Genomic DNA, 115343 nt, shown 5'->3' with positions numbered 1-115343 from the left:
GCCAAGCCAAAGCCTGGTTTTTAAAATCGGCTCTAAATACGCTCCCCGCAGCTTGCCCGAAACTCTGGTTTTCATCAATAATTAAAGAGAACATTGGCCCGGTATTTAATCTAACGCCGATACCAGCAGCGCCGAACTTTGTGCCTACCAACAAAGGCACATCTAAACTTGTGAAGCGAACTTTATTTACCTCTCCCGTTGCATCGCTAATTAAATCAGCTTTCTTGCCGGATAAATACAGTTCTGGTTGAAAATGGATTCCCGCTGCACCAATCCTGGCCCAAACTCCTCCGTAAAATCCAGCACGGTTATCACTGCTAAAAGTATTCTCCGAATCAAACTTGGAGAAGTTAGCTCCTGCTTTTAAACCAAACTGAAATGAGGGTAAAATTTGCGCACTTGCAAAAAAGCAAACCAATAAGAATGCTGCTGTTAAAGATAAAAATTTCATAATAGGGATGATTTAGAGTTCTTAGCTTGTTGCGTTGTTAATAGCTTCTTGTTCTTTCAAAGCATCAACATTGTTTTTATTGCCAAAATTTTCTGTGTTGTTAGCAAAATAGTCTAAAATAGATACAATAGTATCCAAATTGTCTGCCAGTCTTTGATGCATATCGCCAGCATCTTTTTCTAACCTTGTATCGCCAAGTTCAATATTATCAACTTCAATTTTACCAATCTTTTGAATAAGTGCCTGTTGCGAATTTTGTAAATCCTCAAGTTCACGCACAATCTTTTCCATTAATTCAAACTTCTTTAAAGTATTCATAGCTTTTGATTTTATACTGTTTCCTAATAAACCCATACCTGTCCATTTTGTTTTTATTCAATTTATTTGGAATTACAAAAAACAACTAATAAATTAGTTTAAAACTTTTCGAGTATGAAAAAATTCACTTTGGTTGCTGTGGGATTGATATGTAACATCTTTACTTTCGGCCAACAACTAGCGTTAGATAAAGACAAACTATTCGATTTCTATCAAAATCAGCGTTATGCAGAAGCTGCGGAATACCTCAAACAGAATTACGGAGAAAATACCGATGACTTAAAAGCTTTAACTCAAATGGGTTATTGTTTTTTAATGGCAGGTAATAATGTAGACGCAGAAAAATATTATTTGAAGGCCAATTCGCTACAAGCTAAAAGTTTGCCTATCCTTTTTAATTTGGCCAGCATTAATAACCGAAGAGGCAATACCGATAAAGCAAAACAGTATTATGGCGAAATTGTGAAAATTGATAGCAATAATTTTATCGTTTACAAGCTTTTGGCAAACCTGTATAACTCCAATAAAGACTCCTTAAAGCGTGTTTATTTACTAAAGGCAAATAAACTTATGCCTAATGACGGCGATGTTGCCGTAGATCTGGCAGAAGTTCATGCCTTATATCAAGATTATGGAAAAGCTTACGATGTTTTAAATGTTGCTATTGAAGCCGATAGTGAAAATTTTGTTTTACAGAGAACAAAACTGCCGATAGCTAATTATCTGAAGAAATATGATGAAGTAATTGTTGCTGGCGAAGCACTATTAAAGATTGGCCCGGACGCTGCAGTGATAAAAGATGTAGCAAAAGCTTACTACTTCACAAAAAAATATGATAAAGCAATTGCGTTGTTTACCCAATTGGAGAAAATGCAGATGCAGAATGAAAATACTTTATATTATACAACTCTATGTTATCGCTATTTAAAAAACTTTAAAATGGCAGCAATGTATGCGAAGAAAACAATTGAGGAGGGCATTTCGCCCAATATTCCTAACTATTACGCACTATTGGGTTTGGCTTACGAAGAGAACCAGCAATACTCATTGGCAAATGTTGCTTATAAAAAGGGACTTTTTTTTGATACCCACCCTACTTTGTATTATCGCCTTGCGATACTTTATGATACAAAATTAAAACAGTTTAAAACCGCCAAAAATTATTATAAACTTTATTTAAAAAGCAAACCCGATGTTAAGATAGACGAGCAGGAGATTAAATTTGCACAGGCAAGGATTGAGCAAATGGATTTAACTAAATAAGATCTTCGAAGACCGGCTTTACATGATCCCAAAATTCATCTAAAGCAATAATACGAGGTTTAAAGAATGATATAAGATCTGGCCAATGCTGTTGGTTGAAAACACTTACAGCGGCTAACGAAGTATAAATTTGACTTACTGTTCTGCCATAATCGTCGGTAGAATCCTTTGCCCAATCCCATTCTTCATTCATGATATTAGTAAACATAAGCTTAAATTCTTCAAACTGTTCGAAAATCAAATGCCTGATATCAGGATCGGAATGAGTAAGCTGAATGGCAATAATCGCCTGTTTGTTGGTCACATCCATTTTGAAAAAGATGTTTTTTACACCAGTTTTGTAATTCACCCAATGTACAGTTGATCCGCTTGCCGACGGAACAGGTTTCATATACTGCCCAAAGCTGATCCAAAATTGTTGCCTTAACCTCGCCGCTTCCTCTTTACTATACATGTTATAAAAGTTCGTAATTATTTATTCATTAAACGGGCTACATATTTACCAATAATATCGAACTCTAAATTTACGGTATCGCCCACTTCAACTTGATGTAAATTGGTATGCTCAAAAGTATAGGGAATGATGAAAACCGAAAACTCATCAGCTTGGGAGTTGACAACCGTTAAGCTGATGCCATTTACGCAGGCAGAACCTTTTTCAACCGTAACGTTTCCAGCTGATGCATCATATTTAAAACGATACTCCCAACTGCCATCCAATTCTTCCCTTTTCACGCAAACGGCAGTCTGATCTACATGGCCTTGAACAATATGCCCATCCAAACGGGCGTTCATTTGCATGCAACGCTCCAGGTTAATTTTACTCCCTACCTTTAGATAACCGAGGTTGGTTTTACTTAAAGTTTCATCAATTGCAGTAACAGTATGTGTATCTTCTGTTAAGCCTACAACGGTAAGACAAACCCCATTGTGTGCTACGCTCTGGTCAATTTTAAGCTCGTGGCTAATAGCCGAAGAAATAGTGAAATGAATATTAGTATGATCGGTTTTGATGGCTTTTACTTCGCCCAGGTTTTCTATAATTCCAGTAAACATTACTTAAAGTTTAATTCTATTTTTTCTCCAATTGGAGGGTTCTGCAACTGTGCTATGCAACTTTTCAGCCTCTTTCTTATTATCAAAAAGCCTAACTGCAACCAGGGCCGCTATCAAAGCTTCTGTCTCGTCGGCGCTTTTCAGGCTTTCGGCATTAAAGTATTTGCCAACAAAATGAGTATCAAAATCTCCAGTTCTAAACGCTTCATGCTGCATCACAAATTTACCAAAACCCAAAGTAGTTTCAATCCCAGTAATATCATATTCGTCAATTGCCCTGATCATTCTTTGGATAGCTTCTTCCCTATCTTTTCCAAAAGTAATTAGTTTTGCAATCATAGGATCGTAATAGATAGGTATTTCCATGCCTTGCTCAAAGCCATCATCTACCCTTACGCCATTGCCTTTCGGCGTTTTGTACATTTGCAACGTACCAATATCTGGTAAGAAATTATTATTAGGATCTTCGGCATAAACGCGCAATTCAACTGCATGACCGTTTATTGTTAAATCTTCCTGATTAAAACTAAGGGCTTCGCCCGAGGCGATTTTTATCTGTTCTTTTACTAAATCTATTCCAGTGATCAATTCTGTAACCGGATGCTCTACTTGCAAGCGGGTATTCATTTCCAAGAAGAAAAAATCGAGGTTTTCATCCAGAATAAATTCAACCGTTCCTGCACCGGTATAATTTACAGATCGAGCTACGTCAACCGCACACTTGCCCATCCTTTCTCTAATTTCAGCAGTTAGCACGGATGACGGTGCTTCTTCTACCACCTTCTGATGTCTCCTTTGAACTGAGCACTCACGTTCGAAAAGATGAACAATATTACCATGCTCATCGCCCAATACTTGAATTTCGATATGCCTTGGTGAGGTAACATATCTTTCTATAAAAACTGCTCCATCTCCAAAAGCTGAGGTAGCTTCACTTACGGCCACCTGCATTTGTTCTTCGAAAGCATCTACAGATTCTACAATTCGCATGCCTTTGCCCCCTCCACCCGCAGCAGCTTTTATTAAAATCGGAAAACCAACCTCAACAGCTCTTGCTTTAGCCTCCGAAACGTCTTTTATGGCCTCTTCTGTACCAGGAACCATTGGAATATTATACTTAAGCGCTGCCGCCTTTGCCGATAACTTGTTTCCCATAATTTCCATCGCTTTCGCCGAAGGGCCAACCAATATTAACCCCGCCTCGGCAACCTGTTGTGCAAAACTTGCATTTTCAGAAAGAAAACCATAACCAGGATGAATGGCATCAGCTCCTGTTTCTTTACAAGCCTGGATAATTTTTTCACCTACCAAATAGCTCTGGTTAGAAGGTGCAGGTCCGATAAAAATTGCTTCATCTGCATAGCGAACATGCAATGAATTGCGATCAGCTTCTGAAAAAACAGCAACCGTTTGGATACCCATTTCTTTTGCCGAACGCATGATTCTCAAGGCAATTTCACCGCGATTGGCGATAAGGAGTTTGGATATTTTAAGCTGTTTTTTATCTGGTATCGACATCTGGCTAGAATTTATTAAGTTATTTTTTAGTATCCTTAAAGAAAAATCAATCTGTTATTACAAATGTAAAATTATTTCGATAGCCTCATCAATCATCGATTGATTAAGGCCCAAATGTGTAACCAACCTGATGGTGCTTGCACTTGTGGTATTGCAGTGAAGGCCTTTTTCTTGCAGCTGATCAACGATTTTTTGAGCCGTTCCTTTCGCTACCTCGAAAATCAAAATATTGGTTTCTACCGGCATAATCGAATTAACGAAACCGGTTCGTGCCAAGGCAACCGCCAATGCTTTTGCATGAGCATGATCTTCCTTCAATCTTTCTACATGATGATCAAGCGCATAAATACCTGCAGCAGCTAAAAACCCTGCCTGACGCATACCTCCACCAAAAGCTTTTCTGATTTTCCGGGCTTTGGTAATCATATCTTGTGATCCCAATAATACTGACCCTACAGGCGCACCCAACCCTTTTGATAAACAAATTGAGATTCCGTCAAAATATTTTCCATAGGCACTCGCCTTGTCGCCGGTGGCTACGAGCGCATTGAAAACCCGGGCACCATCTAAATGTAGTTTTAGTCCTTTTATGTTACATAAGTGATGGATCGGCGCAATTTGATCCAAAGTATAGCATTTCCCGCCTCCCTTATTGACCGTATTTTCCAGAACCACCAGGCTCGAATTTGGGTAATGAATATTATCTTCGTTAATTTCTGGCTCAATCAATTCAGGCGTAAGAATCCCGCGATCGCCATAAAGTAACCTCACAGATGCGCCCGAATGATAGGCAATGCCACCAATCTCGTATCGATAAACGTGAGCGGTTTGATCACAAATCACTTCATCCATAGGTTGCGTAAAACATTTAATAGCAATTTGATTGGTCATTGTTCCGGATGGACAGAATAAGCCTGCCTCCATATTAAACATCAATGCCAATTTCTGCTCGAGTGCGGCTACCGTTTCATCTTCCCCGAAAACGTCGTCGCCAACTTTGGCGCTCATCATCGCCTCTAGCATTCCGGCAGTTGGCTTTGTTACTGTATCACTTCTAAAATCTAAAAATCTGCTTTTCATTTTTGTATGAAATGTAAATATTTTTTACGGTTATAAAAAAAGACCAATGCCTTTTCTGGTATAATTTTAAGGTTTTTAGCCCATCAAGCGATGTATATAGTGTATTTTTTACACACTTAATTTTAACCAACATCAAATTGTTAAAAAATTATTAAAAAAAAAGATACAAAATATAAGAGTTTTTATACTTTTATCGTGCTAAAACCAAAAATAAATAAAATGATAGTAATTGCAGACGGTGGATCAACCAAAACAAATTGGTGCTTGATTAACGAGGCCGGCAGAAAAATTTACTTTAACACCGAGGGTTACAATCCATATTTTTCCAAAGGAGAATACATTGTTAAGTCTTTGAATGAAACTCTTCCAGACCACTTGGAAAGAGAAAAATTAACAGGAGTTTACTATTATGGTGCTGGATGTTCTACCCCGGGCAATGTAAAAATTGTGGCTGATGCCATGAAACAGGTTTTTACTAATGCCGAGATTTTCGTTGGTCATGATTTGCTTGCTTCTTGCAGAGCACTTCTTGGAAACGAGCCGGGATTTGCTGCTATTTTAGGTACAGGAACCAATTCATGTCTATACGATGGAACAGACATTACGTTGAACATCGATTCACTAGGTTACTTTTTAGGTGATGAGGGAAGTGGTTCTTTTATCGGTAAACGCATTTTGAGCGATTACATGAAAGGGTATATGCCGAAAGGATTGCGTGAAGCATTTTACGATAATTATGCTTTAACAAACGAGGATATTTTCGATAATATCTACAACAGGCCCTTGCCAAATCGTTTCTGCGCTAGCTTTAGTAAATTCTTATACGATTTTAAAGATAATTATGAAGATTATGCATTTAGCACAATCGATTATGCTTTTACCTCGTTTTTTGAGGCGTTGGTTATTCACTATCCAAACTATAAAGATCACAAATTGAACTGCGTAGGATCAGTAGGTTATAGTTTCCGTGATATTTTAAGTATTGTAGCTGATAGATACGAAATGGGTGTTGGAAAAATCATTCGCTCTCCTATAGATGATTTAGTGCATTATCACTTAGAGTTAGCTCCAAAGAAATAGTTTGGAGTTGGGAGTCTTGAGTTCAGACTCGAGAGTCAATCTTTATAAAACAAATAAGCCAGATTTGAAATTTCAAATCTGGCTTATTTGTTAAGAGCTCTTTATTGACACTTTGTCTTTCAACTCTTAACTTAAAAAGAAATCTCCTTACCAAAAAGTTTAGCGTACTTTCTTTTATCAAAACGATACAAAGTAGCTGCTCGGTATGAAACCCCTTTTTGTTTTTCATCCAATTCTTTTAAAACACCAAAACTTACAATTTTTTTTCTGAAATTTCTTTTATCAAGCTTTTTACCCAATATCAGCTCATAAACATGCTGCAGTTGCGTCAGCGTAAACTTTTCTGGCAAAAGCTCGAAAGCAATTGGTTGATGTTTAATTCTCCGTTTAATTTTTTCTAAACCTTTATCATAGATCTTTTGGTGATCGAAAGCTAGTTTTGGCAAATCAGTAATGGGTAACCAGTTTGCCCTTTTTGCATAAGTACTGATGGGACGAAGTTCTTTATCGCCCCCCAAACGGATCAAAGCATAATACGCCAAAGTAATTACCCTACCCTGCGGGTGCCTATTAGGATCGCCAAAAGCATAATATTGCTCCATATAAATGCCACGGAGACCGGTAAGTTCATATAAAATTCTAGAGGCTGATTGATCTAAACTTTCATCGGCACCAACAATGTTACCGGGCAGTGCCCACCAATCTTTAAATGGTTCTTCATTCCTTTCAATGAGAAGGATTTTTAATTCCTTTCCATCAAATCCAAACAAAACGCAATCTATCGAGAATACTGAATCTAAATGAGGTAAAATTTGTTCCAAGGTAAAATTTAGTTATTTTAAGCAGATAAAGGTATGACTTTCAATATTAAGTAAAAAAAATAAAAAAAATTACTTAGTGTAAAAATTACACACTATATTCGTATCATAGATGGAGCCAAATATTAAAAATATAGCTGTACTTACTTCTGGTGGCGATGCCCCAGGAATGAATGCCGCAATCAGAGCTGTTGTTCGTACCGGAATATATCATGGCATTAACATGTTTGGTGTTATGCAAGGATATCAAGGACTGATAACCGATAATATAAAACCAATGGATGCCCGATCTGTAAGCAATATTTTACACTTGGGCGGAACGATTTTAAAGACCGCACGTTGCCTTGAATTTAAAACTGATGAAGGACAACAAATAGCCTATAATAACTTAAAGAAAAATAATATCGATGGATTAGTGGTTATTGGCGGCGATGGAACCTTCACTGGTGCTAAGAGGTTTTCAGAAACTTTCGGCGTTAAAGTAATCGGTATCCCTGGCACTATTGATAACGATTTAGTGGGTTCGGATTTTACACTGGGGTATGATACCGCCATTAATACCGTTATTGAAGCAATAGATAAAATTCGGGATACTGCAGATGCTCATGATCGTTTATTTTTTATCGAAGTAATGGGAAGAGATTCCGGCTGTATTGCTTTAAGAAGCTCGATAGCCAGTGGTGCAGAAGCGGTTTTATTACCAGAGAGAGAAACCAGCGTAACCGAATTAATTGATAAACTCGCTTTGGGCGCTGCAACAAAAAAATCATCGAGTATTGTTATTGTTGCCGAGGGTCACAAGCAAGGTGGTGCTTACGATATTGCCAAGAAGGTGAAGGAAACTTTTGATCATTACGATACCAAAGTAACCATCCTCGGCCATTTGCAACGTGGCGGAAGTCCAAGTAGTTTTGATAGGATTTTGGGCAGTAGACTGGGATTTGCAGCAGTTAACGCCTTGATTGCTGGACAAACAGAGCAAATGGTTGGCTTAAAAGGCAATGAAATAAAATTAACCAGCATTGCGGAAGCTTTAACAGCACACAGCTTCAAACTGGAACCAGATTTAATGGAAATGACTGAAGTTTTATCTATATAATCATGATAGCAGTAGTTTACAGTGGATCGAGAACAGCATTTTGGAAATTAACCCAAAATGGGCAGATTGTAGGACATTGCAATACCGCTGGTATTAATCCAACTTTTGTAGATTCGAAAATGCTGCTGCAGATTTTGAATAAAAAGGTAGTTTTAGTTAACAACGCTGAAAACATAAAGAAAATTTATTTCTTTGCCGCTGGTGCTTCATCGCCTGGTCGTAAAGAAGAACTCTCAAAAACTTTATCTTCATTTTTTAGGTATAGTAAAGTTTTTGTTGAGGATGACCTATTCGGTGCGGCAAAAGCTGCATGCTATGATAAGCCAGGAATTGTTGGGATGTTGGGCAGCGGCTCACATTGTGCTTTTTTTGATGGCAAAAAACCAATAATGAATAATTTTGGATTAGGCTACATCCTTGGAGACGAAGGGTCATCAAATTATTTTGGAAAAATGCTTCTGAAAGATTTCTTGAGTCAGAAATTGCCAGGTGATTTGGAAGCAAAATTTATTGGAAACTACAATTTAGATCGCCCTCAGATATTAGAAAGAATATACAATAAGCCACATGCGAATATTTTTCTAACTTCATTTTTTGATTTTTTCACTCAAAATATTGAACATGAATATATTATTAAGCTAATTGATAATGGATTTGAAAAATATTTTCAAACCTACATTTTACCGACGGTAGAAAAATATGGAAAAGAAGATATCCATTTTGTGGGTAAAGTTGCTGCAGAATTAGAAGACAGATTGCTACTTACCGCAGCGAAGCATCAGATTAAAATAAAAACGATTATTAAAGAACCAATACTAAATTTATTAAAACATTACACTAATTAACAAAACAATGAGCAAAATTGGAATAAACGGCTTTGGCCGTATCGGCAGACTGGTTTTCAGAGCTGCCCTTAAAAGAGGATTAGATATTGTAGCAATTAACGATTTAATTGAGCCAGATTACATGGCTTATATGTTAAAATATGATTCAACTCATGGCAAGTTTGACGGAACAATTGAAGTTGTTGATGGAAATTTAGTTGTTAATGGAAAAACAATCCGTGTAACAGCAGAAAGAAATCCAGCTGATTTGAAATGGGATGCTGTAGGTGTTGAAGTAGTAATTGAATCTACTGGCCTATTTTTAACACGTGCAGATGCTGAAAAACACATCGCTGCAGGTGCTAAAAAAGTTGTTTTCTCTGCACCAGCTAAAGATGCTGATATCCCTACTTATGTAATGGGCGTTAACCACCATAAATTAACTGCAGATCAAACTATCGTTTCAAACGCATCATGTACTACAAACTGTTTAGCGCCAATTGCTAAAGTTTTAAATGATAACTTCGGTATTGTAGAAGGTTTAATGAGCACGATCCATGCAGTTACCGCAACGCAAAAAACTGTTGATGGTCCTTCTGCTAAAGACTGGAGAGGTGGCCGTGGTGGTTTCTCAAACATCATCCCTTCATCAACCGGCGCTGCAAAAGCAGTAGGTATGGTACTTCCTGAGTTAAAAGGAAAACTTACCGGTATGTCATTCCGTGTTCCTGTTGCCGATGTTTCTGTTGTTGACTTAACAGCACGTTTAGAAAAACCAGCAACTTATGAGCAAATTAAGGCAGCTATGAAAGCAGCTTCTGAAGGTGAATTAAAAGGTGTATTGGCCTATACTGAAGACGAAGTGGTATCATCAGATTTTATTGGCGATGATCATGCTTCTATTTTCGATGCAAAAGCTGGTATTTCATTGAATGATAACTTTGTTAAAGTTGTTTCTTGGTACGATAACGAATGGGGATATTCATCAGCCCTGGCTAAATTCGTGGAATACTACGGTAGCTTGAAATAAATTTAAATAAATATTAAAATTAGGAAAGCGGCAATGTCTCAAACATTAGCCGCTTTTTCTATATAAAAAAATATTTCACTAATAAAATTAAAATTATTTTGCCCGAATTTTAGCTAATAAAATTTTTTCTAGCCTATTATTCCGTTTAAAAATGAAGAATACACTATAAAAAGGCCAAAAAATTCGCTCATCCTTAATTTTTAACCTTTAATTAACAATTTGATAGCTTAAAAAAATTGAAAAAATCACGATTTAACAATTACTTAACATAATTTCAGCTTATATTTGCATTTAAGTCGTTTTTAAAGCCTCAATCTTTCAAAAAATCAATTGTAAATAAAAAATGACAAAAAAAATATTTAAAAATTTGTTAGTGTATTTTTTACACTATGAATTTTTTTACTATATTTGTAGAGTAATAAACGGAACGATGTTTGTTTACAATAAAAAAGATAAAAACATCCTTACTGAAACTTAAGTTTCGAATAGGATTCAAGACAAAGCCTGGCTCATAACAGGTTTATATTTGGTTAGAAAAAAAGGAGACGCTTGGATGAGGTCTCCTTTTTCTTTTACAGCAAATTCCAGATAGCTGATTATTTTTTTTTCAACAGACAATAGTTGTAATAATCGTTTAGGATTATAAACAAGAACAGATTGAGGATCAAGCAAAAAAGTTGGGGAGTTGAGAAGTTTATTTAATTTTGTTCAACATTATTATTTTGGACAGCTTTGATAAGCTTTAACTAAGAGTTAGCTTTTGAAAGATTGATATGTTTTGCTGCAATTTGATTTATCCAAGTAAACAGCTTGATCTTGTTTTCATCATAAGCCGGGATTGAATACCAAACTTCAATAAAAACATTTTCCAAAACCACCGCTGCCTTGTCTTGATCGACACAAGCTCTGAGTATATTGCCGTAAATAGCAGAAGCATATTTATGATAGAGCATCTTAAATGCACCATCTTCTTTTGCTCTTAACTGATCTGAGAATGCCACTTCATCGGATAACCAAACTTTGAAGATTTGATCTGATTCGCAATCCTGAATTTCCGTGGTTGACAACTGCATTTTGTAGGGCTAATAAACTGATAACACAGTGATGCCTATATTGTTCTTTGCTGCCCAGAGAATCAAACAACTGGTTGGAATACAACCAAAACGAGTAAATTTTTCGTTGAATGGAGCGCATTATTTGTTACTAAATTTAAAACAAATTAAAATCCAGAAGTATTTAGAGATGATTTGTACCTTTGCATGGAATGAAGATCTTAATCTACTTATTAAGCTTTATAATCATCAGTTTATCCTGCATCAATTGTGAGGATGTTATGGCTATGGTTAGTCATTCTGAAATATCGAGCGCCAGTATAGAAAAATCTAAAGGCATAACTGAGCAAGATAATTGCTCTCCATTATGTACCTGCAATTGTTGTGGTCAGCTTTTGATAGCAAACGTTCCGATTTCTATTCCAAAAATACTGAAAAGATCAATTCCGAAAAAAGAGTCAAACGCTTACAACAGTAATTTCATTTCCAGCTACGTACAAAATATCTGGCAACCGCCAAAATTGAATAATCACTTTAACGGGTAACCGTTGAATTCAGGACTACATCCATTTATTCAATTTTACAATACATCAATGCGAAAAATAATTTTATTGTTCTGCACAGTTTTGTGCATTACAACTGCTTATGCACAGAATTCATTTAAAATAATAGTCAAGAATAAGGACACCAAAGGCACTTTGAGTGATGCAACTATCTTATTAAAAAACACCACTATTGTTGCTAAAACTTCAGCCGATGGCATAGCAGTACTCAACAATATCCCAAATGGGAAGCAAACACTGATTATCAGAAATGTCGGTTTTCAGGAACAACAATTAGCACTTCTATTCCCTAATAATCAAGATCAACCATTGGAAATTTTAATGGAAGAAGCTGAGGAGGAACTCGAAGAGGTGATTGTATCTTCTACCAGAACAAGCAGAACTATCCAAAATACGCCTACCAGAGTAGAAACCATTGAACTGGAAGAAATAGACGAGAAAAGCAACATGCGCCCCGCAAATGTGTCCATGATTTTGCATGAAAGCACCGGTATTGCAGTACAACAAACTTCAGCAACAAGTGCAAATGCCAGTATTAGGATCCAGGGTTTGGATGGGAGGTACACCCAACTTTTAAAAGATGGTTACGCCAGTTTTGGAAATTTTGCCAGCGGATTGAGCATCTTAGAAATTCCGCCGCTGGATCTAGCCCAGGTTGAAATTATCAAAGGTCCATCTTCTACCCTTTTTGGTGCTGGTGCAATTGCAGGTGTGGTCAATTTTATATCACGGTCTCCGAGAGAAAAGGCCGATCTCAATTTCATCCTTAACCAATCGAACGTTGGGCAAACCAATATTGGAGCTTTTACCATGCAGAGAAGCAAAAAAATTGGCTACAGCCTACTTGCACTTAGTAATTTTCAAAAGGCATACGATGTAGACAAAGACGATTTTACCGAGCTGCCAAAAACCAGTGATTTCACCATTCACCCTAAGCTGTTTATTTATCCAAGCGATAAAACCACCATTGTTATTGGCAATGCGTTTACAAAGAGTGAAAGAACTGGAGGGGACATTTTTGTAGTAAACGATGGAGTTGATGCGAATCACCGTTACTTTGAGGCTAATAATACCATCCGAAACACCACGACACTAGATTTCAGCTATCAAACTGCAGAAAAAGATTTGCTAAAAGTAAAAACTAGTTTCAATTATTTTAAACGTGGAATAGCCATTCCCGATTATAATTTTAATGGGGTGAACTATAACTCGTACACTGACATTAGTTATTTAAGAACTTTGAAAGATCAAAGTTTAATTTTTGGCGGTAATGTGGTTTATGATAAATTTAATGAGCAAGACCAAACGCTTTTTAAAAAGGATTTCACAACCAGAACAGCTGGCGTTTATGCACAACATACTTGGGATATTTCGGATAAGTTTAAGTTGGAAAGCGGTTTACGAGCCGATTTCGTTAACTACTTTAACGCCAATTATAGTGAAGATGAGAACTTCATTTTACCCCGTGTGTCTGCACTATATAAATTTGATGATCATTGGAGCTCGAGAATTGGCGGTGGATTAGGCTATAAAACGCCTACCCTTTTTACAGAGCAAACAGAAACTTTCCAATACCAAAACCTGCAAGCACTAAATAATGTAAAAGCAGAAAGAAGTTACGGTGGGACAGCCGATGTAAATTATAGAACAAGCATAGGTGACGATTGGCTAATTAGCTTCAATCAAATGTTTTTTTATACCCGAATTAATAACTCCACCATTTTACTTCAACAAGCAAACGGCAGTTTCTTTTTCGATAATACCAAAGCACCTGTTACAAGTTTAGGGTTTGAAACCAATGCGAAAATAATTTTCCATGAATATTTTAAACTTTTTGCCGGTTATACATTTACCGATGCAAAGGCCGATTATCTACCCGTAATCCAGAATATTAGATTGCTACCAAAAAATAAACTTAACCTGGCCTTACTTTATGAAAAGGAAGGAAACTTTAAAATGGGTTTAGAAGGTTATTTTACCGATAAACAATACTTATACAATAACCAGCAAACCAACGCTTTTTGGGAGTTTGGTTTTATGGCCGAAAAGATTTTTGGAAAGTTTTCAATTTTTATAAACGCCGAAAATTTTACCGACACCAGGCAAAGCAGATATAAAAGTGTAGTTAACGGATCGCACCTAAACCCTACGTTCGACGACATCTGGACCCATACAGAAGGTAGAACCTTCAACGGCGGCATCAAGTTTAAACTATAATATTTATTTATAGAAATAAACTTGTAACTATCAGCTCTTATCGTATCTTTGCAACCTCCTTGGAAGCTTCCACTCCAAGGATTAAGAAAGCTTTTCAGCAATGAAAGGCTTTTCTTATTTAGACGTTTTCTTCATCTAAAGCTTTAGATGCTCCTATTTACTTTTAAAAATTGTAACAGCCAACGGTGGTAGCGTAATATCAATCGAATACTCTTGATGATTATAGCCAACAGCGTTAGGCACAATATCTCCCCTATTATTGATGCCACTTCCGTAATAGATGATATCGTCAGAGTTAAATATTTCCTGCCATTTGGTTTTAAAAGGCACACCGATACGATAGTTTTCCCTTACTACAGGGGTAAAATTCAAGGCAATTATTAAAGTATCTTTCGCCTTTGGTCCCTTCCTCATAAATGCAAAAACCGATTCGCTTGCATTATCGGCATCCAACCATTGAAAACCTTCATAACTAAAATTAAAATGATATAAGGCAGGCTCTTTCCGATACAGGAAATTTAATGCCTTAACAGTTTCCTGCATCCCTTTATGTGGTGCATATTGAAGCAAATGCCAATCTAATGATTTAGTAAAATTCCATTCATTGGTATCTGCAAACTCATTGCCCATAAAAAGCAACTTTGCTCCAGGATGGGTAAACATGTAGCCGTAAAGTGCCCTTAAATTGGCGAATTTCTGCCAATCATCTCCAGGCATCTTATAAAGCATAGGCGATTTACCATGAACCACTTCATCATGCGAAAAAGGAAGCATGAAGTTTTCGGTAAAAGCATAAGTCATGCTAAAACTTAATTGATTATGGTGGTGCTTTCTACCCAGCGTATCAACCTTGAAATATTTTAAGGTATCATTCATCCAGCCCATCATCCATTTCATACCGAAACCTAAACCACCCGCATGAACCGGATGGGTAACGCCAGGATATGTGCTACTTTCTTCGGCAATGGTTTGAACCCCTTCAAAATCACCATATACAGCCACATTAAGATCTTGAAGAAATTTAATTGCGCCGAAGTTTTCAGGGCCGCCCTGATCATTTGTTGCGGCATCACCATCCTCACGAGAGAAGTTAAAATACAACATCGATGCCACCGCGTCAACACGCAATCCGTCGGCATGATACTGATCCAGCCAAAATATCGCGTTACTGATTAAAAATGAGCGCACTTCGGGCCTGTCGTAATTAAAAATATAAGATTTCCAATCGGGATGAAACCCCTTACGCATATCGGCATGCTCATATAAATGCGTTCCGTCGAATTCATAAAGGCCATGTCTATCTCCAGGAAAGTGCGATGGAACCCAATCTAAAATGACCGCGATATTCGCTTTGTGAAGTGCATCAATAAGGTACATCAAATCTTCAGGTGTTCCGTAACGGGAGCTTGCACCAAAGTAGCCTGTTATTTGATATCCCCAACTTGGAAAGAATGGAAACTCCATAACCGGCATTAACTCTACATGGGTAAAACCCATTTCCTTAATATATGGAACCAATCGGCCCGCAACCTCCCTGGCTGTTAACACCCTTGTAGGATTGCCCGGATCGCGTTCCCAAGAGCCTAAATGCAATTCATAAACCGAGATAGGCTGATCGAGTGCATTAAGCTTTGGCCTCTTTGCCAGCCATGATTTATCTTTCCAGGTATAATCGGTATCCCACACAATAGATGCCGTTTGGGGCGGATGTTCCCATTTACGGGCATAAGGATCGCCTTTTAAATGTTCAGATTCATCAAATCCTTTAACAAAATATTTATATACATCGCCTTTTGCCAAGCCAGGAAGAAAACCTTCCCAAATGCCCGATTTATCCCACCGTTTACTTAATGGATGACCCGTATTATTCCAATCATTAAAATCTCCAACAACACTTACTCTTGTAGCATTAGGCGCCCAAACGGCAAAATAAGTTCCAGCGGTTTTCTCCAGAACAACAAGATGAGAACCCATTTTTTCATACAACCTAAAATGCTTTCCGACCAAGAAAAGATCAATATCATAATCGGTAAACAAACTGTGTACCCAAACTGATTTACTGGTGTCGATTTTTGTTAAAGCTGCTTTTGTATCTGAAACTTTCTTTGTTTTTGACATAATCTTTTTGGCTAGACGTATTTAGATGTGAGATCGGAGTTAAAAACTCCCAAATAATCATTAGCCCCAAAAACTAAACAGCATTTGGGGCTAAAAGATTTAAAGACTTAGAATCTGTATTTCGGCAAATGTTTTAAGGCACTTAAAGTGAAGAACATTTTTATCATCAGTATAAAAATCAGTTACCTCTTTATTATCCACTATAATTTTTTTCACCTTAAATTTAACGCCCATTACATTACAAGCATAAAACTCATAATTAGGTGTATACAAGCCTTCTATCCGTTGATTAACTTTCAAAAGTTGGTTATCTGCTTTAACAGTAAACTTTTTTTCCAAGTAAATATCTTGCTCAAAGGCAAAAGTATCGCCGTGATCTTCATACATGTATGAGTTCACTTCGTAATCGCTTTGGTAAATATTTAAAGTTACTTCTGTGATTGATTTCTCATCCACATACTGCATCACCGGATACTCTGGAATAACCGAACCTGCTCTTACAAACATTGGCATGCTATCAATCTTCGCCTCCACCGTGTATTCGTTGCCACCGTCTAACACTTCATTTGTCCAGAAATTGTACCAGGTTCCTTTTGGAAGATATACTTTCCTTGAAATTGCCCCCTGCTCTAAAACAGGACAAATCAATAATTTATCTCCATAACAAAATTCATCCTGGCGGAAACTGTTGCTGATATTTTCTTGCTCAAGCATCACTAATGGACGCAAAATCGGAAATCCGTAACGGTGATGCTCCCAGAAAACGGAGTACAGGTAAGGCATTAAACGATACCTCAACTCAATAAATTTTCTATTGATATCTTCGAAGAATTCGCCAAAGCTCCAAGGTTCACGTTCTGCGGTATCACCTGCAGAGTGTGCTCTCATAAAAGGAGAAAAAGTACCCAACTGAATCCAGCGGGTGAATAATTCGCCATCAGGCTCCCCACTAAAACCGCCAATATCGGTTCCGCAAAAAGGAACGCCTGAAACTGATAACCGTTGGCATTGAATGTTACCAATTTTTAGATGTTCCCAAGTGGCAATGTTATCACCTGTCCACACGCTGGCATAGCGTTGCATACCTGAATAACCAGCTCGGGTGATGGTAAAAGGACGTTTATTGCGCATCAGCTTTTTCAAACCTTCGTAGGTTGAACGCACCATTTGCATGCCATAAACATTGTGTGCCTTGCGGTGCGAGCCACGGTAACCGTCGTAATTGTGGCGAACATCGTTAGGAAAAGTGCCCGAACCAAAAACTGCAGGTTCGTTCATATCGTTCCAGAAACCCGCAACACCCATATCAACTAATTCTTCATATAATTTGCCCCACCATTTCCGCACTTTAGGATTTGTAAAATCAGGAAACTGGCAACGGCCCGGCCAAACATGGCCTTCCATAAAATAATCATCGCTTCGGCGGCAGAAATATTTATTGTCCTTTCCTTCTTTGAAAACCCAATAATCATCATCCACCTTAATTCCCGGGTCGATCATTACTACAGTTTTAAAACCATCATCAGAAAGTTCTTTGATCATTCTGCGTGGATCGGGGAAATATTTTTTATTCCAGGTGAAACAACGATAACCATCCATATAATCGATATCCAAATAAATGGCATCACATGGGATTTTACGGTCTCTAAATTGTTTCGCTATTTCTTTAACCTTAGTCTCAGGGTAATAACTCCAGCGGCACTGTTGGTAACCTAAAGTCCATTTTGGAGGCATAGGATGCGTACCCGTTAAACTTGCATAACGTTTAACCACATCCATGATATGTGGACCATGTATGTAATAGTATTGCAATTCTCCCCCATCTGCCCAAAAACTCGTTTTAGAAACATCTTCGCCACCAAAATCGAAATACGATTTGAAGGTGTTATCAAAGAAGATTCCGTACGCAGCCTGATTATGAAGCCCGATGTAAAAAGGTATTGTTCTGTAAAGTGGATCCTGGTTCCAGCCGAAAGAATAAGCATCGGTGTTCCAGTTTTCGAAACGGCGACCACGTAAATTGAAATTACCCGATTTATCACCTAAGCCAAAGAAGTTTTCTTCGGGATGGCATTTTTTCGTGGCATAAATATAGTAGCCTCCAAAATCGGTGTTTTCTTCCCAGTGCATAGAATTCGCCTCATCAACCATCACCAAGTTCGTAATGTTATCATGAAATGAAACATGAAAATTGGCTTTTTCTATTTTACAGGTAACCGAATGGGTTGATACGGTGTAATGATCTTCGTGCTCCTGCATTTTAAATACAGAAACTTTTTGATCTACTTCAGGCACTGCATAAGAAAAATCATCCAAAAATACACCATGTGGCGCCAGGCGAACGCGAATAATTTCATCGCTCACTACCCGGATCTCTACTTTAGCATCACCATCTGAAAAATAAAAACGGTTACCTTCTTTCTTAACTTTCTTTACTGTGCCGAGATATTGTTTAACAATAGGCTTAACAGATATATCAACTGGGTTATTTAGATGCTGTATTTCTTGTTCCTTATCGATCAGATCACTTACCTCGTTTATTTTGTCGTTATTCTCTTCCATCCTTATTTATTCAAAAATTTAATTTAATAGCTCTTAAACTGGGATGTGCTTAAGAAAGTACTATAATACAAATATTTTATAAAAGGGGGGTATTAAATAATAAATAAAAAGCCCCGAATATTAATATCCGGGGGCTTCACGAACGCGAACATTTTTAATCCCTATGGATTGAAAGAGAATGCCAAATAATATATAGCACCCGCTGCTGGGTTACCATAAGATGTAATGTAATATTTGTTCATCACGTTAGAACCTCCCAATTTGATAGACGATTTTACTGATGGTATTTTGTAACTCACCTGCGCATCTAAAGAGCTATAAGCTGGCACATCGCCTGAGGCAAATGAAGAGTTCCAATAAAATTTATCTTGCCAACGGTAAGACAAGTTAAAGCCTACGTTTTTAATAATTTCTTTGTTTCCAAAGCCCAGGTTGAAGCGAACTTTTGGTGTATTAAAATCGTTAATATAATTTACCGGAAGATCGCCAATTTGATTGTATGAAACGTTTCCACTAAAATTGTAGTTACCCACTAAATAATCTAACCCTAACGCCGCACCATAAGAGGTTACTTCTCCTTCAGCATTTACCGGAACTCCAAACTTAACAAAAGTTGGACTGGCTAAAGTGCCCACGTTCTGGTAAACATCTACAGCGGTAATAAAATCTTTGTAAATATTATAATAACCATAAGCATCAATCAATAGGTTCGGCAAGATTAATCCTTTGTAACCTAACTCATAAGACTGCACACTTTCCGGACGAACACCTCTCGCATCAAAGGTATATTGCTGCAATAAAGCAGGGTTTGGCGTGCCTGTTGCGGCTGATGCCAAGAAAGCACGGTAACTCACATCGGTAAATGCTTTATTAGTATTCAAATTGTATTTACCGAACATAACTTCAGGCAAACCACCAATTAAACGTTGCGATCCACCTCCCACTGATAAATCGATGTATTGATTTTGAGTGGTTGGATTGCGATAACCAGTTTGGTAAGAAGCCCTGATGTTATTGTTTTTAGCTACGGTGAAAACCCCGGTAATACGTGGGGTAAAACGGCCTTCGAAATTCATGCTTTTATCATAACGACCGGCAAAAGTAAATTTCACTTTATCATTAAATAGTTTTTTACCTATTTGAGCGAAAGCGCCATATTCATTAATGTCGATAGAACTGGTTAAATCGTTAAAGATTGTTCCTGCCGAATTTAAATCGTACAAACGATATGAAGCACCCACTTGAAACTCTACCACATTGTTAAAGGCATTGGTAAAATTGTACATTCCTTCGTAGTGGTATAAATTCGATTTGTCGTCAAACTTAGCACCGTAAACACCCGAACCGAAATTAGTGGTGCTAATGTTGGTGTTCATAATATTTTGTTTAGCGGTTTCAAACTGCGGGCTACCTGGCTCAAATCTACCCTGGTTAGCTACACCTCTTGCAGTTACATGGGCAGCAGCATCACTTTGTCCGGCGGCTCTTGCACCTGCGTAATTTCCAATATATTGTGGAAACCAAGTGGTTGATGCTTTAGATACTTCATTAATATAACTTCCTAAAATAGACGAAATGTATGAATCGCCTGAACGCTCTTGGGTGGTGTACCCTTTAATAGAGAAATCTTGCCCTTTAACCTCTAATTTGTACTGACCAATATTGAAGTTTCGCAAAGAGTAACGATCGGAACCTGTATAAACCGAAGTTCCTGTGCCCCAGTTTGCCTGTGCAACTGCTTGAATGGTATTGGTGATGTTGTAATACACCGCACCGGAAGCTTTCAACGATTTGGTATCATAATCTACCAAATCACGCTCATTGTAACCTGTCCTCGATACATTTTGATCTGGAATTAAGTTTGCTTTTAAGCCCACATAAAATGGAAGATAATTTTGTACCGCAGGACGTAAGCCAGCTGGCAAACCAGCCAGAAAACCTGCCTGTTGTGCCGCATTAGGAATAGCTGCCCCAAAAGCACCATCCATCAAAGCTTTAATATTTGGAATAGCACCACCAGAACCAGCATTGATTCCTGATATCGTTGCATTTTGAACGCTTAAAGCTACATTACGCATGTTCTGACTCACCTCATCGCCATAAACATTTATTCCATCGTAGTTGTTGTCGCTATTGCGGTCTCCAGATTTGAACGTTCTTGCATTGCGATCAAAGTTCGAATAGTTGGTACCCATCCAATCTTTCGCCTGTAAAAACGAGAAAGCCGCTTTAACCCCAAACTTATTGTTCCATGATTTTGCTAAACGAACATCCAATTGGTTAAAAGGCTGTACGCTGTTGTTATCATCATTTACGTGGTTAATGCCTGTTTTGTATTGAAAACTAGCACCCTGATATTTGAATGGATCTTTAGAAGTCATTAGTAGAGTACCATTAATACCGCCAGCACCATATAAAGCGGATGAAGCTCCTGGTAAAAGTTCTACATTATCTACATCAAGTTCCGTAATACCCACAATATTACCAACTGAAAAGTTCAAACCTGGCGCCTGGTTATCCATTCCATCGATGTATTGATTGAAACGGGTATTACCATTTGAGTTGAAACCACGTGTATTAATGGATTTAAAGGTTAAGCTTTGCATGCTACTTTCTACACCTTTCATGTTGTTCAAGGCATCATAAAAAGATGGTGCAGCAATTTCTCTAATTGAAGCAGCGCTCATTCGCTCTATAGAAACAGGCGATTCTAATATACGTTCCGGAGTTCTCGATGCAGAAACCACCACATCACCTCCTAAAACTACAGCGCCTTCCAATTCGATGTTAATTCCAGCAGTGTTGCCAGTTACCTGACGCTCTACTGTGCCATAGCCTACATAAGATGCCACTAAAGTAAATGGCACTTTGGCAGATGTACTGAAAGAAAAACTTCCATCACCAGATGATGCAGTACCACCAGTTTGACCTTTTATGGTTACACTTACTCCAGCGAGGCCTTGTTTTGATTCCTTATCTTTAACGGTTCCACTAACCGTGATGTTCTGTGCCTTTGCCGCAATATTTATTGCAAATACAAAGAATAACACATACAAGATTTGTGTAAAGTTCCTACTCATAAATGATTAAAATTTGGTTAGTTGTATTATTAGTTAGGATAAACTTAAATGCTTTTTTTGAATTAAACAAATTATGTTTGCATAATAATTTCGATTCATTTTATAATTTGGATTGATAATCAGTTTGTTGTATTTTCATTCAATTAAAATCACCATTTTACTTTATCTTAGTCACCTGATAGTTTTCAGCTAACCATTATTTATGAATAAAATTAAAGCTCTATTCTGTGTAATAATTCCCATAACACTCGCCTTTTTATTTAATACGAAAATTGGCCAAAATCCGCCGCTGCTGAAATTTCTGAACCCTTTTATGGGGTTTTGGCAAAATGCTGAAAACAATCATTTTATTTTTAATCATAAAGCAAAAATTAAAGGCGCAATTGATAAAATCGAAATCGTTTTTGATGACAGAATGATCCCTCATATTTTCGCCCAAAACGATCACGATCTTTATTTGGCACAAGGTTACGTAACAGCCATGCATCGCCTTTGGCAAATGGATTTTCAAACGCGTTTTGCCGCAGGAAGAATTAGTGAAGTGGTTGGAGAAAAAGCAATTGAAGTTGATCGTTACCAACGTAGAATGGGCATGGTTTATGGCGCTGAACATTCGCTAAAAGGAATGATGGCCGACCCAAAAGCCAAAGAAATGATTTTAGCTTATACTGAAGGCATCAATGCTTATATCAAAACGCTTTCTCATTCTAATTACCCGCTGGAATATAAGTTACTGGATTTTAAACCTGAAAACTGGACGCCTATTAAGTGCGCCCTGTTATTGAAACAAATGTCGGCCGTTTTGGCAATGGGTTCCGACGAGTTTTACATGACTAACATTCTGAAAAAATTTGGACCTGAAGTCACCAAAGATCTTTTTCCTGATTATCCTTTTAAAGAAGACCCAATCATTCCCGTGGGTAGCAAGTGGGATTTCACCCCTTTAACAACTCCAAAAACGCCTCAAAGCTTTACCGATGCCACCACGGGCGATGTAAAAACAAAAGAAAAAATTGAAGGTATTGGAAGTAACAATTGGGCACTTTCTGGCTCGAAAACGGCTTCTGGATATCCAATTCTAGCCAATGATCCACACTTGGATTTAACGCTTCCATCTATCTGGTACCAGATTCAGCTACATGCACCTGGGGTAAATACCTATGGCGTTTCTTTACCTGGTGCACCAGGAGTAATTATAGGTTTTAACCAAAAAATTGCCTGGGGCGTAACCAATGTTGCTGCCGATGTGCTGGATTTCTATCAGATTAAATTCAAGGATTCATCGCACAATGAATATTGGTACAATAACAAATGGAACAAAACAACCAGGCGTTTAGAAAACATCAAAATCCGTGGAAGCAAAGATGAAATCGATACGGTTTACTATACGCACCATGGTCCTGTAGTTTATTTTCAAAAACCTAAATATGGCAGAGCCGATAACGTGCCCGTTGGAGATGCATTGAGATGGATTGCACACGATCGGTCAAACGAGTTGATGACTTTTTATTATCTGAATCGAGGAAGTAACTATAACGATTACCGCAAGGCACTCACATTTTATACCGCACCAGCTCAAAATTTTGTGTTCGCCAGTATAGATAACGATATCGCCATTACACCAAATGGAAAATTTCCACTAAAATGGAAAGAACAAGGTAAGTTTATTTTAGATGGAACCGATCCGGCTTATGATTGGCAGGGATGGATTCCAGCGGTTCAAAACCCAACAGTCAAAAACCCACCACGTGGCTTCGTAAGTTCGGCAAATCAATCCTCAACCGACCCAACTTACCCTTATTACATCAATTGGGAATTTGCGCCCTACGAAAGAGGAAAGAGAATTAATGATCGCTTAGGTGCCATGAGCAAAGCAACGATGGACAGCATTAGGCTAATGCAAACCGATAACTACAGCATTTTGGCTCAAAACGTTCTGCCGGCAGTCGTACCGTTGTTAAACCCAGAAAGTTTAAATGCGACACAAAAAGAAGCCTTGAGCTATATAAACAAGTGGAGCAAACGTTACGATGCGGATGAAATTGCAGCCAGCGTTTTTGAAATCTGGACCAAGCGTTTAGCTTTCAATATCTGGAATGATGAATTTGTAGTGAAAGGCATTCCGATGCGTTATCCTTCGAGAGACCGTACCGTGGAAATGATCTTGAAAGAACCAAATGCCAAGTGGTATGACAACATCAACACCAAGCAAAAAGAAACACTTCCTGATTTGGTAAACGAAGCTTTCAAATACAGTTGCGATAGTTTAGAACGCCGTTTTGGCCCGATAAATAAAGATTGGCGATGGAGCAATGTAAAGCAAACGAATGTACCACACCTTGCGAAAATTCCAGGTTTCGGTTCTAAAATTCTCCAAATTGGTGGAGCAAAAAGCACCATTAATGCCATCAGTGAAACCAACGGACCATCATGGAGGATGGTGATTGAACTAGGTAAAACGCCAAAAGGTCATGGTGTTTACCCAGGCGGTCAATCTGGAAATCCGGGCAGTAAATTTTATGATAATATGGTGGATACCTGGGCAAGTGGTCAGCTGTATGACTTGTTTTACATGCAAACTCCTGATGATAAATCCGGAAAAATAATCTCTCGTTTAAAAATTTCAAAATAGTTTAAAATGGTATTTATCGTTATCGTCATAATTTGTTTTTTACTTCAAATGATTGCGCCTTGGTGGGTAATTATTGTAGTTGTGTTTGCCACCTGTGGCATTATCGGTAAAACAGCTAAGATTGCCTTCTGGCAATCTTTCTTTGCCATTTTTTTACTGTGGATTGGCTATGCTTTATTTAAAAGTTTACCTAACGACAACGTTTTGGCGGGTCGCGTTGCAGTAATGACAGGAATTAAAATTTGGTGGGCGCTACTATTAGTTACCGGAATATTAAGCGGATTGGTTGCCGGCATCAGCGGTTTTTGTGGCTATCATTTTAGAATGGCCATGCTTGCTAAAAAAACTGACGAGAAGTTAGCATAATGCTTCGTACTTTTGCAGGGTGATGCTGCTTACTGAAGATATCTTTTCAATACACAATGATGATGAGTTTAGTGCTCATGCTTTGTCCGTTTTTAACCACCAGGTTACGCATTGTGAAATTTACAGGCAATACGTTCATCATTTAAAAGTTGATGTGGCGGAAGTAAAGCGCCTGGAAGAAATTCCCTTTCTTCCCATCAGCTTTTTTAAAACGCACAGTATTTTAAGCAGTCAACTTCCTGTTGAAATCACCTTTAGCAGTTCGGGCACCACTGGAATGATTCAAAGCAGTCATCACGTAACCAATGTAAAACTTTACGAGCAAAGCTATCTACAAGCTTTTGATCAATTTTACGGAAACATTCGCAATTATTGTTTTTTAGCCTTGCTTCCCTCCTACCAACAGCGGTCGGGCTCTTCTTTAATTTATATGGTTAACGATTTAATCGAAAAAAGCAATCATCTTGAAAGCGGTTATTTCCTTTATAATCATGATGATTTGTACCAAACTTTGCTTGCCCTTAAAACGAATAACCAACCAACTGTTTTAATTGGCGTAACCTATGCCCTACTTGATTTTATTGAAAATTTCGATATCGATTTCCCTGATTTAATTGTAATGGAAACCGGTGGAATGAAAGGAAAACGCAAAGAAATGGTTCGGGAAGAGTTGCATGCACAATTGACTCAAGGTTTTGGCGTACCCACCATCCATAGCGAATACGGAATGACGGAATTGCTCTCTCAGGCTTATTCTTTAGGTGATGGGGTTTTCAACTGCCCCAAGTGGATGAAAGTTTTGATTCGTGATACGAATGACCCATTATCGTTAGTAAAAAACGGAAAAACCGGTGGCATTAATGTAATCGATTTAGCAAATATAAATTCATGCTCTTTTATTGCTACGCAGGATTTAGGCAGAGTCAACAGCGATGGCAGTTTTGAAGTTTTAGGTAGGTTTGATAATGCCGATATTAGAGGTTGTAATTTGTTGGTGCAGTAACTAAGTTTTAAATCTTTTATCAAAAACGAAGTCTCTTCTGTTTACAAGCTTAATTTTTTTACTATCTGGATGGTGAGGATTGATAATAAAATTAAATTCTTCCTCAAGTATAATGGATGGAACCTTCATCAACAGATAAATTCCATCGCGAACAAACTTATCGCCTATTTTTTTTAGTTCATCCGCTGTCTGAGGATCTCTCCAATCCTCAGGCAAATCAAAAATGCTGATGTCATATATTTTATCATCTGGTACATCAAATGTAGCAAGAACAAAAGGGCGGTCTACTTGCTCTGGACTTAAATGCACTAGTACTTCCATTACTGCCATGGCTCTGCTTTCCGCCAAATACACAACAGCTGTTCCTTTATTATTCCACCGGCCGCCGTATTGTTTAGCACCAGCGCCACTTAAATCTTCAATATATTTTGAAGATGAAATTCTATAGATTAACATTAACTAAATATCCCGTGCTCGATTCGGCCTAAAATGTCTGATACGATGGTGAAACCAATATGTGTATCTAAAAGATCAAAAGGAATTTCGCCACCTAATGCATAATTGGGAGATTTTATCCAACTGTTAAATGCTTTGGCACTACCTAAAACCTCAATGCCCCTTTCGTATAACCTTGCAAGTTCAATGGCCCGATCGGCATACTCCGTTTTAACCAATGTATCTGGCGTATACCGTTGTAAAGTTCTATCCGAAATGTGTAATACTGCGGCAATTTCTTCTATCGTTAAAGAAATCTGTTTTGCTAGAGCAGTTATTGATTTTTTGGCAATCCCTTTACGGGCGAGTTTAAGCAAATCATAATCAGAATAATTGGCGAAGGAATTACCCATCATGGCCACCATAGGTGTATGCATGACGTTTCCGTAAGCTATTATTCGCTCTTCAACAACTTTTGACTCTTCAACTTTCCTTTTCATAACCGACAATCTTACCCAAATATATGCATTTTGTCTGGTAATAAAAAAGTCTCAAAAAAAAGTCCTAGAATGATCTAAGACTTTTTGAAACAAAATATTTTACTGAATCTTATTCCGCGATCAGCAGGAAATAGTTTTTCTTACCTTTCTGAACAACGATGAATTGATCATTAATCAAATGATCGGCATTGAAGATCTGTGTTGCTTCACCAACCTTTTCTTTATTTACCGAAACACCGCCACCTTGAATCAACTTTTTGGTTTCTCCTTTTGAAGGAAATACGGAAGCTTTCTCAGCCAGTAATGTAGCAGCATCTATTCCATTAGCCAGTTCTGCTTTCGAAATTTTGAATTGAGGAATTCCCTCGAACATCTCTAATACTTGTCTTTCCGAAAGGGTTTTCAAAAATTCAAGAGATCCGTTTCCGAATAAAAATTCGGAAGTTTTGATTGCTGTTTCTAACGCTTCTACCGAGTGCGTTTTAACGGTGATGTCTTCAGCCAACGCTTTTTGCAAAATTCGCAAGTGCGGTGCTGTATCATGTTCAGCCTCTAAAGCTTCGATTTCGGTTTTGGTTTTTAGCGTAAATATTCTGATCCATTTTTTAACATCATCATCTGATGCATTTAACCAAAACTGATAAAATTTATATGGAGAAGTTTTTTCGGGATCTAACCAAACCGCACCACTTTCGGTTTTACCGAATTTTGTTCCGTCGGCTTTTTTAATTAATTGCGTAGTAATCGCATAAGCTGTTCCAGCATCTTTTCTTCTAATCAGTTCTGTTCCGGTAACAATATTTCCCCACTGGTCTGATCCACCCATTTGAACCAAACAGTTTTCGTTTTTCCATAAATGATAAAAATCGTATCCCTGAATCAACTGGTAGCAAAATTCGGTAAATGACAATCCAGAATCACCTTCTAAGCGTCTTTTTACGCTATCCTTTGCCATCATATAGTTAACGGTAATATGTTTACCAACGTCTCTAATGAAGGTGAAAAGATTCATATCCTTAAACCAATCGGCGTTGTTTACCATCACGGCACCATTGCCACCATCCTCAAAGGTTAAGAATTTAGCCAATTGCTTCTTCATCCCTTTCAGGTTGTGTTCAATCATCTCCGGTGTTTGCAAATTACGCTCATCAGATTTTCCTGATGGATCGCCCACCATTCCTGTAGCACCACCAACTAAAGCATAAGGCTTATGACCAGCTTTCTGGAAATGAATTAAAGTCATGATTTGAGTGAGATGGCCAACATGTAAAGAATCTGCAGTTGGGTCAAATCCGATATAACCAGAAGTCATACCTTCGTTTAACTTTTCTTCAGTATTCGGCATAATATCATGCAGCATGCCACGCCACCTTAATTCTTCAACAAAATTCGTCATTGTACAAACACTTTTATAATTGTGCGTGCAAAGATAAAATTTTAGCTTAGTTTAAAGCAAATTAGTTGGTAAGTGTAAACCAGCTTTTAAAATCAGCCTTGGCAGCGTTAAAATCAGCATGGCCAATTAAACAATTTAGCGCACTGTCGCTGCGAATAGCCTGGTTTGGAACGCCTGAATTGCCCAACCAATTCTCGCACAATTTAATGATTAAAGATACTTCCTTATCTTCAACAGCATCCATATCAGTGGCATTTAGCGCCACATATTCGTCTTTGTTTATACCTACGGGCAAATCCCAATGTTTACCAGCTGTATCATTAACCATCATAGGGCGCAATACAGGATTCATTCTGATAAAATCTATAGGTTTTGCAGGCATCGATGAATTCAAAATCATGTAAGCTATAAAAGCTGCTGTATCAGGCGGATCGTTCAAAATACTGGTTCCCATTTTTTGGATATCCTTGATCAAACCAGGCGCTTCGTGTTTCGCTTTCAATTCATTGTAACGCACAGGAATTTCTTCATCGTATTGCAGTTGCGAAACCGATCCCGTACCTATTGAAAGAACTTGAATGTGCTCAATTTGATACTGCTCGCGGTTGCAAATGGCCTCAGTAACGGCTGCTAAAACTGGATTATTATTACCTGTTACGCCGCCATCCCAATAAAATTTGAGCTTATTATTTACTTTGAACGCCGCAGGTTCGTTAAAGTAATTAACGGGTGCCGTACTCGAAGCGTGAATGGCCTCAACCAAACTCACTAAACAATCTGAAGGCGTTTTGGCAGTAGCAGGCAAATTTTTAAGTTTCCGCTCTATTACCGATGTAGATGCCAAGCTATCGCAATCTGTTCGAAACATTTCTGCCCGGTTACGATAGTAATCGTATCCGATAATTAAAAACTGAGTTTTGATATCTCCGTTAACCGCAACATGTTGTGGAATGTGCATCAGATCAATTTGTGATATTTTTGGGAGAATATCTTTTAAGGCTTGATATTTTCGTTTTGTAGCATATTTTGCACCTATTTTGAAAATTCGAGCTACGCTGGAAAGCAAACTTTTTTCAAAAAAACTTAATCTGGAAAATACCTTACTCCTCAATTGTTCATCGCCAAAAATCTTTTCAATTTCTGATAAACGAAGGTTCTCGGCCATAGCGGCGGCAACGAGGCTCCCGCCACTATTGGCAGCCACCAAATCGAATTTTGACAATACCTCATGCCCTGTTGGATCAGGATTATTAAAAGTTTCTGCAAAGAGCTTTCTTAAACATTTTACTTGAATAAGCGCCCAGGATCCGCCTCCATCTAAAGAAAGAATCCTGTAAGTTTTGGGATGAGGCATGATGATCAATTATGGTAATTAAATTTATAAATAATTAACTTACAAAACAATACAGGTTCGAACCCGAACATTTACCCATTTCAGTTTTTAGGCAATAAAGAAAACATTAACTTGTGAGCATGAATTTCCTGTCCCACTACTACTTCGATAAATCAAATGATGATGCCAATGTGGTTTTGGGAACAGTATTGCCTGACTTAATAAAAAACGCTTCCAAAGAAGCCAATTTATACCCTCAAAAAAACGAATTCCTTTTCTTAGGAAATCCTGATGAAGAATCGCTATTAAGAGGCTGGAAAAGACATCTCGCAGTTGATTTACTTTTCCACTCTTCCAATTTTTTCTTGGAAAAAACTACTGAATTGAAGTTCCTTATAAAACCAATTGTCGAAGATACGCCTGTTCGACCCTCGTTTTTAGCACACATCGGGTTAGAACTGATACTTGATCACCTACTAATAGAACATAATCTCATTCAGGTAAATCATTTTTACGACAAATTATCGGCGGTGAAAAAGGAATCACTAGGAGATTTCCTTACGCATTGTGGCTTGAAAGATCAGTCGGTTTTTTTTAAATTCATGGAAGGTTTCATTAGTAGCAAGTACCTTTTAAGCTATCAAAAATTAGAAAACATCAGCTATGCGCTAAATAGAATTTGCATGCGTTTGTGGCCAGAAACTTTAAACGAAAAGCAATTGGCAGCGCTAACATTTCAATTGGGAATATTTAAGGAAACGCTGGAGAAAGATTTTACGAAAATTTTCGAGGAGATATCGGATCAATTATCCGGCAGTTAATTATTTTTCCAAACGAATCCTAAAGCAACTCATCCTTTTTTTATATTTGCTCTTATGTCGCTATTTGCAATTAAAGAAGAAATGGATGCGCTGGTTGCCGAGTTAAACCAGCATAATTACAATTATTATGTGCTGGCTATGCCAACCATTGGCGATTATGAGTTTGATAAAAAGCTTAAGCATCTTGCTGAATTAGAAAAGGCAAATCCTGATTTTGCTGATCCAAACTCTCCTACTCAACGCGTAGGTGGCGACATTACCAAAAACTTCATTACCGTAAATCATAAATACCCAATGTTATCGCTGGGTAATACTTATAATGAACAGGATCTTCGCGATTTTGACGAACGGATTCGAAAAGCAATCGGCGATAACTTTGAATACGTTTGTGAATTAAAGTTTGACGGATTATCAATCAGCCTCACTTATGAAAACGGAAAATTGCTAAGAGCAGTAACCCGTGGCGATGGAACCAAAGGTGATGACGTGACAAATAATGTTAAAACCATCCATACTATCCCGCATCAAATCAAAACTGAAAAAGCACCAGAGCATTTCGAAATTCGGGGAGAGATTTTTATGCATAAGGCCGCGTTTCTGCGTTTAAATGCTGCACGTGAAGAATTAGGAGAAATTCCTTACGCTAATCCACGCAACTTTGCTTCCGGAACGATAAAAATGCAAGACAGCAAGGAAGTTGCGAAGAGACCTCTAGATGGTTTCATCTATTTTCTATACACCGATAAAAACGAATTTAAAAATCATTGGGATAGCCTGCAGGAGGTTAAAAATTGGGGCTTTCATGTGTGCGAGCACAATCGCTTGGTCAAAAATATTGATGATGTCCTGGCATTCATTCACCATTGGGAAACCGAACGTTTTAAACTGAGTTACGATATTGATGGAATCGTGATTAAGGTAAACAGTTATGCCCAGCAACAAGAACTTGGTTTTACAGCTAAATCTCCGCGTTGGGCAATCTCCTATAAATATAAAGCTGCTGAAGTGGAAACCGTTTTAGAGAAGGTAACCTATCAGGTTGGTCGAACTGGCGCAGTAACGCCCGTAGCTAATTTAAAGCCTGTTTTATTGGCAGGAACGACTGTTAAAAGAGCTACTTTGCATAATGCAAACGAAATCGAAAGATTGGATTTACATGTGGGCGATACGGTTTACGTTGAAAAAGGCGGAGAAATCATTCCAAAAATAATAAAAGTGAATTTAGATAAAAGAGTTGAAGGCTCCAATCGTGTTCATTATCTACACAACTGCCCGGAATGCGACACTGAACTGATTAGAAAAGAAGGAGAAGCGGTGCACTATTGTCCGAACGATGAAGGTTGCCCGCCACAAATCGTCGGAAAAATTCAACATTTTATTTCACGCAAAGCGATGAACATTGATGGCCTCGGTGATGAAACTATTGAAACTTTTTATAAACATGGCTTAGTTAATCACATTAGCGATCTTTATACTTTACATTTAAAATCAGATCAGTTAAAAAGCTTAGATCGGTTTGGCGAACGCTCTATTGAAAACATGCTTGCTGGAATCGAAAAATCAAAAGAAATGCCATTTGAGAAAGTGCTTTTCGGATTAGGTATTCGTTATGTGGGCGAAACGGTAGCAAAGAAACTAGCCGCTGGCGTAAAAAATATTGACAACTTATCTCGTGCTACAATGGACGAATTAATTGCCATAGATGAAATTGGGCAACGCATTGCCGAAAGCATTGTTGAATATTTCGCAAAAAAAGAGCATTTAGAGCAGGTTCAACTATTAAAAGTAGCGGGTTTGCGGTTCGAAATTGAAGAAAAGGTAATTGAACTGGCCAGTGATAAACTTATTGGAAAAACATTCGTAATTTCGGGCGTTTTTGAAAATTATGGCCGCGAAGAACTGAAAGATATTATTGAGGCAAATGGTGGAAAAATTTTGAGCGGAATATCAGGTAAATTAAATTATTTGGTAGCCGGTGATAATATGGGACCATCCAAGTTAGAGAAAGCAACCAAACTAAATATTCCCATCATCAGTGATGCAGAACTTTTAGAAATGATAAAATAAAATAAGAGCGTGATTGAATGAGTGAACGATAGAATGCTTAACACATTCATTTAATCTCTTATTCAAAATTCAATAATTATAAATTAAAATGAACAAATTTCAGGGTACTGGTGTGGCATTGGTTACACCTTTCAACACAGATGGATCTGTTGATTATGATGGTTTAAAAAACCTGATTAATCACTTGGTCGACGGAGGGATAGATTACCTCGTTTCTTTAGGTACAACCGGCGAAACCGCTACGATGACCAAGGAGGAAAAGAAGAAGGTGTGGGCCTATACTGCTGAAATAAACAACAATAGATTACCATTAGTTGCTGGCATTGGTGGAAATAATACCTTGGCAGTTGCAGAAGATATCAAATCCTTTGATGCAACCGGCTATAGTGCCATTTTATCTGTAAGTCCTTACTACAACAAACCAACTCAGGAAGGGATTTATCAACACTATAAATATTTAGCCGAGGTTTCAGCTTTGGATTTAATTCTATACAACGTTCCAGGAAGAACGATGAGTAACATGACTCCGGAAACGACTTGCAGATTGGCGCATGATTTCAAAAATATCATTGCAACTAAAGAAGCTTCGGGGAGTTTTGACCAATTTAATCAAATTATGAGGGATAAACCAGAAGATTTTCTATTAATTTCTGGTGATGATCCTATTACCCTGCCCATGATTGCTTTAGGTGCATCGGGAATTATTTCTGTAATTGCAAATGCTTTACCACGACAGTTTTCTGATATAGTGAGACAATGTTTAGCCGGCGATTTTAAAGGCGCTACTCCTGCACACTTAAGTTTGGTAGAATTTACCCGTCTAGCTTTCGCAGAAGGAAACCCAGCGGGAATAAAAGCTGCACTTAAACATTTGGGTGTTTGTGATGATACAGTAAGGTTACCATTGATTAAAGTGTCTTCAACACTAGAACAATCCATTATCAAAGAGATTGAAAAATTAGGTCAATTTGCTTAAAAAACAAAAGAAGTCAAGTTCAAAAAACTTGACTTCTTTAAATATCTATATCGCTTAAGCTTTATTTTTAGTGTCCTGAACCTCCAAACGGATCGCCTGAGCTAAGTTTTTCAAATCCTGCATGCCTTTACGAATTCTTGTTCCTGCGGCACTGTTTCCTTTGTTATAAAATTTGTCTGCATCAGCTTCTAAAGCTGCAACCAGACTTTTTACTTCTTCAAATTTTTTCATTTTTTAGTACTCCTACAATTTTAAAGGTTTGATTTTTAATTATATAACTCTAATTTAATAGGTTTGTTGTAGAAACAAAAATTTTTAACTGAATAAAAATCGCCGTTAATGCCGTTTTTTTCCACACTGAAACGTTTTATGAACATCAGTAATTATAAATTAAAAAGCAACAAGCTCACTTACAGTATATTAAGAAAACTCACTCACAAAAAAGCCCTTTAAACTAGTTGAGGGCACTGAAAAAGTCCCTTTTTAAAAAGGATAAAAGGAGTAGAAAATTAGTTTTTCTGCTCCTTTTTTTGTATTTTAAAGTTATATAATTACTGCCTTTAAGATGCTTCTTCAACAACAAAAAATCCAGTTTAGCGAGTTTTCCAGGCTTTATGACCTGATTATTCCTAAGGAGAATTTACTTCGCAAGATTAATGAGCTAATAGATTTTAGCTTTATCTATGATGAGCTAATAGGCAAATACTGCCCGGACAATGGCCGTAATGCTGAGAGTCCGGTGCGCATGTTCAAATATTTGTTATTGAAGACGATCTATACCATTTCTGATGTTGATGTCGTGGATCGTTCCCGCTATGATATGTCCTTTAAATATTTTCTGGAGATGTCCCCTGAAGAAGACGTGATCAATCCAAGCTCGCTGACCAAGTTCCGAAAGCTTCGTCTTAAGGATATGGATCTCTTAAACCTGTTGATTGGAAAAACCGTTTCTTTAGCCCTAGAGAAGGGTATTATAAAATCCAAATCCATCATTGTCGATGCTACGCATTCACTTTCCAGATCCAACCCATATTCACCTATTGAGGTATTAAGACAACGTTCGAAGTTGCTTCGAAGAGCAGTATATTCAATGGATGATGATTTCAAAACCCGGATGCCCCAGAAGAATGAATCAAACGATATCCTAAGGGAAATAGAATACTCTAGCGAACTGCAAAAACTTATCGAGTCTGATGAAACACTAAGTGAGATCCCTGCAGTAAAGGAGAAACTGAACCTGTTAAAGGAAACAGTTGAAGACACCCGGGAGAATTATACAATATCCAAAGATATGGATGCTAGGACTGGCCACAAAACAGCCGACAGCAGCTTTTTTGGCTACAAAACTCATTTGGCAATGACAGAGGAGCGTATTATAACGGCTGCTGTTGTCACATCAGCAGAGAAAGGAGACGGGCCTGAACTACCAAAACTGTTGAACCAGGCCCAGGCAAACGGAATGGAGGTGGATACCATCATAGGTGATGCAGCTTATGCCGGGAAGAACAATCTCAAGCTCTGTGATGTGAAGGGAAATAAGTTAAGGATAGTTGCCAGGATGAACCCTGCCATTACCCATGGCGCAAGAAAAGAGGAAGAAAAGTTTGATTATAACAAAGATGCCGATATGTTCGTATGTCCTGCAGGGCACCTGGCTATGTACAAACGGGTACAGGGCAGAAAGGTAGACAGGAAAAACCAGGCAATGACCTATTATTTCGACGTCGAAAAATGTAAAACATGCCCGCTAAGAGATGGCTGCTACAAGGCAGAAGCTAAAAGCAGAACGTACTCGGTTACAATAAAGCCAGATGAGCATAAAGAACAGGAAATATTCCAGCAAAGCGAGTACTTCAGGGAAAAATCAAGACATAGATATAAAATTGAAGCAAAAAATAGTGAATTGAAAAATGTTCATGGATATGACAGAGCAAATTCCTATGGCCTGGAAAACATGAGAATGCAAAGTGCACTTGCGATATTTGTGGTTAATCTTAAGAGAATTCTCAAATTTTGAAAAAAAGGATAATAATCTATATAATTCTATAGATCAAACTAACAGTTTGCTCCAGCTCTCCATATCGAATGGAATGTACGTTATCAAATAAGAAACTGAAATGTCTCAAAAAAGAAAGCGGATGAACAACTTTTAAAAGCTATTCATCCGCTGTTGAGTTTGAAGACCAATTTATGTCTACTTTTTCAGTGCCCTCAACTAGTTTAAAGGGCTTTTAAAATATAATTATCGATTAAGCTATTGCAAACTGATTCTCTTTATAATAGCCATTTTCAAGCTTTTCAGCAACCTCGCTAAAAGCATCTAAGGTACGTTGAACATCTTCTAATGTGTGTACAGCTGTTGGAATTAGGCGAAGCTCGATCATTCCTTTCGGAATTACCGGATAAACAACAATCGAACAGAAAATGCTGTAGTTCTGGCGTAAATCGAACGTGATTGCTGTAGCATCAGTAAGCTCTCCTTTTAAGAAAACTGGCGTTACCACAGAATCAGTTACACCTAAATCGAAGCCTCTTTCACGTAGTCCTTTTTGTAAAGTCATCGCAATTTCCCACAACTTATCTTTAAGTTCTGGTTTGCTCTTTAACAATTCCAAACGTTTTAATAATCCTTTAACCATTGGCATTGGCAACGCCTTAGCAAAAGTTTGTGAACGCATATTATATCTTAAAAAGTTGGTAATCTCCTCAGTAGACGCTACGAAAGCGCCAATACCAGCCATCGATTTCGCAAAGGTTCCGAAGTAAACATCAATACCTTCGATACAATCCTGAGCTTCGTGCGTACCTGCACCTGTTTTACCCATCGTACCAAAACCGTGAGCGTCATCAACCAAAATACGGAAATCAAACTCTTTCTTTAGATCAACAATCTCTTTTAGTTTACCTTGCGCTCCACTCATACCAAAAACACCTTCGGTGATCAATAAAATACCTCCGCCAGATTCTTTGGTTAATTTCGTAGCACGCTCTAATTGTTTTTTCGCACTTGTAATATCATTGTGTTGGTACACGAAACGTTTACCCATGTGTAAACGAAGACCATCTATAATACAAGCATGAGATTCGCCGTCATACACAATCACATCATTTCTATCCACCAAAGTATCGATGATAGAAACCATCCCCTGATAACCATAATTCAATAAAAATGCATCAGGTTTGCCCACAAATGCTGCAAGTTCCTGCTCCAATTGTTCGTGGTATTTGGAGTTTCCACTCATCATACGGGCACCCATCGGGTAAGCCATACCAAATTCTGCAGCTGCATCAGCATCTGCTTTTCTAACTTCTGGGTGGTTGGCTAAACCTAAATAATTGTTTAAGCTCCAAACCAAATGCTCTTTTCCTTTGAATTGCATGTGAGGTGCAATTTCTCCCTCTAATTTTGGAAACGAGAAATACCCATGAGACCATTTTTGGTGTTGACCAAGCGGGCCCATGTGCTTTGCTATCTTTTCAAATATATCCAATGTATTATGTGTTTTTGATAATAAAAATTTTGCGAATTTACGGTTTATTTGGCTTAAAATCAATCAGATTAATCTTCCGCTTGTCAATAAGATTTCTAACACTCGAAATTTATGCCAAAAAAGCCCCGATAGTAAATCGAGGCTTTAAAATTATATTTGGTTTGATTTAATCAACATTATCGTGTAAGAAAGAATTGTTTGGTCTAATCTCTGTACCACCATCTTGATCGTTACTTAAAGTGAAACGACTTACCTGCGATTCAGAAGAATGTTGGACTTGCTGTAACTGCATTTGTTTGCGTTTGTAAGCAGGTTCATTTTCTAATTCTTGCAAGCCGTTTGTAGTGCGCAATTTCATGCTTAAATCTTTCAGACGTAAGATACGTTCTTTAGATTTTTTCAACTGCTCTTCCATTGATTCATCATTTTTGTCATCATCCAAACCCGCAACAGACATTTCCACTTCTGGCTCCCGAGCAGGTTGTACCGCTGGTGTTTCGAACACGAAATTGGTTTCTGCCAATTTCACTTCAAACTCGAAACCAGTTTCCTGTGGTTCTTCTACCTGAGGCTCTTCTTCAATTAAAGTATGACGAACAACATTATTTTCAGGCTCCTGAACTTTTTGAGGTTCAGCTTTCGCAAACATTCCACCGAAAAGATCAGCTTGTGAAACTTCCTCTTTAGCTTTCAAAACCGGCTCGTAACTTGGAGCAGCTTTTGGCTGAATAAAAGAATTTATCGGCTCAACTGGGCGAACTAGTGGCGCTTCTTCAGGAGTTAATAAAGAAATCTTCTTTTTGTTTTTCTCTTCATGAACACGCTCTTCAGATGTTTGGAAGCCAGTAGCGATAATAGTTACCGATAATTTCTCTCCTAATGATTCATCTGTACAGTTCCCCCAAATTAAATCAGCAGATAAACCTGCTTTTTCCTGAATGTAATCAGTAATGATGGAAACTTCATCCATTGTTACTTCCTGAACACCAGAACTGATGTTCAATAGAATATATCGGGCACCTTCAATTTCGTTATCTTTTAATAGTGGAGATGCTAAAGCACCCTCAACTGCTTGTAAAGCACGATCTTCACCGTCAGCTGCATGACTTCCCATAATGGCGACACCACTTTCTTTCATTACAGTACGCACATCCTTAAAGTCCACGTTTATATAACCTGGAACCGTGATGATCTCTGCAATACCTTTTGCTGCTGTTGTTAAAATATCATCGGCCTGACCAAATGCAGAACCTAACGTTAAATTCCCGAAGATCTCACGCAATCTATCATTAGAGATCACCAAATAAGAATCTACATATTTTTTCAATTCTTCCATGCCCTCATCAGCCTGAAGCTTACGTCTTTTTCCTTCAAAAGAGAATGGCGTGGTAATAATGGCAACTGTTAAAATATCAAGTTCTTTAGCAGCTTTGGCAATAATGGGAGATGCACCAGTTCCGGTACCACCACCCATTCCAGCAGTAATAAACAACATTTTGGTTGTACTACCCAACATGGCTTTAATATCATCGATATTTTCTATCGCAGAGTTTTTGCCAACCTCCGGAATAGAACCAGCACCCATCCCTTCAGTTAAACTAGCGCCTAATTGTACCTTGTTAGGTATCGGACTAGATTCCAAAGCTTGGGCATCTGTATTACAAATAATAAAGTCTACACCAGTAATACCCGACAGGTACATATGGTTAACTGCGTTGCCGCCACCGCCCCCAACACCAATTACTTTGATGATTGATGACTTATCTTTTAACATTTCGAACTGCATATCTTTATGAATCAGTTGTTTAAAAAGTTTTAAATTCTGTTCATTACTCAACGTAATATTAACACTTTTTCAACAGACGTTTTCCACAAGTGTTAAGAATGTGGAAAACTCACATGTTGTTGAAAAAAACTTAGCTTTTCAGATAATCTTCATCGCTAACATTCATATCATCTTGAATGAATGTTTTTGTTTTGGCTAGAAGTTTATCAAATAAACCTGGACCGCGTTTTTCTTTTTCTTTTTGTGCTTTTGGCTTTTCTACATATACACCTGGCTGTTTCATTTCCTCAATTAATTCTTCAGCTTTCTGAATACCTTTAATTAATAAACCAACACTGGTAGCATACATTGGGCTTTTCAGATCATCGTAAATCGCCTTTGGCATATCTTCATATTTAGATAAATGCTCATTTGGATAACCGATGCGGCAATCTAAACCCGTTACATATTCTACCGCCTGCGATAAGTGTTTCAATAAAGCACCACCACCCGTGATTACAATTCCGCCGATTAGCTTTTTCTCATAACCAGAAGATTTGATCTCATAGTAAACATGCTCGATGATTTCTTCCATACGGGCCTGGATAACATAAGCCAGGTTTTTAACCGAAATTTCTTTCGGCTCACGACCACGAAGACCAGGAACGCAAATAATTTCGTTTTCCTTATTTTCTTCGGCCAAAGCAGAACCAAAACGTGTTTTCAATAACTCAGCCTGGTTGCGCATTACTGAACAACCTTCTCTAATATCTTCAGTTACGCTATTTCCCCCAAATGGAATCACAGCGGTATGACGAATAATACCCTCGTGAAAGATGGCAATATCGGTAGTTCCACCACCTATATCAACCAATGCAATACCTGCTTCTTTTTCTTCATCGCTCAACACCGATTCAGAAGAAGCCAATGGCTCAAGAATCAGATCCTGAGTTTGCAATCCTGCGTTATTTACACATTTGATTATATTTTTAACCGCTGTAACCTGCCCGGAGATAATATGAAAATTAGCCTCTAAACGTACGCCGGCCATCCCGATAGGATCTTTGATACCAGGTTCGTTATCAATGGTAAACTCTTGTGGCAATACATGGATAATTTCCTCACCTGGAGGCATCACCAATTTAAACATATCATCAATTAACTTATCGATATCTTTTTTACCGATTTCATTATTTAATTCTCTTCTTGTTAAAATTCCGCGGTGCTGCAAGCTTTTAATGTGTTGTCCGGCAATACCAACATTTACCACCTGTATTTCTACATTTGATTGTCCACTCGCCACCTCAACCGCCTGAGCAATGCCCTGCACTGTTTTTTGAATGTTAGAAACTACTCCTCGTGTCACCCCCGCCGATTCTGCCTTTCCTATTCCTAAAATTTCTATCTTACCATGTTGGGTTCTACGGCCAACGATAACACATATTTTTGTAGTACCGATATCTAATCCTACTACAATGGGAGACTGACTGGTAAATTTTGCCTTGTCCATATTCGTTAATTTTGTTGAGTTTTATATTGTTTTTCTAGGGCTCTGATTTCTTTTTCTCTCTCCAGCTTCATTTGGGCTGCAGATTTTGTATTTGTTTTTTTCTTTTCCGTTGTTTCCGAAGTCGCCGGCTTTTGTTCCTTTGGCTTAACAGCTGCTGTTATTACTGGTTTTTTGATTTCAGTCTGTGCTGGAGCAACTGCTTTCACTTCTGGCTTTTTCGGCTCAGCGGTTTTCGTTTCCGTCTTTTTCGGAACAACAGCAGCAGTTTGTTCTACAATAGCATCGCTGATTACATTTCTGATTAGCGAATCGGCTACCTTTTGTTGTATTCTCAAACTATCTGAAGATGAAATTGTTTTTCGCTTCCTGGCAATTGCTGTCGAATCTCTTTTTTCGCAAACTATTTGATTGGTATATTTAATATTAATTGTTCTGTAAGCATCCCAACCTACTTGTGGCATTGCTTTCTTGTAAAATAGCAAAAGGTTAGTCATCTTTTTTTCCAAAGAATCGGCATTACCTAGAATGATGCGCTGATCACCTACGCGGGGAATCAGTTCAATATCATTTTTTTGATCTACAACCAATTGCTCGATCTGCGAATCCCACAAAGTATCTCTCTTGATAAATAAAGCAGTTTTATAAATATCATGAGCCAATTTGGTATGCAGGGTATCAACTCTACTTCCAAAAACCTCTGTTATATTTCCAGTTGCCACCAATACATTTGCAGTAAAATTTGATGAGATTGGCATTTTCAAGCCGTCGTTATCAATATAAAAATCCTGACCGCTGCTGTTTAAGATCCTCACTACCGGCTGGCGCTGCTTCACTTCTATGTGCAATACACCATCCATTTCTACGTACACTTTCGCAAAGGCGATGTATGGATTTGATTGTAGCTTCTTCTCTATCTTATGGATATTTATATTTTCGATATTTCGTCCCAGCAAAACGCCCTGATCTTCTCTTAAAATTTGATCAATTTCTTCTCTCTCGATAAAGTTATCTGCTCCCGGTATTAAAATTTTAACATCCGTACATTTAACCGTTTGCTTTTTAATGTTGATGAAACTTAAAAGCACCACCACACCAGCCAGGCTTATTAGCCATGCAAATCCGGTAAATATTGCGCTCCAGTTTATTCTTTTAAGCATGGTTTAATGCATTTTTCAGAGGTTCAATAATCGTATCGATATCGCCCGCTCCAACAGTCAAAATTAACTCAGGTTTTGTGTCCTTAACATACTGAACCACAGAATATTTTCCACATATCTGTTTATTCTTCAGGTTGATTTTATTTAATAAAAACTTCGAATCAATACCTTCCAAAGGCAATTCCCTAGCCGGATATATTTCCAACAGTAACAAATCATCAGCTGTGCTTAAAACTTTTGCAAAGTCATCAGCAAAATCCCGTGTACGCGTAAACAAGTGTGGCTGAAAAATAACGGTAAGCTTCTTATCTGGATATAGCTGACGAACCGCATCGAAACAAGCTCTTAATTCTTCAGGATGATGGGCATAATCATCAATGTAAATCTGGCTATCGTTATTTACGATGTATTCGAACCTGCGTTTTACGCCTTTAAAGTTTGCTACTGCTTGCTTAATTTTATCTGCATCAATTCCCAGTTTTAAAGCAATTGCAATGGCAACCGTAGTATTTTCTACATTGTGCCTGCCGGGCAACATTAAACTGATGTCTTTAATCTGGATACCATTATCCATATAATCAAATACAAATTTCGACCCTTCTACACGAAGATTTACGGCCTTAGCGGTTGCAGTTGTGCTTGCTGCATAGCTAATGCTATTGTTCAATGGCAAACCCTCATAGGCGTAAAGTGTACCGTTTGGCTTTAGTTGGCCAGCATACAATTGAAAAGATTCATCTAGATGGCTTTTATCTCCATAAATATCTAAATGATCGGCATCCATTGAAGTAACCACAGCAATATCAGGATGTAACGTTAAAAATGAACGATCATATTCGTCTGCCTCAACCACTACCACATTATTCTTCCCAAACAATACGTTGCTGTTGTAGTTACTGGTAATTCCGCCCAAAAAAGCAGTACAATCGTAACCTGTATCTTTTAAAATATGCGCAACAATTGATGAGGTAGTGGTTTTGCCATGTGTACCTGCAATGCCAATACAAAACATGCCTTTACTGATGATGCCTAAAACCTCCGATCGTTTTTTAAGACTGAAGCCTTTATCGATGAAGTGATTTAAAATTTTGGAATCTTTTGGAATAGCAGGGGTGTAAACAACTAAGGTATCATCATGATGATCTAAAAATGCGCAAGGCAGAGATGCTGACTCATCCAAATAAGTGATCAAAATGCCTTCCTGTTCCAAAGTCTCGGTCAATTTCGTTTTGGTTTTATCGTAACCACAAACCACTTGACCGCGTTTAGCAAAATAACGAGCAAGCGCACTCATGCCGATACCACCGATACCTACAAAAAACACTCTATTTATTTTACTTAGTTCCATTTTTTTTTAAGCTAAAAGCAGAAAGACCAAAGTGAAAAGCTTTTTCTTTCTATCGGTTATATATTCCTTGGCTTTGAGATTGCTTCGTACCTCGCAATGACGAATTGTCAATTATGCTTTGGTAATTCAGCTTTAATCTTAAGCTTTTATCAATTTCAAGACTTCTCCGGCAATAATTTCATCTGCTTCTGGCAAAGCCATTTTACCTATATTTTCAGCCAGTTTTTCACGCTGTTCTTTATCATTCAAAAGCGACAACGCTTGCTTCACCAATGTATCTTCAGCGAAACGGTCGTTAATAAGTAGTGCGGCACCATTTTTAACCAAAGCCATCGCATTTTTGGTTTGATGATCTTCGGCTACGTTAGGAGAAGGCACCAAAATGACTGGTTTCTTGATTAGACAAAGTTCCGCGATCGTTCCCGCTCCTGCCCTACTGATAATCACATCTGCAGCCGCATAAGCCAAATCCATTTTATTCAAAAACTCCAGAATGCGCACATTTGGATGATACTCCAGGCCCAAACGCTCAATAATTCCATTGTAATAATATTTACCCGTTTGCCAAACCACTTGCACATCCTGTGCGATGATTTCTGGCAAATGTTCTTCAATCGCTTTGTTCAGTGTACCAGCTCCTAAACTTCCGCCTGTAACCATTATAGTTTTCTTCAATGGATCGAGTTTCAACAGTTCAGCACCTGCGTGGTGTTTTCCCTTGATATCAACTACTTCTTTGCGAACCGGATTCCCGGTTTTCAAAATTCGATCAGAAGGGAAGAATTGATCCATTTCATCGAAAGCAACGCAAATTTTTGAAGCCTTTCTACCCAGCCACTTATTGGTTACACCAGCATAAGAATTCTGCTCCTGAATGAGGTATGGAATTCCTTTTAATGATGCTGCATACAATAACGGACCAGAGGCATAACCCCCAACGCCCACTACGGCATCTGGTTTAAAATCATTAATAATTTGCATCGCTCTGCGTACACTGCCGATAACTTTAAATGGCAAGGCAAGATTTTTAACAATCGAACCCCGCTGCATCCCGCTGATGTTTAAGCCTATTATTTTATATCCGGCAGCTGGAACTTTTTCCATTTCCATGCGGCCATTTGCACCCACAAACAGAATTTCACAAGCAGGAACCAAGCGCTTAAGCGCGTTGGCTATGGCTACGGCGGGGAAAATATGCCCGCCGGTGCCACCACCTGATATGATAATTTTTGGGGAATTATTCATTTGTTATTTAATTATTGACATTCTTTATGCTCGTCTTTGCGAGGCACGAAGTAATCTCATTTGCTATATATTTAAAAGATTGCCTCGTCATGCTTCCTCGCAATGACGATAAATAGCTACCCAAACGCCGGTATCTCTCCTACAATCACTTTATTCTTTACTTTCTCTTTATCTTCTTTTGCTATGGCACCTGCGTTTTCCTCAACGTCTCTGCTTACACTTAATATAATTCCGAAGGCTACGCTGGTAAAAATCATCGAAGTTCCGCCCATGCTCACCAATGGCAAAGGCACTCCTGTTACCGGACCTAAACCCACCGCCACCGCCATGTTTGCAAAAGCCTGAATGGTTAAGCTAAAACTCAATCCAGCTGCCAGTAAAGCCCCAAATGCCTTGGGGGCCTTGGTCACGATTTTTATACATCGGTATAAAAGTACCAGGTACAGTACCATGATTATAATTCCTCCCAGTGTCCCCCATTCTTCAATAATAATGGCGAAAATAAAATCGGAATACGGGTGTGGTAGGAAATTCCGTTGCGTACTATTACCTGGCCCTTTACCAAAAACCCCTCCAGTAGCTAAAGCAATTTTTGCCTGATCTGCCTGAAAAGTTTTATCTGAATGTTGCATCTCGGGGTGGATGAATGAATTGATACGCGACATATAAGTCTTTCTTCTAGGCCCGAGAAAAAACACAAACAACAACAATACAAATCCACCAGCGCAAACAATTGCAATCTGTTTAATACTAATACGCCCGATGATTAAGAGCAAAATACTTACACCAAACAACATTAAGGCCGTAGACAAATTGGCTAATGCAATTAAAACGAAAACCACACAAACAGAGCCCATAATTGGCACAAACGACTCTTTAACGTTTTTGATGTTTTCTTGTTTCTTGGTCAACATTCTGGCCAAAAAGGTAATTAATGCCAGCTTTGCTAAATCGGAGGTTTGGAACGTAAGTCCAATTACCGGAATTTTAACCCAACGCGATGCATCGTTCAAATTTGTTCCGAATATTAAGGTATAAACCAAAAGCGGAATGGTTACTATCATCAAAATTTTCGAAATACCGGCATAATAGCGGTAATCTAACAAGTGGGCAATGTATATCATCCCAATCCCCATTAAAACAAAAATTAAGTGCTTGGTTAGAAGCAGCTTTTCTACCGCCTCACCTTTTTTATAGGCTAAAGTTCCTGTTGCACTGAAAACGGCCATTACAGAAATAAGCGAAAGCAGGATGATGATCAACCAGATCCATCTATCGCCTTTAGTTTTGTTAAGTAGTGCTTGAAACATATAATTAAGCCTCCTTTTATAATTCTTTTACTGCCGCTTTGAATTGATTACCGCGGTCTTCATAATTTTTGAACAAATCGAAACTGGCACAAGCTGGCGATAACAATACCGCATCACCACGTTTAGCCAAATGAAAAGCAATCTGTGCTGCTTCATCAGCCGAAAAAGTATTCACAATTACCTCAACATCATCCTCGAAAGCATCGTGGATACGTTTATTATCCTTACCTAAACATACAATTGCCTTTACTTTGCTCTTCACCAAGTCTTTAAGCATATTGTAATCGTTACCTTTATCCACGCCACCCATAATTAACACTACATCGGTTGTCATGCTTTCCAAAGCATACCAGGTAGAGTTTACATTTGTAGCTTTACTGTCGTTGATGAAATCAATTCCCGAAATTTTTGCCACATGCTCCAGCCTATGCTCAATATTTTTGAAATTGCCCATACTTTCACGAATGGTCGCATTTCGTAACTCTAAAACCTTCGCTACAATGCCCGAAGCCATAGAGTTGTAAATGTTGTGCTTGCCTTGTAAGGCTAAATCTGAAATAGACATGGTGAATTGGTTATTTGGTTCAGTAAGGATATGTATGATTTGCTCGTGTAAGTAAGCGCCTTTTTCTAATGTGTTTCTGATTGAAAAAGGATATGTTTTAGCCAGTGGCTGGTTGTTTGCTAACGCTTTTTTGCTTTCTTCGTCATCTTCACAGTAAATAAGAACATCGTTAGCAGTTTGATTTTGGATGATGCGCATTTTCGACGCAGCGTAATTCTCCAATTTATAGTCATATCGATCTAAATGATCGGGAGTGATGTTCAAGAGCACAGCGATATCGGCTTTGAAATGAAACATATCATCAAGCATAAAGCTGGAGATCTCCAAAACGTAATAGTCGAAATTTTCTGTGGCTACCTGAGCGGCAAAACTATGACCGATATTGCCTGCCAAACCCACATTTAACGCGGCATTCTTTAGGATGTGGTAAGTAAGCAGACTGGTTGTCGATTTACCGTTAGAACCCGTAATGCAGATCATTTTTGCATCTGTATAGCGGCTAGCAAATTCAATTTCCGAAATCACTGAAATATTTTTAGCAACCAATTTTTTAATAATTGGCGCCGTAGCCGGAATACCAGGACTCTTTATTACTTCGGTAGCATTTAGAATCAGCTCTTCAGTATGTTTTTCAGATTCGAAAGGGATGTTTAGCTTTTCTAATGCCGATTTATATTTATCAGTAATAACACCAAAATCAGATACAAAAACATCAAAGCCTTTTAATTGAGCAAGCTTAGCAGCACCAACTCCACTTTCTCCAGCACCCAAAATAACCACGCGGGCTTGCCCTGCCATTGCTGACTGAGGATTGCTTATTGTGTTATTTTGATTTGTGCTCATTATTTAATTAGTATTAGGTACTTGGTAGATAGTATTTAGAGTGCTAAAGACTATACAGTTGAAATTTTATTTATTTATTCAGTTCGCGTTTTGCATTAACTTTTAACGTTCGACTTTTAACCCTCAATTTTTAACTTCCACCCTATCTCAATTTCAATGTTACGATGGTGATAATGGCAAGCATAATTCCGATAATCCAAAATCTGGTGACAATCTTCGCTTCGTGATAACCTTTCTTTTGATAGTGGTGATGTAACGGGGACATCAGAAAAATTCTCCGCCCTTCTCCAAATCGTTTTTTGGTGTATTTGAAATAAGATACCTGCATAATTACCGAAACCAGCTCCACTAAAAATATTCCGCAAAGAATCGGAATAATCAACTCCTTACGAATCATTACAGCGAAAGAAGCGATAATACCACCGATGGCCAAACTCCCTGTATCGCCCATAAAAATTTGAGCCGGATAAGAGTTGTACCAAAGGAAACCGACACAGGAACCCACAAAGGCGCCTGCAAAAATCAGCAGTTCTCCAGAGTTGGGGATATACATAATATTCAGATAATCGGCCATTACGGTATTACCTGATACATAAGCCAGAATACCTAAAGTAATCCCAATTACTGCAGATGTACCCGTAGCTAAACCGTCGATACCATCCGTTATGTTAGCGCCATTACTTACTGCAGTGATAATAAAAACAGTAAAAATGATGAACACCAGAAAAGCATATTTCTGATAATCGCCACCTAAAAACTTAAATACCTTTGCGTAATCGAACTCATTATTCTTGTAAAAAGGCATGTTCGTTTTAGTCGATTTTACATCCTGCGTGTAGGAGAAAGCTTCGCCTTTCTGGCGAAGAACCATCGGCACAGTCGAGGTTGGTTTAACATCATCCTGAACAGTTTCACGAACTACAATATTGGGATGGAAATACATGGTACAACCCACAATTAAACCTAAACCTACTTGTCCAACGACCTTAAAACGACCCGCTAAACCTTCTTTATTTTTTTTAAAAACTTTGATATAGTCGTCCAGGAAACCAACAGCACCCATCCAAACCGTGGTGATAATCATTAAAATCACATACACATTTGTGATATTGGCGAATAACAGGGTTGGAATTAAAATACCCAGCAAAATGATGATACCACCCATTGTCGGCGTACCTTGTTTTTGCATTTGACCTTCTAAACCTAAGTTCCTAACCGTTTCGCCAACTTGTTTCTTGTGTAAAAAATCAATCAACCTACGGCCATACACAGTGGTGATGATCAAGGATAAAATGATAGAAATGGAGGCACGAAACGTGATATACTGAAACAACCTTAATCCAGGAATGTCGTAATGCTTATGCAGGTATTCGAATAATAAATATAACATTAGCTATTAGGGTTAAGTTGTTCAAGTAAAATCTCTTTATCATCAAAATGGTTCCTTACACCATTAATTTCCTGGTATTTTTCATGGCCTTTACCGGCTACTAGTATAATGTCTCCGCTCTGTGCTAAGTGGCAAGCAGTTTTTATCGCTTCTTTTCTATCTAAAATAGATAATGTTTTACGCTTGTTAGTTGGTGAAACGCCAGCTTCCATATCGCTGATGATTGCTTGCGCATCTTCCGTTCTTGGATTATCGGAAGTTAGAATCACCTTATCACTCCAATCGCAGGCAACTTGTGCCATAATTGGCCGCTTGGCTTTATCCCGATCGCCACCGCAGCCAATAACAGTAATAACTTGCTCCGTCCCTTTACGAATATTAGCAATGGTGCTTAAGACATTTTGAACGGCATCAGGTGTGTGTGCATAATCTACAATGCCGATGATTTTATTTGGCGAAGTAATGTAGTCGAAACGCCCTTCAGCCCCTGTTAAGCGACTTAGCAAAGTCAAAACTTTCAATTTATCTTGCTCCAGAAGAATCGCTGTTCCGTAAACTGCAAGTAGATTATAAGCATTGAAAGTACCGACTAACTTAAAAAACACCTCCTCATTATCGATATCTAAATGAAGTCCGTTGAATTGATTCTCGATGATTTTCGCTTTGAAATCAGCAAGTTGCTTAAGCGCATAGGTTTTCTTATTAGCCTGTGTATTTTGCAACATCACCATTCCATTTTTATCATCAATGTTGGTTAATGCAAAAGCCGATTTTGGTAAAACATCAAAAAATGCCTTCTTGGCTTTTAAATAACTGTCGAAGGTTTTATGAAAATCTAAGTGATCGTGAGTGATATTTGAAAAAACACCACCCGAAAACGTTAATCCTTCAATACGATGTTGGGTTACCGCGTGCGAGCTTACTTCCATAAAGCAATAATCGCAACCAGCATTTACCATATCACGCAATAACTGATTCAAAGCAATTGGATTTGGCGTAGTATGCGTTGCGGCAACAACGGTATTGTTAATATAATTTTCAACTGTTGATAAAAGGCCGGTTTTATATCCTAAATCTTTAAAAAGCTTAAATAAAATAGTGGCAATGGTTGTTTTACCATTGGTGCCCGTAATGCCAATTAATTTCAAATCGGCGGATGGATTTCCAAAATAATTACCTGCCACAATACCTAATGCAACAGCAGTATTTTCTACCTTAATATAGGTGACCGTAAAGTCATGCACTTCCGGCAAACTTTCGCAAATAATAACAGCAGCACCTTGAGCAATGGTTTGGTCAATAAACTGGTGACCATCAGCAAGCGTTCCAACTACAGCGAAGAAAACATCATCTTTTCCAACTTTACGAGAATCAAAATTTAGGCTGTTGATTTCCCTATCGGTTTTGCCAACCAATTCTTTAATCGTAATACCGTAAATTAAATCCTGTAATTGCATACTTTTAAATTTTGAGTGAGTGAATTTTGAATAAGTGAATGTTAACAGCGATCGCAACATTCTAGCATTCAATCATACTCTCAATCATTCATTGTTTTTTTTTAATTCAATTCTATTTGTACGCCCAAACCTTTGCCAACCCTTGTACCGGCGGTGATGGATTGAGCGATTACCTTTCCAGATCCAATCACTTTCGTTTTTAAACCTGCATTTCCCAAAAGATAAAGCGCATCTTTTAAGCCCATTCCCGAAACATTTGGCATTATGCCTTTACGTTCCGTATTCTCTTGAAAAACTTCTCCTGCGCTGGTATCAACGATGTTATAATATTCAGATTTTGATGCAAAAAGCGGTTTAAAACCAAATGCTTTGAATACTTTTTGAGTGGCTTTGCTTTGTCCGGCTTTTGTTGGTGGATTGCCTGTATTGCCTACCAAACGCGTAGGTACATCGTTGTACATTTGCATGTCGCTAGCGTAAATACGATCAGCAACCTCTCTAAAAACTGGCCCTGAAACCAATGCACCATAATAACCACCTCGAGGATCATTGATTACCACGATCATAGAATATTTAGGTTTATCGGCAGGAAAATAACCTACAAAAGAAGCTTGATACTGCTTTTTAGCTTTGTAACCTTTATTTGCATCGGCAACCTGAGCAGTACCGGTTTTTCCAGCAATTTTGTAAAGTGGGTTATGAACGTATTGTTTACCACTTCCATCAGTTACCACACCTTCGAGCATCTTTTTCACTTTGCTTAACGTAACGTCAGAACAAATTTTTTCGTTAATTACCCTGGCTTTAAACTGTTCAATTGGATTGCCCAGGCGCCTGATCTCTTTTACGAAAATCGGAGCGATATACTTTCCATTATTAGCTACTGCATTGTAAAACGAAAGCATTTTTAAAGGCGTTAGTTCCATTTCGTAACCATAAGCCATTTGCGGCAAAGTCATTTTACCCCAGCTTTTGTTGGATGGATTTTTAATCGTTGGCCTTGCTTCACCAGGAATTTGCAACTGTAATTTTTCGTTTAAATGCCAATCATATAAATGATCTGTAAACTTTTTAGGATCTGCGCCATATTTACTATTGATTAAATAAGCGATAGCCGCGTTTGATGACTGTTCGAAAGCTTTTTTAACAGTTACTACACCAATACTTCCATGCGAATCTTTGATCATGTGACCAGGAATCTTGTAATTTCCGGTACCCACCATCATGTTCGTATCGATCAATTCATCTTCAAGCAGCGCCATGTATGATGCCAACTTAAAAGTTGAACCCGGATCCTGATTTCCGGCAATTGCGTAATTAAATTTCTCTTTATAAACGCCTTCTTCGACTTTTGAAAAGTTGGCAACTGCCCTAACCTCACCCGTTGCTACTTCCATTACAATCACTACGCCGTGATCAGCATCGAATTTGATGAGTTGTTTCTCCAAAGCGCTTTGAGCCAAATCCTGCATATTTACATCGATGGTAGAAATGATATCTGCTCCATCTTTAGGCGCAACCTCTGCCTCCTCGTTTACTGGAATGTAAACTCCGCCGGCAATACGCTGCATTAATCTTTTACCAGTTTCTCCGTTGATATACTCTTTGTAAGCACCTTCTAATCCCACTCCATTGGCAACGTTCTCATTTTTATAGCCGATGGTACGGGCAGCCAAAGCCTGAAAAGGCAGAATTCTTTTATTTTGCTGAACAGCTATTAAACCTCCACTAAATTTCCCGATATTGTACAAGGGAAAAGTTCTGATGGTTTTTAAATCTGAATAACCTACTTTGCGGTGAATCAGCAAATAACGGGCACTATCCTGGCGACCTTTTCGCAAATAACGGGCGTAATCTTTTGCAGATTTATCCTGAAAAATTTGCGCCAGTTTCATCCCTAATGAATCAACCTTCTCATTAAAAACCTTATCGTCGGCAATTCCACCTGCGAACATATCCATACGAAGTTCATATTCGGGTACAGATGTTGCCAACAAACTACCATCGTTTGAATAAATATTGCCACGAGTAGCCTCTACGTTTACATAACGAGTAGAAAGACTATCGGCCATGGCCTTCCATTTTTTACCTTGCACAAACTGCACCTGACCCAGACGCAGAAATACTGCAAAAGCAAAAAGCACAATTAAGCCAAATGCCAGATATACACGAAGCAAGATGTTTGCTCTAATATTCATCGCTTTTAACAATTATTTTTTTTGGTGGTTCAATTAGTTCCTTTATACCAAGGGTATCTACCTTCTTCGCTACTTCTGTTAATTTGCTTTTAAACATCAGCTCCGCTTTCAAAGATTTATACTCCCATCTCAATTCTTTCACTTCCTTATTTAATTTGTCAATACTACGCACATTGTTTACCGCAAAATGGCTGTTGGCGATGTATATCATTCCTAAAAATGCCAGAAAACACAAATAAGGTAAAGCATCAGTGGCCGCCTCTTTTGATATCAGTCCGTCATTAAAAAGCTTACTGATAAATGAATTACTATCCATTTTCTCTTCTGCTGTTTTCGGTCTTTTAGGCGCCGCTTTTAATTCCGGCTCAGGCCCTATTTCCTCTTCCTCTATCTCCTCTCTGAACCTATTCATATTTTTTCAGCTATTCTAAGTTTCGCACTTCGAGCCCTATTATTTTGCGCAATCTCTTCTTCCGTAGCCACAATTGCCTTACGGGTAATTACATTGAATGGCTTTTGCTGGTTACCAAAAAAGTCTTTCTCTACCTCACCTTGAAATTTACCTTTGGCCATGAAGTTTTTTACCGGCCTATCTTCCAACGAATGATAAGACATCACAACCAGGCGACCTCCTGTCGTCAACACCTCAGAAGCTTGCAGAAGAAAATCTTCCAAAACCTGTATTTCAGCATTTACCTCTATACGCAGCGCCTGAAAAACCTGTGCTAAATATTTATTTTCTTTACCTTTCGGGATATATTCTGAAATGGCTGATTTTAAACTATCGATATCGGTAAAAGGCTTCTCAAGGCGGGCAGTAACAATAGCTCGAGCCAATGATCTGGCGTTTTTAACCTCCCCGTAGATCCCAAATATTTTATGAAGCTTTTCTTCAGAATAAGTGTTTAATACCTGTGCAGCCCTAAGATCGCGGTGTTGATCCATACGCATATCCAAATCGGCGTTAGAACGGATGGAAAAACCACGCTCCGGCACGTCAAACTGATGTGAAGAAACACCAAGATCAGCCAGAATACCATCTACCTGACGAAAACCCTTTAAACGAAGATTATTTTTCAGGAAACCAAAGTTCTGGTCAACGAAAATGAATCGATCATCAGCTACGATATTTGCCTGCGCATCCGGATCCTGATCGAAAGCGATTAAAATTCCTTTCGGACCAAGATGTTTTAAAATTTCCTTCGAATGGCCGCCGCCACCGAAAGTAACATCCACATAAACACCATCTGGCTTAATATTTAACCCATCAATACAAGGCTGCAACATTACAGGAACATGGTAATTATTCACCATCAACACCTCCTTTCTTATCGCCCATTACTTTTTGAGCTAAACTTGCAAAGTTGGCCGGCACATCGTCAAAAATATCTTCGTAAGATTTTTTATCCCAAACCTCAATTCGATCCAGCTGACATGCTAAAACCAAATCACTACCAATGCCAGCATATTCCACCAAAGATTTCGGCAACAAAACACGTCCGGCAGCATCAAGCGAAAGCTCTGTTGCGCCACGAGTAAAGGCCCTTACAAATCTCCTGTTCTCTTCGTCGTAAATATTTAGCTTGGCAAGATCAGCAACAACAGCATCCCAAACAGCTTTTGGATAGATAACAAGATTTTTTTCAAAACCACGGTTGATGATTAAACCCTCATTCTCCGAATTAGGCAATTGTTTCTTAAGCGCAGCGGGTACCATAAGGCGTCCCTTTGCGTCAAGTTTACAATCGAATTCTCCTAAAAGTTGGGTCATAGTGGTATCTACACTTTTTATCTAGTGTAAAAGTAAATAGTTCTACCACTTTTTACCACTTTTTACCACAAAAAAGTTTTCCACATCCTTTTTGTTACATTTAACCTGACAAATGAGACTAAATCAAACATTAGTCTAATAAATAAAAACCTTAAAAACTGATAATTAGGCTATTACAAGCTAGCAACACTGAAGTGAAAGAAATTTAAAAAATATGATTCGGTGGGAGAAATAACACATCAATCCAGTTCATGAGGGGTTGAAGTTACAAAAAAAGCACACGAGAATTGATAATTGAATTTATAATCCCGTTAAGATTTTCTAATGACCAACCAGCTTGACTGAATATTGGCTGATAATTTTTATCCCTTACAAAATAAGAAGCCCTGACTACGGATGTAATCAGGGCGAAAATGAGAGCGAACCTTTTTTGTAATCTAGTTGCCGATACCGTAAAATCTGGCTACCGCCTGATAGTCTTTCATATCAAGCTTATTTTCTTTGGCAACTGCTGTTGCAGTACCGCCAGGAATAATGACATAGCGATATTGAAGTAATGTAGATAGCGCAACTGATCTAGTGTTATCTGCAGTGAAGCGGGTAAATGTAAACCTACCCAATCTTGGCATATAGTTGATAGTACTGAGTTTTGAGCCGGCATAGGAAGTATATGGCAAAGGATAAACACCTCCACCGAAATCCAAATAAACCTGTATCGAACCAGAGTTCAAAATTGAGGTGGTTAATGCCGGCGCCATAAGATCGCCGATTCGAAGCAATGAAGCATCAATTGTAGTATCTCTAAAGTTTTTGGCATAATTCCAGCCAGAGTAAATTACATTAGCTGTTCCTTTTAGTGAAAGCGCAACACCCCAGCCTGTTCCTGTTTTCGGCCCATATAAATTATAGCTTACCTTATCAAGGTAATAGTCCCCCACTGCACCCAAATCAGCAGCTGGAGTAACTGTTCCATTTAAGATTTTACTTCCTGGCACACCGTTCGCTCCATTAGTGCCGTTAGTACCATTTGCGCCAGCGGCTCCTGTTGCTCCAGTCGCCCCGGTAGCCCCAGGTAGCCCAGCGGCCCCTTTCATCGAAAACGGCGTTCCCCATCCCTCAACCTTTTTTGGTCCATAAAAGTTACCTGCGGCTAGATCTAGATAAAAATCACCTAGCTTACCTAATGTGGCATCTGGCCCACCATTTCCACTTAATACCGTACTGCCTGCAGGCCCTGCTATGCCAGGCTCACCTTTTAATCCTTGTTGGGCAATCTCTTTTTTGCAACCTAAAAATGTAAAAAATGCCACTACCATCAGTATGGCTAATAACTTAAAATTTAATTTCGTTTTCATGTCAAACAGTTTAGTTTATTGAATTTGTGTTTCGATCACATTAATTTCAAGAACTAAACTATGCACACCTGGAGATATAAATTTTGATACTGAGTAAAGCTGGCAGTTGGATTAGCAAAAACAGGGTTTCAGTGAGCGAATAAAAGGCTCCTTCGAGAGAATGAAGGCACTGAAAAAGTCCTTTGGAAAAAAGATTTGAGATACTTCTTCAGAACAAAAAATCCAGTTTAGTGAATTTTTCAGGCTTTATGCGCTGATTATCCCCAAAGAGAACTTACTGCGCAAGATTAATGAGCTTATAGATTTTAGTTTTATATATTAGAACACTGCAGTAAACTACAAAAACTTATCGAGTCTGATGAAGCATTAAGCGAAATCCCAGCAGTAAGGAAGAAACTGAACCTATTGAAGGAAACAGTTGAAGATAACCAGGAGAATTATGCAATATCCAAAGATGTGGATGCGAGGATCGGTCACAAAACAGCCGATAGCAGTTTTTTTGGCTACAACACTCATTTAGCAATGACAGAGGAGCGCATTATAACAGCTGCTGTTGTTACTTCAGCAGAAAAGGGAGCTGGTCCTGAACTGCCAAAGCTGTTGAGCGAGGCCCAGGCCAATGGAATGGAGGTAGTTACCATCATAGGTGATGCAGCCTATTCCGGGAAGAATAATCTCAAGCTCAGCGATGTGAATGGCAATAAAGTAAGGATAGTTGCCAAGATGAAACCTACTATTACCTATGGCACCAGAAAAGAGGAAGAAAAGTTCGATTATAATAAAGACGCTGATATGTTTGTATGGCCTGCAGGGCACCTGGCTATGTACAAACAGGTGCAGGGCAAAAAGGCAGATAAGAGCAATCAGTTAATGACCTATTATTTCAATATCGAAAAATGCAAAGTATGCCCGCTAAGACATGGCTGCTACAAACCGGAAGCCAAAAGCAGGACGTATTCGGTCGCAATAAAAACAGGTGAGCATAAAGAACAGGAAATATTTCAACAGAGCAAATACTTCAAATAGAAATCGAAACACAGCTATAAAATTGAGGCCAAAAATAGTGAATTGAAAAATGTTCATGGATATGGCAGAGCGAACTCCTGTGGCCTGGAAAGCATGAAAATGCAAGGTGCGCTTACGATATTCGTGGTTAATCTTAAAAGAATTCTCAAATTCTAAAAAAAAAGGATGTTAATTCAAAAAATCTTCCGTGGAAAAACTAACAATGTTCCCCAATTCTCAATATCGAAGGTAAAGTTCGTTATCAAATAAGAAAAATGAAATGCCTTAAAAAAGAAAGCGGATGAACAACTTTTGAGAGCTATTCATCCGCTTTTCTATTCGCAGACCATTTTATATCTACTTTTTTAGTGCCTTCCGTTAAATCGAGGGAACCTTTCACATAAGGTAATACTTATTATTTATTCGTTTATCGCCTTAACACCTGGCAACTCTTTACCTTCCATATACTCTAACAACGCGCCACCGCCAGTTGACACATAGCTCACCTCGTCTTCTAAGCCAAACTTAGCAATTGCCGCAGCAGAATCGCCACCACCAATTAATGAGAAAGCACCGTTATTTTTCGTTGCAGCCACAACCGAATCTGCAACAGCTTTTGTACCTACCTGAAAGTTTTCCATTTCAAAAACACCCATTGGGCCATTCCACAATAATGTTTTAGAGTTTTTGATTACATCCTGAAACATAGCTATAGATTTTGGACCAATATCTAATCCCATCCAATCAGCTGGGATCTGACCAGAATCTACATCTTTCCTATCAGCATCATTGGCAAATTTGTCAGCGATTACGGTATCAACAGGAAGAATTAAATTGACCCCTTTCGCTTTAGCTTTTTCTACAAGCTCCAAAGAAAGTTCTTGTTTATCAGCTTCTAATAATGATGTACCAATCTCTCCTCCTTGCGCTTTAGCAAAGGTGTAAGCCATCCCACCACCAATAATGATGTTATCGACTTTATCCAATAACTTTTCAATCAATAAAATTTTATCTGAAACCTTGGCACCGCCCATAATAGCTGTGAACGGACGTTCAGCATGATTTAAAATTTTCTCGGCGTTTTTTACTTCAGAAGCCATCAAATAACCAAAGTATTTTGCATCAGGAAAAAATTGCGCGATGATTGAGGTTGACGCATGTGCTCTGTGCGCAGTCCCGAATGCATCATTTACATATACGTTACCCAATTTCGAAAGCTTCTCTGCAAAAGCGACATCACCTTTTTCTTCTTCTTTGTAAAAACGTAAATTTTCTAATAATAAAACCTCTCCTGGGAAGAGATTCTTCGCTTGATTAACCCCACTTTCTCCAATGCAATCATCGGCGAATTTAACCTCAAGATCGAGCATGCGAGACAAATCGCCAAGAATATGCTTTAAAGAATATTTATCGGTTGGACCATCTTTTGGTCTGCCTAAGTGCGACATTAGCACCACCGATCCTCCATCGTTTAAAATCTTAGTAATAGTAGGCAAAGCAGCACGCATTCTTTTATCGTCGGTAATTTTAAAATCGTCATCCAATGGGACGTTGAAATCTACTCTGATTAGTGCTTTTTTATCTTTGAAATCTAATTGGTCAATCGTTTTCATGTTTATATTTATTTTAGTTTTAGTCTCATTTCGTAATGGAAGCCAATTCCGGGTATATCAAATTCTGGCGACTCGTTTATAAAACCCAATTTTTTATAAAATGTTACAGCACTGCTTCGAGCATTGCACCATAAATAAATGGTTTGATATTCTTTCATGTATTCTACCGCGAAATTAATTAATGCTGCACCATATCCTCTACACCCAAAATCGGGATGAGTAGCCATACCCCTCAGCTGGTAACCCTCTCCTTCTTCGGGGAAGTAATCGTTCCGCATCAAGCTAGCAATTGACCTGATTTCATCATTTTCTACATAACCGAGGTGGAAGGTATCGTAATTCCTGTCGCCTTCAAATACACATTCGGCCAAAGGTTTTCCATTCCTTAAGACCAAACTTCTCAAGGGCAGAACCTCTTCCGGAAGAATAAATTTAACCATAGCTCATTAGTTGCGAGTAGCAGATATCAGATGTCAAGATGATATTGAATAAGCCTCGCAAACGTTTGCAAAGTTAATAAAGCATTTGACAGTGCATTCAAAATTAACGCAAAAATAAGAATCCTGCATCAACACCGACAGATAAATTTTAGCATTAAAGTCTAAAATTCAGCCCTTCAAGCTCATTTGTCCAAGCGGTGAACCTTGTAAGGATTTCGGTTTCAAGCAAGCCTTTGAAGCTTTTAAAAAATATGAATATAACCCTCAATAAGGAAGTCAAAATCTGGGAGCTGCCATTTGCTAAAAGTTTTCTTTTCAGCGACTAGGAAGACAACAATTTCGAACATATAATATTATCAAAGAAATGACGATCATTTTTCAAAAATCTGCACTTTTAAAAAGTGCTTGAATTATTTTTTCCTGTTTTAAGGCAAATTCAGTGTTTTTCAACCCACCCAAATAATGGCATCTAGTTTCATGTTAAAACACTGCTATAGTGGTAAAAAAGCGTTTAAAAATCTAGAGATAAGTAATGCTAGAGTTTCATCCAAGGATTTCAAAACTTATGCAGAATCTCGTAAAGATCTAATCTTCTTCACCACATCAATCAACCTGCTACTGTAACCGTACTCATTATCATACCAGCCTACCACCTTAACCATATCACCTACTATGGAAGTGAGCAAAGAATCGAAAGTACAGGAGTTCGGGTTATCAATAATATCAACTGAAACAATTGGATCTTCAGTGTATTCCAAAATTCCTTTGAATTCATTTTCAGAAGCTCGTTTAAAAGCTAGATTGATTTCTTCGATTGTTGTTTTATTCTTCAGGAGACAAGTAAAATCCGTAAGTGAACCGTTTAAAACAGGCACTCTGATACCCGCGCCACCTAAACGTCCCTCTAATTCTGGAAAAATATGGGTAATAGCTTTTGCCGCCCCGGTAGTAGTTGGGATGATAGAAGATGATGCTGCTCTTGCTCTTCGTAAATCTTTATGGTTGGAATCATGCAGGTTCTGATCGCCTGTCATGGAATGGATTGTGGTGATATATCCTTCTTCTACACCCCAATTATCATTTAAAATCTTAATCATTGGCGCGATGTTATTTGTGGTACAACTTGCGTTAGAAAGAATGGGACTAGTTAAATCGATTTTATCGTCGTTAACCCCTAAAACCAACATCGGTATTTCATCTGCAGCGGGTGCAGAAATAAGTACCTGATTGGCGCCCGCAATGAGGTGTTTTTGAGCAGCCTCAAGGCTTAAGTTTTTCCCGGTAGAATCCACTACTAAGTCTACCCTTAACGCCGACCATGGCAGTTCGTTAGCATTTTTAATTGCGAAAACAGGGACCATTTTTTTATCGATAACAATTGCATCTGGCTTGGCAAAAACTTCACTTGAGTGAACCCCGTGCACGCTATCATATTTGAATAAATGTGCCATTGTCTTAGCATCAGCCAAATCATTAATTGCCACCACATCGAAACCCTCGGCCAATGCCAAACGCAAAAATGTTCTCCCAATCCTCCCGAAACCATTTATCGCCAGCCTCATTAATTTAGTATTTAGGCGCAAAAATACGCTTTATTTTGATATTAAAAATGAATGTGAAATTGGTACCGCAAAAATATGGTCACAAAATATAATATTTGATAAACACAAACAAAAGAGCAGCGATCTTTGCATGAACCTTTTCTAAAGGAAGTATTTTGTCTCTTCTCAAGAAAATCACAATTACTAATCATAGGGATGATTTTTTTCGCAACCTAAATACAAAAACCCCTTAACGAATCAAAAATCTGCACAATTAATATGGCTACAGCATTGGCAGTTCAGAATAGGAGTGGGCTAATAATTTGTGGTAAATTACTAAAATAAGAAACGCTTAAGTGACACTTTGGTAATTCACATATACGGGTTTAATTTCCAATATCTGCTCTCCACTTTATAAATTTTCTATTTCACATATTAAAAAGTATTTTTGCTTCCGATATCAATAGTTTGGTCAACAAAAACTGGTAGTGCAAAATGACAATGTTATCATGCTTCAACCAACTAAGAGTTCGGCTACTAGCGATAAACTCCAAGCCTGAACAATATTTTGAAGGCACTTTCAATGGTATTGAACTTGGCTGTTTGATATTTACAGTAACAAGCTAAGGCACTAATGTTAGGGTTAACTAACTGGGAGTTGGGAGTCAATGGTTTAGGTCTTTTTTAGCCAACCTTACCTTTGTTCTCGACTCTTCTATTATTGTGCTATTATCCATTATATATGCATAGATTTTTTTGCCTTTTATTATTCCTTTCCCTGTTTGCCCAAATCAGCTATGCTTCAGAGATCAAAAGCATTGGGGTGCCGTATATCGAAAATTATCCAAAATTGATTTACGCATCAGGCAATCAAAATTGGAGCATTGCGAAGGATAAAAGTGGCATTATGTACTTCGGAAATGCTGAGGGCTTGCTAACTTTCGATGGCAAATACTGGCAAAAGTACCAGATGCCAAACCGACAAATTGTTCGTTCGGTAGCGGCTGATAATAGTGGAAAAATATATACCGGAGCTTTTGGAGAATTTGGATACTGGGCTTACTCCAACAATAAGTTAAAATATAAATCACTCACCCCGCTCCTACCAAAAGACAATAAAGTAAGTGATGAAATATGGAAAATATATGTAGATAGAGATCGGGTTATTTTTCAATCTTTCTCCAGGATATTCATTTATAAGAACGGGAAAATTGAGATCATTAAAGCACCATCTTCCTTTCTCTTTCTACATCAGGTAAATAACAAATTCATCATTGAGGTGCTTGATAAAGGTTTATTTGAATTATCAGGAAACCAATTGAAGTTTATTCCAAATAGTGAAAAATTAGGTAAACAAGGTGTGTTATCTATATTACCCTATAAAAATGGAGGTTTCATTATCGGCACCAGTAAAAACGGTTTATTTACTTTCGATGGCAAAGATTTTGCACCTCTTATTACGCCAGCAAATGATTACCTTAAAACTTATCAACTGAATAATGGCGTAAAGCTTTTAAGTAAATATTATGCTTACGGTACCATTTTAAATGGTTTAATAATCATTGATGAGAATGGGCGGGTAGTGCAACGCATCAATAAAACCAGCGGATTACAAAACAATACGGTATTAAGTATTTTTGCTGATAATGAGCAAAATCTTTGGACGGGTTTAGATAATGGGATCGACCGCATTGAGTTAAACTCCCCACTATATTTCTATTTCGATAAAACCGGACAGTTCGGAACCGTTTACTCCAGCATCATTTTTAAGGATAAAATTTATCTGGGAACTAACCAGGGCTTGTTTTATAGCAATTGGTCTAAAAACAACGAATTAACCCCTTTCAATTTTCGCCTTATCCCGAGTTCGCAAGGGCAGGTTTGGGATCTCGCTATCGTTAACAACGAATTAATTTGTGGGCACAATAGCGGTACTTTTAAAGTTTTAGGCGATCAAATCAATTGGATTTCCTCGGTAAGTGGAGGTTGGACCATCAAACAACTTCATTCTAACCCCAACTATTTTATCCAGGGAACTTATGTCGGGTTATCTCTTTATCAAAATACCCCTTCGGGACTGCAATTTGACAGTAAAGTTTTAGGCTTTACAGAACCCTCGAGGTTTATTGAACAAGATAACAAAGGCGATATTTGGGTAGCGCATGCCTATAAAGGCTTATACAAACTCACCCTAAACAGCGCTTTTAGCAAAGTAACCAGCGTAAAATATTTCGATGAACAAAATGGCTTACCAGGAAACTATAACGTGAATATTTTCAATCTGGAGAATAGAATTGTATTTTCCTCCGATAAAGGATTTTACACTTACGACCAATTGAGTAATAAGTTTACTTTGTATGATGTACTCAATAAAAGCCTCGGCTCATTTTCTACTTCAAACAAAATTATTAGTGCGGGCAACAAAAAGTATTGGTTTATCGATCATGGCAAAACCTCATTGGTAAACTTTTCCGAACCAGGGAAAATAGAAATTGACTCCAATCAATTTAGCCTTTTAGATGGCAGGATGGTTCAATACTATGAAAACATCAGCCAGATAGGAAATTCTATTTATCTGATCAGTGTTGACGATGGTTTTGTCATTTACAATAATATGCTTAGTCAATCCCCTGGTAAGAGGAAACTACCAGCGGTTTTAATAAGAAGAATTGAAGACATCACCGACAAGTATTTCACCATTAGCGAAACGGGCAATCAAAATGAAAAAACCGAGATACCAAACAACAGGAACAATATCAGAATCTCTTTTTCCCTACCTTATTACCGACAGGCAAAGCTCAAATTTCAATACTATTTAGAAGGATATTCCAAAGACTGGTCGGATTGGAGTGTAGCTACCCAAAAAGATTTTACCAACCTGAGCAGCGGCACGTATAAATTCAAGGTGCGGGCAAAAATCAATGATTCTTCGATCAGTGAGATCACCACTTTCGAGTTCACCATACTCCGGCCCTGGTATCTGAGCAACATCGCTATTGTTTTATACTTAATTTTATTTGTGGTGGTATTAATCGTGGGCAAAAAGCTGTATGAAGCAAAGCTGAAACGCGATAGTCATAAAATTAGTGAGAGATTAAAAGCTCAGCAGGATGAAATTCTCAAGCAAGAGGCTGAAGTAAACGAAAAGCAAATCATAAAGCTGCAAACAGAAAAGCTACAGGCAGAGCTAGCCTCCAAAAATAGGGAACTTGCCAACTCTGCTATGACCTTGGTTTATAAAAATGAGCTGCTTCAAAAACTCAGTGATGAAATTGCCAAGTTGAAAGACGAAAATGGCAAAAAGCTTTCAGACGATCAGACTAAAAAAATTCAAAAGGTAATTAACGATGGAATGAATGATGAGCGGGACTGGCATTTATTCGAAAATAGCTTTAATGAAGCTCATGAGAGTTTCTTCAAAAAGCTTAAAGCACAACATCCCGACCTAGTGCCGAATGACTTAAAACTTTGCGCGTACTTAAGAATGAACATGAGCAGTAAAGAGATGTCGTCATTGCTGAATATTAGCCTAAGAGGTGTGGAAATTCGCCGCTATCGCTTGCGTAAAAAATTAGAAGTACCACACGATAAAAACCTAACCGAATTCTTGATGGAATTATAACTCCAAAAAAGAAAACAAAGCTGAACCAACGTCGGGAACGTTTGCATAAAAACGATATTGTGTAGATTTTTAAACTTCATTACATTAAAAACACTACATCATTACCTCTCATATCCATTTTTTTACCCCTACAAAAGCCTTAGTGTAAATTAGACACTTAACTTGGGTAATTAATTAGTTACACAGCCTAAAAATTAAGTTTTTGGCCCAAAATGCCAATTGGTTTTTCTCTGAAAAAACTTCTCTAGCAAAAATGATGTATTAATGTTGAGGTAAAAGCGCTTGCACAAAAAGAAAAACAACCCCACATTTATCCTATCAATTAAACTAAATTTTTAATAAGCATGAAAAGAATTTTTACAAGAATTTCTGTTCTGGCCGTCTTTCTTTTACTCGCAATTAACGTAGCGTTTGCGCAAAACATCACTGTAAAAGGTGTGGTAACAGATGGGGGCGATAAAACTCCATTACCAGGCGTCACTATTTTAATTAAGGGAGCTCAAGGCGGTACACAAACAGATGCAAATGGTAACTACTCCATCAGTGTTCCATCAACTGCAACATTAGTCTTTAACTTCGTAGGTTATACTGCGCAGGAGCTAGCGGTTGCTAATCGTACTACAATCAACGTAGCCTTAGCGTCTTCAACACAACAGTTAGAGCAGGTTGTGGTGGTAGGTTACGGTACACAACGAAAAATCGACGTTACCGGATCGGTAGCTACGGTGAAGGGAGAAGATATCTCCAAGCAAATTTCCACCAACCCGGTTGGCGCACTTCAGGGTAAAGTTGCCGGTGTTTCTATTACCAATACAGGTACTCCGGGAGGTTCACCAACGATTACCATTAGAGGTTCAGGAACGATATATGGTAAAACTGTTCCCTTATATGTGGTTGACGGCGTTTGGTATGACGACATTAATTTCTTAAATCCTGCCGATATTGCAAATATTAGCATTTTAAAAGATGCATCAGCGCAATCTATCTATGGTATCAGGGCAGCCAATGGTGTAGTTTTAGTAACCACCAATAAAGGCAAAAGAGGTGATGCCGTTATTAATTACAACGGAACGGTGGGTTTCCAGAAAGTAACCAACCAGGTAGAAATGGCAAATGCAAGTGAATATGCTACTGCGGTGAATGAGGCATATGCGCTTCAAAGTGCACAACCTTTATTTGCTAACACCAACTTGGGAGAAGGTACAAATTGGTATGACGTAGCATTGAGAGATGCATTAATTACCAATCACCAGCTATCAATTAGCGGGGGTAGTGAAAAATCTACATACAACCTCTCATTGGGTTATTTAGATCAGGACGGTATTGTAAAAAACAATAATTACAAAAGATACACAGCAAGGTTATCAAACGATTTCCAGGTTTTCGAACCATTAAAAATTGGATATAACGTAACTGCAACTTCAAGCAAATCAAAAGATCCCGCATCCGGAATTTTCAGAGCCTTGTATGCTGCCTCACCAGTTGTTCCAGTTTTCAATGCTGACGGTAGTTATGGCGATCCAAATGCTTTCAATTTAGGTAATGGCAGCAATATGAACCCTCAGGCTACTTTAGACTTCTTCAACCAAAATACTACAAGATATAAAGTTACAGGTAACGTATTTGCTGAATTAAAGTTTTTAAAAAACTTCACATTCAGAACAAGTCTTGGTGGAGATTTTGGTCAGCAGGAAGTTAGGGGTTATGTACCTGTTTACAAAGCCAGCAATACACAACAAAATACAAACAGTAAATTAGATATTGATCGTATTGAAAATAGAAACTGGATTATTGAGAACACTTTAACCTATGATAGAAAATGGACTGATCATAACGTAACCGTTTTGGTTGGACAAACAGCACAACGAAATAAAATGTATGAAATTAATGCCGATGCATTAAATGTACCGTACACTTCGGAAGGCGATTTATATTTGGCCTTAGGTGATGCTGCGACAAGAAACATAACAGATAAGGGCGAAATCTCTACTTTTGCTTCTTATTTTGCCAGAATAAATTATAGTTATAAAAATAGATACTTATTGAATGCCTCTATTCGTAGAGACGGTGCATCGCAGTTTTTTGGTTCTGACAATTTATGGGGTAACTTTCCTTCTATTGGTGCAGGTTGGGTGATCACCAATGAGGACTTCATGAAAGATCAAAAAATCTTCAGTAATTTAAAGTTAAGAGGAAGTTGGGGTAAAGTTGGTAACGCTGGGGTTCCATTTAATCCATCAACCCAAACAGTCGATCAATCTGCAGGATTAATTGCATTCTTTGGTGGTTTACCATATACAGGTGCTAGTATTCGTTCAATTGTTCCTCCATTTTTATTATGGGAAAGAAGTGCCGGTACAGATGTAGGCTTGGAAATGGGCTTCTTAGATAATAGATTGACAGTTGAAGCAGATTATTACAACAGAAAAACAGAACAAGCCATTTTTGATATTCCCGTTCTGGGAAGTATCGGCACACAAAATAGTTCACTAATCGCTAATCAGGCTGACATCCAGAACAGAGGTTTCGAATTCTCTGCAACATGGGCAGATAAAACCGAGGGTGGTTTTAGTTACTCAATCAGTGGAAACGTGGGAATGAATAACAATAAAGTATTAAATGTTACCTCTGGCTCTAATCCTATTTACAGAGGTGGTGAAGGTCTTACAAGTGGATATCTTTCCACCAGAACCGTAAATAACCGCCCCATCGGGGAGTTTTTTGGTTATCAGGTAGAAGGCGTTTTTCAGTCGGATGCTGAAGCTGCTGCATGGCCTGGATTTAAAAGAGGCGATTTCAAATACGCAGACACCAATGGCGATGGTATTATTGATTTAAAAGACCGGGTTGTTTTGGGTAATCCAAATCCAAAATTCACTTATGGTGTGAATACTAACTTTGCTTACAAGAATTTCGATTTGACTCTTGATATACAAGGTGTTGCTGATGTAGATGTATTTAATGCAAATTTAAGTAACCGTTTTGGTAATGAAAACTATACCAAAGATTTCATCACTAATCGTTGGACTGGACCGGGAACATCAAACTCATATTCTTCTGCAAGTTTAGCAAGTGGCTTAAATAATGCTCCAAATTCATTTTACGTAGAGAAAGGCGATTATATTAGATTGAGAAACATCCAATTAGGATATACTTTACCGCAAGCGATCAGTAATAAAATGAAGATGCAGCGTCTACGAGTTTTCTTAAATGCACAAAACGCAATCAATATTTTTGGCTACAAAGGCTTTAGTCCTGAAGTTGGTGGATCGCCAACAAATGCTGGGATCGACACAAATGTGTATCCATTATTTGCTACTTATAATTTTGGACTTAACGTTACTTTCTAATCGACACACAATGAAAAAGAATATAAATTTACAATCTTGCATTATTGCCACCGCTTTGGGATCAATGCTCTTCACAGCATCGTGTAAAAAAGATTTTTTAAATGTTCCACCACAGGCTCAACAACCTTCCGTTACGTTCTGGAAAACTCAGGATGACGCTTTAAAGGGTGTTAATGCGATGTATGCGAATTTAAGAAGTTGGGATAATGTTGCTTTCAATGCAATTGCCATTGAAAGTACCGGCTCGGATGAAGCAGATAAAGGCAGCACCCCTACTGATGCAACCTTCTTTAACTTATTTGATCAGTTTACCGTTACATCAACCCAAGGCAGTTTGCAAGGATTCTGGACCGGTCAATACCAGAACATCAATCTTTGTAACCAGGTATTGGATAACGTGCCAAACATTACAATGGATGCTGCATTGAAATCCAGATTTTTGGCTGAAGCAAAGTTTATTCGTGCCTATTCTTACTTTAGGTTAGTTAGGGCCTATGGCAGTGTTCCTTTGAGATTGAATGTTCCGAAGGATAATACCGAATACAATATTCCGCAATCGGACAAAGCTGCTGTTTATGCACAAATTGAAAAGGATTTAACAGAAGCCGCTACCGTTTTACCTCAATCTTACGGTGCCGCCGACTTGGGCAGGGCAACTAGAGGTGCAGCATTAGGATTGAAAGCAAAAGTTGCCATGTATCAAAAGAAATGGGCCGATGTACTTGCGCTCACCAATCAGGTAATGGGCTTGGGCTACGATTTATTTTCTGATTACGAAAAACTCTTCAGAACACAGAATGAAAACAACGTAGAATCATTATTTGAAGTCCAGGCTGAGTTATTACAAAGTAATGGTGATGCTTCGAATTCGCAATATAGCCAGGTACAAGGTGTTGCTGGAGAGATGGGTTGGGGTTTCAACACGCCTTCTGCAGAACTGGCATCTGCCTATGAGACAGGCGATCCAAGAAGAGATGCTACCATTTTGTTTAGAGGCGAAACCACTCCACAAGGTGATTTGGTTCCAACAACGGTTCCTAATGAACGCTATAATCAGAAATCCTATGTTCCCTTCAATACGCGGGTTTCGGGATTTAATGAAGGTGCGCAGCAGAATTTCAGGGTATTAAGGTTTGCTGATATTCTGTTAATGAATGCGGAAGCTGCAAATGAGTTAGGAAACCCAACTCAGGCACTAACTTCGCTTAACAGAGTGCGCAGAAGGGCAAGAGGCAGCAATGCCAACATCCTCGCGGATGTTACGACGACAGACCAAACCGCATTGAGAAATGCCATTTGGAAAGAAAGACAGGTTGAGCTAGCCATGGAAAACGACCGATATTTTGATGTAATCAGACAAGGAAGAGCACTTCAGATTTTCGGACCTAAAGGTTGGAAAGCGAACAAAAATGAAGTTTGGCCAGTTCCTCAAACTGAAATAGATTTAAGTGGTGGTTTATTAAAGCAAAACCCTGGTTACTAAAACTAAACAATTTGATGAAGGTTGCCAGTTGACTGGCAACCTTTTTTACTTTTTTGATATGATACTAAAAGGCTTCACATCCCGAAATCCTCTCTACTTTAAGCTTCTGGCAATTGTTTTCATGTGGCTCACTTCCTGCACCAGTGGTGATAGCCAAACCATTAACCCGGACGTAAAGATCAAAAAAGGCTTAACTGATGATCAGTTACTTGATCTGGTACAAAAGCAGACCTACAAATATTTTTATGAAGGTGCAGAACCCATTTCCGGTCTTTCGAGAGAGCGCTATCACAGCGATAATATATATCCGCAAAATGATAAAAACATTATTGCTACCGGTGCCAGCGGCTTTGGTATCATGGGTACAATTGTTGCCATCGAACGTAAATTTATCACCAGAGAAGAAGGATTTAAACACCTGAAAAAAGGCTTGGGTTTTTTAAGCAAAGCAGATCGTTTTCATGGTGTATGGCCACATTGGATGCTGCCTTCTGGCAAGGCAAAAGCATTTGGTGAAAACGATGACGCCGGCGATTTAGTTGAAACGTCATTTTTAGCACAAGCTTTAATTTGTGTTCGCCAATATTATGCAAAGGGCAATACCCAAGAAAAGGAATTGGCGGCAAGAGCTGATGAGCTCTGGAGAGGTATTGACTGGAACTTTTACAGAAAAGACAACGAGAATGTATTGTACTGGCATTGGTCGCCCAACTCTGGCTGGAAGATGAACTTTGCTATTACTGGTTACAACGAATGTTTAATTACCTATGTATTGGCGGCCTGTTCTCCAACGCATGGCGTACCTGCTGCAGTTTATCACGAAGGCTGGGCTAAAAATGGAAAGATAAATACAAATCTTTCCCTGTACGGACATCCGGTGAAATTGAAACACAACGTAGTTGGCGAGAATGTAGGCCCATTATTCTGGGCTCATTATTCTTACCTGGGCTTAAATCCAACGGGATTAAAAGACAGGTACGCCAATTATTGGGAGGAGAATAAAAGCCACACTTTGATCAATTATGATTATGCTATTCAAAACCCAAAAGGATTTAAAGGTTACGGAAAAAATTCATGGGGATTGACGGCAAGCTATTCTGTTAAAGGTTATGCAGCACACAATCCGCAAGAAGATTTAGGTGTAATTGCGCCTACCGCAGCGCTTTCATCTTACCCTTATGCGAAAAAAGAAAGTATGCAGGTAATCAGAAATTTATATGAAACCCTAAATGATAAGGTTTGGGGAGAGTTTGGTTTTTACGATGCCTATAGTGAAACGGAAAACTGGTTTCCTAAAAGATATATAGGAATAGATCAGGGACCGATTGTAGTCATGATTGAGAACGGTAGAACCGGTTTATTGTGGAATTTATTTATGAGTGCACCAGAAATAAAAAGTGGATTAACAAAGTTAGGATTCGAAAGTCCAGAGATAAAGCAATAAGGTAGCCACAGATTAAAAATTTTATAATGCATTATATATAATCTGCGAATCTGCGGCTAAAAAGCAAATAGCAACATCATGAGAAAAACCATACTTACACTTTTCTTCATACTATCATTTCTGGCCCTACTTGCGCAAAGGCAAAAAACCTATTGCAACCCAATCAATGTTGATTACGGTTATACGCCTTTCGAATCTTTTACCGAATGGGGTAAACATAGGGCAACGGCCGATCCGGTTATTGTGAATTACAAAGGTGAATATCTGCTGTTCAGTACCAATCAATGGGGTTACTGGCACAGTTCGGATATGCTGAACTGGAAATTTATAGAACGAAAATTTCTCCGCCCCTGGAACAAGACGAAAGATGAACTTTGTGCTCCAGGTGTTGGTATCATTGGCGATACCGTTGTGGTTTTCGGAAGTACTTACACCAAAAATTTCACGCTTTGGGGAAGCACAGATCCACTAGGTAATAAATGGTTTCCATTGGTCGATTCATTGGAAATTGGTGGCTGGGATCCTGCATTTTTCACAGATGATGATGGAAAATTCTACATGTACAATGGCAGTAGCAATAACTATCCGATGTATGGCGTAGAGCTCGATCGAAAAACATTTCAACCAAAGGGCACACGTATGCCGATGTATTTGCTAGAAAGCTGGCGTTATGGTTGGCAACGTTTTGGTGAGTATATGGACAATACCTTTCTTGATCCTTTTGCCGAAGGAGCCTGGATGACCAAACACAATGGAAAATACTATTTTCAGTATGGTGCGCCTGGAACGGAATTCAGTGGCTATTCTGATGGCGTAGTAGTAGGCACAAAGCCACTTTTTTACGATTCACAATTTACACCACAATCCGATCCGCTAAGCTATAAAGGTGGTGGGTTTTCCCGAGGTGCCGGTCATGGAGCAACTTTTCAGGATAACAGCAAAAAGTACTGGCACATCTCTACCAGCATCATTTGTGTAAAAAATACCTGGGAACGCAGAATGGGAATTTGGCCAACTGGTTTTGATAAAGATGATGTGATGTGGACAAATACCGCCTTCGGTGATTATCCGCTTTATCTCCCATCAGAAAGAAAAGAAAATGGACCAGTGGGACCAGGCTGGATGCTCATTAATTACAAAAAGCCAGTTACAGTTTCTTCTACACTTGGGGGTTTCCACGCCAATAATGCCGTTGATGAAAGCATAAAAACCTATTGGAGCGCCAAAACAGCCAATAACGGGGAGTGGATTCAAACCGATTTGGGAAGCTTAGCCACTGTCAACGCTATCCAAATAAACTATGCCGATCAAGATGCTGAATTTATCGGCAAGCAAATAGGCATTTATCATCAATATAAAATACTTTCCTCAACAGATGGCAAAAAGTGGACAATTTTAGTGGATAAAAGTCAGAATAAAACTGATGTTCCCCATGACTATATCGAATTGAAAAAATCTGTTAAAACGCGGTATATCAAAATGGTCAACATCCACATGCCAACCGGGAAATTTGCCATTAGCGGCATCCGCGTTTTTGGAAATGGAAACGGTGAAAAACCATCGAAAGTTAAAAACCTAATTGTACTCAGAACAGAGAAAGATAAACGCAGTGCTTACATCAAGTGGCAACCTGTTGATAATGCATTTGCCTATAATTTGTATTACGGCACAGCTCCAGATAAATTGTATAACTGCATTATGATTCATGACTTCAATGAGTATTGGTTTAAAGCAATGGACAGCCAAAAGCCCTACTATTTTTCTATTGAAGCGATAAATGAAAATGGCGTTTCAGCCAAAACCACGGTGAAAAAAGTGGACTAAATTGTAAAAGCATAAAACACACATATAATGAAAAAAGCGAAAATCCTAGTTGTTTTTTTAACATCCTTAGCCCTGAATATTTCAGCGCAAACCAAAAAACCGGCATCTCCTGAAGAAGCCAAGATGAATACTTTTATTAGCAACCTGATGGCTAAAATGACTATCGACGAGAAAATCGGGCAGCTCAACTTGCCTAGTTCTGGCGATATTACCACTGGTCAGGCCAATAGTAGCGATATCGGGAAAAAGATTAAAGATGGCCAGGTGGGTGGTTTGTTCAACATAAAAGGTGTTGATAAAATTAAATCAGTACAAAAAGTTGCCGTTGAAGAGAGCAGGCTAAAAATTCCATTACTTTTTGGAATGGATGTGATTCACGGTTACAATACCGTTTTTCCAATTCCACTGGGCATGAGCGCAACCTGGAATATGACGGCAGTAGAAAAATCGGCAAGGGTTGCAGCTATCGAAGCCAGCGCTAGCGGTATCAACTGGACCTTCTCTCCTATGGTTGATATCTCTCGTGACCCACGTTGGGGAAGAATTTCTGAAGGCAGTGGCGAAGATGCTTATCTAGGATCTAAAATTGCCGCTGCTATGGTAAAAGGTTATCAAGGTAAGTTGCAGGCAAATAATGAAATATTGGCTTGCGTTAAACACTATGCATTATATGGAGCGGCAGAGGCTGGTAGAGATTATAACACTACCGATATGAGCAAAGTGCGCATGTATAACGAATATTTTCCACCGTACAAAGCTGCGGTAGATGCAGGTGCAGCAAGTATTATGGCCTCTTTTAATGAGGTTGATGGTATCCCTGCGACAGGAAGTAAATGGCTAATGACGGATGTGTTGCGTAACCAATGGGGTTTCAAAGGTTTCGTAGTTACGGATTACACGGGTATCCCTGAAATGATTGCGCATGGTATGGGCGATTTACAAACCGTTTCTGCTTTGGCCATGAACGCTGGTATCGATATGGATATGGTTGGAGAAGGTTTTCTGGGAACTTTAAAAAAATCACTTGCCGAGAAAAAAGTAAGCATCAATGAAATAAACAGGGCTTGTCGTTTAATCCTGCAAGCTAAATATAAGTTAGGATTATTTACTGATCCTTACAAATTTTGCGATCCAACAAGAGCTGAAAAAGAGGTTTTCAATGCAGAAAACCGCCAGATAGCCCGTGAGATATCAGCTGAAAGTTTTGTATTGCTAAAAAACAGCAACAACCTGCTCCCACTTAAAAAAACCGGCACTATTGGTTTAATCGGTCCTTTGGCTGACAATACGGCAAATATGTATGGCACTTGGAGCGTTGCGGCTTTGTTCGATCAATCGGTAACGGTGTTACAAGGTTTAAAAAATGCCTTGGGTAATGATGCTAAAATTTTAACCGCTCGTGGCTCAAACTTTTTAGCCGATTCTCTTGCAGAACACCGCTATATTAACGTTCACAACCCAACCTATAAACGCGATCCAAGGTCAGAAGAAGAAATGATCAAAGAGGCAGTGAGAGTTGCCGAAAAATCAGATGTGGTAATTGCCACTATGGGTGAAGGTTCTGAATTTACCGGTGAGGCCAGTAGCGTTACCGACATTCAAATTCCAGAAACCCAGAAAAACCTGTTAAAAGCTTTGGTAAAAACAGGAAAACCAATTGTGTTGGTATTGTTTACTGGTCGCCCATTGGCATTGAAATGGGAGCAGGAAAATATCCCGGCAATTTTAAACGTTTGGTTTCCTGGTAGCGAAGCTGGAAATTCTATCGCCGATGCACTTTTTGGAAAAGTAAATCCGTCGGGTAAATTGAGTGCTACCTTCCCTCAAAATGTGGGTCAGGTGCCGCTTTATTATGCCCACAAAAACACTGGTCGCCCTCTGGCAGAAGGCAAATGGTTCGAGAAATTCCGTTCCAATTATCTAGATGTGAGTAACGATCCTTTATATCCATTTGGTTTTGGTTTAAGCTACACCACTTTCAATTACAGCGATGTTAAACTGAGTGCAAATACCTTAACCAAAGGCAAATCGATTACAGCTTCTGTAACCTTAAGCAATACTGGTAAATACGATGGCAAAGAAGTTGTTCAACTTTATATTCGCGATTTGGTTGGAAGCATTACCCGTCCGGTTAAAGAATTGAAAGGTTTCCAGAAAGTGAATTTAAAAGCTGGCGAAAGCAAGACAATATCTTTCAATATCTCAGAAAATGATTTGAAGTTTTATAATTCTGACTTAAAATTTGTAGCTGAACCTGGAGAATTCCAGGTATTTATCGGCACAAATTCCAGAGATGTAAAAGCAGCATCATTTACACTAAAATAATCAAGGTTAGGTTTGATTATGAGCCCTGCACTATTGTAAAATAGGCAGGGTTTTTTATTTTTGCTAGATGAAGAATATTTTTCTAACCATCTTTTTGCTCCTTGCAACGATCCTTTTAAATGCTCAAGATTTAAAAAAATATGATCGGGGCAGTTTTATCAAAGGAAAGGATTCAATCTATTATAGAATACTTTTTCCAGAGAATTTCAATTCTAAACAGAAGTACCCGATATTATTTGTATTGCATGGGCGTGGAGAAAGCGGTAATGATAACGAGAAACAATTGACACACGGGGCGAAATTATTTCTAAACGAAGATATAAGGCGAAACTTCCCCGCTATCATCGTATTTCCACAGTGCCCGGCCGATAGCTATTGGGCAAACGTAAATATCACTACAAACGATAAGGGCAAAAGGAATTTTAGTTTCATTGAAAATGGAAAACCGACAAAAGCCATGCATGCTCTACAGGGAATGGTAAAGGATTTCTTAAAAAAACCATTTGTAAATAAGGAGCAGGTTTATGTGGGAGGCCTATCCATGGGAGGCATGGGAACTTATGAACTATTGAGAAGAAAGCGAAACACCTTTGCTGCTGCCTTTGCCATTTGCGGTGGCGATAACACCAACAATATTAAGAAATACAAAAATATTCCTTTATGGATTTTTCATGGCGGAAAAGATGACATTGTTGATCCGGCATTTTCTATGGCGATTGCCGAAAGGCTAAAAGTAGTTGGTAAAGAGGTAAAGTTTACGCTCTATCCAAATGCAAACCACAACAGCTGGGACAGTGCATTCGCTGAACCATACTTGTTGCCTTGGTTGTTTGGCCATAAGAAGGATTAGGAAAATTAATCCATCGTCTTCCCGACCGGAGTGCAACGTAGCGGAGAGATCTTTTCCATCTGTTTTCTGTTCAAGGATTCTCCAATGCGGTCAAAAGGACGGTTGAGGTTACTATGAGGATCAGAAAAAACAAAAGGCTTGAAGAATAAAATCTTCAAGCCTTTTGTGTTCATTTTTGAAAATTTTTAATCAGCCATATTGTGATAAACTGCCTGCACATCATCATCTTCCTCTAATTTATCAATCAACTTCATTACATCAGCGGCTTGCTCTTCTGTAACTTCGTGGTGCGATAATGCGATACGCTCTAGTTTAGAGCTTTTCAATTCAATCCCTTTTTCTTCCAAAGCTTTTTGTAAAGAACCGAAATTCTCGAAAGTACCTTGTGCTACGGCGATATCGTTTCCTTCCTCGTCAGCTTCTACATATAATTCTTCCAGGCCCGCATCAATCAATTCGAATTCCAATTCTTCCAAATCTAAACCTTCTGCAGGTACAAAACGGAAAATAGATTTACGGTTGAAAATGAAATCCAATGAACCAGTTTTACCTAAAGAACCGTCGGTTTTATTGAAATAACTCCGAACATTTGCAACGGTACGGTTGGTATTATCAGTAGCGGTTTCAATTAGAACGGCTACACCATGAGGCGCATAACCTTCATAAACAATTTCTTCGTAATTGGCCATCGATTTATCGGATGCCCGCTTAATAGCCGCCTCCACCCTATCTTTTGGCATGTTTACCGCCTTTGCATTTTGCATTGCTGTACGCAGGCGAGAGTTTGTTTCAGGGTGAGGCCCTGATTCTTTCACCGCCATCACGATATCTTTACCAATACGTGTAAACTGAACCGCCATTTTGGCCCAACGCTTAAACTTTCTTTCTTTTCTAAATTCGAATGCTCTTCCCATTTTTAGTATTAAGTATTTAGGATCAGATATAAAGAATAGGGTTAAAACACCCTAAACCTTCCACCTTAAACCACCTACCTTATTTTTTTAAATTATTTAACATATCGGTTGTCAGTTTCGATAAATCGAACTCCGGTTTCCATCCCCAATCTTTTGCTGCAGTACTGTCATCAATCGAACGTGGCCAGCTATTTGCAATTTGTTGCCTAGGATCAGTTTCGGATGTGTAAGTTAAGGTAAAATCTGGAATATGTTTTCTGATTTCTGCTGCCAAAATTTCTGGCGTAAAACTTACACCACCAAAGTTGTAACTGCTACGAACGGTAATCTGGTCTGATGGAGCATCCATCAATTCTATTGTTCCGCGGATCGCATCATCCATATACATCATTGGCAATTCGGTACCCGCATTTAAGAAACTTTGATAACTTCCTTTTTTTAATGCATCATGAAAAATATGAATAGCATAATCAGTTGTTCCACCACCTGGAGCAGCTTTCCAGCTGATTAATCCAGGATAACGGATACTGCGTACATCTAAACCATATTTTTGGTTATAATATTCGCACCAGCGTTCGCCCGCGAGTTTACTTATTCCATATACCGTGTTCGGGTCCATCACGCAATATTGATTCGTGTTATCTTTAGGAGAATTTGGTCCGAAAACAGCGATTGAACTTGGCCAGTATACCTTTGCTACTTTATATTCTAAAGCTAAATCTAACACATTTAAAAGACCATTCATATTCAAATCCCAAGCTAACTTAGGATTTTGCTCACCAGTTGCTGATAATAGTGCAGCTAAAAGATAAACCTGCGTAGGTTTATACTTTTTGAAAATGCCGTTAATCATCTCCTTATCCAAAACGTTTACGAACTCAAAGGGTGCAGAATTTTTGATGTCGTAATCTGGTCGTCGAATATCACAAGCCACCACATGATCATCACCATAGATTTTTCTTAACATGGTAACCAATTCGGTTCCAATTTGCCCGTTAGAGCCTAAAACAATAATATTTTCCTGCATAATTTTTTAGAGATTGAGCAAAGGTAAAAAAATGAGACAAAAGGCATATAAAATATTTACGCTTAGGCGTATGCTTTAAAAAGTCCCCGGTATAAATACGGAAGATTATTGCTAAATTTAATCACAAATGGAATTTCAGAAGGAAATAATTTCCTACATTTACTTCATTCCTAGCTAACCAAAACGAATTAATGACGCTCCACGAGCCCGAAAAGTCTATCGATTTACTTTTGCGCCTCAAGCAAGGTGATAAGCAGGCTTATGAACAGATTTACTTCACTTTTAGTAAAGAGCTGTTATATGCAGCCTATAAAAAAACTGGTGATAAGGTTGTAGCGGAAGAATTGGTGCAAAATATTTTTATCTCCCTTTGGGAAAAACGACAGGATCTACAAATCAAAAACCTCCAGGCTTATCTTTTCGGGGCTTTAAAGCTAAGTGTGATTAACCATGTACGTAGTTTGGTGATGGAAAATAAATACATGGCGTACCAAACCTTAACATATAGCGAAAATCATCAAGACACGGCCAACCTCGTAGATCTGCATGATCTATCATCAATTATAGAAGAAGGCATTAACTCATTGCCCGAAAAAACCCAGGAAGTATTCCGTTTAAGTCGTTACCAACACCAATCCATAAAGGATATTTCTACTGACTTGAATATATCTGAAAAGGCGGTGGAATACCATATTACACGTTCTATCAAAAGAATTAAAGAGTATATCAAAAATTTTTATCTCTTTTTTTAGCCTGAAAATCAACATATTACAATTATTTTTAATTTTTTTATGATTATACTTTAGGGATACTGGCTAGTTATGTTACTCGTATAGTATAGAGCCAAATATTTCCTTATGAACCAGAAATCATTCAACGATTTACTACTCCGTTATCAAAACGGAAACTGCACCGATGCCGAAAAGCTTTGGGTAGACAAATGGTATCATAATTTAAACAATAAAAGTTACAACGACCTTTCTTCGAGCGAACTTGATGAAATGCAGGATAAAATCTGGCTCAACATCAATCACTCTGGCGAAAAGCAAATTGATACACTAAAAATGAAAAGGTTATGGCCGAAATTTGCAATAGCCGCTTCAATCATGATCGCTTTTTTTCTTGGGGGTTCATATCTCTATAATTATAATCCTACCGAACAGGCCTTTATCAATGAAAATGGCAATGTAGCGCTGATTAGCAAAACAAACAATACAAACAGTTTAATGGATATAAAGCTTAGCGATAAAAGTGTCATAACGCTTAAGCCTAAAGCCAATATCTTATTTCCGGAGGTTTTTGCCGGTAATAAGAGAACTATTTACTTGAAAGGAACGGCTTTCTTCTCGGTAAGTAAGAATGCGAAGCGCCCATTTTATGTTTATAATCAAAAGTTGGTTGTTCGTGTTTTGGGAACCAGCTTTTGGGTAAAAGAATCAACCGATAAAATGCCTGGGCAAGTTGCCGTTAGAACTGGAAAAGTGGAGGTGCAGGAAAATGAGAAAAGCACATTCCTTGGTTTATCAAAAGAAAAATTAGCTCGACCTATTTTGCTAACGCCCAATCAAAAAGGTGTATTTAGCAATCATCAGTTAAGCAAAACCTTGGTAAGTAAGCCTATTCCACTGGCCGAGGCTTATAACGTGCCAACAAGCGTAAGTTATAATTTCAAGGAAGAAAGTGTAAAACAAATCTTCAAAACCCTTACCGAAGCCTACGGAATTGAAATAAAGGCTGATAACGAGCAGATATCGAACTATACTTTTACCGGAGATTTGAGTAAAAAAGGGCTATATGAGCAGCTCGATTTAATCTGCGGAACCATTTCAAGCAAGTATTATATTCAAGGAACCAGCATTGTGGTTTCAAACAAAAACTAACCAAATATATAAAATTATGAAGAAAGCAGTAACCTATTTCAGTCAGTAGCCGCCGCTACCTACCCATAATATCTTCTAAAAACAAAGCCGACAATGTGGGGCATTGCCGGCGAGTTAAATACATTAGAATGTATTCATGTTATTTCTATGTCCAATAAATCCAATCATTTAATGAACAATAACCAAATTTATGAAAAAAAATCAACTTATTTCGCTGGCGATATATGCAATGAGAGTTTCGATTTACCAAATACTTGCAATAACTATTTTTACTTGCGCTGCATTTGCCAAAAATGTCGATGCTCAGGAATTTTTAAATAAACCAATTTCGATCAAAGCCGATCAAACAGATATTAAAACCATTATTGCAAAAACGGAAAAGTTAGCAAACGTGAAGTTTGTATACAGCCCGCAATTAATAAATTCTGATAGAAAAATCTCTATCAATGTAGTAAACCAAAAACTTAAATACTTTCTTGAGAATTCGCTAAAACGTTATGACGTGGGATATAGGATAGTTAAAGACCAAATTTTACTCTATTCTATTCCCGCCAATAACAACCTGGAACTGTTGAAAGCCTTCGATGGTGTAGTTACCGGTAAGGTTTTAGATAGCAAAGGCAATCCAATTCCCGGCGTTTCTATAACCGTAAAAGGCAAAACAATCGGTACCACAACCGATGAAAATGGAAACTTCGCACTTAAAGGACTAACTGTTGATAGCCGCATATTAGTGGTACGTTATGTAGGCTACATTTCGAAAGAAGTTAATCTTTCGGCTGGCAATGCCGATGAAAACATTAGCATTAGCTTATCAGAGGATAATCTTCAACTGGAAAGCGTAATGGTAACGGGCGGTAACCCAAAGAAAAAACTCGAAAGTTCTGTAGCCATTACTTCCGTAAGCAATAAAGACATCACCAATAGAGCGCCATTAAACAGTACCGATTTATTAAAAGCGATACCCGGTTTAACGGTAGAAAGCACGGGTGGCGATGGACCAGGTAATGTTTGGGTACGTGGTTTTCCACAACAAGGCGGATACATCTTTTTAGGCATCCAAGAAGATGGCTTACCACTTTTGCCAACCGGATTTAATACCAATCCCTCGGTAGATCAATACTATAAAACGGATTTAACCATTCAAAATATTGAAGCTGTAAGAGGTGGTAATGCTTCCATTATACAAGCAAATACACCAGGTGCGGTAGTTAATAATTTGAGTTACGTTGGTGCCGATAAACAATATGGCCAGGTTAAATTTACAACTGGCTTTTCTCAAGGTTTATATCGTTTTGATGGAAACACCGGCGGTAAAATAAGCGATCAGATTAAATATAACATTGGAGGTTTTTATCGTACAGATAACGGTGTTGTAGATCAGGGTTTTAATCCTGCTAACCAAGGTGGACAAATTAAAGGCAACATGACTTTTAATTTCAAAAATAACAAAGGCTTTATTCGTCTATATGGTAAGTACTTAAACGATAAGGTTCAGTTTCTATTAACCAGTTATTATCCCTACGATGGAACAGGCAAGCCTACCACCTACCGCGATTATAACATGGCAACGCAATCAATCGTGCCTGTACAAACTGACTGGAGTTACAATGATCCTACAACCGGCGCTCACAGCTTCAGTTTAAAAGATGGTATCCATACCAAACTGGGTTCTGCAGGGTTTCAATTTAATTATTTAACAGATGGCGGGTGGCAGATCGTGAACAACTTCCGCTACCAAAATACCCATACTAACAGTACTTATACTGCACCTGCAGGTATAACCGCAAGAACATCAGCAGTTCCTTATTATTATCCCGGTGGAGCTGTAGCGCCTTTTGTTTCAGGAGATTATGTCGTAACCTCAAATGCACAAGGTCAAATCAACAGGGATGTTCAATTTGTAAATTACCTGGATTTGAAGAAAACCATTAAAAACCACAGTTTAAACATTGGTGCGGGTATTCATCAATACAACAGAGATGATTTACGTTTTGCTTTCCGTTCGTTTACCGAATTTAAGGAACACCCCAGCATTATATTACAATCACCAAATGCCCTGGAGCGTACAGTACAAACCAAAAACACCTTTATTGGCAATACCAGAACTTTATCATTATATGCTGGCGATGAAATAAAAATTTCGGACCAATGGCGTTTGGATATTGGCGCCAGAATCGATAACCAGAATGTAAAGGGCGACAGACCTTATTACGCATTGAATACTAACGGAACAGTGAACATCGCAGCAGCTGCAAGTCCTAATATTTTAGGATATACCGCTTACGATGAAACGTTAACAAACTGGTCTGCTTCGGTAGGTGCAAATTATAAAATAAGCACTACAGCAAGTATGTTTGCTCGTGCTACTAAAGCGTACAATGCACCAAATATTGGCGATTATAATGCATCTGCCTATAACGGCGCTAACATTAAAAAACGCCCGGTGTACTTAGGCGAAGTAGGTTTTAAATATGCTAAAAACAACCTGGCTATTTTCGCCTCTGGAAGTTACTCAGCAATTAAAAATGTTTCGTTAACCATTAATGTGCCAACGGTAGCAGCTGGCCAGCAAGCCTTGGTTGCCTTTGGTTCTACCCGTACCTGGAGTGCAGAGTATGAAATTTCGTATAAAATATTTAAACCTTTAAGTTTAAGATTTACCGGGACTTTACAAGATTCGAAATATACCGATTACGAAGCCAACACTAGTGGAAATGCCGCTGTAGCAGCAGAATTCGGAAATCGCGTGTATAGTTTCACAGGAAATAGAACTGAGCGGGTTCCTGTTTTAAACACAGAGTTAGGAGCGAATTACGATTTCAAAAATTTTAATTTATATGTAGCGGCAAACTATGTTGGTAGTCGCTTCACCTCTCCTAGCGAAAGCTATAAGTTACCAGGATATGTGGTAATGAAAGCTGGGGCAGGTTATAACTTTAGTAAAAAAGTGGCGATAAGATTTTGGGCAGACAACTTGTTAGATGCGAAAGTGTTGACTGAAGGTGATGTTCGTGGGGATCAGTTTAGAGATTTCTCTACCGTAACGCCTGGTCAATTAATGATTGGCAGAACTTTACTTCAACGTACTTTCTGGGGATCATTAGCTTATTCATTTTAACATTCAAAGCCGGAGTTTATGCTCCGGCTTTTTAATTTAACACTTCATGACAACAAGAAAATCATTTCTACAAAAAGCAGGTTTAGCAGCTGCCGCGGCATTTATAAGTCCATCAATTATCACTTCGGCATTGGCACAACAGGCTAAAATTTCGAAAATTGGCATAGGTCTGTTTACGTTAAGAGAGCAACTTACTGCCGACGTTAAAGCCACGATCGAACAGGTGGCCAGAATTGGTTATAATCAGGTAGAAACTTATTACGGATATCCCGGCAAATATGAGGTAAAAGGGTTTTGGGGTTTACCAGCCAAAGATTTTAATCGATTATTGAAAGAAAATAAACTCACTTCGCCTAGCGGGCATTACAATACATCCGAATTTTTATCAAGCGGAGATGATGAAATACTTAAAACACATATTGAAGTGGCACACAGTGTTGGACAAAAATATTTTGTTATTCCTGCCCTTCCAACCGATGTACGAGCAAACGGAACTTTAGATGATTACAAAAGAATGGCTGCTAAATTTAATACTGCAGGCGAACTTTGTAAAAAGGCTGGTTTAAAATTAGCTTACCATAACCATAACTTTGAATATAAAGATCAGGGAAATGGCGCCACTGGCTACGATATTTTGTTAAATGAAACCGATGCCAACCTCGTAGGTTTTGAACTTGATATTTTCTGGGCTGTAGATGCTGGCTTAAATCCTGTAGATTTATTTAAGAAAAATCCTGGGCGTTATAAAATGTTTCATGTTAAGGATATGGATAAACAAGATAAAAGTGTTTTCGCCGAGGTAGGTTCAGGAAGAATTGATTTCAAAAGTATTTTTGCGGAGTCGAAATTGGCGGGCGTAGATTATATTTTTACCGAACAAGATTTGATTAAAAAAGACGTTTACCAAAGTATAACTGAGAGTTACAACTATGTCAAAAACAACTTGATTTAGCCTAGGCATTCTTTTTACAAGTGAATATTACTTTTATATATAGATATTGTATAATTCACACGAAGCATAGAACAAAGAAAAACACCAAATAAACGTTAGTGAGACGGTCATAATCACCTTATTTAGAACAATTCTATGTAGTAACAATCGCATTGCAGATTGTTAAATTAAACAATCAGATTTGATTATTACGCCATATTTTTTCTAATATTACTCATTCAACGCATAAAGAACCAATATAAAAAATATACAACGATGCACAGAAGAGAAGCACTCAAAAACGTCGCATTTTTACTTGGAGGAGCGATATCTGCAAGCACAATGGGCGTTCTATTCGAAAGTTTTACGCTCCCTGAAAACGAAAAAAACTTTGTATCATTCTCTGTTCAGGACGAAAAAATCTTTGCTGAATTTGCGAACATTATCGTGCCCACCACTAAGTCATCTCCGGGTGCCAAGGCTGCTGGTTTAGGCAAATTTATTCCGATGATGATGAAGGATTGTTATCCAGCTAAAATGCAAACATCATTTGCAAAGGGCTTTGAGCAACTTCAGGAAAAAGCAATGAAAGATTTTGGAAAAAATTACATGAGCTTAAGTGTTGCAGAACGCACCAAACTAATGGTGGATTTAAGACTCATGTCTATCGCTCAAAAAGAAACCAAAGCACCTGAAAACGAAGATCTGGCTTACTTCTTTATCACAGCCAGAGATTTAACTTTACTAGGCTATTACGCTTCAGAAATTGGTTGTACACAAGCTCGTGAATACATCCTTGTTCCCGGAAGGTATGACGGAAGTGCACCATTAAAACCTGGACAAAAATCTTGGGCAACCTAATTTCTAAACTACAACAACAAAACATCATGAATTTAAATACAAATTTAAAAGCAGAAAATACTTACGATGCTATTGTTATAGGATCGGGGATTAGTGGCGGCTGGGCTGCAAAAGAACTTACCGAAAAAGGACTAAAAGTACTCATGCTCGAAAGAGGAATGAACATCGAGCACATTACCGGTTATGAAAACGCGATGAAAAGCCCTTGGGAATTTCAGCATGCAGGTAAATTAACCGAAGAACAAAAACGTACACACCCTGTACAAAAAAGAGATTATCCTTATCAGGAAGCCAATGAAAAATGGTGGGTGAACGATTTGGAATGTCCTTATACGGAAGATAAGCGTTTCGACTGGTACCGCGGTTTCCATGTAGGTGGAAAATCATTAATGTGGGGCCGCCAAAGTTATCGTTTTAGTGATCATAACTTTGAAGATAACGCCAAAGACGGCCACGGAAACGATTGGCCAGTACGTTATAAAGAATTATCTCCATGGTATGATTACGCAGAGCGATTTGCAGGGATCAGTGGATCAAAAGAAAACTGGCCACTTTGTCCGGATGGAGAATTTCTTCCTCCAATGGATATGAACATTGTAGAAAAATCTGTTAAAAAACGTATTGAGGAAGCTTACAACAGAGAACGTATCATGATGATCGGTCGTGTAGCTAACCTTACCGTTCCGCATAAAGGCCGCGGTAATTGCCAATACAGAAATTTATGTAGCCGTGGTTGCCCTTTTGGAGCATATTTCTCTACGCAATCTTCTACCCTACCGGCAGCAATGGCTACCAAACGCTTAACACTTAGACCATATTCTATCGTAAACCACATTATTTATGATAAGGATACTAAGAAAGCAAAAGGAGTAATGGTAATCGATGCACAAACCAATGAAACAATGGAATTCTACGCGAAAATTGTTTTCGTTAATGGTTCTACATTGGGTACAACATTTATTTTATTAAACTCTACCTCAGATGCTCATCCAAACGGTTTGGGTAATGCAAGTGGTCAGTTAGGTCACAACTTAATGGATCACCATTTCCGTTGTGGTGCCAATGGCGAAGCAGAAGGTTTCGATGATAAATACACTTATGGCCGCCGTGCAAATGGAATTTATGTTCCACGCTACCAGAATATTGGTAACGACAAACGCGATTATTTACGTGGTTTCGGTTATCAAGGCAGTGCAAATAGAAGTAACTGGCAAAGCGATGTGGCCGAATTATCATTTGGTTCAGGCTTGAAAGAGAAAATGACCAAACCCGGTAAATGGACCATGGGCTTAGGTGGTTTTGGTGAAATGTTACCTTACTACGAAAATAAAGTATACATCGATAAAACTAAAAAAGACAAGTGGGGACAGCCAGTATTAGCCATTGATTGCGAGTACAAAGAAAACGAAAAGAAAATGCGAGTTGATATGATGAATGATGCTGCTGAAATGTTAGAAAAAGCAGGATTAAAAAACATCAAAACATTCGACAACGGCTGTTATCCAGGCATGGCTATCCATGAAATGGGAACGGCTAGAATGGGCAACGATCCAAAAACTTCAGTGCTTAACAAGTGGAATCAAATGCATGAAGTGAGCAACGTTTTCGTAACAGACGGAGCTTGTATGCCATCAATCGCTTGTCAAAATCCATCCTTAACTTTTATGGCATTAACCGCCCGTGCAGCAGATTATGCTGTAAAAGAGCTAAAGAAAAATAATATATAAATTGGTTATAAATTGTAAGTTATAGGTTTTACGTAAAACCTATAACTTACAACTTACCACTTTTTAATGATGAAGAGAAAATTAAGAATGGGCATGATAGGCGGCGGTAAAGACGCGTTTATCGGTGCTGTACATCGCCTGGCTGCGAACATGGATGGTTTAATCGAACTTTCTGCCGGAGCCTTAAGTGTAAATCCCGAAGTTGGGTACGAATCCGGAAAACTATTGTTCCTTCCGGATAACAGAATATATAGCAATTACGAAGAGATGATCAAAGCAGAAAGCGAATTGCCTGCTGATGAAAAAATTGACTTCGTAACGATTGTAACCCCGAATTTCGCACACTTTGCGCCAGCAATGATGGCCTTAGAACACGGCTTTAATGTGGTGATAGAAAAACCAATGACATTAACGTTAGAAGAAGCGAAACAGCTGAAAGCAAAGGTTGATGAAACTGGATTAACGCTTTGTTTAACCCATACTTATTCGGGTTACCCGATGGTTAAGCAAGCCAAACAAATGGTTGGCGAAGCTGCTTTAGGCAAAATCAGAAAAATTATTGTTGAATACCCCCAAGGTTGGCTTAGTACTTTATCAGAAAGAGAAGGAAATGCACAAGCCGCTTGGAGAACTGATCCCTCTAAAACAGGGAAAAGCGGTAGCATGGGCGACATTGGCACCCACGCTGCTCATCTTGCCGAATATATTTCTGGTTTGCAGATTACTAAAATTTGTGCCGATTTAAATATCGTTGTTCCCGGGAGAGCCATTGATGATGACGGAAACGTTTTATTGAAATTTGATAATGGATCAAACGGAGTTTTAATCGCATCGCAAATTGCTGCTGGTGAGGAAAATGCCTTAAAAATTAAGCTATATGGAGAAAAAGGTGGCTTAGAGTGGCACCAAATGGAGCCAAATACCTTAATTGTAAAATGGTCTAACGCTCCTGCTCAAATTTACAGAACAGGAAACGGTTACATGGGCAGTTTTGCACAACACAATACCCGTACACCTGGTGGGCATCCAGAAGGTTACCTAGAAGCCTTTGCTAATATCTATAAAAACTTCGCCTTAACGGTAAATGCAAAACTAAATAATGAACAGCCTACTACAGAAATGCTTGATTTTCCAAATGCGGAAGACGGAATTCGTGGAATGGCATTTATTGAAAACGTAGTAGATTCGAGTAAATCCGATCAGAAATGGTGGGATTATAAAATTTAAAATTAAGCATGACAACTTTAAAAGGACCCGGAGTGTTTTTAGCGCAATTTATTAGTGATGAAGCGCCCTTCAATTCTTTGGATCATATTTGCCAATGGGCTGCCGGGCTAGGATTTAAAGGTATTCAAATGCCGACTTTGGATGCCAGATTTATCGATCTTCAAAAAGCTGCAGAAAGCAAGACTTATGCTGATGAGCTGAAAGGTACTATTGCTTCTTATGGTTTAGAAATCACAGAACTTTCTACACATTTACAGGGTCAGTTGGTGGCTGTGCACCCGGCATACAACGATTTATTCGATGCTTTTGCACCAAAAGAAGTTCATGGCAATGCAAAAGCCAGAACCGAGTGGGCAGTTCAACAAATGAAATATGCAGCTAAAGCTTCGCAAAACTTGGGTTTAAATGCACATGCTACATTTAGCGGTTCTTTGCTGTGGCAATATTTTCATCCATGGCCACAAAGGCCTGCCGGTTTAGTAGAAGAAGGATTTGCAGAATTGGCAAAGCGATGGACACCAATATTGAACGAGTTTGACCATTGCGGGGTTGATGTTTGCTATGAAATTCATCCTGGGGAAGATTTATTTGATGGAGAAACTTATGAAATGTTCCTTGCAGCGGTAAATAATCATCCTCGGGCATGCTTATTGTATGATCCATCTCACTTTGTGTTGCAGCAATTGGATTACATTCAGTACATTGATTTTTATCACGAAAGAATTAAAGCCTTTCATGTTAAAGATGCTGAGTTTAATCCGACAGGTAAACAAGGTACTTTTGGTGGATACCAGAGTTGGGCCAACCGAGCAGGTAGATATCGGTCTCCTGGCGATGGGCAAGTTGATTTTAAAACCATTTTCAGTAAATTAGCGCAATACGACTTTAAAGGTTGGGCCGTTATGGAATGGGAATGTTGCATTAAAAATCAAGAAGATGGTGCTCGCGAAGGTTCTGAATTTATCCAGAAACACATTATCAACGTAACGGACAAAGCATTTGATGATTTTGCAGCATCGGGCAGTGATAGCGCTTTCAACAAGAAAATATTAGGATTACAAGATTAACAACACACACACAATGAAAAAAACATTTTTAGGTTTAGGCGCAATAGTAATACTTATGGCGTCTTTTTCAAGCGCAGATTTAGAGAAGGAGAAAATGGTGATTGCAACGGCTAGTTCAACCAATCATGAGCTTCAAATGAGTGCAGGCGAGAAATTGATTAACAAATCAGATTGTATTGGCTGCCACAACAAAGTGAATAAAATTATCGGTCCCTCATATACTGAGATCGCTAAAAAATATCCAGCTACAGAAAAAAATATCAATTACCTGGCTGATAAAATTATTAAAGGTGGTACAGGGGTTTGGGGTACTATGCCAATGACAGCTCACTCTACACTTAAACCAGCAGATGCTAAATTGATGGTTAAATACATTCTTTCGTTGAAGAAAAAATAAGCTAAAATCCCTATTAAACTTCAGATACTAAATGAAAACAGATCAAGAAAATAAAAGCACAACTAACCGCCGTGATTTTATTAAAACAAGCGCCATAGCTGCAGCTGCATTTATGATCGTTCCACGCCATGTTTTGGGTGGACCGGGCTATTTAGCTCCAAGCGACCGTTTAATTATTGCCAGTATTGGTGTTGGTGGCAAAGGCCAGAGCGACATTAATATGTTTGCTAAAAGTGGAAAAGCCGATATTGCTTACCTATGTGATGTAGATGACCGCAGGGCAGCAACAAGCGTTAAAAATTTCCCTAAAGCAAAATATTATAAGGATTATCGTGAGATGTTAGATAAAGAGCATAAAAATTTCGATGCAGTATCTATCTCTACTCCCGATCATAACCATGCTATCCAGGCACTAGCAGCGATGCAATTGGGTAAACATGTATATGTTCAAAAACCTTTAACACATGATATTTATGAAGCCCGTATTTTAACTGCCGCTGCAAAGAAATATAAGGTGGTAACTCAAATGGGTAACCAGGGTGCATCAAACGATGGTCCCCGTCAAATGAAAGAATGGTACGAGGCCGGGTTAATAGGTGATGTACATACGGTTTATGCATGGACTGATCGTCCGGTTTGGCCTCAAGGTATTCCCTGGCCTGCTAAAAAGGCTGATATCCCAAAAGAATTAGACTGGAATTTATGGCTAGGTACCGCTCCTGAAAAAGATTTCGTAGATAAATTAGTTCCTTTTAATTGGCGTGGCTGGTGGGATTATGGAACAGGTGCATTAGGTGATATGGGTTGCCACTTAATTGAGGCTCCGTTTAGTGTACTGAATTTAAAATATGCAAAAGAGGTTGAGGCAAGTGTGGGTTCTGTTTACGTTGATGAATTTAAACGTGGATATTTCCCTGAAAGCTGCCCTCCATCTAGCCATGTTACTTTAAAGTTCCCTAAAACAGATAAAACCAAAGGTGATGTTACTTTGCATTGGATGGACGGCGGAATTCAGCCAGAACGCCCAGCAGAACTTGAAGCAAATGAAACATTTGGCGATGGTGGTAACGGTACCTTATTTATCGGTACAAAAGGCAAAATGATGTCTGAAACTTATAGTGCAAACCCTAAATTATTGCCTTTAAGCAGAAACAAAGACATTAAAGTTAAAGAAAAATATGCCCGTGTAAAAGATGGCGCAAATGGTCATTATGCGCAATGGGTTGATGCCGCAATTGCAGGTTATGGAAAACAGGAAGTAAGTTCTCCATTCGAGATCGCTGGTCCGCTAACGGAAGCACTATTGATGGCAAACCTGGCCATTAGAAGTTTCGATATCAAGAAAAATGTAAACGGCAAAAACACCTATCCTGGAAGATACATGAAAATGCTTTGGGATAACGATAATATGAAAATTACCAATTTCGATGAAGCAAATCAATTTGTAAAACGCGAATACCGTTCTGGTTGGAATAACTTAACTCTTTAATTTGATTACAGACCTCGCAGATTTTGATAATCTACGAGGTCTATTCACATACACATAATGAAAAAACTCGTTCTATCTGCCTGCATTTTGTTGGCAGTTACTCAAATTTCTCAGGCTCAAAAAGGTTTTAAGCCTTTATTTGAAGGAAAAACAACAATAGGCTGGCACACGTATAATAAAACGAACGTAGGCAGCGCATGGCAAGTTCAAGATGGTGCCTTACACCTGGATCCTAAAACTAAAGGAAAAGAGGGCGGTGGCGATTTAGTTACCGATAAAGAATATAAAGATTTTCATTTAAAATACGAGTGGAAAGTAGCTCCAAAAGCAAACAGCGGACTCATTTTCTACGTACACGAAGAGCCAAAATATCATGCTACCTACTCTACTGGTTTAGAGATGCAGGTGTTAGATAACGATGGTCATCCTGATGGAAAAATCACTAAACACCGTTCTGGTGATTTATATGACTTGGTTAAAAGTAAATCGGAACCTGTTAAACCCGTTGGTGAATGGAATAAAGCAGAAATCATCAGTAAAAAAGGAAATTTAACGCTAGTTTTAAACGGCGTTGAAGTAGTAAAAACTACCCTTTGGGATGAAAACTGGAAAAACTTGGTTGCAGGAAGCAAGTTTGCTAAATGGGAAAACTGGGGAACTTATAGATCAGGAAAAATTGCATTGCAAGATCATGGCGATGAAGTTTGGTACAAAAACATTTCAATAAAAGAACTATAAAATGAGATTGAGGTTTAGGTTGAGATCAACCTAAATCTCAACCTAAACATTAACCTAATATAAACCAAATGAATAGCACTACTCGCTTTAAACTTTCTACCATGATGTTCCTAGAATTCTTTATCTGGGGTGCCTGGTTCGTAACAATGGGAACTTTTCTTGGTAAGAATTTGTTATCTAATGATGTACAAATAGGGTCGGCTTATAGCACTCAATCTCTTGGGGCTATTATTGCGCCTTTCATTATTGGATTAATTGCCGACAAGTTTTTTTCGGCGCAAAAAGTGTTAGGCATTCTACACTTAGTGGGTGGCGTTCTACTTTGGGTAGCTGGAACCTCATTAAATTTCGATGCATTTTTTCCGTTTATTCTGGGATATATGATTGCATTTATGCCTACTCTGGCCTTAGTAAATTCTATCTCGTTTAAACAACTAAAAGACCCAGGTAAAGAGTTTCCATCGATAAGAGTATTCGGTACAATCGGATGGATAGTGGCGGGTTTAATAATTGGTTGGTTAAATTGGGAACAATCAGGAAATTTAATATTAACGTTCAAAACTGCCTCAATCGCTTCAATTCTATTAGGCATATTTAGCTTTTTCCTCCCAAATACACCGCCTATAAAGAAAGGAGAAAAGACTTCAATCGGAGATATCTTAGGTTTGGATGCGATTGGATTGCTTAAAAACAAATCTTATCTGTTATTTTTCATAGCATCTGTTGCAATATGCATTCCACTAGCTTTCTATTATAACTTTACAAATCCATTCTTGAATGAAGTAGGAATGAAAAAGGCAGCCGGAGTTCAATCGTTAGGGCAGGTTTCTGAAACCTTATTTATGTTATTAATGCCTTTATTTTTTGCTCGTCTGGGCGTTAAGAAAATGCTTGCAATAGGTATGATTGCGTGGGTAGTCCGTTACCTCTTCTTTGCATTTGGAAATGCAGATTCAAATTATTGGATGCTGATAGGCGGAATAGTGCTTCATGGCATTTGCTATGACTTTTTCTTCGTTACCGGCCAAATCTATACTGACAGGTTAGCTGGAGAGAAATTCAAAAGTGCTGCTCAAGGTTTTATTACTTTAGCAACCTACGGTGTTGGTATGTTAATTGGCTCTATCATATCGGGTATGGTTGTTAATAGATATTCTTTAGAAGGATCACACAATTGGTATGCAATTTGGTTGATACCAGCCGGTATAGCAGGTGTAGTAGCTTTATTGTTTATCTTGTTTTTTAGGGATAATAATAAATCAGAAATAGACGCTAAAGCCATTTAATCTTATTCAAAATAGTTAGCTAAACACCGATTGTTAGATGACAGTCGGTGTTTGTTTATTTAAAACATGGAATCATTAATGCAGAACCATCCCCTAAAAGGCAACATCAATCACTCGGTTTGCCGTTGGTGTTTCAACGATTTCAGTTTGGATGAACTTTGCATAGAGGGTAAAAAGATCGGGCTTACTGGCATCGACCTGGTTGGCCCAAAAGATTGGCCAATATTGAAAAAACATGGTTTGCAGTCGTCTATGTGTAATGGTGCCGAAATTAATTTAGTTGATGGTTTCAATGATAAACAATTTCATAAAATTCTGATCAATAATTATTCGGAAATGATTCCATTGGTTGCCAAAGCAGGTTATAAAAACTTAATCTGTTTTAGTGGTAATAGAAGGGGCATTGACGATGAAACCGGTTGGAATAATTGTATAGAAGCGTTAAACCAACTCATTCCTTTGGCAGAGCAACATCAGGTAACGTTAGTGATGGAATTACTCAACAGCAAAATCGATCATCAAGATTATCAATGCAGTAAAACCGCATGGGGAGTTGAACTTTGTAAGCGATTAGATTCTGAAAACTTCAAATTACTTTACGATATTTACCACATGCAGGTAGATGAAGGAGATGTAATTTCAACCATTAAAAATAACCATCAATACTTTGCGCACTATCACACTGCAGGCGTACCAGGCAGAAACGAGATTGATGAAACGCAAGAACTGAATTATCCTGCCATCGTGAAAGCCATTGCAGAAACCGGCTTTAAAGGTTTTGTAGCACAAGAGTTTATTCCTAAAAATGCAGATCGAATGGCCTCATTAAAGCAAGCTGTTTCAATTTGCGATATTTAATCAATTAATATGTTATCAAGAAAAAGTTTTATCATCAACAGCTGTTTAGCAATTGCAACAGTAATTTTAGCTCCATCAATTGGATGCGTAGCGCAAAAGAAAGCAGTAGGATTGCAATTGTATTCATTAAGGGCTGAGTTGCCAAAAGATGTAAAAGGCACTATCGAAAAAGTAGCTAAAGCTGGTTTCACGGAAGTTGAACTTTACGGTTTTTCTATCAAAGATCAATTTTGGGGCATGAACCCAATTGAGTTTAAGAAACTTTTAGATGCCAACGGCTTAAAAGCACCAAGTGGACATTACGGCTTGGGAAGTTACTTAACTGATGGCAATACTGCCGAACTAGAGGAGGCAATTGTTGCTGCAAAGATATTGGGTAGCGAGTATGTAACCATTCCATGGTTGGATCAAAGCATCAGAAAAACTGCTGAAGATTATAAAAAAATTGCCGCAAAAATTAATGTGGCAGGTAAAATGTGTAAAGATGCTGGCCTAAGATTGGCTTATCATAACCACGATTTCGAATTCCAGAAACTTGGAGAAACTACTGGTTATCAAATCTTATTAAACGAAACAGACAAAAATTTAGTTGATTTCGAATTGGATTTATATTGGGTAGTTCGCTCTGGAAACGATCCAATTAAGTTGTTTACTGATAATCCAGGTCGTTTCACCATGTGGCATGTAAAAGACATGGATAAAACAAATCCGGCATTAAACACCGAAGTTGGTTCGGGCAGCATTAACTGGAAACCGATTTTTGCAGATGCAAAACTGTCAGGGATGAAACACTTCTTTGTTGAACATGAAACAAACTATAAGCCAAATCCAATGGAATCTGTTGCGGCTAGTTGTGCATATTTGAAAAAGAATATTTTATAACTTTAATTTCTATGAACGCTAGACGAACTTTCTTAAAACAAGCCGGCCTAATGGCAGGTGCTTCTTTGGTTATCCCTTCTTTCGCTTTTGATAAAGTGAATAAAACAGTGGGGCTTCAGCTCTACACACTGCGTGATGAACTACCAAAAAATGTACAAGGCGTAATGGAGAAAGTTGCCGAGGCGGGATATAAGGAAGTAGAAACTTATGGTTTTGCCGATGGAAAATTCTGGGGCTTAACTCCAAAAGAATTTAAAGCTTTGCTTAAGGCAAACGGCTTAAAAGCACCCAGCGGACATTATTTAATGGATGCATTTTCTAAAAACGGCAATACCGACAAATTGAAAGCCGACATAGAAGCAGCCGCAATTATTGGCGGAAAATATTTCACCATTGCGGGTGCCCAGGTGGATACTAAGAAAGGTATTGATGGTTTTAAAAAGACTGCTTCTGATTTTAATAAAGTTGCCGAACTGGCAAAAAATGCTGGCTTGAAATTCGCTTATCATAACCACGATTTCGAATTTAAAAAATTAGGTGATATTACAGGTTACGATGTTTTTTTAACTGAAACTGATAAAAATCTTGTCAATTTTGAACTTGATTTATATTGGGTTGCTCGCTCAGGAAACGATCCGTTGGCTTTATTTAAAAAGTATCCGGGTCGTTTCCCCATGTGGCATGTTAAAGACATGGATAAAGCCAAGCCTGAACAGAATACAGAAGTTGGCAAAGGTTCAATTGATTTTAAATCAATTTTTGTCGAAGCTAAATTATCAGGCATGAAGCACTTTTTTGTAGAGCATGAAAATAATTACAATCCAAATCCGATAGGCTCAATCAAAACGAGCTGCGATTATATTAAGGCAAATTTGATATAGTCTGTTGAGGGTTTATATGATTATGGTGTATTAGTTTTATTGTTATAAATCGTATTTTTGTTAAAACTATAATGGATTATGGATATTGCAGCAAAATATAAAATTGTAGAAGGTATTATTCAAACCGATAACGATTTAGTTTTAAAAGAAATTGAATCGCTTTTAGGGCTTTACAACGAAGATTTCTCGAAACATTTACCAGAGGAATTGAAAAATCAGATTAATGAAGCGAAATCCGAATTGACTGAAGGAAAAGGCATTCCCCACGAAATCGTAATGCAAGAAATAACTAAATCTTTCATGAACAAGTAGCTTTATGCACGCAATAATTTGGTCGCCTATTGCAAAAACTTCCTATATTGAAATCCACGATTTTCTGGATGAAAATTTGACCATGAAAGAAATCAAATCTTTCATCACCCGTACCGAAAGATTGTTAATATTAATTTCTAATAATCCGAACTTATTTCAATATTCCAAGGATTCAGATACCTTCAGGTGTGTAATCGTTCCACATGTAAGTCTTTTTACACCTTAAGAAATCAGAACATTGAGCTATTGACATTTTGGGATAACAGAAAAGATCCTAAAAAACGACCGCTTTAATCCAGCTTCCGGGCCAATACACACGTATTTTTGATCCGTTTCGTATTTCCATTTAAATCGAAAATCTCAAACAAAATAACGTAGATGCCCACAGCGGCTTTCTCCCCGTTCTCTCCTACTCCATCCCAGGTTAAATTCCCATTTGTACCAATGGTTTGGTTTTTTAGTAATTGCCTCACTAATTTTCCTTTATCATTGTAAATGTTAACCGTAGCTAAACTTTCGTTCGCAGCAAGTTGATATTGGAGTATCATCAAATCCTCAAAGTTATCGCCATCAGGTGAAAAAGTTTTAGATATAAAGCGAGCGAAATTTTCATCGTCAGTCAATTCTTGAGAATTCCTATAAGTTGGTGTGGCGAAACCCGAGTAGCCGCTGCTGATTTAAAATTACCCGCTTCGTTTGCGCCGGCATTAAATGAAACACGCCCCAGAGAAATCCCGTCTCCATCCTGAATTAAAGGATGATGAGTTTTCGAATTGTAGTCCAACCGATCTAGCACCTGATTATTGCTCAATAAAATGACCACTCCTTTATCATTGTTAAATGCGGGCAAACTACTAATCTGCACAAATTGATTTGGAAACTTTGTTTGGTAATTTATCTTGATATTCACTTGATTGGTGGTAACTACCCAATAACTTCCTGGCGCTATCATCAGCTTTGCCGAAGAGACATTTTTAATGCTTGCAGGTTCCCCAGCAGCATTTGCGTTTGCCAGCTGTAATTCCATCAAATCAATTCCGTGATCAGAATTATTGTATATCTCAACAAAATCAACTCCTCCCAATCTCGGATTAAATAAAATTTCAGAAATCAGAATATCGCCTTTGCTGATAATATCAAATGGATTTCTCTGTTTAATACTTATAAGGGTTTTCTTGGCGAACGTTGGGATGGAAAACGTGTCATTGCCTATAAATTCCGTAGAAAATATAGGACTTAGAAGATCAACCGTAAATTTAAAGAATAACAATAGGAATATAAGCGTAATTTTTACCATATTTGGGCTTATATCAAATGTTTAATAAATATAATAATTAAAATCTAAAATGAAAGTAGCAGTTGTAGGTGCAACCGGATTGGTTGGTACCGTTATGTTAAAAGTATTGGAGGAGAGAAATTTCCCTTTAACAGAGTTAATTCCCGTGGCATCAGAAAAGAGTGTTGGTAAGGAGATTACTTTTAAGGGTAAGAAGTTCCCAATCGTTAGCATGGACACTGCAATTGGCATGAGACCAGATATCGCTCTTTTCTCTGCCGGAGGTAATACTTCATTAGAGCATGCACCTCGTTTCAAAGAAGCTGGAACAACCGTTATCGATAACTCTTCGGCATGGAGAATGGACCCTGCGGTTAAATTAATCGTTCCGGAGGTTAATGCGCACGAGCTTTCTATCGACAATAAAATTATTGCTAATCCAAACTGTTCTACCATTCAAATGGTAGTGGTTTTAAAACCATTGCACGATAAATACAAAATTAAACGTGTGGTGGTTTCTACATATCAATCGGTTACCGGAACGGGCGTTAAAGCTGTTGAACAATTAATGAATGAGCGCAAAGGCATTGACGGCCCGAAAGCTTATCCTTATGAAATCGATTTAAATGTGCTTCCTCATATCGACGTTTTCATGGAGAATGGTTATACCAAAGAAGAAATGAAAATGGTGAAGGAAACCAATAAAATCATGAGCGATAACAACATTAAAGTTACGGCGACAACTGTTCGTATTCCGGTAATGGGCGGTCACTCAGAATCGGTTAACATCGAATTTGAAAACGATTTCGATTTAGCTGAAGTGCGTAGTATTTTAGAAAAATCACCTGGTATTATCGTTGTTGATGATGTAGCAAACTTAAAATACCCAATGCCAAAAGATGCACATGAGAAAGATGAGGTTTTTGTTGGTCGTATTCGTAGAGATGAATCAGCGCCGAAAGCTTTAAACCTTTGGATTGTTGCAGATAATTTGCGCAAAGGTGCTGCAACCAACGCAGTTCAAATTGCAGAGTACTTAATTCAAAAAGAATTAGTTTAAAAATAAACTCCTTCCTTGAACTTGTTTCAAAGTCTTATTTATAAGGTGCTGGAATAAGTTCAGCATAACAACTATATAAAAAGCGATGTGAATAAACACATCGCTTTTTTAAAAGAAAAAGTTATCGTAATTCAGTTATTAAATCAAAGTTTTTTTAAAGGAAAAGCCATTATTTTAACTGGTGCAAGGCAAGTAGGTAAAACAACCTTATTAAAAGAATTAGTTAAAGAAACTGGATTACCATCTATTTTTTTAAATTGCGATGAGGCCGAAGTTCGTAATACACTAGAAAACACAAGCTTTGAAAGACTTAAATCGATTATCGGGAATAATAAAATAATTTTTATTGATGAGGCACAAAGAGTAGGTGGGATTGGATTGACTTTAAAAATAATAGTTGATAATTTCATTGATATACAGTTACTGGTAACGGGTTCGTCTTCATTGGAACTAGCTACGGGAATAAAAGAACCGCTTACAGGCAGGAAATTTGAGTACAACCTCTTCTCTTTTTCAATATCAGAATTGGCGAATAACAAAAATTTATTAGCTGAAGAACAGGCTTTGGAAAAGAGATTGATTTATGGCAGTTATCCTGATGCCATCAACTATCCTGGTGAAGAAAAAGAACTGTTATTGAATTTAACAAACAACTATTTATTTAAGGATATTTTATCATTAACCAGCATCCGAAAACCGCTACAGTTAGAAAAATTGGTTCAGGCGTTGGCTTTACAGATGGGAAATGAAGTTTCTTACCAAGAACTTGGGCAAATTATCGATGCAGATAAACAAACGGTAGAAAAGTATATCGATTTGTTAGAACAATGCTTTATAATTTTTAAGCTTACAGCTTTCAGCAAAAATCTTCCAAACGAGATAAAAAAGAGCAGAAAAATATATTTTTATGATAATGGAATCCGAAATGCTATAATCCAAAATTTTAGCCCATTGCGATTAAGACAGGATACAGGAGCACTATTTGAAAATTATATTATATCAGAATACATAAAAAGGAATAACAACAAAAGAAAATTTGCTAAATATTATTTCTGGAGAAGTTTTCAGCAACAAGAAATAGATTTGATTGAAGAAGTTGACGGAGGTATCAATGCAATGGAAAGTAAATGGAACGAAAACAAAAAAGTTAAATTTCCAACTACTTTTACAGATGCTTATTCTATAAACACAACAGCTGTTATTAATAAAAAAAACTATTCGAGCTTTTTAATGTAAATATTTACAATGAAGATATTTAAACTAACCATAATCTTAATTGCGCTATCTTTTCAATCTTTTGCCCAAAACAAAATTCAAAACCTCGAAAAAGCTTTCAATAATTTATTAGCAGATGAGCAGGCGAAACATGCCATCCTATCACTCTGTGTGTTAGATGCTAATAGCGGCAAAACACTGTTTGCAAAGAATGAGCAAATTGGTTTGGCTACTGCATCAACATTGAAAACGATTACCGCAGCCACCGCTTTTAGTATTTTAGGCAAAGACTTCCAATTTCAAACTACCTTAGCCTACACTGGAAACATCACAAGTGATGGCACTTTAAAAGGAAATCTTGTGATTATAGGAAGTGGCGATCCCACGCTTGGCTCCTGGCGTTATCAAAATAAAGAAAATGCAGTTTTAACACAATGGGTTGCTGCTGTCAAAGCTGCAGGAATTAAAAAAATTGAAGGTTCGATTATTGGTGATGATAGAGTTTTCGGAACACAAACTACGCCAGAAGGCTGGGTTTGGCAAGATATAGGAAACTATTACGGCGCAGGCACTTCAGGTTTATCCTGGAGAGAAAATCAGTTCGACATTCATTTACGTCCGGGCGCTAGCACAGCTGATGAAGCTAAAGTAATTAAAACTGTACCTGAAACGCCCTATATTAAGTTGGTAAATGAGTTGAAAACCGGTGCTTCTGGAACTGGTGATCGAAGTTATGCCTTTCTGCCGCCATACAGCAATGTAGCTTATTTACGTGGTAGTTGGGGAATGGGTATTGGCAAATCCGGTATCTCTGTTGCCACACCTGATCCCGCCTTTGATTGTGCTTATCGGTTACAGGACACCTTGAAGAAATTGGGAATTTCAACAAGTTTGGACGCTACAACAGCAAGGCTCCTCGCTTTAAATAATCAGCCTATTTCCTCTCTAAGCCAAAAAATAAGCACCATTAGTTCACCAGCGTTGAGCGAAATCAGTTATTGGTTTTTAAAGAAAAGCATCAATTTATACGGCGAAACTTTGCTGAAAACAATTGCCGTAAAATCAGGAAAGCCAGCGACAACCGCCAAAGGTGCAGAAACAGAAATTAATTATTGGGCAGCAAAAGGAATCGATAAAACAGCTTTGAACATCATCGATGGTAGCGGACTTTCTCCTGGCGATAGAGTAACTACCTCGGCAATGGCCAACATTCTATTCCAGATTCAAAAAGAAAGCTGGTTTACCGATTTTCATAAAGGTTTACCAGAATACAATGGCATGAAAATAAAAAGTGGAACAATAAATGATGTTTCTGCTTTTGCAGGCTATCATACCGATACTGCCGGAAATAAATATGTAATTGTGATTAATATCAACAACTACAGTGGAAGTGGAATTAACAAAAAACTTTTCAATGTTTTAAACCAACTAAAATAATTATGCCCTATTTTATCAAAAACCTTCAAACTGTAGATGGATTGATCTCAAATTTGTACGGAAATATCTCTGTTGAGGAAATGACGAAAACAATTGTTTACCATTTAGAACAACAAGGATATAAAGTACAAGACCAAGGTTTTGGTAATTTAATTTTAGAGAAAGGCAGCAGATTACAACGCATTTTGCTGGGAGCGTTTGTAAAATATTTTAAATTCAGCGTGAGCATGACACCTGCGGAAAAAAATGAACTAGTGGTTAATATTTTTCAGCAAACTAGCGGTATGTCGGGTGGTTTAATAGGGATGAATCAAGTTAAAACTGAATTGGCCAGGTTAAACTTCGTTTTCGCCAATCTTTAAATTTTAGTTTTCAATTGATTACACCACCAAACTTATTATGACTGGAAGGCTATTCATCATTATTCTGCTCTTACCGGTCACTTCAATCGCACAGGTTAAGGTATTGCTAAATGTTAGTGTTCCTCAGAAAACACAACATACGCTCTTCATTGCTGGCAGTTTTAACGACTGGAATCCAAAAAGTGAAGCTTCCATTTTAAAGGAAAAAGGTAGTCTTACTTATGTAATCGAGTTAAATTTGCCAAAAGGAAATCATGAGTTTAAAATTACCCGAGGAAGCTGGGATAAAACTGAATGCCAAAAAAATGGCACATCAGTAGCAAACAGAATTTTAAATTTGAATGTTGATACTGTAATGGATATAGAGATTGCAAATTGGTCGGATAATTTTAAGCAGGTTAAAGAAAAATACCATTTCGGCGACCATGTTCATCTTGTCGATTCTGCTTTTTACATGCCACAGTTGAATAAACATCGCCAGATTTGGATCTATTTGCCTAAAGGCTATTCTAAGTCTGACAAGCGTTATCCTGTAATTTATATGCAGGACGGTCAGAATTTATTTCATGCCAATCCGCCAAGAGCCGATGAATGGGCAGTTGATTCGATCATGGACAGCCTAATTCGTGAAGGATCAAAAGAAATGATCGTTGTAGGAATAGATCATGGGGGCAAGGATAGGCTAAAAGAATACAATCCTTACGACAGTCAATACGGCAAAGGCGAAGGAAAAGAATATGTTTCCTTTTTAGTGGAAACATTAAAGCCTCACATCGACTCGAACTACCGAACACTGAAAGATTTTGCAAACACTTCAATAGCCGGCAGCTCAATGGGTGGCTTAATTTCCATGTACGCCATTGCACGGTATCCAAAAACATTTGGTTCGGCTGGAGTTTTTAGTCCGGCGTTTTGGTTAGCCCCGCAAATTTATACAGAAGTGACTACTAAATTGAATGGCTTAAAAGGCAAGAAGATATTTTTTGTTGCTGGAGATAAAGAAGGAGCTACGATGGTTCAGAACACGAAAAAGATGTATGATATCTTGAACTCCGAAGAAAAGAATCATAATATTGTTTTTTTGGGGAAAGAAGATGGAAAGCATACCGAATGGTTTTGGCATCGTGAGTTTGTCCCTTTTTATCAATTCATAGCAAAATAATAGTTCAGATCAGATATTATAGCTTTCTAATTTTCAGTAACTCTTTACTATTTAAATATCATATCATTGAAAAGCAGCTTTATCATTTTCTTGGTCCTCTTCCAATTTACAGCATCAGCGCAAGTATTAAAGAAACGAACCACCTTGTTGATGGGTAGTAAGTTCGAAATTACGATTGTAGCTAAAGATGCCCTAACCGCCACACAAAACATTGATAGTGTGATCGCAGAAATCAGCCGCATTGAATACTTAATTTCAGACTGGAAACCAGAAACACAAATTTCGAAAGTAAATAGAAATGCGGGAATAAAACCTGTAGAAGTTGACAAGGAAGTTTTTGATCTCACCAAAAGAGCGCTTAACCTTTCAAAAATAACAAACGGTGCATTTGATATTAGTTTTGCAGCCATGGATAGGATTTGGAAATTTGATGGATCGATGACAGTCATGCCTGATGATGAAACTGTAAAAAAATCGGTTGAAAAAGTAGGTTATGAAAACATTATTCTTGATAGTTTAAATTCGACAATCTTTTTAAAATTAAAAGGGATGAAAATTGGTTTTGGAGCATTGGGTGAAGGCTACGCTGCAGATCGATGTAGAAATATGATGCTTGCGAAAGGGATAAAGGCAGGCATTGTAAATGGATCTGGCGACATGAGTACCTGGGGGAAACCACCTAAAGCAAAACATTGGGTAATAGGAATTACCAATCCATTTAATAAAGACAGTCTTTTCGCGGTAGTGCCACTAAAAAGTGCTGCCGTGGTCACCTCAGGAAGCTATGAAAAATTTGTGGTGTTCAATGGAAAACGCTATTCTCATATCATCAATCCTGTTACAGGCTACCCAGCCACAGGTTTAACGAGCGTAACCGTGTTTGGACCCGATGCTGAATTTGCCAATGGTTTTAGTACCTCGATGATGGTTCTAGGGAAAGATAAAGCACTCAAACTGATCAAAGCCTATCCGAATTACAGTTGTATAATGTTCGGTGATGATGGAAAGGTTTATCATTCCGAAAATATCAGTGAGAAATTGCTTAAGAAGTGGAAGAAGGGAATATAGGCATTGGAAGTAACCAGGTTTTCCGCATTTTTGCGGAGATTAGCTGAGGGTTAATTCATTTCATAAAAATTAGTGTTTCGGTATGTGAGGACACAGAACCAGGCGTTTGAAGGGAATATAAATTAAGACATCTGGAAATCATTAGGCTTTCGCATTTTTTCGGAGCCTAGCTGAGGGTTAATTTATTTCATTAACCTATATTGAGGACTTTTCTTCCATTGTCTGTGTCCCCACAGACCATTACTGATTTGTTAGTGTTTCGGTCTGTGAGGACACCAATGCTATTAACTTAAGCTATTTATATGTCTGATGCGTTCTGTTTTTTCTTTTTTTAAATGTTATTCTAGGAAAGCTTCTGTCCGGTTTTATAGGTATTTTAGATGATGCTATTAGCTTAATAAGAGATTGAATTATATCTTCCGGGTGTTCTGTATTTAGTATTTGAATAATTGCTTTTCTGACAAACCTGTAAGCATTTTGCCAATTGTATTTATATTTTAGTTTTCGTTTCTTGTTCTTATCGATTTTCTGCTGTGCCTGGATACCAAATAAAGCAACCAGATTCATCATGAATACATGGGCTTCAAACTCCTGGAATATTCCATCGGGTTTCCGAGTACCAAACTGTTCTAATTTCATCTTTGGTTTTAATTTCTTAAAACCTTCTTCTACTGGCCATCTCTGCCCATAAAGAGCTTTCATGTTCACTGTGCATACATCATTCATGTCTAATAAAGAGGATACGAGAATTTCGATCTCCCCAGTATTTAACTCGATTTTGGTAACCCTGACCGTAATTGTTTTAGTATCTAACCCATGCTTTAAGCAGGATTCCATTTCTTTTGGACTGGGGTGCCACTCTGTTATAAAATCATTTTCACTCCTGAACTATCCGTTTTGCAAAACAGGACTGCGCACTGCTTATACGAATACAGAAATCCTGTTTGAGTGTGCAAAGTTTTTTGAAAATATGAAAATATCCGAATCCCCGGTCTAAAATAACTACGGATTTACGGGATGGTAGTTCTTCAAGGCATGCATTAAAAAGTGTTCTCTCTACGTTCTCCATCTTTGATATCCTTTTGGAAAGAATTGCGCCACTAAAAACATCATAAAACATAAAAATCTGTGCCAGGCAACTCTTTATACTTTCACCTTTTTGTGAATATATTCCAAAAAAATCTTTTATCTGTCGGGAAGGTGGTAGCCCAACTGTAGAGCCATCACCGGCAATCAATTGATATCCCCTCCAGAGTTGTGATGGATGATATTTGTGATGATCTGCCAGTATCTCGTTGAGATCCTTGAAAAAAGAAAGGGATATTTTATATCGAGCCTTAGAAAAGGCTGCTCCTGTAACCACTTTTGATGATATACCGGGCAAAATTGTAAAAATGTTGTACTCTACAGATTCTTTAAAAAGATTCAATATTGTAGAAACCACAACTGGAAAGCTTAAACTTCGCTTGCGCGTAAAAAAGATTGGCTCTTTAAGATATTGAGAAAAATTATTTTTATCCTGAATGAAATCAAATGTTTTTTTTAGGAGCCACTTTATGTTGCTCCCTTTTGTGATTTGAAGAAATTATACTCATCTTATTACTGTTGTTTTGATATTCAAATATAGTCATAAATATTTGAATATCAAATACTTATAACGATAAGTTAATAGCATTGGTGAGGACACAGACCGAGGCATTAGAGATTAAAATGCCTTTTACAATAGCTGTGCGCATTTTACAAGAAAGATCGTCATTGCAAACCCAAACTTGTATGAGGTTTTCCCCATGGTCTGTGTCCCTACAGGCCATTACATGTTTGTTGGCGTTTCGGTCTGTGAGGACACAGACATAGGCGTTAGAGATTAAAATGCCTTTTACAATAGCTGTTCGCATTTTTCAAGAACGATCGTCATTGCGGAGGAGTTTTTCACCACTGCGGCAATCTTACCATTTACGCCGTAAATCCTGCCACAATTTGCTTAAGAAAAATAAGAAAGAGGCAGCTAAAAGGGTTTAAATCACTAAATCTTAAAACCCTGTCTTCTGGAGAGGGGTGCTAAAATATTTGCCCAACTAATGCTTTCATTTTACCTCACCCCCGCCCTCTCCTTGAGGAGAGGGAGCTTTGGGCGGCTATAGCGTATGCCAAAAAACCCTCCGCCAAAACCCATTTCACACAGCCCAATACGCCATTGCGAACACGGACTTTTGCGAGTGAAGCAATCTTTCTTACCTAAATAGGTTGCTTTACCGAACGGTCTTGACAAGCTGTACCTCAATCACAGAAGCGCTGCTAACCAATGCTTTCTAGAAATATTAATCGAACTCCAGACTAATAACAATCCATTAAAATCTGACCTCGCGATTGATAGTAACTGATACTTTTTTGCTGGTCTTGCTGACATAATTGATCCAACAACTCGATCACATCTTTCTGCATACTTAAAGACCCACAAAGCATAATCACTCCGTTATCTCTTAATGTTTGGCAAACAACCGACTGGTCTTTTAAAAGAAGATCTTTAACATATTGTTTTTCTCCTTCTCTAGAATAGGCTACATGTAGCGAAGTGAGCAAATTGGCTTCTTTATTGATCGCATTTTCGTAAAGTGTAAACGACGCTTTGTTTCTAAAACCACAGTACAGATGAATATCCTGCACTCTTCCTTGCTGATCTATCATACCTAAAAACGGCGCTATACCCGTTCCGTTTGAAACCATGATTACCGTTTTTGCTTTAGCAGGAAAATGAAAATGTGTATTCTTAACAACCGCAGCCCTGAATTTCTCATCGATTTTAAGATCGTGCAAAAAACCCGAGCCTAAACCTCCTTGATGAAGTTTAACGCTTAACTGAACATCTTTATCCATTTTACCAATGGAATATAAACGTTCTCGATGATCGTTTGCCGGGTAAACAGCTAATAAATCACCAGAAGTAAATTTAGTTTTTTTAAGAGGCTTTAAGCGGATAATGAATGAAGTATCCTCATGGCTTGAAACTGTTTTATCTACTACTTGAAACTCCTGCGTTTTCGCAGGTTTTGGGGCAAGCAATTTATCAAGAGCACTTAGCTCGATATGAGAAGTCTGTGCCCATAAGTTTGCCCATCGCATAAAATCCTCTGGCGACCGATCGTTTACGGTATGGATTTCGAGCAAGGGTTTTGCCCAATCTTCATGCGCTAAAGCATTGTTAACTTCGTAACCAAACTTGCAAAAATCAGGGTAGGCTTGAGAACCAAAGGCAACTACCGAAAAATCGACAATTGATAATTGTTTATGCTTTTTGAGGAGCGATTTAAACTTCGACGCATTTGTCGGTGCATCTCCCTGACCATAAGTTGCCGCAAAAATTAAAATATGCTCGGCTTTTGGATAAACTTTGTAATCATTAAGTTCGGCCATGAAGGCACTTTTCCCATTCTTTAAAAGCTGTTGTTGAATGGCATTGGCAAAACGAAAGGTACTGCCGTTTTCAGAGCCAACCAGTAAAATATATTCTGCCTGATCGAACTTGTATTTGTTTTTGATACCATTACGGCTGCGTTTCCACCAAATTACAAAACCCGAATAAATAAAAAACAAGATATTTGCCGATGCAATGGCTAAAAAAATCGCCCAAATGGCACTTCCCCTACCCGTATGTAAATCCATACTGAGGTTATTAAAAATGGTGGCTTTGGAGTAAGGTTGTTGGGTAATAATTTCTCCGGTGATTTGATTCACGGTAATTTCCCGGTCGCTAAGTTTAAGCGTAAAGTAATCCTCTACATCTTCAGAAAAGGGAAACTCTATTGATTGTAAATCGCTTAATGGGATATTTTTGAAAACCTCAAAATCGCTAACCGATTTGGCAGGATTAGTTTTCAATGCATCGAAATCAATTTTGTGCGTTATTTTTTCTTCCTTAATAATTCCAAATCGTTGTAATGAAAGGTAGGTACCAGATAGCGAAATGATGATGATTGGAATTAACAGTAATCGCCCTAAAACAACATGATAATATTGTGCAAATCCATCTTTAACAATCTTTCCGAAAAATTTCTTTAGGCTGCGTTGGCGCTGAATAATCAAAACTGTACCAGATGTTGCAATAAGAAATAACAGAAAGGCGGTAATACCAACAAAAAGCCTCCCCAATTCATGTAGAAATAACGACCTATGTAAAGTAGTGGTCCACCTAAAAAATTCATTCTCTTTGGCTACTTTACCAAATGATTTGCCAGTTTTAGGATCGACATAAAAGTTTCCAGACTCCTCATTCGAGTCTGTGCCATTTACTTTTACAAATTGATTGGCATCAATGGTTACGTCAGCAATATCCGTATAGGATTTTTGCAATGTCGGGATGAGCTGGGCAACATTAAGCCTATAGAAATCTTTTGATTTATAAGGCTGAATCTTTTCAGCAACAGGCTTAAATGATAGGATGATACCTGTAACAGAGGCAAGTGCAATAAAAAGAAAAGAAGATACAGCTAAAGCAAGATGGCTGTATCTCCATAACGAAATTGTCATTGAATAAGCTTTTAGTTAGGGCTTAGGCGCACGTACCTAATGTAACCCGTTCCTTCAGTTTTAGCGGCCAAACCTTCAGTAGTTAAGGGAATTTCAGCATCTTTAACATAGTATTTATTGTCTTCAACAGCAGTTTCGAAACGCAACTTGTAACCTTTGTTGATTTTGGCGGTTTCAATATCAAAAGTAGTTACACTTCTATCGCCACCCGTTACCGATGCGCCGGTAACAGCACTGATATTTGTCGGCTTACTTTTATAAGCTTTATGCCATTCTTTTAGGTCAGGATACCATTTCTTATCTGATCCCATCACATAAAGTGTTTTTTCGTAAGCGCCTTTTGCATTGATTAGTGATACCGCGATATAAGCACCTTCACCTGTGTAGTTGGTCATTTGAACCATACATTTGTATTTTGTAGTTTTTTGTGCCGATGATAATTTAGGTACGAATAGAATTAAAGTAAAAGCGAGAGACAGTCTATATATGTTATTCATTTTATTATTTCAAAAAGTCGATTGATAATTTATTTTTAGTTAAAAATTCGTTTTCAGTGGCTAAATCGTACGGGGTTTCTTTAAACTCTGTTGCTACATCTTTTTTCGCACCTACAGAAATTAAATATTTCAAAAGCTCGGTATCTTTAGCTGTCATTGCTGCTTTGTGTAAAGCAGTGTAACCTTCTTTATTTTTTACGTTTACGTCTACTTTGTAATCGGCAACCAGTTTTGCTAAAGCCAAATCGTTTTTCGCAACCGCTAAATGATACAAAGTATTGCCATTTGGCTGCACGGCAGCAAGATTAAGACCTTTATCAGTTAATACTTTTAGTTTAGCATTAAAGTCTTCCATACCACGAGGTCCATAAGATTGGAAAAGATAATAAGCCAGGTTATTTCCATCTTTATCGGCACCGTTAATATCAGCACCTTTGCTCAATAGAAGAGTAACTGCCTCTGCAGAATTACCACGAACTGCCATTGCCAATGCAGATACACCTTTTGCATTTACCTGATTAACGTTTTTTACATTTTTGGCTAATAACTCCAAGGTAGCTAAATCTCTATTCCCTCCGGCGGCAGCCATAAAGGCAGTGTTGCCTTCTTTATCTGCTGCATTCACATCCACTCCTTTTGATAGGAAATAGTTGATTACTTCTTCTTGCTTCGGTTTACGAGCTACATACGATAAAGCATTTTCTCCATTGCTTCCGATAACAGTTGGCTTTAATTTAAGGCTTTCCAAATATTGAAAAACGGCTATACCGTTTGAACTTCCTCGCCCGCCTTGTGCGGCCATAATAAACGCATTGTCGTTATATTTTACGCCTTTTGCAATCAATTTGTTCATCAACTCGATGTTACCACTTCTTGCCACATAGTTAAAAGCGGTGTTGCCAGCAGCATCAGTACTGTTTAAGCTTAATCCTTTGCCTACAAAATAATCCGTTAAAGCAAAGTTTTTATCATTGGCGATTCCGATTAATAAAGCATTTGCACCATCATGATTCAAATTGGTTTTTACATCTGCACCGTTTGCAATTAAAAGATCGTAAACTTTAGTATCAGCCTGGCCGCCGCCTGCTGCAAAGGTTAATGGAGTGGCGCCATGACTATCCTGAAGATTAACTTTAGCACCATTTTTTAACAGGTGTTCCATCACTGCCACGTTTCCTCGAGACGCTGCCCAGAACAGATACGTTCTGCTATCATGCGTAATTTTATTCACATCATTACCAGGTTGCGATAAAAGGTATAAAATCGTTTCCGTTGGCGCATTATTGTTAATAGCCAACACAGTAGCATCAAACGACATTGGGTTTAATTGTGAAGGGTTACTGCCTTTTGCAATTTCTGCCTTAATTGTTGCCAAGTCTGTATTTCCTTTCCAAAAAGACTGATCAAAAAAAGTATTTTTCTGAGCCTGTGCAGTAAACGATGCCATCGCAAGAACAGCAATTAGGATTTTTTTCATTTCTAAGCTTAATAGTTTGATTAACAAATTCGATAGCGCTTTGCAGGGCAAAAGAATTTCGGGCTAAGTTACCAAGAATCATTCTAAATAATGCATTTCAGCTCTATTTATTTAAATTAATTATAATTAGTGAAAGGTTTTATGATGTGGTTTCTCCTATTGAAAAATGGAAACTAGCTTCTCTATTTCTAAAATTCTGGCTAAAAATTTGTAATAAGACTTTTATAAACACTTGATAATGAGAAAAATTATTGTTTTATCCATGATTTCGTTAGATGGAGTAATGCAGGCGCCAGGCGGTCCTAACGAAGACAATGCCGGAGGATTTAAACATGGAGGTTGGGTTGCACCTTTCAACGATGAGATCTCTGGCACAGAAATGCAAAAGAATATGGAAGCGTCTGATATTCTTTTGGGCCGAAAAACCTTTGATATTTTTGCTGGCTATTGGCCAGAGCGAGAACAAGGTTGGCCAGGAATTAACGATGTCAACAAATATGTTTTGTCATCAACCTTAAAACAATCCACTTGGAAAAACACCACTTTCCTGACCAATCTGGAAGATATCAAACAGCTTAAAAACACTAATGGTGGCGATGTAAAGGTTTGGGGGAGCAGTAAACTTGTTCAATTATTGTTAGCGCACAACTTGGTTGATGAATTTATTATGATGGTCCATCCGGTTATATTAGGTAAGGGTAAACGACTATTTAATGATGAAGCAATCGCGGCTTCATTTGAATTAATAGAAAGTGTTACCAGCAAAAAAGGGGTGATATTTGCCAAGTATAAAAGATTTGGCGAAGTTAAAACTGGAACTGTTTCAGATTAACAATGTTGACATCTGGGTTTTCACTACAAAAGGGGTTTCAACACCACCCAAACGTTTTCAGCTAAAATCTTGTCTCCTTCTGCCGTTGGGTGAATTCCGTCCTCCTGATTTAATTTTGGGATTCCACCGACTTTATCTAACAAAAAAGGAATAAGCGCCATATTATTTTTCTTGGCTAAATCGGGAAATATATTTTTGAAATCATTTGCGTATCTGGCGCCCATACTTGGTGGCATTTGCATACCGGCTAACACCATTTTAACATTTGGATACTTCGCTTTAACGGCATCAATAATATCCTGAAGATTTTTAGTGGTTTGTTTTACAGGCAACCCTCTTAAACCATCATTGGCACCCAATTCCAACACAAATATATCAATGGGCTGTTTCAACAACCAATCTATCCTACCTTTTCCTCCTGCAGATGTTTCTCCACTCAACCCGCCATTAATTACGGTATAAGGTAAATTCAAAGAGTCGATTCTATTCTGAATCAACGCAGGAAAAGCCTCAGTTGGGTCAAGACCATATCCAGCAGTTAAACTGGTGCCGAAAAAAAGGATGGTTTTCTTTTGACTAGCGCTTGCCACTTGCTTTTGGTCAGCCGAATCTAAAGTTTTTTCTTCATTTCCGGTACGGTTATTATTTCCGCAGGAAGCGAATAGGATAGCCAAAACAAATAAACCAATAAAGCGTTTTCGTAACATCATATCTAATTTTTTCTCTAAGTAAAAACCACTATCTTAACAGGCAATGCCGGGGTTATGTTTGGTAAAGCATAGGTACAAAACTTTAATTCAAAAATTTGGAAAATATTTTAAACATTCGAAAAGTAAGTAAAATTTATAAAAACGCTGGAAGAGACCTTACTGTATTAGATCAGATTAATTTCTCTATCGATGCAGGTTCAACAGTTGCCATTACTGGACCTTCCGGAAGCGGCAAGACTACACTTTTAGGTTTATGTGCCGGACTAGACCGGGCGAGTAGCGGAACCGTTGAACTAAATGGTATTGCGCTCGAAAAGCTAAATGAAGATGAACGAGCTGCCATTCGAAACCAATATGTAGGTTTTATTTTCCAAAATTTCCAGCTTTTGCCAACATTAACGGCATTAGAAAATGTAATGGTGCCTATGGAATTGAGAGGCGCTAAAAATATTAAAGCCCAAGCCATGGAACTACTTGAAAAAGTAGGTTTGGCCGATCGTTCGCACCACTATCCTATTCAATTATCGGGTGGAGAACAGCAACGTGTATCGCTGGCCAGGGCTTTTTCTAATAAACCTGCAATTCTTTTTGCTGATGAACCTACCGGCAACCTCGATGCAGAGACCAGCGAAAAGGTAATTAAATTGCTTTTTGATCTGAATAAAGATTTCGGTACAACTTTGGTAATTGTAACCCACGATTTAGAACTTGCCGCCCGAACCAGCAGAACCATAAAAATTAAAGGTGGAGTAATTATTTCTGATGAAAACTCAACTTATGCCTAATCATATCCCCAAACAAAGCATCAGTTTTTTATGGCTTTTCAAAATGGCCTGGCGAGACAGCCGAAAAAACCGATCAAGGCTGTTATTGTTTATCTCCTCCATTGTTTTAGGGATCGCTGCTTTGGTTGCGGTGTATTCCTTTAAAGATAATTTGCAACGCGATATTGATGCTCAAGCAAAAGAACTCACTGGTGCCGACTTAGTGCTCGACAGTAGAAAAGGAGTAAGTAAGGCGATGCAGAAGGTTATCGATAGTTTAGGCGATGAACAATCCCAGGAAAAAACTTTCGCTTCGATGATCTATTTTGAAAACGGCGGTGGCAGCAGGTTGGTTCAAATGAAAGCCTTGGAAGGGAATTATCCTTATTATGGATCAATTGAAACCCAGCCGGCAAGTGCGGCAAAACATTTTCAAGAAGATAGAACGGCTTTAGTAGATCAAACACTGATGATGCAGTTTAACACTAAAGTTGGCGACTCTGTTCAAATTGGCGATTTAAAATTTAAAATTTTAGGATCATTAATTAAAGCGCCTGGACAGAATGGGATTGCGGCAAGCGTAGCACCAATCGTCTATTTGCCGTTAATATATTTAGAAAAAACCAATTTGATAAAAACGGGCAGTAGAATTAATAATAAATTTTATTTCCGTTACGATGATCCATCGGGTGTGGATGAATGGGTAAAAAAGAATGAGGTTAAACTTGAGAGGGAAGGTTTTGATGCCGATACAGTTGAATCTCGGAAAGAACAAACCGGCCGATCTTTCAAAGATGTAAATCGCTTTCTTGCGCTTTCAGGTTTTATCGCATTGTTACTTGGTTGCGTAGGTGTTGGAAGCGCCATTCATGTATATATTCAGGAAAAACTGAGCGCCATTGCCACTTTGCGCTGTTTGGGGCTAAAATCGCGACACGCATTTTTCATTTATCTTATCCAAATATTTTTTATTGGCTTAATTGCCGCTACCATCGGTGTTATTCTAGGTACTGGGATTCAATTTTTATTACCATTGGTATTAAAAGATTTTCTTCCCGTTGAAATTACAATGCAGATCTCCTGGTCTGCGGTTGGTCAAGGCCTAATGCTTGGATTAATTATTTCAGTGTTGTTTGCTTTGCCTTCACTCCTATCAGTCAGGAAAATATCCCCGCTCAATGCTATCCGTTTATCTTTCGAAAAAACACGTAGCAAAAGTGACCTTTTAACCTGGTTGGTTTATTTGTTAATGGCTGCATTTGTGGTCGGTTTTACCCATTTGCAAATGAAAACCTGGGTACAAACTTTGGCTTTTACGGTAAGCATTGGCGTTGCCTTTATTTTGCTGATTATCCTTTCCAGGTTATTAATGTTTTTAGTGAAAACGCTACTTCCAAAATCATCGAATTACTTATGGCGACAAGGTTTTGCTAATTTATACCGACCTAATAACCAAACCTTAATGCTTACCGTTTCTATTGGCTTATCCACTGCTTTTATCGGTACGTTGTTTTTTGTTCAGGGAATTTTAATGAGTCGGGTTACGCTTTCATCTGGCAGTAATCAACCTAACATGGTGATGTTCGATATCCAGAAAACACAAAAAGAGAGAATCGATAGCTTAACTCAAGCCTTTAAATTGCCATTGATGAACCAAGTACCCGTGGTTACGATGCGGATTGAAGAAATCAACGGAAAAAAAGCCAGTGCAGATACCAATAATCGAAGGGCATACCGGAATGAAATCAGGGCGACTTATCAAGATAGCTTAACCGCGGCCGAGAAAATTGTTAAGGGCAATTGGGTTGGTAAAGTGAAGCCTAAAGAAACCATTTATATATCTCTGGATCAGCGATACGCTGATCAAATTAATGTGGGTTTAGATGATAAAATTCTCTTCAACGTACAGGGAATGATGATCCCAACGGTTGTGAGAAGCTTAAGGGAGGTAAATTGGAGTCGGATGCAAACCAATTTCAGGGTTGTTTTCCCTGCTGGGGTACTAGAGGAAGCGCCACAGTTCCATGTACTCATGACCCGCGTACCTACAAGTGAACTATCAGCTAAATTTCAGGGTGAAGTGGTTAAAAACTTCCCGAATGTATCGGTAATTGATTTAGATCTAATTTTAAAATTACTGGATGAAATTCTCAATAAGATCGGATTTGTTATCCAGTTTATGGCAGGTTTTAGCATGGTAACTGGCTGGATTGTTTTGGTATCAGCGGTACTTACAAGCAAAAATCAAAGATTAAAAGAAAGTATTTTATTGAGAACGCTTGGCGCAAGCAGAAAGCAGATTTTAGCCATAAACGCTATTGAATATTTCTTTTTAGGAGCCTTTGCAGCGGGGGCTGGTTTAATTCTGGCTATCGGCGGAAGTTGGGCTTTAGCTAAATTCAGCTTTGAGGCTTTTTTCATTCCTCCCTTTTGGGCAACATTAGGACTTTTCGGATCAGTTGTTTTTATTGTGGTAATTACTGGGGTGTTAAGCACAAGAAGCATTTTAAATCAACCACCGCTTAAGATATTAAGAACAGAAGGATAATCAAAGGAACTTATAAATACAGGGATATTGCAAATACAATTATCCAGATAATACTGAAGACACTACCGACATATACGACTTGCATATGTTTTTTCAAGTTTTTTTTAATCAACCCAGCATAGATTAACCATCCAATAAACAGAGCAAAATAAAAAGGTACGAGGAAAAACAGCATATCTAAAAAGTAAAGTGATATTCAAATATACAAAAAGAGGTTGGTATTTTGCCAACCTCTAAATTGAGTACGATTAATTGTAGTAATTAAGCAGCATCAATTGCTTCACGAAGTGCTTTTGCTGCAGCAGCAGGATCTTCAGCACCATAGATAGCAGCACCTGCAACCACCACCTTTACGCCAGCTTTAACTACTGCTGTTACGTTTTCAATGTTTACACCACCAGCAATTGAAACTGGAACGCCCACTCTGGTCGCCTCATCAATTAAAACCTGAATAGAATAACCGGCTGTCCACTGCTCGTCTAAACCAGCATGTAGTTCTACAAATTCTACACCAAGTTCCGTTACTTCCTGTGCTCTTGTCACTCTATCAGGATAGCCGATGGTGTCTACAACAACACCCTTTCCATGTGCTTTTGCAGCTTTTACTGCGCCTATAATAGTTGCATTACCAGCTGCGCCCATTACGGTTACTAAATCAGCTCCAGCTTTAAAAGCGATATCAGCTTCCAGTTCTCCTGCATCAGCAGTTTTCAGATCAGCAAAAACCAGTTTATCTGGATGGGCATTTTTCATCGCAGTGATTACGCTTGATCCAATATTTTTGATTAAAGGTGTACCCAACTCTATAATATCGACATAGGGTGCAACTTTCGCCGCTAAAGCCAATGCCTCTTCTGTTGTTAATAAATCGATTGCTACTTGTAATTTTGCCATGATTTGTTTTATAAATGATAAATATGATTTTATTCTAAATTTGAATGGTTCTTCCAAAGCACCTCTGCAGGCTTATTGCTTAATTTCCAAAGCGATTGGAAAATAGCATCGTTAAGCAATAGAATAAATTGCTCGAAAAGACTGCCTGCATACTGGCTGGAAATTTTCTTGCTATGATCCTGCTTTTCTGCTGCAGGAACAATTACGGGATGAGTTGCCAACTCGGCCAATTTCGATGTTGCGTTTGTAGTTATGGCCACCAGCTTCGCCCCTGCTTGAATCGATTTTTCTGCTGATCTGACAATGGTTTCAGTCGTGCCTGATCCTGACGCAGCTATCAATAAATCGCCTTTTTTGATGGCGGGCGTAGTGGTATCTCCGACATAATAAACGCTAAAACCCAAGTGCATCAGGCGCATGGCTGCTGCTCGCATTGCAAAACCCGAACGACCAGCCGCAGTAATGAAGATATGATTGGCCTGTTGAATCTGATAAATAAAAGGGATGATTTGCTCAAGCTCCAGCCGTTTAGCTAGATTTGAATTCTCTTCTATAATCTGGTTCAAATTGGTTTGTAAACTCCATACCAGCTGCTGATTATCTACCGTATCCAATACCGTTTTATCTTTTTCCATCTCTTCCATTAATGTCTTAACTTCCATACACAATGATTAATTCGTTGGTCAAAGGTAGATTTGACAGCTGCGTATATGGTTATACTATCAGCCACTATTATGGGACAATCAGGAAATTTAATCGTTTAAAAGTCATATATACTCAACCATAACTATAAAGTTTCCGAATATTCCTCCTTAATTATCATATTGTCCAACTGCAAAGAAATTAAGTGTTTAACTTTGATGGTGATGAACACAGCAAGCGATTTCAATCTGGAAAAATCAGTTATTTACATTAGAAATTTAAATAACTGCCCACCGAGCTACCTTAACGATCCAAGCCGCAGAGAATTTTTCGAAATCGTATGGTTGAAGAATGAGAATGCTTTACATGCCTTATCGCCTCATTCGGAAATTGACAGCAAGGGCGACTGGATTTATCTTATCCCACCCTATCGAGTTCATCAACTTAACAAAGCAGGGAAGAATGGCGAATTGATATCTTTCAAACGATCTGTGCTTGAGGGAGAGGATAAAGAATTTTTGTTAGATCTGTTTAAAATATTCAATGTTCAAGGAGAATTTTCCTGCCTTAGGCTTGATGGAGAAACCGCGAAGGAGTTAGTCTCCATTTATAGCCTGATAGAGAATGAATATCACAAACCAGAAAATAACTTAATCATCATAAAGGCATTACTTAAAGTTTTTATTTTAAAATTAGTACAAGTCAAAGAGCACGATT

The 115343-nt window shown here is 38.2% G+C and carries 94 protein-coding genes and 1 pseudogene (2 of these 95 cut by a window edge); 49 read left to right on the top strand and 46 right to left on the bottom strand.

Annotated elements, in window-relative coordinates; genetic code table 11:
• Both AC3ITD_RS01475 and AC3ITD_RS01470 read right to left on the bottom strand, forming a co-directional pair.
• On the bottom strand, positions 1–451 hold the 5' portion of the coding sequence (locus AC3ITD_RS01475) for a porin family protein (protein ID WP_265798247.1). 140 nt of this gene lie to the left of the window's left edge; only the first 451 of its 591 coding nucleotides appear in the window; it begins with the start codon at positions 449–451; its stop codon lies off the left edge, out of view.
• Positions 452–472: 21 nt separating this feature from the next.
• Positions 473–769 carry a hypothetical protein gene (locus AC3ITD_RS01470; protein ID WP_265798391.1) on the bottom strand — a complete coding sequence of 99 codons (297 nt, stop codon included), beginning with the start codon at positions 767–769 and terminating at the stop codon, positions 473–475.
• A 114-nt stretch (positions 770–883) separates the two neighbouring features.
• On the opposite strand from AC3ITD_RS01470, the gene AC3ITD_RS01465 reads away from it, so the two are divergent.
• On the top strand, positions 884–2032 hold the full coding sequence (locus tag AC3ITD_RS01465) for a tetratricopeptide repeat protein (RefSeq protein WP_489363408.1): 1149 nt from the start codon (positions 884–886) through the stop codon (positions 2030–2032).
• Here the strand turns inward: AC3ITD_RS01465 and AC3ITD_RS01460 are convergent.
• The 4 genes from AC3ITD_RS01460 to AC3ITD_RS01445 are packed head-to-tail and all read right to left on the bottom strand — an operon-like array spanning position 2025 to position 5686.
• Positions 2025–2486, bottom strand: coding sequence for a DUF4268 domain-containing protein (locus AC3ITD_RS01460; RefSeq protein WP_265798245.1), 462 nt, complete (start codon positions 2484–2486; stop codon positions 2025–2027). The two genes, AC3ITD_RS01465 and AC3ITD_RS01460, sit on opposite strands and share 8 nt — an antisense overlap.
• A gap of 17 nt (positions 2487–2503) precedes the next feature.
• A complete protein-coding gene (locus tag AC3ITD_RS01455; protein ID WP_265798244.1) occupies positions 2504–3088 on the bottom strand; it encodes a riboflavin synthase in 585 nt (194 codons plus the stop codon).
• Positions 3089–3091: 3 nt separating this feature from the next.
• Entirely contained in the window at positions 3092–4606 is a 1515-nt protein-coding gene (accC, locus tag AC3ITD_RS01450) for an acetyl-CoA carboxylase biotin carboxylase subunit (protein WP_489363405.1), read from the bottom strand.
• A 57-nt stretch (positions 4607–4663) separates the two neighbouring features.
• A complete protein-coding gene (locus AC3ITD_RS01445) occupies positions 4664–5686 on the bottom strand; it encodes a threonine aldolase family protein (RefSeq protein WP_489363403.1) in 1023 nt (340 codons plus the stop codon).
• Positions 5687–5905: 219 nt separating this feature from the next.
• On the opposite strand from AC3ITD_RS01445, the gene AC3ITD_RS01440 reads away from it, so the two are divergent.
• On the top strand, positions 5906–6766 hold the full coding sequence (locus AC3ITD_RS01440) for an N-acetylglucosamine kinase (RefSeq protein WP_265798241.1): 861 nt from the start codon (positions 5906–5908) through the stop codon (positions 6764–6766).
• 131 nt (positions 6767–6897) lie between these two features.
• Here AC3ITD_RS01440 and AC3ITD_RS01435 read toward each other — a convergent pair whose 3' ends face one another.
• Positions 6898–7587: an NUDIX hydrolase gene (locus AC3ITD_RS01435; protein ID WP_265798240.1), complete on the bottom strand. Its 690-nt coding sequence runs from the start codon at positions 7585–7587 to the stop codon at positions 6898–6900.
• 109 nt (positions 7588–7696) lie between these two features.
• On the opposite strand from AC3ITD_RS01435, the gene pfkA reads away from it, so the two are divergent.
• The 3 genes from pfkA to gap (AC3ITD_RS01420) all read left to right on the top strand — a co-directional run bounded on the left by pfkA (position 7697) and on the right by gap (AC3ITD_RS01420) (position 10537).
• Complete coding sequence (gene pfkA / locus AC3ITD_RS01430; protein ID WP_265798239.1) at positions 7697–8683, top strand: 6-phosphofructokinase; 987 nt, start codon at positions 7697–7699, stop codon at positions 8681–8683.
• A gap of 134 nt (positions 8684–8817) precedes the next feature.
• Positions 8818–9528: a hypothetical protein gene (locus AC3ITD_RS01425; protein WP_489363399.1), complete on the top strand. Its 711-nt coding sequence runs from the start codon at positions 8818–8820 to the stop codon at positions 9526–9528.
• A 7-nt stretch (positions 9529–9535) separates the two neighbouring features.
• Positions 9536–10537, top strand: a complete 1002-nt coding sequence (gene gap / locus AC3ITD_RS01420) for a type I glyceraldehyde-3-phosphate dehydrogenase (RefSeq protein ID WP_056851723.1) — start codon at positions 9536–9538, stop codon at positions 10535–10537.
• A gap of 746 nt (positions 10538–11283) precedes the next feature.
• Here the strand turns inward: gap (AC3ITD_RS01420) and AC3ITD_RS01415 are convergent.
• Positions 11284–11610 (bottom strand): RNA polymerase sigma factor, encoded by a 327-nt coding sequence (locus tag AC3ITD_RS01415; RefSeq protein ID WP_489363397.1) that lies wholly within the window; start codon positions 11608–11610, stop codon positions 11284–11286.
• A 191-nt stretch (positions 11611–11801) separates the two neighbouring features.
• On the opposite strand from AC3ITD_RS01415, the gene AC3ITD_RS01410 reads away from it, so the two are divergent.
• Positions 11802–12134 (top strand): DUF6660 family protein, encoded by a 333-nt coding sequence (locus tag AC3ITD_RS01410; RefSeq protein WP_416338744.1) that lies wholly within the window; start codon positions 11802–11804, stop codon positions 12132–12134.
• Between the two features lie 48 nt (positions 12135–12182).
• Complete coding sequence (locus tag AC3ITD_RS01405; protein WP_489363395.1) at positions 12183–14369, top strand: TonB-dependent receptor; 2187 nt, start codon at positions 12183–12185, stop codon at positions 14367–14369.
• Positions 14370–14522: 153 nt separating this feature from the next.
• Here AC3ITD_RS01405 and glgB read toward each other — a convergent pair whose 3' ends face one another.
• The 3 genes from glgB to AC3ITD_RS01390 form a co-directional block, all read right to left on the bottom strand.
• Positions 14523–16487, bottom strand: a complete 1965-nt coding sequence (glgB, locus tag AC3ITD_RS01400; RefSeq protein WP_489363393.1) for a 1,4-alpha-glucan branching protein GlgB — start codon at positions 16485–16487, stop codon at positions 14523–14525.
• Between the two features lie 99 nt (positions 16488–16586).
• Positions 16587–19049 carry a glycoside hydrolase family 31 protein gene (locus AC3ITD_RS01395; protein ID WP_265798234.1) on the bottom strand — a complete coding sequence of 821 codons (2463 nt, stop codon included), beginning with the start codon at positions 19047–19049 and terminating at the stop codon, positions 16587–16589.
• Between the two features lie 161 nt (positions 19050–19210).
• Positions 19211–22129 (bottom strand): TonB-dependent receptor domain-containing protein, encoded by a 2919-nt coding sequence (locus tag AC3ITD_RS01390; protein WP_489363390.1) that lies wholly within the window; start codon positions 22127–22129, stop codon positions 19211–19213.
• Between the two features lie 202 nt (positions 22130–22331).
• Between AC3ITD_RS01390 and AC3ITD_RS01385 the strand changes: the two genes are divergently transcribed.
• From AC3ITD_RS01385 to AC3ITD_RS01375, 3 genes are read left to right on the top strand one after another with little or no spacing between them, the layout of a single operon-like run.
• Positions 22332–24761 carry a penicillin acylase family protein gene (locus tag AC3ITD_RS01385; protein WP_489363388.1) on the top strand — a complete coding sequence of 810 codons (2430 nt, stop codon included), beginning with the start codon at positions 22332–22334 and terminating at the stop codon, positions 24759–24761.
• 6 nt (positions 24762–24767) lie between these two features.
• Positions 24768–25127: a hypothetical protein gene (locus tag AC3ITD_RS01380; protein ID WP_489363386.1), complete on the top strand. Its 360-nt coding sequence runs from the start codon at positions 24768–24770 to the stop codon at positions 25125–25127.
• A gap of 22 nt (positions 25128–25149) precedes the next feature.
• A complete protein-coding gene (locus tag AC3ITD_RS01375) occupies positions 25150–26130 on the top strand; it encodes a LuxE/PaaK family acyltransferase (protein WP_489363384.1) in 981 nt (326 codons plus the stop codon).
• On the opposite strand, the gene AC3ITD_RS01370 is transcribed toward AC3ITD_RS01375, so the two are convergent.
• The 4 genes from AC3ITD_RS01370 to AC3ITD_RS01355 form a co-directional block, all read right to left on the bottom strand.
• Positions 26131–26586 (bottom strand): RES family NAD+ phosphorylase, encoded by a 456-nt coding sequence (locus tag AC3ITD_RS01370; RefSeq protein WP_489363382.1) that lies wholly within the window; start codon positions 26584–26586, stop codon positions 26131–26133.
• Positions 26586–27065, bottom strand: a complete 480-nt coding sequence (locus tag AC3ITD_RS01365; RefSeq protein WP_265798228.1) for an Xre family toxin-antitoxin system antitoxin — start codon at positions 27063–27065, stop codon at positions 26586–26588. Before AC3ITD_RS01365 ends, AC3ITD_RS01370 begins: the two co-directional genes overlap by 1 nt.
• A gap of 109 nt (positions 27066–27174) precedes the next feature.
• Entirely contained in the window at positions 27175–28461 is a 1287-nt protein-coding gene (gene tyrS / locus AC3ITD_RS01360) for a tyrosine--tRNA ligase (protein ID WP_265798227.1), read from the bottom strand.
• 61 nt (positions 28462–28522) lie between these two features.
• Positions 28523–29815, bottom strand: coding sequence for a patatin-like phospholipase family protein (locus AC3ITD_RS01355; RefSeq protein WP_489363379.1), 1293 nt, complete (start codon positions 29813–29815; stop codon positions 28523–28525).
• 119 nt (positions 29816–29934) lie between these two features.
• On the opposite strand from AC3ITD_RS01355, the gene AC3ITD_RS01350 reads away from it, so the two are divergent.
• The 3 genes from AC3ITD_RS01350 (at position 29935) to dapA (ending at position 33658) form a co-directional block, all read left to right on the top strand.
• A complete protein-coding gene (locus AC3ITD_RS01350; protein WP_489363377.1) occupies positions 29935–30615 on the top strand; it encodes an ACP phosphodiesterase in 681 nt (226 codons plus the stop codon).
• A 54-nt stretch (positions 30616–30669) separates the two neighbouring features.
• Positions 30670–32682 carry an NAD-dependent DNA ligase LigA gene (gene ligA / locus AC3ITD_RS01345; protein WP_489363375.1) on the top strand — a complete coding sequence of 671 codons (2013 nt, stop codon included), beginning with the start codon at positions 30670–30672 and terminating at the stop codon, positions 32680–32682.
• Between the two features lie 88 nt (positions 32683–32770).
• A complete protein-coding gene (dapA, locus tag AC3ITD_RS01340; RefSeq protein WP_489363373.1) occupies positions 32771–33658 on the top strand; it encodes a 4-hydroxy-tetrahydrodipicolinate synthase in 888 nt (295 codons plus the stop codon).
• A 54-nt stretch (positions 33659–33712) separates the two neighbouring features.
• Here the strand turns inward: dapA and AC3ITD_RS01335 are convergent, their stop codons facing one another.
• Positions 33713–33889, bottom strand: a complete 177-nt coding sequence (locus AC3ITD_RS01335; RefSeq protein ID WP_056871440.1) for a hypothetical protein — start codon at positions 33887–33889, stop codon at positions 33713–33715.
• Positions 33890–34223: 334 nt separating this feature from the next.
• Here AC3ITD_RS01335 and AC3ITD_RS01330 point away from each other — a divergent pair, with 334 nt between their 5' ends.
• Positions 34224–35675 carry an IS1182 family transposase gene (locus tag AC3ITD_RS01330; protein ID WP_489363370.1) on the top strand — a complete coding sequence of 484 codons (1452 nt, stop codon included), beginning with the start codon at positions 34224–34226 and terminating at the stop codon, positions 35673–35675.
• Between the two features lie 232 nt (positions 35676–35907).
• On the opposite strand, the gene AC3ITD_RS01325 is transcribed toward AC3ITD_RS01330, so the two are convergent.
• From AC3ITD_RS01325 to AC3ITD_RS01255, 15 genes are all read right to left on the bottom strand, one after another.
• Positions 35908–37149 carry an aminotransferase class I/II-fold pyridoxal phosphate-dependent enzyme gene (locus AC3ITD_RS01325; RefSeq protein ID WP_265798221.1) on the bottom strand — a complete coding sequence of 414 codons (1242 nt, stop codon included), beginning with the start codon at positions 37147–37149 and terminating at the stop codon, positions 35908–35910.
• Between the two features lie 166 nt (positions 37150–37315).
• Positions 37316–38935 (bottom strand): cell division protein FtsZ, encoded by a 1620-nt coding sequence (ftsZ, locus tag AC3ITD_RS01320; RefSeq protein ID WP_265798220.1) that lies wholly within the window; start codon positions 38933–38935, stop codon positions 37316–37318.
• A 130-nt stretch (positions 38936–39065) separates the two neighbouring features.
• A complete protein-coding gene (ftsA, locus tag AC3ITD_RS01315; RefSeq protein WP_265798219.1) occupies positions 39066–40424 on the bottom strand; it encodes a cell division protein FtsA in 1359 nt (452 codons plus the stop codon).
• A gap of 5 nt (positions 40425–40429) precedes the next feature.
• On the bottom strand, positions 40430–41581 hold the full coding sequence (locus tag AC3ITD_RS01310) for a cell division protein FtsQ/DivIB (RefSeq protein ID WP_489363367.1): 1152 nt from the start codon (positions 41579–41581) through the stop codon (positions 40430–40432).
• Positions 41574–42929: a UDP-N-acetylmuramate--L-alanine ligase gene (gene murC, locus AC3ITD_RS01305; protein WP_489363365.1), complete on the bottom strand. Its 1356-nt coding sequence runs from the start codon at positions 42927–42929 to the stop codon at positions 41574–41576. Before murC ends, AC3ITD_RS01310 begins: the two co-directional genes overlap by 8 nt.
• A 138-nt stretch (positions 42930–43067) precedes the next feature.
• Positions 43068–44174 carry an undecaprenyldiphospho-muramoylpentapeptide beta-N-acetylglucosaminyltransferase gene (murG, locus tag AC3ITD_RS01300; protein ID WP_489363363.1) on the bottom strand — a complete coding sequence of 369 codons (1107 nt, stop codon included), beginning with the start codon at positions 44172–44174 and terminating at the stop codon, positions 43068–43070.
• Between the two features lie 116 nt (positions 44175–44290).
• Positions 44291–45484, bottom strand: a complete 1194-nt coding sequence (locus AC3ITD_RS01295; protein WP_489363361.1) for an FtsW/RodA/SpoVE family cell cycle protein — start codon at positions 45482–45484, stop codon at positions 44291–44293.
• Between the two features lie 16 nt (positions 45485–45500).
• Positions 45501–46892: a UDP-N-acetylmuramoyl-L-alanine--D-glutamate ligase gene (gene murD, locus AC3ITD_RS01290; RefSeq protein ID WP_489363359.1), complete on the bottom strand. Its 1392-nt coding sequence runs from the start codon at positions 46890–46892 to the stop codon at positions 45501–45503.
• A gap of 142 nt (positions 46893–47034) precedes the next feature.
• Positions 47035–48282, bottom strand: coding sequence for a phospho-N-acetylmuramoyl-pentapeptide-transferase (gene mraY / locus AC3ITD_RS01285; RefSeq protein WP_489363357.1), 1248 nt, complete (start codon positions 48280–48282; stop codon positions 47035–47037).
• The gene (locus AC3ITD_RS01280; RefSeq protein ID WP_489363355.1) at positions 48282–49739 is read right to left on the bottom strand and encodes a UDP-N-acetylmuramoyl-L-alanyl-D-glutamate--2,6-diaminopimelate ligase; all 1458 of its coding nucleotides are present in this window, start codon (positions 49737–49739) and stop codon (positions 48282–48284) included. Before AC3ITD_RS01280 ends, mraY begins: the two co-directional genes overlap by 1 nt.
• Before the next feature lie 101 nt (positions 49740–49840).
• On the bottom strand, positions 49841–51937 hold the full coding sequence (locus tag AC3ITD_RS01275) for a penicillin-binding protein (protein WP_265798212.1): 2097 nt from the start codon (positions 51935–51937) through the stop codon (positions 49841–49843).
• Complete coding sequence (locus tag AC3ITD_RS01270) at positions 51927–52349, bottom strand: FtsL-like putative cell division protein (protein ID WP_265798211.1); 423 nt, start codon at positions 52347–52349, stop codon at positions 51927–51929. Before AC3ITD_RS01270 ends, AC3ITD_RS01275 begins: the two co-directional genes overlap by 11 nt.
• Positions 52346–53251, bottom strand: a complete 906-nt coding sequence (rsmH, locus tag AC3ITD_RS01265; RefSeq protein ID WP_265798210.1) for a 16S rRNA (cytosine(1402)-N(4))-methyltransferase RsmH — start codon at positions 53249–53251, stop codon at positions 52346–52348. Before rsmH ends, AC3ITD_RS01270 begins: the two co-directional genes overlap by 4 nt.
• On the bottom strand, positions 53241–53708 hold the full coding sequence (gene mraZ / locus AC3ITD_RS01260) for a division/cell wall cluster transcriptional repressor MraZ (RefSeq protein ID WP_265798209.1): 468 nt from the start codon (positions 53706–53708) through the stop codon (positions 53241–53243). Before mraZ ends, rsmH begins: the two co-directional genes overlap by 11 nt.
• A 437-nt stretch (positions 53709–54145) precedes the next feature.
• Positions 54146–55063 carry a hypothetical protein gene (locus AC3ITD_RS01255; RefSeq protein ID WP_265798208.1) on the bottom strand — a complete coding sequence of 306 codons (918 nt, stop codon included), beginning with the start codon at positions 55061–55063 and terminating at the stop codon, positions 54146–54148.
• Positions 55064–55381: 318 nt separating this feature from the next.
• Between AC3ITD_RS01255 and AC3ITD_RS01250 the strand changes: the two are divergent.
• A pseudogene (locus AC3ITD_RS01250) lies at positions 55382–56245 on the top strand (transposase); the annotation flags it as partial.
• 242 nt (positions 56246–56487) lie between these two features.
• Here the strand turns inward: AC3ITD_RS01250 and AC3ITD_RS01245 are convergent.
• The 3 genes from AC3ITD_RS01245 to gap (AC3ITD_RS01235) all read right to left on the bottom strand — a co-directional run bounded on the left by AC3ITD_RS01245 (position 56488) and on the right by gap (AC3ITD_RS01235) (position 59683).
• Entirely contained in the window at positions 56488–57681 is a 1194-nt protein-coding gene (locus AC3ITD_RS01245; protein WP_322975018.1) for a phosphoglycerate kinase, read from the bottom strand.
• Positions 57682–57689: 8 nt separating this feature from the next.
• Positions 57690–58121, bottom strand: coding sequence for a GNAT family N-acetyltransferase (locus AC3ITD_RS01240; protein ID WP_265798207.1), 432 nt, complete (start codon positions 58119–58121; stop codon positions 57690–57692).
• A 563-nt stretch (positions 58122–58684) separates the two neighbouring features.
• Positions 58685–59683, bottom strand: coding sequence for a type I glyceraldehyde-3-phosphate dehydrogenase (gene gap / locus AC3ITD_RS01235; protein ID WP_489363349.1), 999 nt, complete (start codon positions 59681–59683; stop codon positions 58685–58687).
• Between the two features lie 721 nt (positions 59684–60404).
• Between gap (AC3ITD_RS01235) and AC3ITD_RS01230 the strand changes: the two genes are divergently transcribed.
• From AC3ITD_RS01230 to AC3ITD_RS01200, 7 genes are all read left to right on the top strand, one after another.
• Positions 60405–63284 (top strand): triple tyrosine motif-containing protein, encoded by a 2880-nt coding sequence (locus tag AC3ITD_RS01230; protein WP_489363347.1) that lies wholly within the window; start codon positions 60405–60407, stop codon positions 63282–63284.
• 344 nt (positions 63285–63628) lie between these two features.
• Positions 63629–66634, top strand: coding sequence for a SusC/RagA family TonB-linked outer membrane protein (locus tag AC3ITD_RS01225; RefSeq protein ID WP_489363345.1), 3006 nt, complete (start codon positions 63629–63631; stop codon positions 66632–66634).
• Positions 66635–66644: 10 nt separating this feature from the next.
• Positions 66645–68117: a RagB/SusD family nutrient uptake outer membrane protein gene (locus AC3ITD_RS01220; RefSeq protein WP_489363343.1), complete on the top strand. Its 1473-nt coding sequence runs from the start codon at positions 66645–66647 to the stop codon at positions 68115–68117.
• A gap of 58 nt (positions 68118–68175) precedes the next feature.
• A complete protein-coding gene (locus AC3ITD_RS01215; RefSeq protein ID WP_489363341.1) occupies positions 68176–69561 on the top strand; it encodes a glucoamylase family protein in 1386 nt (461 codons plus the stop codon).
• A gap of 78 nt (positions 69562–69639) precedes the next feature.
• Positions 69640–71385, top strand: coding sequence for a discoidin domain-containing protein (locus AC3ITD_RS01210; RefSeq protein ID WP_489363339.1), 1746 nt, complete (start codon positions 69640–69642; stop codon positions 71383–71385).
• Positions 71386–71412: 27 nt separating this feature from the next.
• Positions 71413–73710: a beta-glucosidase BglX gene (gene bglX, locus AC3ITD_RS01205; RefSeq protein ID WP_489363337.1), complete on the top strand. Its 2298-nt coding sequence runs from the start codon at positions 71413–71415 to the stop codon at positions 73708–73710.
• 67 nt (positions 73711–73777) lie between these two features.
• On the top strand, positions 73778–74560 hold the full coding sequence (locus AC3ITD_RS01200; protein ID WP_489363335.1) for a carboxylesterase family protein: 783 nt from the start codon (positions 73778–73780) through the stop codon (positions 74558–74560).
• A 185-nt stretch (positions 74561–74745) separates the two neighbouring features.
• Here AC3ITD_RS01200 and AC3ITD_RS01195 read toward each other — a convergent pair whose 3' ends face one another.
• Together AC3ITD_RS01195 and AC3ITD_RS01190 are read right to left on the bottom strand one after the other, a co-directional pair.
• Positions 74746–75474: a YebC/PmpR family DNA-binding transcriptional regulator gene (locus tag AC3ITD_RS01195; RefSeq protein WP_265798198.1), complete on the bottom strand. Its 729-nt coding sequence runs from the start codon at positions 75472–75474 to the stop codon at positions 74746–74748.
• A 79-nt stretch (positions 75475–75553) separates the two neighbouring features.
• Positions 75554–76501: an NAD-dependent epimerase/dehydratase family protein gene (locus tag AC3ITD_RS01190; RefSeq protein ID WP_265798197.1), complete on the bottom strand. Its 948-nt coding sequence runs from the start codon at positions 76499–76501 to the stop codon at positions 75554–75556.
• Positions 76502–76692: 191 nt separating this feature from the next.
• On the opposite strand from AC3ITD_RS01190, the gene AC3ITD_RS01185 reads away from it, so the two are divergent.
• From AC3ITD_RS01185 to AC3ITD_RS01105, 17 genes are all read left to right on the top strand, one after another.
• The gene (locus tag AC3ITD_RS01185; protein ID WP_265798196.1) at positions 76693–77253 is read left to right on the top strand and encodes an RNA polymerase sigma factor; all 561 of its coding nucleotides are present in this window, start codon (positions 76693–76695) and stop codon (positions 77251–77253) included.
• A 105-nt stretch (positions 77254–77358) separates the two neighbouring features.
• Positions 77359–78381, top strand: a complete 1023-nt coding sequence (locus AC3ITD_RS01180; RefSeq protein WP_265798195.1) for a FecR family protein — start codon at positions 77359–77361, stop codon at positions 78379–78381.
• Between the two features lie 190 nt (positions 78382–78571).
• Complete coding sequence (locus AC3ITD_RS01175) at positions 78572–81502, top strand: TonB-dependent receptor (protein WP_489363332.1); 2931 nt, start codon at positions 78572–78574, stop codon at positions 81500–81502.
• A 46-nt stretch (positions 81503–81548) separates the two neighbouring features.
• A complete protein-coding gene (locus AC3ITD_RS01170; protein ID WP_265798193.1) occupies positions 81549–82454 on the top strand; it encodes a sugar phosphate isomerase/epimerase family protein in 906 nt (301 codons plus the stop codon).
• A 255-nt stretch (positions 82455–82709) separates the two neighbouring features.
• Complete coding sequence (locus tag AC3ITD_RS01165) at positions 82710–83294, top strand: gluconate 2-dehydrogenase subunit 3 family protein (protein ID WP_265798192.1); 585 nt, start codon at positions 82710–82712, stop codon at positions 83292–83294.
• Positions 83295–83320: 26 nt separating this feature from the next.
• Positions 83321–85021 (top strand): GMC oxidoreductase, encoded by a 1701-nt coding sequence (locus AC3ITD_RS01160; protein WP_265798191.1) that lies wholly within the window; start codon positions 83321–83323, stop codon positions 85019–85021.
• 69 nt (positions 85022–85090) lie between these two features.
• Entirely contained in the window at positions 85091–86248 is a 1158-nt protein-coding gene (locus AC3ITD_RS01155; RefSeq protein WP_489366615.1) for a Gfo/Idh/MocA family protein, read from the top strand.
• Between the two features lie 8 nt (positions 86249–86256).
• A complete protein-coding gene (locus AC3ITD_RS01150) occupies positions 86257–87315 on the top strand; it encodes a sugar phosphate isomerase/epimerase family protein (RefSeq protein WP_265798190.1) in 1059 nt (352 codons plus the stop codon).
• A 13-nt stretch (positions 87316–87328) separates the two neighbouring features.
• Positions 87329–87712 (top strand): c-type cytochrome, encoded by a 384-nt coding sequence (locus AC3ITD_RS01145; RefSeq protein ID WP_265798189.1) that lies wholly within the window; start codon positions 87329–87331, stop codon positions 87710–87712.
• 31 nt (positions 87713–87743) lie between these two features.
• Positions 87744–89201 carry a Gfo/Idh/MocA family protein gene (locus AC3ITD_RS01140; protein ID WP_056851659.1) on the top strand — a complete coding sequence of 486 codons (1458 nt, stop codon included), beginning with the start codon at positions 87744–87746 and terminating at the stop codon, positions 89199–89201.
• Between the two features lie 57 nt (positions 89202–89258).
• On the top strand, positions 89259–89939 hold the full coding sequence (locus AC3ITD_RS01135) for a 3-keto-disaccharide hydrolase (RefSeq protein WP_489363328.1): 681 nt from the start codon (positions 89259–89261) through the stop codon (positions 89937–89939).
• A 68-nt stretch (positions 89940–90007) separates the two neighbouring features.
• Positions 90008–91225 carry a nucleoside permease gene (locus tag AC3ITD_RS01130; RefSeq protein WP_489363326.1) on the top strand — a complete coding sequence of 406 codons (1218 nt, stop codon included), beginning with the start codon at positions 90008–90010 and terminating at the stop codon, positions 91223–91225.
• 66 nt (positions 91226–91291) lie between these two features.
• A complete protein-coding gene (locus tag AC3ITD_RS01125) occupies positions 91292–92083 on the top strand; it encodes a hydroxypyruvate isomerase family protein (RefSeq protein WP_489363325.1) in 792 nt (263 codons plus the stop codon).
• A gap of 9 nt (positions 92084–92092) precedes the next feature.
• The gene (locus tag AC3ITD_RS01120; RefSeq protein ID WP_265798185.1) at positions 92093–92965 is read left to right on the top strand and encodes a sugar phosphate isomerase/epimerase family protein; all 873 of its coding nucleotides are present in this window, start codon (positions 92093–92095) and stop codon (positions 92963–92965) included.
• 11 nt (positions 92966–92976) lie between these two features.
• Positions 92977–93846 carry a sugar phosphate isomerase/epimerase family protein gene (locus tag AC3ITD_RS01115; RefSeq protein ID WP_265798184.1) on the top strand — a complete coding sequence of 290 codons (870 nt, stop codon included), beginning with the start codon at positions 92977–92979 and terminating at the stop codon, positions 93844–93846.
• 78 nt (positions 93847–93924) lie between these two features.
• Positions 93925–94158 carry a hypothetical protein gene (locus AC3ITD_RS01110; RefSeq protein ID WP_489363322.1) on the top strand — a complete coding sequence of 78 codons (234 nt, stop codon included), beginning with the start codon at positions 93925–93927 and terminating at the stop codon, positions 94156–94158.
• A 4-nt stretch (positions 94159–94162) separates the two neighbouring features.
• Positions 94163–94384 carry a hypothetical protein gene (locus AC3ITD_RS01105; protein WP_265798183.1) on the top strand — a complete coding sequence of 74 codons (222 nt, stop codon included), beginning with the start codon at positions 94163–94165 and terminating at the stop codon, positions 94382–94384.
• A gap of 64 nt (positions 94385–94448) precedes the next feature.
• Here AC3ITD_RS01105 and AC3ITD_RS01100 read toward each other — a convergent pair whose 3' ends face one another.
• The gene (locus tag AC3ITD_RS01100; RefSeq protein WP_489363320.1) at positions 94449–94781 is read right to left on the bottom strand and encodes a FlgD immunoglobulin-like domain containing protein; all 333 of its coding nucleotides are present in this window, start codon (positions 94779–94781) and stop codon (positions 94449–94451) included.
• Positions 94778–95455 (bottom strand): lamin tail domain-containing protein, encoded by a 678-nt coding sequence (locus AC3ITD_RS01095; RefSeq protein ID WP_489363318.1) that lies wholly within the window; start codon positions 95453–95455, stop codon positions 94778–94780. The genes AC3ITD_RS01100 and AC3ITD_RS01095 overlap by 4 nt, the downstream gene beginning before the upstream one ends.
• Before the next feature lie 49 nt (positions 95456–95504).
• On the opposite strand from AC3ITD_RS01095, the gene AC3ITD_RS01090 reads away from it, so the two are divergent.
• The 6 genes from AC3ITD_RS01090 to AC3ITD_RS01065 all read left to right on the top strand — a co-directional run bounded on the left by AC3ITD_RS01090 (position 95505) and on the right by AC3ITD_RS01065 (position 101738).
• Positions 95505–96494: an aspartate-semialdehyde dehydrogenase gene (locus tag AC3ITD_RS01090; protein WP_056851652.1), complete on the top strand. Its 990-nt coding sequence runs from the start codon at positions 95505–95507 to the stop codon at positions 96492–96494.
• 87 nt (positions 96495–96581) lie between these two features.
• The gene (locus tag AC3ITD_RS01085; protein ID WP_489363315.1) at positions 96582–97730 is read left to right on the top strand and encodes an ATP-binding protein; all 1149 of its coding nucleotides are present in this window, start codon (positions 96582–96584) and stop codon (positions 97728–97730) included.
• 9 nt (positions 97731–97739) lie between these two features.
• Positions 97740–99146 (top strand): D-alanyl-D-alanine carboxypeptidase/D-alanyl-D-alanine endopeptidase, encoded by a 1407-nt coding sequence (gene dacB / locus AC3ITD_RS01080; RefSeq protein WP_489363314.1) that lies wholly within the window; start codon positions 97740–97742, stop codon positions 99144–99146.
• Positions 99147–99148: 2 nt separating this feature from the next.
• Positions 99149–99508, top strand: a complete 360-nt coding sequence (locus AC3ITD_RS01075) for a hypothetical protein (RefSeq protein ID WP_489363312.1) — start codon at positions 99149–99151, stop codon at positions 99506–99508.
• 37 nt (positions 99509–99545) lie between these two features.
• A complete protein-coding gene (locus tag AC3ITD_RS01070) occupies positions 99546–100670 on the top strand; it encodes an alpha/beta hydrolase-fold protein (RefSeq protein ID WP_489363310.1) in 1125 nt (374 codons plus the stop codon).
• Positions 100671–100736: 66 nt separating this feature from the next.
• Positions 100737–101738 carry an FAD:protein FMN transferase gene (locus AC3ITD_RS01065; protein WP_489363308.1) on the top strand — a complete coding sequence of 334 codons (1002 nt, stop codon included), beginning with the start codon at positions 100737–100739 and terminating at the stop codon, positions 101736–101738.
• A gap of 294 nt (positions 101739–102032) precedes the next feature.
• On the opposite strand, the gene AC3ITD_RS01060 is transcribed toward AC3ITD_RS01065, so the two are convergent.
• The 5 genes from AC3ITD_RS01060 to AC3ITD_RS01040 form a co-directional block, all read right to left on the bottom strand.
• A complete protein-coding gene (locus tag AC3ITD_RS01060) occupies positions 102033–102575 on the bottom strand; it encodes a transposase (protein ID WP_489363306.1) in 543 nt (180 codons plus the stop codon).
• A 40-nt stretch (positions 102576–102615) separates the two neighbouring features.
• The gene (locus AC3ITD_RS01055; protein WP_489363304.1) at positions 102616–103182 is read right to left on the bottom strand and encodes a transposase; all 567 of its coding nucleotides are present in this window, start codon (positions 103180–103182) and stop codon (positions 102616–102618) included.
• Between the two features lie 890 nt (positions 103183–104072).
• Positions 104073–106262 carry a PepSY domain-containing protein gene (locus AC3ITD_RS01050; RefSeq protein ID WP_489363302.1) on the bottom strand — a complete coding sequence of 730 codons (2190 nt, stop codon included), beginning with the start codon at positions 106260–106262 and terminating at the stop codon, positions 104073–104075.
• 11 nt (positions 106263–106273) lie between these two features.
• Positions 106274–106759 carry a DUF2271 domain-containing protein gene (locus AC3ITD_RS01045; RefSeq protein ID WP_489363300.1) on the bottom strand — a complete coding sequence of 162 codons (486 nt, stop codon included), beginning with the start codon at positions 106757–106759 and terminating at the stop codon, positions 106274–106276.
• Positions 106760–106763: 4 nt separating this feature from the next.
• Entirely contained in the window at positions 106764–108236 is a 1473-nt protein-coding gene (locus AC3ITD_RS01040) for an ankyrin repeat domain-containing protein (protein WP_489363298.1), read from the bottom strand.
• A gap of 238 nt (positions 108237–108474) precedes the next feature.
• On the opposite strand from AC3ITD_RS01040, the gene AC3ITD_RS01035 reads away from it, so the two are divergent.
• A complete protein-coding gene (locus AC3ITD_RS01035; protein ID WP_489363296.1) occupies positions 108475–109068 on the top strand; it encodes a dihydrofolate reductase family protein in 594 nt (197 codons plus the stop codon).
• Positions 109069–109091: 23 nt separating this feature from the next.
• Here AC3ITD_RS01035 and AC3ITD_RS01030 read toward each other — a convergent pair whose 3' ends face one another.
• A complete protein-coding gene (locus tag AC3ITD_RS01030) occupies positions 109092–109778 on the bottom strand; it encodes an arylesterase (RefSeq protein ID WP_265798170.1) in 687 nt (228 codons plus the stop codon).
• Between the two features lie 95 nt (positions 109779–109873).
• Between AC3ITD_RS01030 and AC3ITD_RS01025 the strand changes: the two genes are divergently transcribed.
• Both AC3ITD_RS01025 and AC3ITD_RS01020 read left to right on the top strand, forming a co-directional pair.
• Positions 109874–110563, top strand: a complete 690-nt coding sequence (locus AC3ITD_RS01025; RefSeq protein ID WP_265798169.1) for an ABC transporter ATP-binding protein — start codon at positions 109874–109876, stop codon at positions 110561–110563.
• The gene (locus tag AC3ITD_RS01020) at positions 110556–113090 is read left to right on the top strand and encodes an ABC transporter permease (protein ID WP_489363293.1); all 2535 of its coding nucleotides are present in this window, start codon (positions 110556–110558) and stop codon (positions 113088–113090) included. Before AC3ITD_RS01025 ends, AC3ITD_RS01020 begins: the two co-directional genes overlap by 8 nt.
• 261 nt (positions 113091–113351) lie before the next feature.
• On the opposite strand, the gene hxlA is transcribed toward AC3ITD_RS01020, so the two are convergent.
• Together hxlA and hxlB are read right to left on the bottom strand one after the other, a co-directional pair.
• Positions 113352–113984 (bottom strand): 3-hexulose-6-phosphate synthase, encoded by a 633-nt coding sequence (hxlA, locus tag AC3ITD_RS01015; RefSeq protein ID WP_489363291.1) that lies wholly within the window; start codon positions 113982–113984, stop codon positions 113352–113354.
• 29 nt (positions 113985–114013) lie between these two features.
• Positions 114014–114646 carry a 6-phospho-3-hexuloisomerase gene (gene hxlB, locus AC3ITD_RS01010; RefSeq protein WP_265798166.1) on the bottom strand — a complete coding sequence of 211 codons (633 nt, stop codon included), beginning with the start codon at positions 114644–114646 and terminating at the stop codon, positions 114014–114016.
• 204 nt (positions 114647–114850) lie between these two features.
• Between hxlB and AC3ITD_RS01005 the strand changes: the two genes are divergently transcribed.
• A protein-coding gene (locus tag AC3ITD_RS01005; RefSeq protein ID WP_489363289.1) for an AraC family transcriptional regulator crosses the window boundary here: on the top strand, positions 114851–115343 show its 5' portion. The gene runs 371 nt beyond the window's last position; the window shows 493 of its 864 coding nt (coding positions 1–493); the start codon lies at positions 114851–114853; its stop codon lies off the right edge, out of view.

The sequence above is a fragment of the Pedobacter sp. KH_004 genome (assembly GCF_057840755.1).
The sequence above is the reverse complement of the archived record's forward strand: the minus strand, read 5'-3'. Positions and strand labels throughout refer to the sequence as shown.

Bases quoted from the DNA above. Each gene is read 5' to 3' on its own strand.
- AC3ITD_RS01470 (WP_265798391.1), bottom strand. From the start codon at position 769: ATGAATACTTTAAAGAAGTTTGAATTAATGGAAAAGATTGTGCGTGAA.
- AC3ITD_RS01465 (WP_489363408.1), top strand. From the start codon at position 884: ATGAAAAAATTCACTTTGGTTGCTGTGGGATTGATATGTAACATCTTT.
- AC3ITD_RS01460 (WP_265798245.1), bottom strand. From the start codon at position 2,486: ATGTATAGTAAAGAGGAAGCGGCGAGGTTAAGGCAACAATTTTGGATC.
- AC3ITD_RS01455 (WP_265798244.1), bottom strand. From the start codon at position 3,088: ATGTTTACTGGAATTATAGAAAACCTGGGCGAAGTAAAAGCCATCAAA.
- accC (WP_489363405.1), bottom strand. From the start codon at position 4,606: ATGTCGATACCAGATAAAAAACAGCTTAAAATATCCAAACTCCTTATC.
- AC3ITD_RS01445 (WP_489363403.1), bottom strand. From the start codon at position 5,686: ATGAAAAGCAGATTTTTAGATTTTAGAAGTGATACAGTAACAAAGCCA.
- AC3ITD_RS01440 (WP_265798241.1), top strand. From the start codon at position 5,906: ATGATAGTAATTGCAGACGGTGGATCAACCAAAACAAATTGGTGCTTG.
- pfkA (WP_265798239.1), top strand. From the start codon at position 7,697: ATGGAGCCAAATATTAAAAATATAGCTGTACTTACTTCTGGTGGCGAT.
- gap (WP_056851723.1), top strand. From the start codon at position 9,536: ATGAGCAAAATTGGAATAAACGGCTTTGGCCGTATCGGCAGACTGGTT.
- AC3ITD_RS01415 (WP_489363397.1), bottom strand. From the start codon at position 11,610: ATGCAGTTGTCAACCACGGAAATTCAGGATTGCGAATCAGATCAAATC.
- AC3ITD_RS01410 (WP_416338744.1), top strand. From the start codon at position 11,802: ATGAAGATCTTAATCTACTTATTAAGCTTTATAATCATCAGTTTATCC.
- AC3ITD_RS01405 (WP_489363395.1), top strand. From the start codon at position 12,183: ATGCGAAAAATAATTTTATTGTTCTGCACAGTTTTGTGCATTACAACT.
- glgB (WP_489363393.1), bottom strand. From the start codon at position 16,487: ATGTCAAAAACAAAGAAAGTTTCAGATACAAAAGCAGCTTTAACAAAA.
- AC3ITD_RS01395 (WP_265798234.1), bottom strand. From the start codon at position 19,049: ATGGAAGAGAATAACGACAAAATAAACGAGGTAAGTGATCTGATCGAT.
- AC3ITD_RS01390 (WP_489363390.1), bottom strand. From the start codon at position 22,129: ATGAGTAGGAACTTTACACAAATCTTGTATGTGTTATTCTTTGTATTT.
- AC3ITD_RS01385 (WP_489363388.1), top strand. From the start codon at position 22,332: ATGAATAAAATTAAAGCTCTATTCTGTGTAATAATTCCCATAACACTC.
- AC3ITD_RS01380 (WP_489363386.1), top strand. From the start codon at position 24,768: ATGGTATTTATCGTTATCGTCATAATTTGTTTTTTACTTCAAATGATT.
- AC3ITD_RS01375 (WP_489363384.1), top strand. From the start codon at position 25,150: ATGCTGCTTACTGAAGATATCTTTTCAATACACAATGATGATGAGTTT.
- AC3ITD_RS01370 (WP_489363382.1), bottom strand. From the start codon at position 26,586: ATGTTAATCTATAGAATTTCATCTTCAAAATATATTGAAGATTTAAGT.
- AC3ITD_RS01365 (WP_265798228.1), bottom strand. From the start codon at position 27,065: ATGAAAAGGAAAGTTGAAGAGTCAAAAGTTGTTGAAGAGCGAATAATA.
- tyrS (WP_265798227.1), bottom strand. From the start codon at position 28,461: ATGACGAATTTTGTTGAAGAATTAAGGTGGCGTGGCATGCTGCATGAT.
- AC3ITD_RS01355 (WP_489363379.1), bottom strand. From the start codon at position 29,815: ATGCCTCATCCCAAAACTTACAGGATTCTTTCTTTAGATGGAGGCGGA.
- AC3ITD_RS01350 (WP_489363377.1), top strand. From the start codon at position 29,935: ATGAATTTCCTGTCCCACTACTACTTCGATAAATCAAATGATGATGCC.
- ligA (WP_489363375.1), top strand. From the start codon at position 30,670: ATGTCGCTATTTGCAATTAAAGAAGAAATGGATGCGCTGGTTGCCGAG.
- dapA (WP_489363373.1), top strand. From the start codon at position 32,771: ATGAACAAATTTCAGGGTACTGGTGTGGCATTGGTTACACCTTTCAAC.
- AC3ITD_RS01335 (WP_056871440.1), bottom strand. From the start codon at position 33,889: ATGAAAAAATTTGAAGAAGTAAAAAGTCTGGTTGCAGCTTTAGAAGCT.
- AC3ITD_RS01330 (WP_489363370.1), top strand. From the start codon at position 34,224: ATGCTTCTTCAACAACAAAAAATCCAGTTTAGCGAGTTTTCCAGGCTT.
- ftsZ (WP_265798220.1), bottom strand. From the start codon at position 38,935: ATGCAGTTCGAAATGTTAAAAGATAAGTCATCAATCATCAAAGTAATT.
- ftsA (WP_265798219.1), bottom strand. From the start codon at position 40,424: ATGGACAAGGCAAAATTTACCAGTCAGTCTCCCATTGTAGTAGGATTA.
- AC3ITD_RS01310 (WP_489363367.1), bottom strand. From the start codon at position 41,581: ATGCTTAAAAGAATAAACTGGAGCGCAATATTTACCGGATTTGCATGG.
- murC (WP_489363365.1), bottom strand. From the start codon at position 42,929: ATGGAACTAAGTAAAATAAATAGAGTGTTTTTTGTAGGTATCGGTGGT.
- murG (WP_489363363.1), bottom strand. From the start codon at position 44,174: ATGAATAATTCCCCAAAAATTATCATATCAGGTGGTGGCACCGGCGGG.
- AC3ITD_RS01295 (WP_489363361.1), bottom strand. From the start codon at position 45,484: ATGTTTCAAGCACTACTTAACAAAACTAAAGGCGATAGATGGATCTGG.
- murD (WP_489363359.1), bottom strand. From the start codon at position 46,892: ATGAGCACAAATCAAAATAACACAATAAGCAATCCTCAGTCAGCAATG.
- mraY (WP_489363357.1), bottom strand. From the start codon at position 48,282: ATGTTATATTTATTATTCGAATACCTGCATAAGCATTACGACATTCCT.
- AC3ITD_RS01280 (WP_489363355.1), bottom strand. From the start codon at position 49,739: ATGCAATTACAGGATTTAATTTACGGTATTACGATTAAAGAATTGGTT.
- AC3ITD_RS01275 (WP_265798212.1), bottom strand. From the start codon at position 51,937: ATGAATATTAGAGCAAACATCTTGCTTCGTGTATATCTGGCATTTGGC.
- AC3ITD_RS01270 (WP_265798211.1), bottom strand. From the start codon at position 52,349: ATGAATAGGTTCAGAGAGGAGATAGAGGAAGAGGAAATAGGGCCTGAG.
- rsmH (WP_265798210.1), bottom strand. From the start codon at position 53,251: ATGGTGAATAATTACCATGTTCCTGTAATGTTGCAGCCTTGTATTGAT.
- mraZ (WP_265798209.1), bottom strand. From the start codon at position 53,708: ATGACCCAACTTTTAGGAGAATTCGATTGTAAACTTGACGCAAAGGGA.
- AC3ITD_RS01255 (WP_265798208.1), bottom strand. From the start codon at position 55,063: ATGAAAACGAAATTAAATTTTAAGTTATTAGCCATACTGATGGTAGTG.
- AC3ITD_RS01245 (WP_322975018.1), bottom strand. From the start codon at position 57,681: ATGAAAACGATTGACCAATTAGATTTCAAAGATAAAAAAGCACTAATC.
- AC3ITD_RS01240 (WP_265798207.1), bottom strand. From the start codon at position 58,121: ATGGTTAAATTTATTCTTCCGGAAGAGGTTCTGCCCTTGAGAAGTTTG.
- gap (WP_489363349.1), bottom strand. From the start codon at position 59,683: ATGAGGCTGGCGATAAATGGTTTCGGGAGGATTGGGAGAACATTTTTG.
- AC3ITD_RS01230 (WP_489363347.1), top strand. From the start codon at position 60,405: ATGCATAGATTTTTTTGCCTTTTATTATTCCTTTCCCTGTTTGCCCAA.
- AC3ITD_RS01225 (WP_489363345.1), top strand. From the start codon at position 63,629: ATGAAAAGAATTTTTACAAGAATTTCTGTTCTGGCCGTCTTTCTTTTA.
- AC3ITD_RS01220 (WP_489363343.1), top strand. From the start codon at position 66,645: ATGAAAAAGAATATAAATTTACAATCTTGCATTATTGCCACCGCTTTG.
- AC3ITD_RS01215 (WP_489363341.1), top strand. From the start codon at position 68,176: ATGATACTAAAAGGCTTCACATCCCGAAATCCTCTCTACTTTAAGCTT.
- AC3ITD_RS01210 (WP_489363339.1), top strand. From the start codon at position 69,640: ATGAGAAAAACCATACTTACACTTTTCTTCATACTATCATTTCTGGCC.
- bglX (WP_489363337.1), top strand. From the start codon at position 71,413: ATGAAAAAAGCGAAAATCCTAGTTGTTTTTTTAACATCCTTAGCCCTG.
- AC3ITD_RS01200 (WP_489363335.1), top strand. From the start codon at position 73,778: ATGAAGAATATTTTTCTAACCATCTTTTTGCTCCTTGCAACGATCCTT.
- AC3ITD_RS01195 (WP_265798198.1), bottom strand. From the start codon at position 75,474: ATGGGAAGAGCATTCGAATTTAGAAAAGAAAGAAAGTTTAAGCGTTGG.
- AC3ITD_RS01190 (WP_265798197.1), bottom strand. From the start codon at position 76,501: ATGCAGGAAAATATTATTGTTTTAGGCTCTAACGGGCAAATTGGAACC.
- AC3ITD_RS01185 (WP_265798196.1), top strand. From the start codon at position 76,693: ATGACGCTCCACGAGCCCGAAAAGTCTATCGATTTACTTTTGCGCCTC.
- AC3ITD_RS01180 (WP_265798195.1), top strand. From the start codon at position 77,359: ATGAACCAGAAATCATTCAACGATTTACTACTCCGTTATCAAAACGGA.
- AC3ITD_RS01175 (WP_489363332.1), top strand. From the start codon at position 78,572: ATGAAAAAAAATCAACTTATTTCGCTGGCGATATATGCAATGAGAGTT.
- AC3ITD_RS01170 (WP_265798193.1), top strand. From the start codon at position 81,549: ATGACAACAAGAAAATCATTTCTACAAAAAGCAGGTTTAGCAGCTGCC.
- AC3ITD_RS01165 (WP_265798192.1), top strand. From the start codon at position 82,710: ATGCACAGAAGAGAAGCACTCAAAAACGTCGCATTTTTACTTGGAGGA.
- AC3ITD_RS01160 (WP_265798191.1), top strand. From the start codon at position 83,321: ATGAATTTAAATACAAATTTAAAAGCAGAAAATACTTACGATGCTATT.
- AC3ITD_RS01155 (WP_489366615.1), top strand. From the start codon at position 85,091: ATGAAGAGAAAATTAAGAATGGGCATGATAGGCGGCGGTAAAGACGCG.
- AC3ITD_RS01150 (WP_265798190.1), top strand. From the start codon at position 86,257: ATGACAACTTTAAAAGGACCCGGAGTGTTTTTAGCGCAATTTATTAGT.
- AC3ITD_RS01145 (WP_265798189.1), top strand. From the start codon at position 87,329: ATGAAAAAAACATTTTTAGGTTTAGGCGCAATAGTAATACTTATGGCG.
- AC3ITD_RS01140 (WP_056851659.1), top strand. From the start codon at position 87,744: ATGAAAACAGATCAAGAAAATAAAAGCACAACTAACCGCCGTGATTTT.
- AC3ITD_RS01135 (WP_489363328.1), top strand. From the start codon at position 89,259: ATGAAAAAACTCGTTCTATCTGCCTGCATTTTGTTGGCAGTTACTCAA.
- AC3ITD_RS01130 (WP_489363326.1), top strand. From the start codon at position 90,008: ATGAATAGCACTACTCGCTTTAAACTTTCTACCATGATGTTCCTAGAA.
- AC3ITD_RS01125 (WP_489363325.1), top strand. From the start codon at position 91,292: ATGGAATCATTAATGCAGAACCATCCCCTAAAAGGCAACATCAATCAC.
- AC3ITD_RS01120 (WP_265798185.1), top strand. From the start codon at position 92,093: ATGTTATCAAGAAAAAGTTTTATCATCAACAGCTGTTTAGCAATTGCA.
- AC3ITD_RS01115 (WP_265798184.1), top strand. From the start codon at position 92,977: ATGAACGCTAGACGAACTTTCTTAAAACAAGCCGGCCTAATGGCAGGT.
- AC3ITD_RS01110 (WP_489363322.1), top strand. From the start codon at position 93,925: ATGGATATTGCAGCAAAATATAAAATTGTAGAAGGTATTATTCAAACC.
- AC3ITD_RS01105 (WP_265798183.1), top strand. From the start codon at position 94,163: ATGCACGCAATAATTTGGTCGCCTATTGCAAAAACTTCCTATATTGAA.
- AC3ITD_RS01095 (WP_489363318.1), bottom strand. From the start codon at position 95,455: ATGGTAAAAATTACGCTTATATTCCTATTGTTATTCTTTAAATTTACG.
- AC3ITD_RS01090 (WP_056851652.1), top strand. From the start codon at position 95,505: ATGAAAGTAGCAGTTGTAGGTGCAACCGGATTGGTTGGTACCGTTATG.
- dacB (WP_489363314.1), top strand. From the start codon at position 97,740: ATGAAGATATTTAAACTAACCATAATCTTAATTGCGCTATCTTTTCAA.
- AC3ITD_RS01075 (WP_489363312.1), top strand. From the start codon at position 99,149: ATGCCCTATTTTATCAAAAACCTTCAAACTGTAGATGGATTGATCTCA.
- AC3ITD_RS01070 (WP_489363310.1), top strand. From the start codon at position 99,546: ATGACTGGAAGGCTATTCATCATTATTCTGCTCTTACCGGTCACTTCA.
- AC3ITD_RS01060 (WP_489363306.1), bottom strand. From the start codon at position 102,575: ATGGAATCCTGCTTAAAGCATGGGTTAGATACTAAAACAATTACGGTC.
- AC3ITD_RS01050 (WP_489363302.1), bottom strand. From the start codon at position 106,262: ATGACAATTTCGTTATGGAGATACAGCCATCTTGCTTTAGCTGTATCT.
- AC3ITD_RS01045 (WP_489363300.1), bottom strand. From the start codon at position 106,759: ATGAATAACATATATAGACTGTCTCTCGCTTTTACTTTAATTCTATTC.
- AC3ITD_RS01040 (WP_489363298.1), bottom strand. From the start codon at position 108,236: ATGAAAAAAATCCTAATTGCTGTTCTTGCGATGGCATCGTTTACTGCA.
- AC3ITD_RS01035 (WP_489363296.1), top strand. From the start codon at position 108,475: ATGAGAAAAATTATTGTTTTATCCATGATTTCGTTAGATGGAGTAATG.
- AC3ITD_RS01030 (WP_265798170.1), bottom strand. From the start codon at position 109,778: ATGATGTTACGAAAACGCTTTATTGGTTTATTTGTTTTGGCTATCCTA.
- AC3ITD_RS01020 (WP_489363293.1), top strand. From the start codon at position 110,556: ATGCCTAATCATATCCCCAAACAAAGCATCAGTTTTTTATGGCTTTTC.
- hxlA (WP_489363291.1), bottom strand. From the start codon at position 113,984: ATGGCAAAATTACAAGTAGCAATCGATTTATTAACAACAGAAGAGGCA.
- hxlB (WP_265798166.1), bottom strand. From the start codon at position 114,646: ATGGAAGTTAAGACATTAATGGAAGAGATGGAAAAAGATAAAACGGTA.